The sequence below is a fragment of the Amycolatopsis sp. WAC 04169 genome (genome assembly GCF_003947535.1).
Classification (GTDB): Bacteria; Actinomycetota; Actinomycetes; order Mycobacteriales; family Pseudonocardiaceae; genus Amycolatopsis; species Amycolatopsis keratiniphila.
In genome coordinates this window covers 169,203-281,845 of sequence record NZ_QHJI01000008.1, presented here as the reverse complement: position 1 = coordinate 281,845, position 112,643 = coordinate 169,203, and the positions used below count along the sequence as shown (strand labels likewise).

Annotated in this window: 112 protein-coding genes (2 of these 112 cut by a window edge); 41 read left to right on the top strand and 71 right to left on the bottom strand. The window is 69.9% G+C overall.

The genetic code is table 11. From position 1 onward, the window contains the following. Both DMC61_RS23620 and DMC61_RS23615 read right to left on the bottom strand, forming a co-directional pair. Positions 1-141 carry the 5' end (the start) of a hypothetical protein gene (locus DMC61_RS23620; RefSeq protein WP_083650038.1) on the bottom strand. It extends 165 nt beyond the left edge of the window, so 141 of the gene's 306 nt are visible here — the first part of the coding sequence; it begins with the start codon at positions 139-141; the stop codon falls past the left edge of the window. A gap of 191 nt (positions 142-332) precedes the next feature. Then, positions 333-1,556: an NADP-dependent isocitrate dehydrogenase gene (locus DMC61_RS23615; protein WP_016331238.1), complete on the bottom strand. Its 1,224-nt coding sequence runs from the start codon at positions 1,554-1,556 to the stop codon at positions 333-335. Positions 1,557-1,804: 248 nt separating this feature from the next. On the opposite strand from DMC61_RS23615, the gene DMC61_RS23610 reads away from it, so the two are divergent. The 3 genes from DMC61_RS23610 (at position 1,805) to DMC61_RS23600 (ending at position 4,007) form a co-directional block, all read left to right on the top strand. Next, positions 1,805-2,314: a hypothetical protein gene (locus tag DMC61_RS23610; RefSeq protein ID WP_233594924.1), complete on the top strand. Its 510-nt coding sequence runs from the start codon at positions 1,805-1,807 to the stop codon at positions 2,312-2,314. 82 nt (positions 2,315-2,396) lie between these two features. Further along, positions 2,397-2,990 carry a hypothetical protein gene (locus DMC61_RS23605; protein WP_125691292.1) on the top strand — a complete coding sequence of 198 codons (594 nt, stop codon included), beginning with the start codon at positions 2,397-2,399 and terminating at the stop codon, positions 2,988-2,990. A 21-nt stretch (positions 2,991-3,011) separates the two neighbouring features. Further along, positions 3,012-4,007, top strand: a complete 996-nt coding sequence (locus DMC61_RS23600; protein WP_125691290.1) for a DUF2203 family protein — start codon at positions 3,012-3,014, stop codon at positions 4,005-4,007. 3 nt (positions 4,008-4,010) lie between these two features. Here DMC61_RS23600 and DMC61_RS23595 read toward each other — a convergent pair whose 3' ends face one another. Further along, positions 4,011-4,865: a triacylglycerol lipase gene (locus DMC61_RS23595; RefSeq protein ID WP_016331234.1), complete on the bottom strand. Its 855-nt coding sequence runs from the start codon at positions 4,863-4,865 to the stop codon at positions 4,011-4,013. Positions 4,866-4,973: 108 nt separating this feature from the next. Next, positions 4,974-5,408, bottom strand: coding sequence for an Lrp/AsnC family transcriptional regulator (locus DMC61_RS23590; RefSeq protein ID WP_197684709.1), 435 nt, complete (start codon positions 5,406-5,408; stop codon positions 4,974-4,976). Positions 5,409-5,523: 115 nt separating this feature from the next. On the opposite strand from DMC61_RS23590, the gene DMC61_RS23585 reads away from it, so the two are divergent. Together DMC61_RS23585 and DMC61_RS23580 are read left to right on the top strand one after the other, a co-directional pair. Beyond that, on the top strand, positions 5,524-6,363 hold the full coding sequence (locus DMC61_RS23585) for an NAD-dependent epimerase/dehydratase family protein (RefSeq protein WP_125691286.1): 840 nt from the start codon (positions 5,524-5,526) through the stop codon (positions 6,361-6,363). A 5-nt stretch (positions 6,364-6,368) separates the two neighbouring features. Beyond that, positions 6,369-7,193: an aldo/keto reductase gene (locus tag DMC61_RS23580; RefSeq protein ID WP_125691284.1), complete on the top strand. Its 825-nt coding sequence runs from the start codon at positions 6,369-6,371 to the stop codon at positions 7,191-7,193. On the opposite strand, the gene DMC61_RS23575 is transcribed toward DMC61_RS23580, so the two are convergent. After that, positions 7,194-7,808: a LysE/ArgO family amino acid transporter gene (locus tag DMC61_RS23575; RefSeq protein WP_016331230.1), complete on the bottom strand. Its 615-nt coding sequence runs from the start codon at positions 7,806-7,808 to the stop codon at positions 7,194-7,196. 66 nt (positions 7,809-7,874) lie between these two features. Between DMC61_RS23575 and DMC61_RS23570 the strand changes: the two genes are divergently transcribed. Both DMC61_RS23570 and DMC61_RS23565 read left to right on the top strand, forming a co-directional pair. Then, a complete protein-coding gene (locus tag DMC61_RS23570; RefSeq protein ID WP_125691283.1) occupies positions 7,875-8,753 on the top strand; it encodes a LysR family transcriptional regulator ArgP in 879 nt (292 codons plus the stop codon). Between the two features lie 38 nt (positions 8,754-8,791). Further along, positions 8,792-9,379 (top strand): HhH-GPD-type base excision DNA repair protein, encoded by a 588-nt coding sequence (locus DMC61_RS23565; RefSeq protein ID WP_125691281.1) that lies wholly within the window; start codon positions 8,792-8,794, stop codon positions 9,377-9,379. Here DMC61_RS23565 and DMC61_RS23560 read toward each other — a convergent pair whose 3' ends face one another. The 4 genes from DMC61_RS23560 to DMC61_RS23545 are packed head-to-tail and all read right to left on the bottom strand — an operon-like array spanning position 9,380 to position 11,615. Next, positions 9,380-9,946, bottom strand: a complete 567-nt coding sequence (locus DMC61_RS23560; protein ID WP_125691279.1) for a GNAT family N-acetyltransferase — start codon at positions 9,944-9,946, stop codon at positions 9,380-9,382. It abuts the gene before it with no gap. A gap of 7 nt (positions 9,947-9,953) precedes the next feature. Continuing rightward, positions 9,954-10,535, bottom strand: coding sequence for a hypothetical protein (locus tag DMC61_RS23555; RefSeq protein ID WP_125691277.1), 582 nt, complete (start codon positions 10,533-10,535; stop codon positions 9,954-9,956). Then, entirely contained in the window at positions 10,517-11,161 is a 645-nt protein-coding gene (locus DMC61_RS23550) for a spermidine synthase (protein WP_125691275.1), read from the bottom strand. Before DMC61_RS23550 ends, DMC61_RS23555 begins: the two co-directional genes overlap by 19 nt. A 22-nt stretch (positions 11,162-11,183) precedes the next feature. Continuing rightward, positions 11,184-11,615, bottom strand: coding sequence for a TrmH family RNA methyltransferase (locus DMC61_RS23545; RefSeq protein WP_016331224.1), 432 nt, complete (start codon positions 11,613-11,615; stop codon positions 11,184-11,186). A gap of 189 nt (positions 11,616-11,804) precedes the next feature. On the opposite strand from DMC61_RS23545, the gene DMC61_RS23540 reads away from it, so the two are divergent. Then, the gene (locus DMC61_RS23540; protein ID WP_072028875.1) at positions 11,805-11,993 is read left to right on the top strand and encodes a DUF1918 domain-containing protein; all 189 of its coding nucleotides are present in this window, start codon (positions 11,805-11,807) and stop codon (positions 11,991-11,993) included. A gap of 3 nt (positions 11,994-11,996) precedes the next feature. Here the strand turns inward: DMC61_RS23540 and DMC61_RS23535 are convergent, their stop codons facing one another. Beyond that, positions 11,997-13,166 carry an MFS transporter gene (locus DMC61_RS23535; protein ID WP_125691273.1) on the bottom strand — a complete coding sequence of 390 codons (1,170 nt, stop codon included), beginning with the start codon at positions 13,164-13,166 and terminating at the stop codon, positions 11,997-11,999. Between the two features lie 177 nt (positions 13,167-13,343). Here DMC61_RS23535 and DMC61_RS23530 point away from each other — a divergent pair, with 177 nt between their 5' ends. Both DMC61_RS23530 and DMC61_RS23525 read left to right on the top strand, forming a co-directional pair. Continuing rightward, complete coding sequence (locus tag DMC61_RS23530; RefSeq protein WP_125691271.1) at positions 13,344-13,661, top strand: helix-turn-helix transcriptional regulator; 318 nt, start codon at positions 13,344-13,346, stop codon at positions 13,659-13,661. A gap of 195 nt (positions 13,662-13,856) precedes the next feature. Continuing rightward, on the top strand, positions 13,857-15,029 hold the full coding sequence (locus tag DMC61_RS23525) for an MFS transporter (protein WP_016331220.1): 1,173 nt from the start codon (positions 13,857-13,859) through the stop codon (positions 15,027-15,029). Here DMC61_RS23525 and DMC61_RS23520 read toward each other — a convergent pair. Beyond that, the gene (locus DMC61_RS23520; protein ID WP_007032100.1) at positions 15,026-15,325 is read right to left on the bottom strand and encodes a DUF3017 domain-containing protein; all 300 of its coding nucleotides are present in this window, start codon (positions 15,323-15,325) and stop codon (positions 15,026-15,028) included. The two genes, DMC61_RS23525 and DMC61_RS23520, sit on opposite strands and share 4 nt — an antisense overlap. Before the next feature lie 117 nt (positions 15,326-15,442). Here DMC61_RS23520 and DMC61_RS23515 point away from each other — a divergent pair, with 117 nt between their 5' ends. After that, positions 15,443-18,097 (top strand): TNT domain-containing protein, encoded by a 2,655-nt coding sequence (locus tag DMC61_RS23515; RefSeq protein WP_370456427.1) that lies wholly within the window; start codon positions 15,443-15,445, stop codon positions 18,095-18,097. Between the two features lie 70 nt (positions 18,098-18,167). On the opposite strand, the gene DMC61_RS23510 is transcribed toward DMC61_RS23515, so the two are convergent. The 9 genes from DMC61_RS23510 to DMC61_RS23475 form a co-directional block, all read right to left on the bottom strand. Further along, on the bottom strand, positions 18,168-18,755 hold the full coding sequence (locus tag DMC61_RS23510) for a pentapeptide repeat-containing protein (protein WP_043847899.1): 588 nt from the start codon (positions 18,753-18,755) through the stop codon (positions 18,168-18,170). 22 nt (positions 18,756-18,777) lie between these two features. Continuing rightward, positions 18,778-19,845 carry a reverse transcriptase family protein gene (locus tag DMC61_RS23505; protein ID WP_233594923.1) on the bottom strand — a complete coding sequence of 356 codons (1,068 nt, stop codon included), beginning with the start codon at positions 19,843-19,845 and terminating at the stop codon, positions 18,778-18,780. A 139-nt stretch (positions 19,846-19,984) separates the two neighbouring features. Continuing rightward, entirely contained in the window at positions 19,985-20,467 is a 483-nt protein-coding gene (locus DMC61_RS23500; RefSeq protein ID WP_125691269.1) for a VOC family protein, read from the bottom strand. Positions 20,468-20,533: 66 nt separating this feature from the next. Further along, positions 20,534-21,043 (bottom strand): hemerythrin domain-containing protein, encoded by a 510-nt coding sequence (locus DMC61_RS23495; protein ID WP_125691267.1) that lies wholly within the window; start codon positions 21,041-21,043, stop codon positions 20,534-20,536. Positions 21,044-21,149: 106 nt separating this feature from the next. Next, positions 21,150-24,503: an error-prone DNA polymerase gene (locus DMC61_RS23490; RefSeq protein WP_125691265.1), complete on the bottom strand. Its 3,354-nt coding sequence runs from the start codon at positions 24,501-24,503 to the stop codon at positions 21,150-21,152. 3 nt (positions 24,504-24,506) lie between these two features. After that, positions 24,507-24,659, bottom strand: coding sequence for a hypothetical protein (locus DMC61_RS41465; RefSeq protein WP_167373507.1), 153 nt, complete (start codon positions 24,657-24,659; stop codon positions 24,507-24,509). Between the two features lie 2 nt (positions 24,660-24,661). Continuing rightward, on the bottom strand, positions 24,662-26,272 hold the full coding sequence (locus tag DMC61_RS23485) for a DNA polymerase Y family protein (protein ID WP_233594922.1): 1,611 nt from the start codon (positions 26,270-26,272) through the stop codon (positions 24,662-24,664). Next, the gene (locus tag DMC61_RS23480) at positions 26,269-26,943 is read right to left on the bottom strand and encodes a hypothetical protein (protein ID WP_199750098.1); all 675 of its coding nucleotides are present in this window, start codon (positions 26,941-26,943) and stop codon (positions 26,269-26,271) included. Before DMC61_RS23480 ends, DMC61_RS23485 begins: the two co-directional genes overlap by 4 nt. Before the next feature lie 151 nt (positions 26,944-27,094). Then, entirely contained in the window at positions 27,095-28,012 is a 918-nt protein-coding gene (locus DMC61_RS23475) for an alpha/beta hydrolase (RefSeq protein WP_125691263.1), read from the bottom strand. Positions 28,013-28,150: 138 nt separating this feature from the next. Between DMC61_RS23475 and DMC61_RS23470 the strand changes: the two genes are divergently transcribed. From DMC61_RS23470 to DMC61_RS23460, 3 genes are all read left to right on the top strand, one after another. Continuing rightward, complete coding sequence (locus tag DMC61_RS23470; RefSeq protein WP_125691261.1) at positions 28,151-29,005, top strand: helix-turn-helix domain-containing protein; 855 nt, start codon at positions 28,151-28,153, stop codon at positions 29,003-29,005. 77 nt (positions 29,006-29,082) lie between these two features. Beyond that, positions 29,083-29,895 (top strand): hypothetical protein, encoded by an 813-nt coding sequence (locus DMC61_RS23465; RefSeq protein WP_125691259.1) that lies wholly within the window; start codon positions 29,083-29,085, stop codon positions 29,893-29,895. Positions 29,896-29,922: 27 nt separating this feature from the next. Next, the gene (locus DMC61_RS23460; RefSeq protein ID WP_125691257.1) at positions 29,923-30,546 is read left to right on the top strand and encodes an HD domain-containing protein; all 624 of its coding nucleotides are present in this window, start codon (positions 29,923-29,925) and stop codon (positions 30,544-30,546) included. Here the strand turns inward: DMC61_RS23460 and DMC61_RS23455 are convergent. The 3 genes from DMC61_RS23455 to DMC61_RS23445 are packed head-to-tail and all read right to left on the bottom strand — an operon-like array spanning position 30,516 to position 32,867. After that, the gene (locus tag DMC61_RS23455) at positions 30,516-31,862 is read right to left on the bottom strand and encodes a hypothetical protein (protein ID WP_125691255.1); all 1,347 of its coding nucleotides are present in this window, start codon (positions 31,860-31,862) and stop codon (positions 30,516-30,518) included. The genes DMC61_RS23460 and DMC61_RS23455 overlap by 31 nt on opposite strands. A 58-nt stretch (positions 31,863-31,920) precedes the next feature. After that, positions 31,921-32,370 carry a VOC family protein gene (locus DMC61_RS23450; protein ID WP_125691253.1) on the bottom strand — a complete coding sequence of 150 codons (450 nt, stop codon included), beginning with the start codon at positions 32,368-32,370 and terminating at the stop codon, positions 31,921-31,923. A gap of 11 nt (positions 32,371-32,381) precedes the next feature. Then, positions 32,382-32,867 carry a pyridoxamine 5'-phosphate oxidase family protein gene (locus tag DMC61_RS23445; RefSeq protein WP_125691251.1) on the bottom strand — a complete coding sequence of 162 codons (486 nt, stop codon included), beginning with the start codon at positions 32,865-32,867 and terminating at the stop codon, positions 32,382-32,384. A gap of 179 nt (positions 32,868-33,046) precedes the next feature. Here DMC61_RS23445 and DMC61_RS23440 point away from each other — a divergent pair, with 179 nt between their 5' ends. After that, entirely contained in the window at positions 33,047-33,751 is a 705-nt protein-coding gene (locus tag DMC61_RS23440) for an SRPBCC domain-containing protein (RefSeq protein ID WP_125691249.1), read from the top strand. Here the strand turns inward: DMC61_RS23440 and DMC61_RS23435 are convergent. The 9 genes from DMC61_RS23435 to DMC61_RS23395 form a co-directional block, all read right to left on the bottom strand. Next, entirely contained in the window at positions 33,748-34,524 is a 777-nt protein-coding gene (locus DMC61_RS23435; RefSeq protein WP_125691247.1) for a hypothetical protein, read from the bottom strand. The two genes, DMC61_RS23440 and DMC61_RS23435, sit on opposite strands and share 4 nt — an antisense overlap. 187 nt (positions 34,525-34,711) lie before the next feature. After that, positions 34,712-36,274, bottom strand: a complete 1,563-nt coding sequence (purH, locus tag DMC61_RS23430; RefSeq protein WP_016331202.1) for a bifunctional phosphoribosylaminoimidazolecarboxamide formyltransferase/IMP cyclohydrolase — start codon at positions 36,272-36,274, stop codon at positions 34,712-34,714. Continuing rightward, positions 36,271-36,888: a phosphoribosylglycinamide formyltransferase gene (gene purN / locus DMC61_RS23425; RefSeq protein WP_016331201.1), complete on the bottom strand. Its 618-nt coding sequence runs from the start codon at positions 36,886-36,888 to the stop codon at positions 36,271-36,273. Before purN ends, purH begins: the two co-directional genes overlap by 4 nt. Before the next feature lie 76 nt (positions 36,889-36,964). Then, positions 36,965-38,413 carry a DUF6350 family protein gene (locus DMC61_RS23420; protein ID WP_125691245.1) on the bottom strand — a complete coding sequence of 483 codons (1,449 nt, stop codon included), beginning with the start codon at positions 38,411-38,413 and terminating at the stop codon, positions 36,965-36,967. A 143-nt stretch (positions 38,414-38,556) separates the two neighbouring features. Next, the gene (locus DMC61_RS23415; RefSeq protein ID WP_125691243.1) at positions 38,557-39,363 is read right to left on the bottom strand and encodes a DUF5336 domain-containing protein; all 807 of its coding nucleotides are present in this window, start codon (positions 39,361-39,363) and stop codon (positions 38,557-38,559) included. A 312-nt stretch (positions 39,364-39,675) separates the two neighbouring features. Continuing rightward, positions 39,676-40,563, bottom strand: a complete 888-nt coding sequence (gene sucD / locus DMC61_RS23410; RefSeq protein ID WP_016331198.1) for a succinate--CoA ligase subunit alpha — start codon at positions 40,561-40,563, stop codon at positions 39,676-39,678. 1 nt (position 40,564) lies between these two features. Next, positions 40,565-41,734 (bottom strand): ADP-forming succinate--CoA ligase subunit beta, encoded by a 1,170-nt coding sequence (gene sucC / locus DMC61_RS23405; RefSeq protein ID WP_016331197.1) that lies wholly within the window; start codon positions 41,732-41,734, stop codon positions 40,565-40,567. A 117-nt stretch (positions 41,735-41,851) separates the two neighbouring features. Further along, positions 41,852-42,211: a hypothetical protein gene (locus tag DMC61_RS23400; RefSeq protein WP_038519606.1), complete on the bottom strand. Its 360-nt coding sequence runs from the start codon at positions 42,209-42,211 to the stop codon at positions 41,852-41,854. After that, positions 42,208-44,034: a hypothetical protein gene (locus DMC61_RS23395; protein WP_125691241.1), complete on the bottom strand. Its 1,827-nt coding sequence runs from the start codon at positions 44,032-44,034 to the stop codon at positions 42,208-42,210. Before DMC61_RS23395 ends, DMC61_RS23400 begins: the two co-directional genes overlap by 4 nt. A gap of 643 nt (positions 44,035-44,677) precedes the next feature. Between DMC61_RS23395 and DMC61_RS23390 the strand changes: the two genes are divergently transcribed. Continuing rightward, positions 44,678-45,364 carry a M23 family metallopeptidase gene (locus tag DMC61_RS23390; RefSeq protein WP_016331194.1) on the top strand — a complete coding sequence of 229 codons (687 nt, stop codon included), beginning with the start codon at positions 44,678-44,680 and terminating at the stop codon, positions 45,362-45,364. A gap of 676 nt (positions 45,365-46,040) precedes the next feature. Here the strand turns inward: DMC61_RS23390 and pcrA are convergent. Beyond that, complete coding sequence (pcrA, locus tag DMC61_RS23385) at positions 46,041-48,449, bottom strand: DNA helicase PcrA (RefSeq protein ID WP_125691239.1); 2,409 nt, start codon at positions 48,447-48,449, stop codon at positions 46,041-46,043. Positions 48,450-48,539: 90 nt separating this feature from the next. Here pcrA and DMC61_RS23380 point away from each other — a divergent pair, with 90 nt between their 5' ends. The 7 genes from DMC61_RS23380 (at position 48,540) to DMC61_RS23350 (ending at position 55,450) form a co-directional block, all read left to right on the top strand. Beyond that, positions 48,540-48,959 (top strand): DUF1707 domain-containing protein, encoded by a 420-nt coding sequence (locus DMC61_RS23380; RefSeq protein ID WP_125691237.1) that lies wholly within the window; start codon positions 48,540-48,542, stop codon positions 48,957-48,959. 170 nt (positions 48,960-49,129) lie between these two features. Continuing rightward, positions 49,130-49,417 carry a chorismate mutase gene (locus DMC61_RS23375; protein WP_016331191.1) on the top strand — a complete coding sequence of 96 codons (288 nt, stop codon included), beginning with the start codon at positions 49,130-49,132 and terminating at the stop codon, positions 49,415-49,417. A gap of 150 nt (positions 49,418-49,567) precedes the next feature. Then, on the top strand, positions 49,568-49,873 hold the full coding sequence (locus DMC61_RS23370) for a hypothetical protein (RefSeq protein WP_016331190.1): 306 nt from the start codon (positions 49,568-49,570) through the stop codon (positions 49,871-49,873). 338 nt (positions 49,874-50,211) lie between these two features. Continuing rightward, positions 50,212-51,441, top strand: a complete 1,230-nt coding sequence (locus tag DMC61_RS23365; RefSeq protein WP_233594920.1) for a hypothetical protein — start codon at positions 50,212-50,214, stop codon at positions 51,439-51,441. A 255-nt stretch (positions 51,442-51,696) separates the two neighbouring features. Continuing rightward, positions 51,697-52,545: a hypothetical protein gene (locus DMC61_RS23360; protein WP_125691235.1), complete on the top strand. Its 849-nt coding sequence runs from the start codon at positions 51,697-51,699 to the stop codon at positions 52,543-52,545. A gap of 219 nt (positions 52,546-52,764) precedes the next feature. Next, the gene (locus DMC61_RS23355) at positions 52,765-54,387 is read left to right on the top strand and encodes a serine/threonine-protein kinase (protein ID WP_125691233.1); all 1,623 of its coding nucleotides are present in this window, start codon (positions 52,765-52,767) and stop codon (positions 54,385-54,387) included. A 13-nt stretch (positions 54,388-54,400) separates the two neighbouring features. Beyond that, positions 54,401-55,450: a serine/threonine-protein kinase gene (locus tag DMC61_RS23350; protein ID WP_125691231.1), complete on the top strand. Its 1,050-nt coding sequence runs from the start codon at positions 54,401-54,403 to the stop codon at positions 55,448-55,450. Here the strand turns inward: DMC61_RS23350 and DMC61_RS23345 are convergent. Both DMC61_RS23345 and DMC61_RS23340 read right to left on the bottom strand, forming a co-directional pair. After that, on the bottom strand, positions 55,447-56,115 hold the full coding sequence (locus DMC61_RS23345; RefSeq protein ID WP_125691229.1) for an alpha/beta hydrolase: 669 nt from the start codon (positions 56,113-56,115) through the stop codon (positions 55,447-55,449). The two genes, DMC61_RS23350 and DMC61_RS23345, sit on opposite strands and share 4 nt — an antisense overlap. A 62-nt stretch (positions 56,116-56,177) precedes the next feature. Continuing rightward, positions 56,178-57,110, bottom strand: a complete 933-nt coding sequence (locus DMC61_RS23340) for a LysR family transcriptional regulator (protein ID WP_016331184.1) — start codon at positions 57,108-57,110, stop codon at positions 56,178-56,180. Positions 57,111-57,212: 102 nt separating this feature from the next. Between DMC61_RS23340 and DMC61_RS23335 the strand changes: the two genes are divergently transcribed. Both DMC61_RS23335 and DMC61_RS23330 read left to right on the top strand, forming a co-directional pair. Then, complete coding sequence (locus DMC61_RS23335; protein WP_125691227.1) at positions 57,213-58,154, top strand: DMT family transporter; 942 nt, start codon at positions 57,213-57,215, stop codon at positions 58,152-58,154. Continuing rightward, complete coding sequence (locus DMC61_RS23330) at positions 58,151-58,495, top strand: hypothetical protein (RefSeq protein WP_125691225.1); 345 nt, start codon at positions 58,151-58,153, stop codon at positions 58,493-58,495. Before DMC61_RS23335 ends, DMC61_RS23330 begins: the two co-directional genes overlap by 4 nt. A 66-nt stretch (positions 58,496-58,561) precedes the next feature. On the opposite strand, the gene DMC61_RS23325 is transcribed toward DMC61_RS23330, so the two are convergent. From DMC61_RS23325 to DMC61_RS23315, 3 genes are read right to left on the bottom strand one after another with little or no spacing between them, the layout of a single operon-like run. Continuing rightward, positions 58,562-58,945: a DUF4345 domain-containing protein gene (locus tag DMC61_RS23325; RefSeq protein ID WP_125691223.1), complete on the bottom strand. Its 384-nt coding sequence runs from the start codon at positions 58,943-58,945 to the stop codon at positions 58,562-58,564. After that, positions 58,946-59,653 carry a response regulator transcription factor gene (locus tag DMC61_RS23320; RefSeq protein ID WP_085939730.1) on the bottom strand — a complete coding sequence of 236 codons (708 nt, stop codon included), beginning with the start codon at positions 59,651-59,653 and terminating at the stop codon, positions 58,946-58,948. A 7-nt stretch (positions 59,654-59,660) separates the two neighbouring features. Beyond that, positions 59,661-61,016, bottom strand: coding sequence for an ATP-binding protein (locus DMC61_RS23315; protein ID WP_125691221.1), 1,356 nt, complete (start codon positions 61,014-61,016; stop codon positions 59,661-59,663). Between the two features lie 111 nt (positions 61,017-61,127). Here DMC61_RS23315 and DMC61_RS23310 point away from each other — a divergent pair, with 111 nt between their 5' ends. After that, entirely contained in the window at positions 61,128-62,396 is a 1,269-nt protein-coding gene (locus DMC61_RS23310) for a PspC domain-containing protein (RefSeq protein ID WP_125691219.1), read from the top strand. Further along, complete coding sequence (locus tag DMC61_RS23305) at positions 62,389-62,622, top strand: hypothetical protein (protein ID WP_016331178.1); 234 nt, start codon at positions 62,389-62,391, stop codon at positions 62,620-62,622. The genes DMC61_RS23310 and DMC61_RS23305 overlap by 8 nt, the downstream gene beginning before the upstream one ends. 294 nt (positions 62,623-62,916) lie before the next feature. Here DMC61_RS23305 and guaA read toward each other — a convergent pair whose 3' ends face one another. Then, positions 62,917-64,473, bottom strand: coding sequence for a glutamine-hydrolyzing GMP synthase (guaA, locus tag DMC61_RS23300; protein ID WP_125691217.1), 1,557 nt, complete (start codon positions 64,471-64,473; stop codon positions 62,917-62,919). 126 nt (positions 64,474-64,599) lie between these two features. Between guaA and DMC61_RS23295 the strand changes: the two genes are divergently transcribed. Genes DMC61_RS23295 through DMC61_RS23285 form a run of 3 tightly spaced genes read left to right on the top strand, consistent with a single transcriptional unit; the run spans position 64,600 to position 67,680 of the window. Further along, on the top strand, positions 64,600-65,136 hold the full coding sequence (locus DMC61_RS23295) for a DinB family protein (RefSeq protein ID WP_125691215.1): 537 nt from the start codon (positions 64,600-64,602) through the stop codon (positions 65,134-65,136). A 44-nt stretch (positions 65,137-65,180) separates the two neighbouring features. Beyond that, positions 65,181-66,215, top strand: coding sequence for a zinc-dependent alcohol dehydrogenase family protein (locus tag DMC61_RS23290; protein ID WP_125691213.1), 1,035 nt, complete (start codon positions 65,181-65,183; stop codon positions 66,213-66,215). Positions 66,216-66,234: 19 nt separating this feature from the next. Next, positions 66,235-67,680, top strand: coding sequence for an aldehyde dehydrogenase family protein (locus DMC61_RS23285; RefSeq protein ID WP_125691211.1), 1,446 nt, complete (start codon positions 66,235-66,237; stop codon positions 67,678-67,680). On the opposite strand, the gene DMC61_RS23280 is transcribed toward DMC61_RS23285, so the two are convergent. From DMC61_RS23280 to DMC61_RS23265, 4 genes are read right to left on the bottom strand one after another with little or no spacing between them, the layout of a single operon-like run. Then, the gene (locus tag DMC61_RS23280) at positions 67,677-69,116 is read right to left on the bottom strand and encodes an FAD-dependent oxidoreductase (protein WP_370456426.1); all 1,440 of its coding nucleotides are present in this window, start codon (positions 69,114-69,116) and stop codon (positions 67,677-67,679) included. The two genes, DMC61_RS23285 and DMC61_RS23280, sit on opposite strands and share 4 nt — an antisense overlap. 38 nt (positions 69,117-69,154) lie before the next feature. After that, on the bottom strand, positions 69,155-69,949 hold the full coding sequence (locus DMC61_RS23275) for an ABC transporter ATP-binding protein (protein WP_016331172.1): 795 nt from the start codon (positions 69,947-69,949) through the stop codon (positions 69,155-69,157). Continuing rightward, on the bottom strand, positions 69,946-71,004 hold the full coding sequence (locus DMC61_RS23270) for an iron chelate uptake ABC transporter family permease subunit (protein ID WP_125691209.1): 1,059 nt from the start codon (positions 71,002-71,004) through the stop codon (positions 69,946-69,948). The genes DMC61_RS23275 and DMC61_RS23270 overlap by 4 nt, the downstream gene beginning before the upstream one ends. Then, on the bottom strand, positions 71,001-72,008 hold the full coding sequence (locus tag DMC61_RS23265) for an iron ABC transporter permease (protein WP_233594919.1): 1,008 nt from the start codon (positions 72,006-72,008) through the stop codon (positions 71,001-71,003). The genes DMC61_RS23270 and DMC61_RS23265 overlap by 4 nt, the downstream gene beginning before the upstream one ends. Positions 72,009-72,061: 53 nt before the next feature. On the opposite strand from DMC61_RS23265, the gene DMC61_RS23260 reads away from it, so the two are divergent. Further along, entirely contained in the window at positions 72,062-73,045 is a 984-nt protein-coding gene (locus DMC61_RS23260) for an ABC transporter substrate-binding protein (protein WP_199750078.1), read from the top strand. Positions 73,046-73,064: 19 nt separating this feature from the next. Here the strand turns inward: DMC61_RS23260 and DMC61_RS23255 are convergent, their stop codons facing one another. Both DMC61_RS23255 and DMC61_RS23250 read right to left on the bottom strand, forming a co-directional pair. Continuing rightward, the gene (locus tag DMC61_RS23255; RefSeq protein ID WP_125691207.1) at positions 73,065-73,787 is read right to left on the bottom strand and encodes a maleylpyruvate isomerase family mycothiol-dependent enzyme; all 723 of its coding nucleotides are present in this window, start codon (positions 73,785-73,787) and stop codon (positions 73,065-73,067) included. Positions 73,788-73,796: 9 nt separating this feature from the next. Next, positions 73,797-75,503 (bottom strand): GMC oxidoreductase, encoded by a 1,707-nt coding sequence (locus DMC61_RS23250; RefSeq protein WP_125691205.1) that lies wholly within the window; start codon positions 75,501-75,503, stop codon positions 73,797-73,799. 77 nt (positions 75,504-75,580) lie between these two features. On the opposite strand from DMC61_RS23250, the gene DMC61_RS23245 reads away from it, so the two are divergent. Next, a complete protein-coding gene (locus DMC61_RS23245) occupies positions 75,581-76,144 on the top strand; it encodes a DinB family protein (protein ID WP_125691203.1) in 564 nt (187 codons plus the stop codon). 120 nt (positions 76,145-76,264) lie between these two features. Here the strand turns inward: DMC61_RS23245 and DMC61_RS23240 are convergent, their stop codons facing one another. The 3 genes from DMC61_RS23240 to guaB all read right to left on the bottom strand — a co-directional run bounded on the left by DMC61_RS23240 (position 76,265) and on the right by guaB (position 79,613). Continuing rightward, entirely contained in the window at positions 76,265-77,398 is a 1,134-nt protein-coding gene (locus DMC61_RS23240) for a GuaB3 family IMP dehydrogenase-related protein (RefSeq protein WP_034304399.1), read from the bottom strand. A gap of 151 nt (positions 77,399-77,549) precedes the next feature. Next, positions 77,550-78,020: a DUF3574 domain-containing protein gene (locus tag DMC61_RS23235; protein WP_125691201.1), complete on the bottom strand. Its 471-nt coding sequence runs from the start codon at positions 78,018-78,020 to the stop codon at positions 77,550-77,552. An 81-nt stretch (positions 78,021-78,101) separates the two neighbouring features. Beyond that, positions 78,102-79,613 carry an IMP dehydrogenase gene (guaB, locus tag DMC61_RS23230; protein WP_016331163.1) on the bottom strand — a complete coding sequence of 504 codons (1,512 nt, stop codon included), beginning with the start codon at positions 79,611-79,613 and terminating at the stop codon, positions 78,102-78,104. Positions 79,614-79,748: 135 nt separating this feature from the next. Here guaB and DMC61_RS23225 point away from each other — a divergent pair, with 135 nt between their 5' ends. Further along, positions 79,749-80,135 carry a DUF5319 domain-containing protein gene (locus tag DMC61_RS23225; protein ID WP_005166667.1) on the top strand — a complete coding sequence of 129 codons (387 nt, stop codon included), beginning with the start codon at positions 79,749-79,751 and terminating at the stop codon, positions 80,133-80,135. 109 nt (positions 80,136-80,244) lie between these two features. Here the strand turns inward: DMC61_RS23225 and DMC61_RS23220 are convergent, their stop codons facing one another. From DMC61_RS23220 to DMC61_RS23200, 5 genes are all read right to left on the bottom strand, one after another. Further along, positions 80,245-81,192, bottom strand: coding sequence for an anti-sigma-D factor RsdA (locus DMC61_RS23220; RefSeq protein WP_199750077.1), 948 nt, complete (start codon positions 81,190-81,192; stop codon positions 80,245-80,247). Next, a complete protein-coding gene (locus DMC61_RS23215; protein ID WP_026467317.1) occupies positions 81,193-81,765 on the bottom strand; it encodes a sigma-70 family RNA polymerase sigma factor in 573 nt (190 codons plus the stop codon). Between the two features lie 381 nt (positions 81,766-82,146). After that, entirely contained in the window at positions 82,147-82,743 is a 597-nt protein-coding gene (locus DMC61_RS23210) for a response regulator transcription factor (protein ID WP_003073605.1), read from the bottom strand. A 140-nt stretch (positions 82,744-82,883) separates the two neighbouring features. Beyond that, positions 82,884-83,723 carry a hypothetical protein gene (locus DMC61_RS23205; protein WP_125691199.1) on the bottom strand — a complete coding sequence of 280 codons (840 nt, stop codon included), beginning with the start codon at positions 83,721-83,723 and terminating at the stop codon, positions 82,884-82,886. 9 nt (positions 83,724-83,732) lie between these two features. Continuing rightward, positions 83,733-84,647 (bottom strand): MerR family transcriptional regulator, encoded by a 915-nt coding sequence (locus tag DMC61_RS23200; RefSeq protein ID WP_370456430.1) that lies wholly within the window; start codon positions 84,645-84,647, stop codon positions 83,733-83,735. Positions 84,648-84,877: 230 nt separating this feature from the next. Here DMC61_RS23200 and DMC61_RS23195 point away from each other — a divergent pair, with 230 nt between their 5' ends. Next, on the top strand, positions 84,878-85,198 hold the full coding sequence (locus DMC61_RS23195) for a WhiB family transcriptional regulator (protein ID WP_007031108.1): 321 nt from the start codon (positions 84,878-84,880) through the stop codon (positions 85,196-85,198). 333 nt (positions 85,199-85,531) lie between these two features. Here DMC61_RS23195 and groL read toward each other — a convergent pair whose 3' ends face one another. The 3 genes from groL to DMC61_RS23180 all read right to left on the bottom strand — a co-directional run bounded on the left by groL (position 85,532) and on the right by DMC61_RS23180 (position 88,385). Then, positions 85,532-87,145, bottom strand: coding sequence for a chaperonin GroEL (gene groL, locus DMC61_RS23190; RefSeq protein ID WP_016331159.1), 1,614 nt, complete (start codon positions 87,143-87,145; stop codon positions 85,532-85,534). Between the two features lie 100 nt (positions 87,146-87,245). Beyond that, entirely contained in the window at positions 87,246-87,539 is a 294-nt protein-coding gene (groES, locus tag DMC61_RS23185; RefSeq protein ID WP_007031106.1) for a co-chaperone GroES, read from the bottom strand. A gap of 207 nt (positions 87,540-87,746) precedes the next feature. After that, complete coding sequence (locus DMC61_RS23180; protein WP_125691195.1) at positions 87,747-88,385, bottom strand: HAD family hydrolase; 639 nt, start codon at positions 88,383-88,385, stop codon at positions 87,747-87,749. Between the two features lie 142 nt (positions 88,386-88,527). On the opposite strand from DMC61_RS23180, the gene DMC61_RS23175 reads away from it, so the two are divergent. Next, positions 88,528-90,423 (top strand): N-acetylmuramoyl-L-alanine amidase, encoded by a 1,896-nt coding sequence (locus DMC61_RS23175; RefSeq protein ID WP_125691193.1) that lies wholly within the window; start codon positions 88,528-88,530, stop codon positions 90,421-90,423. Positions 90,424-90,438: 15 nt separating this feature from the next. On the opposite strand, the gene DMC61_RS23170 is transcribed toward DMC61_RS23175, so the two are convergent. Beyond that, positions 90,439-91,827, bottom strand: coding sequence for a glycosyltransferase (locus DMC61_RS23170; protein ID WP_125691191.1), 1,389 nt, complete (start codon positions 91,825-91,827; stop codon positions 90,439-90,441). After that, entirely contained in the window at positions 91,827-92,330 is a 504-nt protein-coding gene (gene xrtP / locus DMC61_RS23165) for an exosortase P (RefSeq protein WP_125691707.1), read from the bottom strand. Before xrtP ends, DMC61_RS23170 begins: the two co-directional genes overlap by 1 nt. Positions 92,331-92,760: 430 nt before the next feature. Between xrtP and DMC61_RS23160 the strand changes: the two genes are divergently transcribed. From DMC61_RS23160 to wecB, 3 genes are all read left to right on the top strand, one after another. Continuing rightward, positions 92,761-93,537 (top strand): choice-of-anchor P family protein, encoded by a 777-nt coding sequence (locus DMC61_RS23160; protein WP_125691189.1) that lies wholly within the window; start codon positions 92,761-92,763, stop codon positions 93,535-93,537. 21 nt (positions 93,538-93,558) lie between these two features. Then, positions 93,559-93,738 carry an LPXTG cell wall anchor domain-containing protein gene (locus tag DMC61_RS23155; RefSeq protein ID WP_007031099.1) on the top strand — a complete coding sequence of 60 codons (180 nt, stop codon included), beginning with the start codon at positions 93,559-93,561 and terminating at the stop codon, positions 93,736-93,738. Between the two features lie 105 nt (positions 93,739-93,843). Continuing rightward, positions 93,844-94,995, top strand: coding sequence for a non-hydrolyzing UDP-N-acetylglucosamine 2-epimerase (gene wecB / locus DMC61_RS23150; RefSeq protein ID WP_125691705.1), 1,152 nt, complete (start codon positions 93,844-93,846; stop codon positions 94,993-94,995). On the opposite strand, the gene tsaD is transcribed toward wecB, so the two are convergent. Genes tsaD through tsaB form a run of 3 tightly spaced genes read right to left on the bottom strand, consistent with a single transcriptional unit; the run spans position 94,992 to position 97,173 of the window. Further along, positions 94,992-96,038 carry a tRNA (adenosine(37)-N6)-threonylcarbamoyltransferase complex transferase subunit TsaD gene (gene tsaD / locus DMC61_RS23145; RefSeq protein ID WP_125691187.1) on the bottom strand — a complete coding sequence of 349 codons (1,047 nt, stop codon included), beginning with the start codon at positions 96,036-96,038 and terminating at the stop codon, positions 94,992-94,994. The genes wecB and tsaD overlap by 4 nt on opposite strands. Next, positions 96,038-96,517, bottom strand: coding sequence for a ribosomal protein S18-alanine N-acetyltransferase (gene rimI / locus DMC61_RS23140; protein WP_125691185.1), 480 nt, complete (start codon positions 96,515-96,517; stop codon positions 96,038-96,040). Before rimI ends, tsaD begins: the two co-directional genes overlap by 1 nt. Continuing rightward, positions 96,514-97,173, bottom strand: coding sequence for a tRNA (adenosine(37)-N6)-threonylcarbamoyltransferase complex dimerization subunit type 1 TsaB (tsaB, locus tag DMC61_RS23135; RefSeq protein ID WP_016331139.1), 660 nt, complete (start codon positions 97,171-97,173; stop codon positions 96,514-96,516). Before tsaB ends, rimI begins: the two co-directional genes overlap by 4 nt. Before the next feature lie 299 nt (positions 97,174-97,472). Here tsaB and DMC61_RS23130 point away from each other — a divergent pair, with 299 nt between their 5' ends. Together DMC61_RS23130 and DMC61_RS23125 are read left to right on the top strand one after the other, a co-directional pair. After that, positions 97,473-98,894 carry an acyl-CoA synthetase gene (locus DMC61_RS23130; protein ID WP_125691183.1) on the top strand — a complete coding sequence of 474 codons (1,422 nt, stop codon included), beginning with the start codon at positions 97,473-97,475 and terminating at the stop codon, positions 98,892-98,894. Continuing rightward, complete coding sequence (locus tag DMC61_RS23125; RefSeq protein ID WP_125691181.1) at positions 98,891-100,222, top strand: carboxyl transferase domain-containing protein; 1,332 nt, start codon at positions 98,891-98,893, stop codon at positions 100,220-100,222. The genes DMC61_RS23130 and DMC61_RS23125 overlap by 4 nt, the downstream gene beginning before the upstream one ends. Before the next feature lie 73 nt (positions 100,223-100,295). Here the strand turns inward: DMC61_RS23125 and tsaE are convergent, their stop codons facing one another. From tsaE to glmS, 8 genes are all read right to left on the bottom strand, one after another. Beyond that, positions 100,296-100,760 carry a tRNA (adenosine(37)-N6)-threonylcarbamoyltransferase complex ATPase subunit type 1 TsaE gene (gene tsaE / locus DMC61_RS23120; protein ID WP_199750076.1) on the bottom strand — a complete coding sequence of 155 codons (465 nt, stop codon included), beginning with the start codon at positions 100,758-100,760 and terminating at the stop codon, positions 100,296-100,298. Then, the gene (locus DMC61_RS23115) at positions 100,760-101,857 is read right to left on the bottom strand and encodes an alpha/beta fold hydrolase (RefSeq protein WP_199750075.1); all 1,098 of its coding nucleotides are present in this window, start codon (positions 101,855-101,857) and stop codon (positions 100,760-100,762) included. Before DMC61_RS23115 ends, tsaE begins: the two co-directional genes overlap by 1 nt. Then, positions 101,854-102,993 carry an alanine racemase gene (gene alr, locus DMC61_RS23110; RefSeq protein WP_125691177.1) on the bottom strand — a complete coding sequence of 380 codons (1,140 nt, stop codon included), beginning with the start codon at positions 102,991-102,993 and terminating at the stop codon, positions 101,854-101,856. Before alr ends, DMC61_RS23115 begins: the two co-directional genes overlap by 4 nt. Positions 102,994-103,021: 28 nt before the next feature. Continuing rightward, entirely contained in the window at positions 103,022-104,113 is a 1,092-nt protein-coding gene (locus tag DMC61_RS23105) for an ABC transporter ATP-binding protein (RefSeq protein WP_007031089.1), read from the bottom strand. Positions 104,114-104,117: 4 nt separating this feature from the next. Beyond that, complete coding sequence (gene xylB, locus DMC61_RS23100) at positions 104,118-105,545, bottom strand: xylulokinase (RefSeq protein ID WP_125691175.1); 1,428 nt, start codon at positions 105,543-105,545, stop codon at positions 104,118-104,120. Then, positions 105,535-106,350 carry a DeoR/GlpR family DNA-binding transcription regulator gene (locus tag DMC61_RS23095; protein ID WP_125691173.1) on the bottom strand — a complete coding sequence of 272 codons (816 nt, stop codon included), beginning with the start codon at positions 106,348-106,350 and terminating at the stop codon, positions 105,535-105,537. Before DMC61_RS23095 ends, xylB begins: the two co-directional genes overlap by 11 nt. A gap of 265 nt (positions 106,351-106,615) precedes the next feature. Further along, on the bottom strand, positions 106,616-108,055 hold the full coding sequence (locus DMC61_RS23090; RefSeq protein ID WP_125691171.1) for an NAD(P)H-hydrate dehydratase: 1,440 nt from the start codon (positions 108,053-108,055) through the stop codon (positions 106,616-106,618). Positions 108,056-108,069: 14 nt separating this feature from the next. Further along, on the bottom strand, positions 108,070-109,932 hold the full coding sequence (glmS, locus tag DMC61_RS23085) for a glutamine--fructose-6-phosphate transaminase (isomerizing) (RefSeq protein ID WP_125691169.1): 1,863 nt from the start codon (positions 109,930-109,932) through the stop codon (positions 108,070-108,072). Between the two features lie 129 nt (positions 109,933-110,061). Between glmS and DMC61_RS23080 the strand changes: the two genes are divergently transcribed. Beyond that, complete coding sequence (locus tag DMC61_RS23080) at positions 110,062-110,886, top strand: dienelactone hydrolase family protein (RefSeq protein ID WP_063275134.1); 825 nt, start codon at positions 110,062-110,064, stop codon at positions 110,884-110,886. 50 nt (positions 110,887-110,936) lie between these two features. Here DMC61_RS23080 and DMC61_RS23075 read toward each other — a convergent pair whose 3' ends face one another. After that, complete coding sequence (locus tag DMC61_RS23075; protein ID WP_016331127.1) at positions 110,937-111,473, bottom strand: hypothetical protein; 537 nt, start codon at positions 111,471-111,473, stop codon at positions 110,937-110,939. A gap of 29 nt (positions 111,474-111,502) precedes the next feature. Further along, a protein-coding gene (locus tag DMC61_RS41200; protein ID WP_158634131.1) for a hypothetical protein crosses the window boundary here: on the bottom strand, positions 111,503-112,643 show its end. The gene runs 1,259 nt beyond the window's last position; only the last 1,141 of its 2,400 coding nucleotides appear in the window; its start codon lies off the right edge, out of view; its stop codon occupies positions 111,503-111,505.

Sequence of the window (112,643 nt, the reverse complement as noted above, 5' to 3'; positions counted from 1 at the left end):
GTTGAGCACGTCCGCGGTCACCACGACCTGGCAACCGGTCGGGCTCGACGCGCTCGACTCCCTGTCCTGTCCCGAGATGGCGACGACGACGATCAGCGCCAGTCCGCCGCCGATGAACAGGACCGGTTTCGAGATGGCCATGATGGTCACTCCTCGAACAAGGGAATCGTTTTCCGTCCGGTCCAGAGTGGCAGAAGCCGGGGCGGCCGCCCAGATCCCGGAACGCCAACCACCCGGAGGCGCCAACCCCGGCAGGACACGGGCTACCCACCGTCACAACGCGAAAAGGCCCCCTTCCGCGGAGGAAGGGGGCCTTCAAGCGCTTACGCGACTCAGCCCTGGGCGATCTTCTTGGCCAGGTTGGCGTCCAGCGTCGCGAGGAACTCCTCGGTGGTCTGGAACGCCTGGTCCTTGCTGATGAGCAGCGCGAGGTCCTTGGTCATCTTGCCGCTCTCGACGGTCTCGATGACGACCTGCTCCAGCTTGTTCGCGAAGCCGATCAGCTCCGGGTTCGAGTCCAGCTTGCCGCGGTGCTCGAGGCCACGGGTCCACGCGAAGATGGACGCGATCGGGTTCGTCGAGGTCGGCTTGCCCTGCTGGTGCTGGCGGTAGTGCCGGGTCACCGTGCCGTGCGCGGCCTCGGCCTCGACGGTCTTGCCGTCCGGGGTGCGCAGCACCGAGGTCATCAGGCCCAGCGAGCCGAAGCCCTGCGCGACCGTGTCGGACTGCACGTCACCGTCGTAGTTCTTGCAGGCCCAGACGTAGCCGCCCTCCCACTTCATCGCCGCGGCGACCATGTCGTCGATCAGGCGGTGCTCGTAGGTGATGCCCTTGGCGTCGAAGTCGGCCTTGAACTCGGCCTGGTAGATCTCCTCGAACACGTCCTTGAACATGCCGTCGTAGGCCTTCAGGATGGTGTTCTTGGTCGACATGTAGACCGGGTACTCGCGGTCGAGGCCGTACTGCAGCGAGGCACGCGCGAAGTCCTCGATGGACTTGCGGAAGTTGAACATGCCCATGGCGACGCCGCCGCCCTCGGGGTACTGCGCGACCTGGAACTCCATCGGCTCGGAACCGTCGGCCGGGGTGTAGGTCATGGTCAGCGTGCCCGGGCCGGGGACCTTGAAGTTGGTCGCCTTGTACTGGTCACCGTGCGCGTGACGGCCGATGATGATCGGCTTGGTCCAGCCCGGTACCAGGCGCGGGATGTTCTGGATGACGATCGGCTCGCGGAAGATCACGCCGCCGAGGATGTTGCGGATCGTCCCGTTGGGCGACAGCCACATCTTCTTCAGGCCGAACTCTTCGACGCGCGCCTCGTCCGGGGTGATGGTGGCGCACTTGACGCCGACGCCGTGCTTCTTGATCGCGTTGGCGGAGTCGACGGTGATCTGGTCGTCGGTGCGGTCCCGCTCCTCGATGCCCAGGTCGTAGTACTCCAGGTTCACGTCCAGGTACGGGTGGATCAGCCTGTCCTTGATGAACTGCCAAATGATGCGGGTCATCTCATCACCGTCGAGCTCGACGACGGTGCCCTGGACCTTGATCTTGGCCATGAGCAGCGGTGCTCCTTCCGCGGATCTTCGCGTTTCTTCTTCAGTCTCTCCGGTAGCGGTACAAGCGTACTGCTTAACGGTCCTGGATGGTTCCAGTAGTGGTCGGTATCAAGTCTCCACGAGGCGGATGTGTCCGACGTCACCCGGTCGCACGACGGCCATCCGGCCGTCACGGGAACGGCGGCGACCGCGTCATCATCGAACCGAACCCGACAAACGGCACGTCGGCCACCGGAAAGGCGGACCTCATGACCACCGACCCCTACGCCGTGCCACCGCACGGGCAGCCGGCGACACCGGAGCCTTACCTCCAGCCTAGGCAAAGCGGCCGCGCGGTGCCCCGGGTGATCAGCGGGCTGGGCGGTTTCCTGCTCACGCCGGTCGCGCTCGGCGTGACCATCTACGGCGGCACGCTGCTCCAGCGGGGTTTCTCGCGCTCCCTGTCCGTCATCGAGGACCCGCTCGGCATCGTTCTCCTGTTCCTGGGCGGTCTGCTCCTGCTCGGTGTCGCGTTCCTCGGGGCGTTGTCCGGGCTCGGGCCGGTGCTGGGCGGGCTGGTGTGGGGTGTGCTGCCGGGCGTGGGGTTCCTCCTGAGCCCGCGCGACGTCATGAGCGTCATCTACGACATCGGCGGCAGCGGCCTCGGTGTCGGCCTGGTGACCTGGCTGGTGATGGGCGCGCTGGTCGGGAGCGGTTTCCTGTTGATCGGGGCAGGCCTGGTGGGCACCCTCGCGCGGCGTCGTTCAAATCGCGTTTAGCGGGCTAACCGCGCTCCGCGGAGATCAAAGTGAACCGAAGGGCGTCGGTGTCCGTAGTCCGGGTCAGGGAGGTGACCCGCCCATGTCATCGCACCGGTACGTCGCGGAGTACGACGACGAGGACTACCAGGAGTACGGCGAGTACGAGCAGCCCGAAAACCCGCGAGACCCACGGAGGCCGTACGAGGACGTCGAGTCGTACGAACCGTACGAGCCTTTCGACGACGACCTGGGCGCCGAAGACCCGCGCGCCGGCCGAGGTGTGCGGCGCGTCCTCAGCGGCGCGGGCGGCCTGATCCTGACGCCGGTCGCCCTCGGCCTGCTGTCGTGGGGCGGGCTGCGGCAGCAGATGCTCGTCCAGGCGACACTCAGCACCCAGCGTGACGTCTTCAGCATCGGCCTGCTCGTGGGCGGCGGGATCCTCCTGCTGGCCGTCGGGCTGCTCGGCGCGCTCTCGGCGACCGGTCCGATCCTCGGCGGTCTCGTCTGGGGCGTCGCCCCCGGCGTGGCCGCCATCGCCGTCCCGGAGTGGGGCTTCCGGCTGGTGAAACTGTTGCCGCAGAACGACGTCACCTACGGCGTCACGAGCTGGCTGTTCATCGGCGGCCTGCTCGCGACCGGCTTCCTCCTGATCGGCGCGGGTCTCGCGTCGAGACTCGCCCGGAGGCGCCGCTGAGCGGGCTGGGACCATCGGCGTATGGGTCTGTTCACCGTTCCCGAAGCCCGCGCCGAGCTCGCCCGGCTACGCCCGGTGCTCGACGAGCTCGTCCGTCTCCGCGCCGACGCGGCCGAGCTCGCCGCTTCCCTGCGCCCCGGCGGCCGGGAGACCTCGCTCGGCGGGATGCCGGAATGGAAGGCCGCGCAGGCCCGGCTGGACGACCTGATGACCACCGTCCAGCGGACGGGTGCCGAGCTGAAGGGGTTCGCCCCGCTCCTGATCGACTTCCCCGCCGAGCTCGACGGCGTCGACGTCCTGCTGTGCTGGCTCGAAGGCGACCCGGAGCTGTCCTGGTATCACCGCGCCGACCTGGGTTTCGCCGGGCGCCGCCGCCTCCCGGACAGGGTCGCGGTCGTGAGCGAGGAGATCGCGGCCGGCCTGTTCGACGGCATCGCCGCGCACTACGACGAAGACACCTTCCACGGCTTGGTCGCCGACGCGCTCGTCGACGGTCTCGGCCGCACGGCCCCCGAACGTGTTCTCGACGTCGCGACCGGGACCGGGGTGGCCGCGTTCGCCGCGCTGCGCCTGGAGCCGGGCGAAGTGCTGGCGATCGACATCTCGCCGGGCATGATCGCCCAGGCCGAGGCGAAGGCGGCGACCCACGATCCCGGCAAGCGCATCACCTGGCAGGTCGCTTCCGCGGTCCCGTCGCCGGTGGAGGACGAGGGCGCGGACGCCGTGCTGTGCGCGTCTTCGCTGCATTTCCTCGGCGCGGCCGCCCTGCGCGACTGGCTGCGCGCGCTGCGCCCCGGCGGACGGGTCGGGTTCAGCCTGCCGATCGCGTCGGCGTTCCGGCCGTCGGAGGCGTTCGCCGCGATCGTCCCCGCCGACCTGAAGCTGCCGGAAACCGAGGACGACGCGGCGGAGCTGGCCGCCGAAGCCGGCTTCACCGAGGTGACGGTGAAGCGGCTCGACGTCGAATCCGAGGATCGGGTCCGGTCGGTGTTCGTGGTGCACGCGACCAGGCCCTGAGGTCTACAGCGGCGCGAAGAACGGCACGCACTTCGGCGCGGGCGCGTTCTCCGGGTCGAGCGCCTTGAGGATCAGGCTCGTCACGTTCGGGTCGATCGCCTGGCTGAGGTGCCCGGAAACGTCCACGCCACAACGGTCCTGCAACACGATGTCGGTCGTGCCCGGCTCCCCGAGCACTCCGCTGGTGTACGGCGTGACCACTCGATCGTGCCGGCTCACGATGCTCGTGTACGTCGGCCCGGGCACGCTCACCCCGCCGCGGGCGAGGTCGTCGAGGAACGCCGATGGCGCCAGGTATTCCCGGCAGGCCCCGCACACGCCGTCGGCGAGCAGGTCGATGCCGGGCAGCGAAAGCACGGCCTTCGCCAGCTCGGAGAAGCCGTTGAGCGACGTGCCCTTGAAGTTCGAACCGAAGCCGACGAAATGCTTCACCTTCTCCGCGCCTCCCTCGAATTTGAGGTAGTACGCGGGCATCGTCGTCCCCTCGGAATGCCCGACGATGTCGACCTTGTCCGCTCCGGTGCTCGCGCGCACGCGGTCGACGAACGCGCCGAGTTCGACCGCGCTCTTCCGCATGGAGGCGAGGCCGCCGAACAACTGTCCACCCAGGACGGTGGAGCCGTAGGTCAGCGAGTAGACGCAGTAGCCGGCGTCCTTGAGCTTCGGCGCGTGGTGGAACCAGTTGGTCGTCGCGTTGCCGCCGAGGCCGTGCACCAGCACGACGGGTTCGGGATGGCTCGCGCTCGGCTCGCACGACCAGTCGTTCCAACCGCTCGACGGCGCCGCGCTCGCCACCGCCGGGACGGCGATCGTGAACGTCAAGGCCGCGACAAGCGTGGTGAGGATCCGAGCCCGCATCCCTGCCTCCGGTTACTCGTCAGTATGTGATGCGAGTCATCCTGCGTCACAAACCGACGGGCGGAACCAGGAGAAAGACCAGACTTACGCGCCATGCCTTGTGATGGATCACAAGGGCAGCAGCACTCGCCTTTCGATCGGGCTGGACATGACGATCGACGTCGTCGTGGAGCCGAGCGCGGACAGGTCCTCCAGCAGCTCTTCCAGGTGGCCCGTGTCGCGCACGGCGATCTTCAGGATCCAGCAGTCCTCGCCCACCACATGGTGCAGCTCGAGGATTTCGGGGCGGTCCATGATCTTCCGGGTGCGCGGATGCCGGACGGTGAACCCGCTGTGCGGCGCCATCCGCACGAACGCCCGCAGCCCGAGGCCGATTCCGGACGGCGAAACGAGGGCCGCGTAGCCGGTGATCGTGCCGTCGGCTTCGAGGCGTTTGACGCGTTCGCCGACGGCGGCGGGGCTCAGCGAGACACGGCGCCCGAGTTCGCTCAGGGTGATGCGGCCTTCCTCCTGGAGGAGTTCGAGTAGTCGCCGGTCGATCACGTCCAGTGAGCTTTCAGCAGATCCTCGATTCGGCCGAGAATCTTTCAGTGATTCCGCCATTTCACCCATGTTTTCCCCTTCAAGCACCCGGATCACCACCGTAACACTGGTACCCATGAAGAAAGTGCTCGTTCTCGGCGGAAGCCGGTACTTCGGCCGAGGGGTGGTCGAGCGGCTGCGCGACGCCGGGACGGACGTCACCGTCCTCAACCGCGGCTCCACGCCCGCGCCGTCCGGCGTCGCGCATCTGATCGCCGACCGCGACGACGAAGCCGGGCTCAAGGCCGCTCTGGGTTCTCGTTCGTTCGACGTCGTCCTCGACCAGGTCTGCTACACGCCGGTCCAGGCGGAGATCGCGCGCCGCGTCCTGCGTACGGACCGCTACGTGATGACGTCCACGATCGAGGTCTACGACCAGGTGCGGACGGAGACCCCGATGGCCGAATCGCTGGTCGCCCCGGCGAACGTCGACCTCGAACTTCCCGAGTACGAGTACGGCGAAGGCAAGCGACAGGCCGAAGCGGCCTTCGCCGCGGGAGACACGCCGTTCGTCTCGGTACGCGTCGCGCACGTGCTCGGCGGCGAAGACTTCACCGGACGGCTGCGGCATTACGTCGAACGGCTGGACGCCGGCGACGCGGTGGACATCCACGCGGATCCACGCCCCTCGACGTTCATCCACGCGCGTGAGATCGCGGACTTCCTGACCTGGGCCACGCTCGCGGACTTCACCGGTCCGGTCAACGCCGGCTCGCACGGCGAACTGTCGGTGCTCGATCTCGCCGCCGCGATCAGCACGGAGCCCCGTTTTCGAGTCGTCGAGCACGAGGCCTCGCCGTTCTCCTTCGACCGCTACGCCGTCTTGGACACCTCGCGCGCGGCCGGCCTCGGCTTCTCCTTCTCCACCACCACCGACTGGCTCGGCGAAGCCGTCGAAGAACTCAGAAAGGCTTGACACCCATGCGTTACCGCAGCATCGGAGACGTCGAAGTGAGCGCGATCGGCCTTGGCGCGATGCCGCTGTCGATCGAGGGCCGTCCGGGTCGGGATCGCGCGATCGCCACGATCCACGCCGCGCTCGACGCCGGGGTCACGCTGATCGACACGGCCGACTCCTACCACTGGCACGCGGACGAGATCGGCCACAACGAGGAGCTGATCGCCGCCGCGCTGTCCGTCCACAGTGGATCGGACGCGGTACTCGTCGCGACGAAGGGCGGGCGCGGCCGTCCCGGTGACGGCTCGTGGACCGTCACCGGGACTCCCGCGCACCTCAAGAACGCCTGCGAGGGTTCGCTGAAGCGGCTCGGCGTCGACGCGATCGGGCTCTACCAGCTGCACAAGCCCGACGAGAACGTGCCGTGGGCGGAGTCCGTCGGCGCGATCAAGGAGCTGGCCGACGAAGGCAAGATCCGGCTCGCCGGGATCTCCAACGTGTCCCGGGCGCAGATCCTCGAAGCACAGGAGATCCTCGGCGGGACACTGGTTTCGGTGCAGAACGAGCACGCGCCCGCGCAGCTGGCGCATGAACCGGAGCTGGCGCTGTGCACCGAACTCGGGCTCGCGTATCTGCCGTGGGGTCCGCTCCGCGGGATCGGCGCGAAATTCCGTGCCGTGGCGGAGGAACGCGGCGTCAGCCCCCAGCGGGTGTGCCTGGCCTGGCTGCTCGCGAAATCGCCGTCGATGATCGCGATCCCCGGCTCGACCAGGCCCGCCACGATCCGCGATTCGGCGGCCGCGGCCGATCTCTTGCTCACCGCCGAAGAGCTGGCCCGCCTGCCGTGATCAGGCGCCGGCCACCAGCGCCACGCCGAGGCCGATCATCGTCGCGGCGACCAGGCCGTCCAGCACCCGCCACGACGACGGCTTGCGGAAGAACCCGCTGAGCAGCCGCGCACCGAAACCGAGCGCGAGGAACCAGAGCACGCTGGCCGACACGGCACCGACGCCGAACGCCCATCGGTCGCTACCGTGCCCGGCCGCGATCGCGCCGAGCAGGAGGAGGGTGTCGAGGTAGACATGCGGGTTCAGCCACGTGATCGCCAGCGTGGTCAGCACGATGCGGCGCAGCGATCCGCCGGTCTCCGGACCGCCGGTCTCCAGCGCGGCCGGTTTGAACGCGCGACGGGCCGCGAGAGCGCCGTAGCAAAGCAGGAAGGCGCCGCCGATCAGGGCGACGACGGTCAGCGCTTCGGGTGACGTCCCCACCAGCGCGCCGACCCCGCCGACGCCGAGGCTGACGAGGATGGCGTCCGAGAAGATGCAGATCAGCACCACCACGAGGACCGCCTCGCGGCGGATGCCCTGGCGCAGCACGAACGCGTTCTGCGCGCCGATCGCGACGATTAGGGCCATGGTGGCGCCGAATCCGGCGCCCGCGCTGAGCAGAACGTCTCCCATATGGACCAGGCTAGGAAGCCGATCGTCAACAGTACAGCTAAAGATTCTTACGTAAGATTAGCGTTCGTGATGACAGATCTGCCGCTCCACCTGGTCCGCACGCTGCTGGTGGTCGCCGACGAAGGCACGTTCGACGCGGCGGCGTCGGCGCTGCACGTGACGCCGTCGGCGATCAGCCAGCGCGTCAAGGCGCTCGAACAGCGCACCGGCCTCGTCCTGCTGATCCGCACGAAACCGGTGCGGCTGACCGAATCCGGGCAGGCGGTGGTGCGGTTCGGCCGTCAGATGGCCCTGCTGGAGGCCGACACCCGGGCCGAACTCGGCCTGACCGCCGGCGACGAACCGGTCCGGCTGCCGATCGCGGTCAACGCGGATTCGCTGGCGACCTGGTTCCTGCCCGCGCTCACGCGGGTGCCGCCCGAACAGAAGATCTGCTTCGAGCTGCATCGTGAGGATCAGGACCACACCACGACCCTGCTGCGGGAGGGCCTGGTGATGGCCGCCGTGACGTCGTCACCCGATCCGGTCGCGGGGTGCTCGGTGCACCGGCTCGGACACATGCGCTACCTGGCCGTCGTGAGCCCTGAGCTCGGCACGGACCTCGACCTCGCCGAAGCACCCGTCGTCGTCTTCGACCGCCGTGACGACCTTCAGGACCGCTTCGCGCGCGAGCGCGGCACGATCGCGAGCTCGCTGCGGCACTACGTCCCGTCGTCCGAGGGGTTCTTCGACGCCGTCGCGGCCGGGATGGGCTGGGGCATGGTGCCGCTCGCACAGATCGGCGACCGCTTGCGCGACGGCACCTTCGTCTGCCTCGACCCGGACCACCCGATCGACGTACCGCTGTTCTGGCAGCAGTGGAAACTCGACTCCCCCGCGCTGGCGGCGGTGTCGGACGCCGTCACCACGGCCGCCGCGGACCTGCTGGTCGACCCACACGGATGAGGACGCGCGCACCGGGCCGGTCGTGAGATCCTGGGCGCATGACGCGCGCATTGCACCTGGTCGGGGACGAGGAAGCGGACCGGCTGCTCACCGAAGACCCGTTCGCGCTGCTCGTCGGGATGCTCCTCGACCAGCAGTTCCCGATGGAACACGCGTTCCGCGGCCCGCAGAAGATCGCGGACCGGATGGACGGTTTCGACATCGAGAAGATCCACGCGATGGACACCGAAACCTTCGTCGAACTGTGCGTGGTCCCGCCCGCGATCCACCGCTACGGCGGCTCGATGGCCCGCCGGGTGAAGGATCTCGCCCAGCACGTCGTCGAGGTCTACGACGGCGACGCGGCCGGGATCTGGACCGCCGGGCGGCCCAAACCGGACGGCCCCGAAGTCCTCAAGCGGCTCAAGGCACTGCCCGGCTACGGCGACCAGAAGGCCGCGATCTTCCTCGCGTTGCTCGGCAAGCAGCTCGGCGTGCAGCCCAAGGGCTGGCGTGCCGCCGCGGGCACGTACGGCGACCGCGGCTCCCGGCGTTCGATCGCCGACGTCGTCGACGCGAAGACCCTCGGCGAGGTGCGCGCGTTCAAGAAGGCGGCGAAGGCGGCCGCCAAGGCTCCGGCGAAGTAGCTACTTCTTTCCGGCTCCCGGCCACGGCCCCGGCGTCTCGGCGGGCAGTTCGGCCTGCTCGACCTCGGTGCGGAACAGCCGGAACCCGCGTGCCTGGTAGTTCTTGAGCGCGGCCGGGCCATCGGTGGTGCAGGTGTGGACCGTGACGCGGCGCGTCGGCGTCTTGCCCGGCCAGCGCTCGGCGAGCGCCCATGCCTCCCGCAGCGCGACGGTCAGCAGATGCCCTCCGAGGCCCTTGCCGACGAAGGACGACATCAGGCCGAAGTACGCGAGTTCCACTTCGCCATCAACGGTGCCGTCGAGTTCGAAGTAGCCGCACGGCGTCCCCTGCGCGTACGCCACCCAGGTCTCGACGCCCGGCCTGTCCAGCCACTCGATCCACTGCGTCCACGACCAGCCGAGCCGGTCGATCCAGAACCAGTCGCCGCCGACGGCGGTGTAGAGGTAGCGGTTCAGCTCCGGGCTGACCAGCTCGGCGCGGGTGACCGTCACCGGGACGGCAGGCGGTTTCGCCGCGCTCAGGTCGTCCGGCGAAGTCTGTTCGAGGTGCCAGGTCGTGATCTCCATGCGGCGATCATTTCAGCCAGACCCGCAGCGGCCCCAGCGCCGTGTAGCCGTTGCGGAGGGCGGCGTCGAGGTCTTCGCCGCGTTCGTAGCCCGTGATCGGCAAACCGGGGAAGCTCGCCGCGACGGCCGAGGTCGCGCCGCGCCAGGCCTTGTCCAGGTCGCCCTGAGTGTACAAATTGGACAGTCCGGCGAAGCCGCCGTCACGATTGGCCGTCACCCCGGCGACGCCGTTCGACCACACGGCGACGGACGGATCGTCGAACGGGTCGCCGACCCGGGCCCAGCCCGGTTCGAGCGGCACGTCGGCCGTCCGCGTGATCCACGTGGCCTCGAAGAGCACCTCGAAACCTTCGCGCGCGAGATCCAGGCAGCCGAAGCTGTCCTTCACCGCGCAGCCCGGCGACGTGTCGATCCCGTCCAGTACTTCCGACACCGTCGCGTCCGGGGCCAGGGTCACCGCATCGGGGTACAGCGGCGGCGTGCGGGTCGCCGACTTCCAGACGCGGGCGGTGAAGGTGCCCGTCCGGCACACCACCTCACACCAGCCGGCGTTGACGCGCGCGGCGTCGGCTACACCCGGGCGAACCACAGCACGTCCGGTTCCCCTTGCGGCACCGGGATCTTCAGCTCCCGCACCTCGCCGAACCGCGCCCGCAACCGTTTCGCGAACGACGGCACCGCTTCGGCGCTCCACACCGCGAGCACCCCGCCCGGCCGCAGCCGCGCGGTGAGCAGGTCGAGCCCGGCGTCGGAATACAACTTCGCGTTGCCGTCGGTGACCGTCCACTCAGGACCGTTGTCGATGTCGAGGCACAGCGCGTCGAACCGCTCTTCCGTCCGGCGCAACCACTTCACCAGATCGGCCTCGACCACGGTGACCCGTTCGTCGGACAGGGCGTCGTCGTGGACGTCCTTGAGCGGACCCTCGCGATTCCAGCCGATCACGGCGGGCTCACGCTCGACGACCACGACCTCGCCGACGCCGGGGTGGTCCAGCGCGGCGCGCAGCGAATAGCCGACGCCGAGGCCGCCGATCAGCATCCGCGCCTTGCCCGGCACCAGATCGGCCGCCACCGAGACGAGCAACCGTTCGGATTCACCGTTACGGGTGTCCATCAGGAAGACGCCGTTGGCGATGACCTCGAAATCGTCGCCCGCCTTGCGGAGCACCAATTCGCCGCTCTTCCCGGCCACCTTGTCGAGTACGTCGGTCATCCGGGCAGCCTATCGAGGACGGTCAGAGCAAGCCCGCCAATTTGTACAACACCAGGCTGCCCGCGACGGCGACGTTGAGACTCGCCCCGGTGCCCACCATCGGGATTTCGACGACGGTGTCGAGAAGGTCGAGCGCTTCCGGCGGAATCCCCTGCTGCTCGTGGCCGAGCACGGCGATCGTCCGCCCTCGCGCGGGCGGGAGATCGGCGAGGCGCACGGCTTCGTCGGCGAGTTCGACGCCGACGATCGCCGTGCCCGCCGCCTTCTCCCGGGTCAGCCAGCCGGGTGGATCGTGCACCCAGTGCACACAAGCCGGACGCCGCAACGTGTTCCCCCGGCGCAGCGCCTCCGGCACCCAGGGAAACCTCGGCACGGCAAGGCAAGCACCCACGGCGTCGCAGGTCCGCAGCAGGGTGCCGAGATTCGCGCCGTGCAGTGGCCACAGCGGTGCCACGACGAGATGACCCCAGCAGGAATGGGATTTCCTTCTTCTGGCCGCACGCAACTCCGAGGGCGTGCGAACCCGGATCGACGGGCTCACCGGACGTGAGGCGTCGCGCCTCCAAGGTTTTCGAGGATCATGCCGACACTGTAGCGGGATCCCCCCGACGCTCCTAACCTTGAAACGTCGGAGGTGGTTCTCATGCAGGCGACCGTCGGAGACGAGATCCACGTGCACGGACGCACGGTGGGCTCGGCCGAACAACGCGGCGAGATCCTCGAGGTACGCGGCGAACACGGTGCCCCGCCGTATCTCGTCCGGTTCACGGACGGACACGAAGGGCTGGTCTTCCCCGGCCCCGACTGCGAAGTCCAGGCGCGCGCCGAGTAACCGTCACTCGGCCATGGCGGGCTGCTTCACGCGGCTCCGCCAGCCCGCCACGACCACGGCCGCGCCGAGCGCGGTCAGCACCGCCGCGATCTCGGGCAGCAGGAGCGGCCCGCCGCCGCTGAGCACCGCTCCCCCGACCAGGCCGGAGAGGCCGACGCCGAGGTAGATCGCGGACGCGTTGAGCGAGAGCACGAGCCCGGCGTTCTGCTTGGACAGCTCGATCAGCCGGTGCTGGATCGGCGGGTTGACCGACCAGGTGGCCAGGCCCCAGAGGAAGAGGACGACGGCCGCGCCCGCGACGGTGGTCGCCACCAGCGGCAGCAGCGCGAGCACCACGGTGATCCCGCCGAACACGATCAGCAGCGGTCCCCTGGCGCCCCAGCGGTCGGTCGCGCGGCCGCCGAGGACGTTGCCGAGCGCGCCGCCCGCGCCGTAGACGAACAGCAGCAGGCTGACCGTCGTGCCGTGGATACCCGCGGTGGCCGACAGGACCGGCGAGATGAAGGTGTAGACGGAGAACGCGGCGAGGCAGCCGAGCACGGTCGCGCCGAGCATGGCGAGCACGCGCGGGTCCTTGGCGACGGTGAACCGTTCGGCCAGCCGGACCGGCGGCGGCGCCGGGACGGCGGGCAAGACCAGCCGGACGGCGAAGGCGCCGAGAAGCGAGAAGGCCGCGACGAGCGCGAAGACGGCCTGGTAGCCGACGCTCTGCGAAAGGACACTGCCGAGCGGGACGCCCAAGATCGTCGCGACGGTGAGCCCGCCGAAGACGAGCGCGACCGCGCGGCCCCGGCGTTCGGGCGAGGTGAGCTCGGCGGCGACGGCGCTCGCGGCCGGGGTGAAGACCGCCGCGCCGATCGCGGTGACGACCCGCGCGAGCAGCAGGGTCACGTAGCCGGGCGCGAGGGCGGCGAGCGCGTTGCCGACGGCGGTGACGACGAGCGCGGCGACCAGGAGCGTGCGGCGTTCCCAGCGGCCCGTGACCGCGGCGAACAGCGGCGAGCCGACCGCGTACGCGATGGCGAAGGCGGTGACCAGCTGGGCGGCGGCGGTCTCGGAGACCGCGAGTTCGCCGGTCAGCGCCGGCAGCAGCCCGGCGACGACGTAGCCGCTGGTGCCGACCGCGAAGGTGCCGAGCGCCAGGACCGCGGTCCTGGGTGGTGCGAAAGTCATGAGTCCCCAGCTCCAGACCCCGCGGATCGCGTTTAGCCCGCTGAACGCAGGTCGGCGCCGGATCGCGGTTAGCCCGCGAAAGGCGATCCGGGGGTCGTTGTTCGATGGTTGTCGTAGTTCGATGGTGACCGTACTACGGACTCGCGTCAAGTTCGAAGGGCGTCGTACTATGGACGGATGACCGCGACGACCCCGCAGTACGTCTATCCCGATCAGGACGAGATCCGGATCGAGGCGGTCCTCGCCGCGCTCGCGGACCCGGTCCGCCTCGACATGGTCCGCCAGCTGGCCGCCTCCGAAACCGAGATCTCGTGCAGCGGTTTCGACGTCGCCGTGACCAAGTCCACACTCACCCATCACCTGCGCACACTGCGCGAAGCGGGCATCATCATGGGCCGCCAGCAGGGCACCGCCCGCTACAACTCCTTGCGCCGCAACGATCTCGACGAGCTCTTCCCCGGCCTGCTCCAGGGAGTGCTCGCCGCCCGCCGCTGAGGGTGGTCAGCCTCACCCGAAACCGGGATGACAAATGCCCCCTCGATCCGTTGAACTGGACGCAGGACAGCTCGTCGACGCTGGGGCCGCACGCGCTGTCTTCTTTTGTGCCCGAGACCTAAATCGATTCAGCTCCCCATCCGCGACGCTGGGCGAGTAATCGTTTACTCACGTACGACCCTCGAAGGGAGAGCCGTGCCCGTCGCGCTGCTCGCGCTCGCCATCGGTGCCTTCGGCATCGGGACCACCGAATTCGTCATGATGGGCGTGCTGCCCGAAGCCGCCGCCGACTTCGGCGTGTCGATCCCGTCCGCCGGTTACCTCATCTCCGGCTACGCCCTCGGCGTCGTGGTCGGTGCCCCGCTGCTCACCGCCGCCGCCGTCCGGCTGCCACGCAAGACGATGCTGCTGGCGATGATGGGGCTGTTCACGCTCGGCAACACCCTCTTCGCGCTCTCGCCGAACCAGGAGTTCGGTGTCGCCTTCCGCTTCCTCGCCGGCCTGCCGCACGGCGCGTTCTTCGGCGCCGGCGCGGTCGTCGCGTCCAGCCTGGCCAAGCCGGGCGAACGCGCGAAGGCCGTCTCGATGATGTTCATGGGCCTGACCCTGGCCAACGTCGTCGGCGTGCCGCTGGGCACGCTGCTCGGCCAGAAGGTCGGCTGGCGTGCGACCTTCGGCGTCGTCGCCGTGATCGGCCTGCTCGCCATGGCCGCGATCGCGAAACTGGTCCCCCACCAGGGCAAACCGGTCGAGCCGTCGCTGCGCGGCGAACTCGGCGCCTTCCGCCGCCCGCAGGTGTGGCTCGCCCTCGCGATCGTCACCTTCGGCCTCGGCGGCGTATTCGCCTGCCTGTCGTACATCGCGCCGATGCTGACCGACGTCACCGGCTACTCGCCCTCGAACGTCACCCTGCTGCTCTCGCTGGCCGGGGTCGGCATGACGATCGGCAACATCCTCGGCGGCAGGCTCGCCGACAAGGCGCTGATGCCGAGCCTCTACGTCTCGCTGATCGGCCTGGCCGCGGTGCTGGCGATCTTCACCTTCACCGCGAACGGCAAGGTCGGCGCGGCGGTGACGATCTTCTTCGTCGGCCTCGCCGGGTTCATGATCGGCCCGATGATGCAGGCCCGGATCATGGAGAAGGCGGGCGGGACGCCGTCGCTGGTCTCCGCGGCCGTGCAGTCGGCGTTCAACATCGCGAACTCGATCGGCGCCTACCTGGGCGGCCTGGTGATCGCGGGCGGCTTCGGCCTGGTCGCGCCGAACTGGGTCGGCGCGTCGCTGGCCGTCCTGGGACTCTCGCTGGCCGTGGTGTCCGGCGGCATGGACCGCCGCGAAGCACGCCTGGCGCCAGCGATGGCCTCTTAAGACAGGGGTCCGCCGGTGATCGTGAACGCGATGAACAGGATCAGCACCGACAGCGCGCCGTAGGTCAGCACGTCGACTGGCTTGCCCCGGATCGCCAGCAACCCGGCCTTCGCTTCGGGCAGCGCCGCCCGGAGCAGGCCGGCGAGCAGCAACGCACCGCCGATCAGCGCGGCGCCCTGCCGCCAGTGGTACTGGCCGATCCGCAGGGCGGCGACGGCCACCACCAGCATCACCAGCAGGAACGGCAGGTGATGGAGCAGCGCCCCACGGTCACGCCGCTGTCCGGCCACCGCCATCAGTCCTCGTCCTTCGGGGTCTCGCCGGCAATTCGGTTCACGCGGTCAGTATCCCGGGTGAGTGTCGCGGCAGCAGGTCAGGGCGTCTTCCGAGCTGTCAAGAGCGGCAAAACCCACATGCGGGGTGCACAGGAGCGCGGATACGGTCAAAATGTGACCGTGGCACAACCGACGACTCAGTTGAACGCGACCGAGCAGGACACCCTGGTCAAACAGATCGGCCTCGCCCTGCTGCGGGCCGCTCCGCGTGATTGGCGGAAGGTGACCGCCGAGTACCGAGCCGTCGGCAGGTACCACGAGATGACCGGCGAGATCATCACCGAGGACGGCACCTCCCACGAGTGGGTCGCGACGCACGACATCGCGACGCTGTTCGGCAGGCTCCGTGCCGGGATGTACCGCGACGGCCGCGGCACCTGGTTCAACGCCCGTTACCAGCTCGACCACCCGTCCAGCTACAACCTCGAATACAACCGCGACGAGCCGCAGTGGCGCCTCGCGCCGCCTCCGCAGGCGCTCTCCGACGAACTGCGCATGTTCCCCCGCTCCGAGGAGAACGTGCCCGAATGGCTGATCCGGCGCATGTCCGGCCTCGGCCCCGAGCAGCCCGGACCGCATTTCCGCATCGCCCGCATCTTCGACACCATCGGCCCGGCCGGGCGTCCGGTGATCAACCGGCCCGACCTGGAGATCGAGGAGCAGGACAGGCTGCTCGAATACCTCGACCACGCGCCGCTGGTGGTCACCGAACGCGGCTACGACATCGACCGGCTCGCCCAGACGCCCGAGGCCACCGTCCCGGTCGCCTTCCACAGCGACGGGCAGTGGATCTGGCCCGCCGCCGTCAACTTCTACCTGCGCGAGTACGGCGTCTCGCCGGAGCTCGACCTGATCGAGCACGTCCGGCAGAACGACTTCACGTTGCCCGAGGTCGACGCGCCGACGCTGCAGGCCGCGGCGGGGTACCTCACCCGGGGGAACCAGCCTCCGCAGCAGCGCCCCGGCCCGGGTGGCCCCAACGGCGTGCCCGCGGGCCCGCCTCCGCAGGGCCCGCCGCCGCAGAACGGTCCGGCGCCGTCTCCGCAGGCCGGTCCCGGGCAGCCCGGTCCCGGTGGTCCTGGCCCGAACCAGCCCCCCGCTCAGCCGCCCGTCCCGCCGCCGCACCAGCAGGGCCCGGATCCGGCCGCGGTGGCCGCCGCTGCCGCGGCACCGGTCGCCGCGGCGGCGGCCGTTCCCGCCGCCGAATCCACCGTGCCGGACCAGGCCGAGCAGGCCCAGCGGTACGAAGACGACTACGACACCCAGGACTACCAGGCGCAGGACTTCCACGAGGCCGCCGCCGAGCAGCAGTACGAAGAGGGCTACGAAGACCCGTACACGTCCGAACAGGACGCCTACACCGACGAGGCCCGGCAGGACACCGAGCCCGAGCCGGAACCGCGGATCGCCGACCCGGAGGCGACCACGTACGCGCGGGCTCCGCAGGCCGACGCCTACGAGCAGCCTCCTCACGAGGAGGAGCAGGAAGCGTACGCGCGGCAGGAAGAAGAGCAGCCGTACGCGCCTCCGGAGGAGGAGACGACCACCGGCTACACGCCGGTCGAGCAGGCCGACGCCGGTCCTGAGCTGCCTCTCCTGACGCACGACGCGGAGCCGAACGTGGCCCCGCCGCCGTCGGATTCCGAGGTCACGCAGGTCGACGCCCCACCGCAGGAGCGGGGGACCTTTGCTACCACCCCCGTGCCCCAGCCGGAGCCCGAGCCTCGACGTGAGGAAGCGCCGCGTCGCCGCGCCGAGCACCCCGTGCCGGTGCTGAACGAGCTCCAGGCGAAGTTCGACGACCTCGACGTGCCCGAAGACGTCTACCGCATCGGCGCCCCCGCCGAGCACGGCTGGAGCGTCGAGGAGGTCGACGGCGGCGGCTGGCGGGTCGGCTGGTACGACGGGAAGCTGACCAACCCGGCGGTGTTCGGCGACGCCGAGGACGCGGCCGCGTTCATGCTCGGCAAGGTTCTGCTGAACCCGAACGGCGCCCCGCCTCCCGAGGAGGAGCCCGCCGTCGAAGAACCGCCTGTCGAGGAGCCCGCTCCGGCGCCTCCCGTGCTGGCGACGCTGTCCCCCGAGATCGCGACCGGTTCGCATCCGGTGCCGCCGCGGGAGTCGATCCCGGCACAGGAGCAGACCGCGTTCACGACGGCCGAGGAGCTGCTCGGGGACGATCTGGACGACGAGCCCGCGCCCGCTCCGGTCCCGCCCGCGCCCCCGTCGCGGCCGAACCCGGTGCTGGCGAGCCCGCCGCCCGCGCCGCCGCGGCGTGAGCCGCCGGTGACGCCGCCTCCCCCGCCGCCGCCGATGCGGCGCGAGGAACCGGCCCGTCCGCCGGCCGCGGCGAACGCCGGGGCGCCCGACGCCAAGCAGAATTGGCCGATCTCGCCGCTCAACGGCGAGCCGCCGCTGACGCTGTTCCGCGGCAAGGAGCTGCGTGAGCTGCCCGCCGGCAGCGAACTGGACCGCTTCGGCGGCCCGAACGGCAACCTGACCTACGCGGCCGGGACGCCGTTCGAGGAGCGCTCGCTCGTGCCGGAGTGGGTGAACCGGCCGTACCACGTGTACCGCGTGCAGCGTCCGCTCGAAGCCCTCGCCGGTGTCGCGATCCCGTGGTTCAACCAGCCGGGTGGCGGGTCGGCGTACCTGCTGCCCGCGTCCATCGAGGAGTTGCTCGCCGAGGGCGACCTCATCGAGCTGGACCCGGGCGAACCGCCGATCGACTAGCCCTCAAACGCTATGAACGGGCCGTTCCTTGCAAATTTCGCAAGGAACGGCCCGTTCATTGCACGCGGGGTCAGTGGATGACGAGGCCGTGCGCGGCGGCGTAGGCGATCGCGGTCTCGGTGTCCACGTGGACACCGGAGAGGTTGGCCTGCACCAGGCCGTTCGCGTCGAGCCGCGCGCCGCGCAGGTCCGCGCCTTCGAGTTTCGCACCCGCCAGCCGGGCGCCGGTGAGATCCGCACCGCGCAGGTCGGCGCCGGTCAGGTCCGCGTCCAGCAGGTTCGCCTCGCGCAGTCGCAGGCCACCGAGATCCACTTTGGACAGACGAGCCTTGCTGAGCGAGACCAGCGAAAGATCGCATTCGGTGAAGGCGATCTTCTGGAATCGGCAGTCCACAAAGGACGATCCGAGCATCGAGCAGGAACTCCACCGCGTGCCCGCCAGTACACTGCGGTCGAAGGTGCACGAGCGGAACGCCGACGCCTCGTGGCGCGAGCCCTCGAAATCCGTCTTGGTGAAGTCGCACTGGTCGAAGGTGCAGCCTTGAGTGCGCAGCCCGCGCAGGTCGGCCTCGGTGAAATCACAACCGACGAAACTGCGTTTTTCCCACCATTGCTGGGAAAGGACGGCTTCTCGGTAATCCTCCGCAGTTTCCATCACCCCTCCAGGATCGCATACCCGGTCACGGCCAGGTGATCCCGCCGAACAAGTCACGCAGCTTCGCGGCTCGGCGCTCCGAGGACGCGGCGATCCAGCCGATCCGGCCGAGCAGATGGGCACGGAAGTCCGGATGCCCGCTCCGGTTCTGGGTTTCCGGGCCGGTTCGGGCGCAGTTGTGGAGCAGGGCGCGCAGGGCGTCGTAGTCGGCACGCGTCGCGGCGGGCGCGCTGTTGACCACCAGGCCCGCGACCCGTTGCCGCTGGTGCGCGCCGGCGATCGACGTCTTGTCGTCCCGGAGCCGGAAACCCTCGTCGGTCACGATCCGCCGGACACCGGGCAGCAACCGGTGCAGTGGCAGGGAATCCCCGGAGAACGCCAGATCGTCGGCGTACCGCGTGTACGTCGCGCCCAGTGCTCGCGCGAGCCCGTCGAGCCGGCGGTCCAGATGGTGCGTGACCGCGTTCGCGACCGCGGGCGAGGACGGCGCACCCTGCGGCAGATGCGTGGCCGCCAGGTTGCTCAGCAGCCGCGTGCGCGCCGGATCCCGCCGGCCACCGGGCACGGCGGCGAGGACATCGGGCGGAACGGCGGTGGTGAGCACACCCGCCAGCGCCTCCGCCACCGCGGGCGGATAGCCGGCGAGGGCGAGCAACGCCGAGATCCGGCGCGCGGACACCGTCGGGAAGAACCCTTCGAGGTCCATCCTGACCACGGTCTCCCGGCCGGCGTGCGGCGCGGCGCACGACAGCGGCGAACGCCCGCGCCGGAACCCGTGCGCGGCCTCGTGCACCGGCAGCGCGTCGACGACGTGCCGCACGATCCGGCGCTGCAGTTCGGCGAGCCGCGGTTTCGGCCGCTCGATGAGCCGCACCCCGCCCGAAGCGGTCGGGATCCAGCGGTAGCTGTAATGCCGGACCGGCTCGGCCGCACGCCTGTTCCAGCCCTTCGCGTCGGCGAACCACGAGAGTTCGCCGGGTGTCAGATCGAGCGCGGCGGCGCACTCGTCGAACGTCGTCCAGCGGGCAACCTGGAAGCGCCAGACCGGCAGGGGGCCGAGGAGCGACGCGGGGGTGACTCTTTCTCCTGTCATCCGCGCGGACTCGTACGCGAAGCATGCCGCGCTCGCGCGGGGCGCCTTGTCTCGCTGACTTCGTACTCCCCGGGGTTGCCCCGGAGTGGGTGGCGATCCACCGGCTCACCTCCGCGTCGCTATCGCCACCCTACCGATTTCAGCGGCTGGGGATGATCTCCGTGCCGGAGACGTAGCGCATGGCCTCGATGAACTTCGGATCGTTCATCCGTCGCTCCATCTCCGGATAATCGAGATCGACCAGCCGGGTCTGGATCCACCACAGGTTGCCGAACGGGTCGAGGACCCGCCCGACACGATCGCCGAAGAAGAGTTCGGTCTGCTTCGTGACCTCCTCGGCCCCCGCCTCGATCGCCCGGCGCTGCGTCTCGATGCTGTCCTCGACGTAGAGCCGCAGATATGCCGGAGTGTCGACCCAGTCGTCCTTCGCGTCGAACAGCATGACGACCGAATCGCCGATCCGGACCTCGGCGTGCCCGATCTTCCCTCCTTCGACGTACACCGGTTCACCGAGCGGCTCGGCGTCGAAAACGCGCTTCAGGAAGTCGATCACGCCCGCGGTGTCGCGCGAGATGATCCACGGGGTGACCGAGTGGTAGCCGTCGGGGATCGGGTTGGTCATCGGGTTCTCCTCAGTCGTCGTGTGCGATGAGAAGAACGCTAGAACCCGTATAGGACAGATCGTGTCCTAATGCGTCCTCAGCAGGAAAGCCGGCTGCGACTCCTGCCACTCCGGCATGTCCAGCGAGTTGAGCACCTCTACGATCCGCTTCTCCTCGTACCGGAAATGCGTCTCCATGATCGCCGTGAGGCCATCCAGTTCCCGCTGGACGTCGAGGATCTCGTCCTCGCTCGACCCGGGGCCGATGCCGCCGACCAGCTCTTCGAGCCGTTCGATGATCCCGGTCATGATCCCGTGGTCGTGCGCGAGCTCTTCGAGCGACGGCCGCAATTCGGGGAATTTGTCCGCCAGCACAAGGAAAGCACCGCCGTCCTCGCCGGTGTGATGCCTCGTGAGCGCCGAGCAGAAGGTGAGGCAATGCGCGCGGAGATCGCGCAGCCGCTCGGCACGCCCCTCCGCGACCGACCCGAGGTCGTCGTGCAGCAGGGCCAGCTCTTTACGCAGCCAGTTGTGAACCTGAACGAGTTGATTTCCGAACGCCGTCAACCGGCCGTTCGTCCGAGAAGGGGTTTCCATGATTTCCCATGGTCCGGCGCCTCCATGCCCGCGACGGTCTCTTTGCCGGGTGCACTGCGACGCTGGCGCAACTTCAGCACAGCCACCGAATGATCGTCAAGAGGGTTCAGTGGAAGTCACGGGACTTGGCGGTGATCCGCAACGGCAGATGCCGGATCTGTTCGGCGAGGACGTTCACCACCTCGCCGGTGCGCTCGACCACGCCTCGGATCAGCAAGGCCGGACTGCCGCGGGCGACCCGGTGATAGCGCTGCCACACGCCCATCGTGCAGATGACGTTGATCATCCCCGTCTCGTCTTCGAGGTTCATGAAGGTGACGCCGCCCGCGGTCGCCGGCCGCTGGCGATGGGTCACGGCTCCCCCGGTCAGCACCTGGGCACCGTGTGGGATCTCGCGCAGGCCGGCGGCGGTGACGACGCCGAGTTCGTCGAGGTGTTCCCGGATGAACTGGGTCGGGAAACTGTCCGGCGACACCCCGGTGGCCCAGACGTCCGCGGCCGCGATGTCGATTTCCTCCATTCCCGGCAACATCGGCGCTTTGACCCCGGTGACGAGCCCCGGCAGTTTCTCCAGGCTTTCGCCGGCGACCGCGCCCGCCGCCCAGAGCGCGCTTCGCCTGCTCTCGCCGAAACAACCGAACGCGCCGGCCGCGGCCAGCGCCTCGACCTGCGGTTTGGTCAGCCGCACCCGCCGGGCGACCTCCGCCAGATCCGCGAACGGGCCGTCGCGTTCCCGCTCCTCGACGATCTTCCGCGCCAGGTTCTCGCCGATCATCCGCACGGTGGACAGGCCGCCCCGCACGGCGAGCAGTTCTCCCCCGTCCGGCAAGGGTTCCAGCGTCGCGTGCGGGAGGCTCGCGTTGATGTCCGGGCCGAGCACGCGCACCCCGTGCCGCCGCGCGTCGGCGACCAGCGACTGCGGCGAGTAGAACCCCATCGGTTGCGCGCGCAGCAAACCCGCCAGGAACGCGTCCGGGTGGTAGTACTTGAAATACGAGCTCGCGAACACCAGCAGGGCGAAGCTCAGCGCGTGACTCTCCGGGAAGCCGAAATTCGCGAAGGCCTTGAGCTTGCCGAAGATCTTCTCCGCCAGCTCCCCGTCGACGTCGTTCTTCGCGGCGCCTTCGAGGAAACGCCGTTTGAGCCTTTCCATCCTGTGTTCGGACCGTTTGGCGCCCATGGCGTGCCGCAGCTGATCCGCCTCCGCCGGGGTGAAATCGGCGATGTCGAGGGCGATCTGCATCATCTGTTCCTGGAACAACGGGACGCCGAGCGTCTTCCCCAGCGCGTTGGCCAGTTTCGGATGGTCGAAATCCCATTTCTCCTGGCCGTTCTTGCGCCGGATGTAGGGATGCACCGATCCACCCTGGATCGGGCCGGGCCGGATGAGCGCGACCTCGACCGCCAGATCGTAGAACGTCCTGGGGCGCAAGCGGGGCAGCGTGGCCAGCTGCGCGCGGCTCTCCACCTGGAAGACACCGATCGCGTCGGCGCGGCAGAGCATTTCGTAGATGTTCTGATCCTTGAGATCCAATTCGGAGATGTCGACCTCTTCCCCTTTGTGGTCACGAACCAGATCGATCATATAGTGCAGGGCCGACAACATTCCGAGCCCGAGCAGGTCGAATTTGACCAGCCCGGCGGCGGCGCAGTCGTCCTTCTCCCATTGCACGACACTGCGATTCTCCATGCGGGCCCATTCGATCGGGACCACCTCGCTCACCGGCTGTTCGCAGATCACCATGCCGCCGGAATGGATGCCCAGATGCCGGGGGAAGTCTTCGAGCGCGCAAGCCAGCTCCACGACTTCTTCCGGGACGTCGTGATCGTGGTCCTTTTCCGTGGCCCGCAACGCACCCCACCGGTCGATCTGCTTGCTCCACGCGTCCTGCTGGCCGGGCGAGTACCCCAGCGCCCGCGCCGCGTCCCGGACCGCGGACCGCGCCCGGTAGGTGATCACGTTCGCCACCTGCGCGGTGTTCAGCCGCCCGTATTTCCGGTAGACGTACTGGATCGCCTCCTCGCGGCGATCGGATTCGATGTCGAGGTCGATGTCCGGGTAACCGTCGCGTTCCGGGGCGAGGAACCGTTCGAAGAGCAGGCCGTAGCGCACGGCGTCGACCTTGGTGATGCCGAGCGCGTAGCAGACCGCCGAGTTCGCGGCCGATCCCCGGCCCTGGCAGAGGATGTCGTTGTCCCGGCAGAACCGCACGATGTCCCAGACGATCAGGAAGTAGCCGGGGAAACCCAGTTCTTCGATGATCTCCAGCTCGTGGTCGATCAGCTTCCGCGCCTTTTCGCGGTATTCGGCGTCCTTGTTCTTCTCGTGCTTCTTCGCGCCCTCGTAGGTGAGTTCCCGGAGGTAGGACGCTTCGGTGTGGCCTTCCGGAACAGCGAACGGCGGCAGCTTCGGCTCGATGTGGTGGAGTTCGAACGCGCACTCCCGCCCGAGCAGCGCCGCCCGCTGCACCGCGCCCGGATATCGCGCGAAGATCTCGGCCATCTCCTCCCCCGACCGCAGGAACGCCGTCCCCGCGGCGGGCAGCCAGCCCTCCATGTCCTCCAGGCCCCGCCGGGCGCGGATGGCGCTGAGCGCGTCGGCGAGCGGAGCCCGCTCCGGGCGGGCGTAGTGCGCGGCCGTGGTCGCCACCGTCGGCAGCCCGAATTCGGCGGCCATCTCGCTCAACAGGTCGTTGTGCGTGCTGTCCAAGGGAAGGCTGTGGTCGATGAGTTCGACGTAGACGTTTTCCCGGCCGAAGCAGTCGATGAGTTCCTTCAGCCGCACGACGGCCGCCGCGGGACCTTCGGTGACGAGTGCCTTGCGCACCGCGCCCTTGCGGCAGCCGGTGAGCACGACGCATTTCCCGCGCACCTCTTCGGCGACCGCGCGCAGATCGTAGACCGGCCTGCCTTTTTCCGCCCTTTCCTTGGGGGACAACGACCGCCGGTCGAAACCGTGCAGCTGCCCGGCGGTGATCGCCCGGTTCAGGCTCAGATAGCCGTCCTTCTGCTTGGCCAGCAGGAGCAGGTGCTCACCCTCGGGATCGGTGAACCCGTTCTGCGGGCCGGACAGGCCGAAACTGAGCTCCGTGCCGAAGACGGTGTGCACGCCCAGCTCCCTCGCCGCTTCGGCGAAGCGCACCACGCCGTACATGCCGTCGTGATCGGTGAGCGCGATCGCGTCCAGGCCCAGCCGCGCGGCTTCCTCCACCAGTTCCTCAGGATGGCTCGCGCCGTCGAGGAAGCTGAAGTTGGAATGGCAGTGCAGTTCGGCGTACGGCACCCGGCGCGCGGTGGCGCCGTCGTCGTCGCCGATCAGCCCGGCCAGGTCCGCGGGCCGCTGGTAGCCCTGCCGCTTGGCACTCCACGCGGGGCTGTCACCGCCGTCGCCGGGCGGTACCTCGCCCGCGAGCTCGCGGGCGAGGTCCTTCCATGGCCGCGGAGGGTTGTTCCAGCCCATCGGTCACCGGTTCTCGGTCGAGCTTCTCGGCGCGGGGACAAATACTTCCGCGCGCGGGACGCACGCCGCCCAGGCCGTGTCCAGCTCGGCACGTTGCACCGGGATGGCGGGCTCCTCCAGCCATCGCCGCACCAGCCGCGTGTACTCCTCGTCCATGTTCAGTCGTACTTCCCTTCCAGTGTCCACATCGGATTCTTGTGGTGCTCGAAGCGGAGCAGCACCGCTTCCTCGGCGTCCTGCCCGTCGGCCAGCAGCACCTGCAGCCGCATCCGGGTCGCCGACCGGGCGTGCCCCGCGCCGGCCCGGACACCGACGAACCACGGCCCCGCCCAGGCGATCACCTCGCGCGGCTCACCGCCCTCGAAGCTCACGAGGTACGGCGCGGCGGTGACCCGGCGCCGCGCGGTGATCTCCACGACACGGCCGTTCTCGTCCAGCACCTGCGCGGGCACCGGCCGGGCGAACACCGTCGCCGGTGAGGGCGACGGAAGCCTCCCGGCCCAGTTCGCGTCCGCCTGTGCCGTCTTCTCCCGCCTGTCGCCCCACGGCACCAGCCGGACGCGTTCGGCTGGTCCGTGGCCGCCGTCGAGCACCGCGGTGAAGACGCTCTCCGGACCGAGCAGCCCCTGCACCCGCACCAGGGCGCGAGCGGCACGCTCGCCGGACAGGTCCTCGTCCTCGGTGGACGGCCGCAGCGCACCCGCCGCACCCGCCTGCCACAGCCCGAGCTGCAGCGACCGGCCTTCGACCGTCTCCTCCGGCTCCAGCCGCAGCCGGACGACCCCGGAGTGCGGGCGATCCTTGGCTTTCAGCCAGCCTTCGAACTGCCAGCGCACCCTGTCCGCGACGCCGAGCGGGGTCAGCGGCTCGGCACAACGCCACACCCGGCCGAGTTGTTCGCCGGTCTCGGTGGTGGCGTAGATGCCGAGCCGGGTGCAGGCCAGCCCGTACGCGGCGAGCCCGGCATGGAAACGCTCGCCGAGCCCTTTCGCCACGAACGCCGCGGCGTCGACCCGGTCGATCGGCGGGTCGAACGCCTTCGCGAGCGAGAGTTCCGGCGGCGGACGGCGGCGCGACGGCGGACGTTCGGACCGTCCTCGTGCCAGCCGATGCGCGAGCACCCCCTCCATGCCGAAACGCGCGGAGACATCGCTTTCACCGAGCGCCGCGAAGGCGCCCAGCGTGTGCAGGCCGAGCTGTTTGAGCAAGGTGACCAGCTCGGCGCGGCCCGCCTCGGGCTGGTCGAGCTCGCGGATGGGCAACGGGGCAAGGAATTCCGCCGTCCCACCGGGTTCGACCAGTGTCGAACGGCGGGCGGCGAGCGTCGCGGCGAACAGGCCGTCGGCCACGCCGACCTGGCTCTCCACTCCCGCCGCCACCGACACCTCGTCCACCAGTCTTTCGAGGAGGCCGTGCTCACCGCCGAAGTAACCGGCCGCGCCGTCGACCGGGACGGCGACGATCCCCGGGCGTACCACCTCGACACCGACGGCCAGCTCTTCCACCGCCCGTGCGACGGACTCGAAGAGCCGGGCGTCGCGACCTTCGTCCTCGCCGAAGACCGCCAGCTCCGGACAGCAGGACTGGGCCTCGCGCCGCCGCATCCCGCGGCGGACGCCGTATCCCCTGGCCACCGCGGTGCAGGCGACCACACGGTTCGCCGAGAAGACCGCGGCCGGACGGCCGACGGGTTCACCCGCGACGGCCGCGGCGGCGACCGCGGGCCAGTCCGGGCACCACAGCACCAGCATGCGCACCGGCGGGTTCATGCCGTCCCCCACTTGGTCGTGGGGAACTCGGCCCGCTCGACCTCGCCCTCGCCGGGGAAGCGCAGCAAGGCCGACATCGGCCGGGCGGCCGCACCCCGGCCACCCGCCCGTACCTCCACCTCACGAGCGCGCAGATAGCCCGCGCCGCCGCCGGTGAAACCCGTCCAGCGCGAACGACGACAGCTCAGCTCGACCTCCGCGCCGGGCCAGGAACCCAGCGAAAGCAGCACCGAACCACGGTTGCGCGCGCGGGCGGACAACCTTCTCGCCACCTCGGGCCGGGCGAGGCCCGGACCGACGACCACGAGATCGAAGCCGTCGAGCAAGGCCGCGGTCACCGCCGGGAACTCGGCACCGGGGCGGGGGACCAGCGCCAGCCTGCCCACCTCGACCCCGAGTTCCGCGGCGGCGACCACCCCGAGCGCGGGCAGGCCGACCGCGACCGCCCACGCACCGCCGGCGGTCGCGGCGGCCAGCAGGGTGAGCATCAGTGACGTGGACCCCAGCACCGAAACGGTGCTCCCGCGCCGGAGCCCCGCGGCGGGCAGCAGACCGGACAACGCCGGGGACACCGGGAGCACCCTTCCCGTCGTCCTCGCGTGTTCGGCCGCGGAAGCCACGCCACTGGCCGTGCTCACTCCTGGCAAAGCCGCCAGCCTCGCCAACGGCAAGGCCCGCGCCTCGACCACCTCCGCTGTCACCGGACCTCGCCTCCCCACGACACCTAGACCGTCCTTTGTGGACGGAACCGGCGTGCCACGGGGAAGGCGGCACTCGAACGCTTGTTCGATGCCTCCAGTAGACCGGGTGGCGCAGCGGTTGTCAAGCGAGGTGGCCGGTGAAGAAGTCGGTGAGCTTGTCGATCGCGGGATCGATGTACTGCTTCTTGTCGTACAGGTCGACGTGACTGGCCCCGTCGATCCAGTGAAGTTCCTTCGGACCGGTGGCGCGCTGATGGACCTCGACAGCCATCCAGGAGGTGACGGCGCGGCTGCCGACGATCTGCACCAGCGGACGAGGGGCGATGAGCGGAACGGCGTGGAAGGCGTCGAAGGAGGCGAGCCTGTCGATGCTCTCCCAGGCGAGGGACTTCGCGGAGCGTTCATGCCCGCCGCGCGAGGTGCGGTAGTACTCGAAGCCTTCGATGCCGTGTCGTCCACCGAGCTCACCGGCCTGTTCGACGGTTTCGGGGAACACGGCCAGCGTCCCGGGCGCCTCGCCGCGGGCGGCGGCCGTGCGGGCGTGGGCGGCGGCGTCGAGCAGACTCCGGAAGACCGCCGGGTCCTGAGTGCCGTCCGCGCCGAGGCGGAACTGGCGGGCGACGTCGACACCGCTGACGGTGGCGACGGCCTTGACGCGATGGTCACCACCGGCGGCGGCGAGCGAGTAGCCGCCCGAAGCACAGATGCCCAGCAGGCCGACGCGGTCGGCGTCGACGTCGGCACGGGTGCCGAGAAAGGACACGGCGGCTTTGAAGTCCTCGACGCGCTGAGCGGGGTCCTCCAGTCCACGAGGCAGTCCACCGGACTCGCCTTGATGGGCGGCGTCGAAGGCGAGCGTGACGAAGCCGCGCTCCGCCATCCGCCGCGCGTACGTGCCGGAGGCCTGTTCTTTCACCCCGGTACCGGGATGGCCGACCACGAGCGCCGGACGCGGGCCGGACGCCGTCGTGCCGGGGGTGTACAGGTGGGCGGCGAGCGAGATGCCGGCGCTGTCGAAGCTGACGGTGGTCCTGGCCATGAGGAACTCTCCTGGAGTCGGTGACGGGATGTCGTGACTCCACTTTTCGTCGGCCGCGGCACGGGTGGCAGAGCAGGTTTCTCCCTGGGAAGGAACGTGCCCCCTCACATCCGTGCCGAGACCGTCCACACTGGAGTCATGAGTTCCGACTCCAAGGCGCTGGGTGCTTTTCTCAAAGCACGACGAGCCCGGCTGACACCGCGGGAATGCGGTCTTCCCGAAACGGACTCCGCCCGCAGGGTCGCCGGGCTCCGCCGCGAGGAGGTCGCCCGGCTCGCCTCGATCAGCGTGGACTACTACACGCGGCTGGAGCAGGGCCGCGTCCGCGCCTCCGCCTCCGTGCTGGTCACCCTCGCTCGTGCCTTGCGCCTCGACGAGGATCAGCGGAAGTACCTCTACGACCTCGCCGGCCGGACCGACGCCCGCCCCCGCCGTCGCTCCGCGCAACGCGTGCGACCCGCGATGGGACGGCTGCTCGACCAGCTCACCAGCACCCCGGCGCTGGTGCTCGGCAAACGTCTGGACATCCTGGCCTGGAACCCCGCCGCCGCGGCGCTTTACACCGACTTCGGCGCCGTCCCGCCTGCCCGGCGCAACTACCTGCGGTTGTTGTTCACGGACCCGGAGGTCCGGCGGATGCACGCCGACTGGGCCCATGACGCCCGCGAAGCCGTCGCCGCGCTGCGCATGGAAGCCGCGGCCGATCCCGACGATCCCGACTGCGCCCGGCTCGTCGGCGAACTGTCGCTCCAGGACCCCGACTTCCGCACCTGGTGGGCGGAACACCACGTCAACGACGCCGCCTACGGCACCAAGCGCTACCGCCACCGGCTCGTGGGCGACCTCACGCTGGACTGCGACACCTGGGCCAGCCCCGACGGCTCCGGGCAGCGCCTCATGATCCTGACCGCCGAACCCGGCAGCGCCTCCCATGACGCCCTGCTCATCCTCACCTCATGGACCGCTCCGGGGGCCGAAGCACCGACGGGCTGAGTGCGAGCTCCGGGAACGATCACCGGCCCTGTCACGTCCGAGACCGGGGGTCTTCCCGTCAGGAAAGGAAAACCGCAGTGGACGACGCTTGGCCGGAGACGGTGAACGGCTGGGAACTCGCCAGGGAAGGCCATATCGAGAACTACCGCAAACGCCTGGCCAACCGGGCCACGGTCACCGCGATCTGGGAGAACGGGGCCGGGCGGGGCCAGGTGGACGCCCGCACCGAGCCGCTGGGCGGTGGCCGGACGCTGACCAGCAGCCGCAAGGACTTCCGGGACAAGGACGCGTTCTGGACCGCCGCGACGTGCGTGCTGGAGATGGCCGCGAACCTGCCGTCGCTGGACTGGCACACGAGCCCGGCGCCCACGGCGCTGGCCGGGACCGTGGCGGGCATGGTCGAGGCGGAGCCCGGCACCAGCGGCTACCCGGAGGCCGAACTGACGTTCACGCTGACCGACGGGCAGACCGTGACGCTGTGCATGACCGACGAGCAGGCCTTCGACCTGAGCAACAGCATCTCGCGGCTCGATCACCACGTCTGGTCCGAGGAACGCGAAGACGATGAAGAAGACTACGAGGACCACGACGAACCTGTCGCCGTCGAAGAAGTGCCTGACGTCAGCGAAGTCCGGTCCGGTCCGGACACCGGGCACGACCTGGTGACGGTTCTTGAGGAACAGTTCGGCGTCACCGAGGACAACCTGCTGGCGCACGTCGACTGGTCCGCGCTCATCGTGGTCGGTGAACCGGCGGTGAGCTCCCTCATCGAACGAGGTGGCGAGCTGACCGACGCGATCGCGCCGCGGTGGTATCCGGTCGTGGCGGACCGGCCCGGCGAGCGCTGGGTCGTCCTGAAGCGCACCGGCCTGCGCTACCAGGGGGAATGAACGGCGGTTTCTGCCATTCTGGACGCCATGCCCTCGTCAGCCTTGCGCCGCGCCCTGACCGATCCCGGTGAGCCGCCGCTTCGCCCGTTGCCGGACGAGGTGAGCGGGCTGCTGGAAGAGCTGGCCGCACCCCCGCGGCTGGCCGCGCATCTGCGCGCGGTTCACGACGTGACGTGTTCACTGGCCGACTGGCTGGAGAAGCAACACCCGGAAGTGGTCTTCGACCGCGAAGAGACCCTCTTCGGCGCGGCCGTCCACGACATCGGCAAGACGATCCACCGTGAAGAGTTGTCCGGGCCCGGCTCCGCTCACGAGCAGGCCGGTTACGAACTCCTCGTCTCCCGGGGAATCGCCGAGAGCCGCGCGCGATTCGCGCGGACACACGCCGCTTGGAGGGCGGACGTCGGTATCGAAGATCTCCTCGTGAGTGTCGCGGACAAGGTGTGGAAAGCGAAGCGGGTCACCGATCTCGAACAGGCCCTCATCGAGCGTCTTGCCGTCGCGACCGGACAGCGGCCGTGGGAGATCTTCTCGGGGCTGGATGACGTCCTCGACCGGATCGCGACCGGCGCCGACGGGCGACTGGCATTCCAAGCCGGCCATCCCGTCGGCGACCGGCCTCAGACGACACGGGGAAGCGGATCCGGGTGATACCGCCGGAAAGCGGGTGCGGCCATACCCGGCTCGCCGTGCAGCCAGTCGTAGAGGAAGCGGAACTCCGGGCCGAACCGGTTCGCCTCGGTGTTCAGGCGTTCCGGTGACGTCGAGGGCCAGCGCCCGGTTTCGACGCGGTCCCGCAGCACCTGCAACGCCGTCAGTTCTTCCGCGGCGGTGTGCTGACAGTGCCCGCCCCGGTTGACGAACAGTTGCCGGATCCGGCCGGGATCGACGCGGTCGCCGTAGGTCCGCTCGTGTTCGGGGGCGACGCCGTCGCCGATCGGATGCAGCGTGACGACGGGCTGACGACCGCGCCCGGCAGGGGTCCCGACGCGGCCGAGCCATCGTTCGGCGGCCTTGTCGGCCTCGGCCCTGGGTGCAGTCGCGAGCCGCGCCAAGTCGGCGTCGAGGTCTAGGCCCGCGTCACGGTAGGCCTGGTGCACGAGGCCGCGTTCACTGGACCGGGCGAGCAGGCCGCGGTAATCCACTCCGGTGTTCCCGGTCGGATTCCCGCCGGCCTGCGCCTCCAGATCGGTCCGGTGCGCGCCCCAGGCCAGCTGGTCGTAGACCGCCTGGACGAATTTCGTCTGTTGGCGGATCTGCTCGGCGACATCGGTGGAACGGGGATGATGTGCCGTCGACCAGCCGGGGACGTCGGCGAACGCGTTGGCGAGAGCGAGCCGCGCCCGTCCATCGGGTGATTCCAACGCCTTCGCGATCACCAGATGGGCTTTCGCGAGATTCGCCCCGGGGTCGGCGATGCGGACGACCTCCAGCTCGGGCGCCAGCAGCGTCCGGACCGTGAACCCCAGATCGAGCGCCTGGCCGAACAACGCGGAACCACCCGCGACGGGGCCGCACATCGCCAGCGCGCCGTCGATCCGGTGCGGGAGCCGCTCGGCCAGCAGGACCGCGTTGAGCCCGCCGCCGGAAGCTCCCCAGGTGAGCACCTGCTCCGGACGTCCGACGTTGCGGTCGAACCAGGACAGCAGCGCCGTCTGATCGTGAACGGCTTCACGGGCCGAGAAGCCGTTCGGCTTGCTGTAGAGCGACGCGGCCAACGCGTATCCCTCGCCGAGGAGAACGGGTTTCGCCTCCGCCCGGTTGGCGAGCTCGATCTCCTCGGGAACGTGGCCCGGCGGATAGATCCCGTGGTTGTACAGCAACAACTTGCCGTTCCAGTTCGACGGAACCTCGACCCGGTAGCGGGCGCCGTCGATCGCTCCGGTGTGCACACGGACGTCGTCCGTGCCGATGGCGGGCGCACCGGTGACGATCAGCGCGGCGGCCAGGATTCCTGTCAATGTCATGGCGGAAATGCTGGCAGCGCGGGGCTTCGCGAGAATCCGTCGAGACGCGGCTTCTCGCCTACGCTTCCCGGCGTACGAGCGCTTCCGCCAGCTCGACGACGATCCCCTCCGGGCCGCGGACGTAGCAGAGCCGGTAGCTGTCCTCGTACTGCACCAGCTCGCCGACGAGGGTGCCGCCGTGCCGCAGCAACCGCTCGAGAACTTCGTCGATGCCCTCCACCGAGAACACCAGATGGCGGATGCCGGGCGTGTTCACCGGCGTATGCGGATCGGCTTCCGGCCCCTCCGGCGTGTGGTACTTGATCAGCTCCAGCCCGCCGTGGCCGTCCGGCGGCCGCAGCATCGCGATATCCGTCCGGACCCCGCTCAGCCCGGTGATGCGATCGACCGTGTCCCCTTCGAGCGACGCCTCGCCTTCCAATTCGAGCCCCAGCTCGGTGAAGAACGTTTTGGCCGCTTCGAGATCCTGGACGACGACAGCGACCTGTTCCAGCTTCTTGAGCGTCATGACGGTTCCTTTCAGGCGCTCTGACGGCGGATGAGTTCTTCGACGGCGGTGGGCAGCGTTTCCTCGAAGTCGATGAGTTTGACCCAGGTCGGGGTCATCACGATGCGGACCATGCTGTCGTAGAGCGATTTCACGTTCTTTTCCCACTCGGCCCGCTGCTCCGGCGTCATCTCGTAGGTACCGCTCCACTGCAGGTACTCGTCGGGGATACCGTCGACGTGGTCCAGCTCGACGGTGCCGCGCAGGAGCAGGATCTTCGGCGGGTGCGATTCGGTGTCGATCGTCAGCGCGACGGCGGGATTGCGGCGCAGCGAGTGCAGCTTCGGCGCGTTCGTCGGGGTGCACATGACGATCTCCTCGCCGTTCCAGTGGATGCCGATCGGGATCGCCCTCGGCGTGCCGTCGGACGCGGTGTAGGCCAGCCGGGCCAGGTCACGCGCCAGGAGCTCCTGGCTCAGCGGGCGGTTCAGGATCTCGTCGATCGTGCTCTGCTGCATGTCTCTCTCCTCGGGTCGCCGTCTTCGCGGACACCCCGGGGACGTCGCTGTCCTCCGCACTTCGACATCCCTAGATGTGACCTGCATCACTCCGCCTTTAGCGGGCTAAACGCGATCTGTTTGTCGAAAGCGCCCCTGGCCAGGCGTCGCTCTCATAAGAGACAAGAGAGAGGACAGTCATGGCGAAGGAATCCGAGGTCCGCTTCGAGGGCTTCCTGCCCACCACCCCCGCCGACACCTGGGCCGCGATCACCACCGCCAGCGGCGGCTGGCTCTGGCCGATCCAGTACGAACCCCGCGACGGCGGCGCCGAGTCCGGCCTCACTCCCCACGGCGGCATGGTGACCGTCTGGAAGCCGTCGCGGCGCTTCGTCACGTATGCGGAAGACGAGAGCGGCTGGTTCAACACGCTCGAATACGTCCTCGAACCCAAGGACGGGGGCACGTACCTGCGCTACGAGCACACCACCGTCCTCGACGACTGGGACGTCGAATACGACGCGTGCGAGCAGCACACGGCGTTCTACTGCCACTCGCTGGGCGAGTACCTGACGCACTTCAACCGGCGTCAGGCGAAGTACTTCAAGGCCGACGCCCCTGAAGCGTCGAAGGCCCCGGAGGCCTTCGACGCCGTGAAGGCGGCACTAGGCGCGAAGGCGGTGGGCGACCGGGTGCATCTCGAAGTCGCCGGAGTCGAGGGTGTCGTCGACTACCTGACGCCGGCCTTCATCGGCGTCCGGACCGAAGACGCGCTGTACCGCTTCTACGGCCGGAACGCCTGGGGCTGGCCTGTGGGCATCGGGCATCACCTGTTCGCCGAAGACGCCGATGCGGACAAGGCCGAGAAGGCGTGGACAGCCTGGCTGAACGGCCTGTACGCCTAGCGGGGCAGGTTCTTCACGAGTTCGGCGCCCACGGATTTCGCCACTTCGGCGGACTCCGCAGGCGGGATCGGCGAGTTCGTGAAGAACCCCTTGTCCCAGCCCTTGTAGGTGACGAGGACGACGTACACGCCCTGAATGACCCGCAGCTCGGCGCCGCTGAAGGCGCTGTCGGTGTCGAGGGAGACGAGGACCGCCTTCTGCCCGATGCCCTGCACCTGCTGCTGGCGCTCGGACGGCGCGGCCGATCCGGTGGACGATTCGGCCGCGCGCTTCTCGGCGTCCGGACCCTCGTGGCGGTACACCATGACCTGGAGGGCGCGGTCGTGGACGTTGTCGCTCTCCGGCGGCAGCCAGGAACAGCCCTGCTGCTTGGTGACGATCTCGCCCGCTTTGATCTCGTTGTCGCGGACGCCCTGGAAGCTGGTGGTGAACGTCTTGTTCAGCAGCTCCGGGGAGACGGCGCACTCGGCGGGCGGCTGCTGCGAGACCGGCGCCTTGCCGACCGAGGCGTAGTACTCCGACCCGAAGATGGCGCCGGGGATGCCCAGCCCGAGAAGGACCACGACACCCACGATCACGCCGACGATCAGCCCGGTCTTTTTCTTCTTGGGCGGTTGCCCGTAGCCGGGCGGGCCGTAGCCGGGCGGCGGACCGTATCCGGGACCGGCGGGCGGGCCGTAACCCGGCTGCTGCCCGTAGCCCGGCTGACCTCCCTGCCCAGGTGGCGGGCCGTAACCCGGCCCCTGGCCGTACCCCTGCGGCGGCTGGTGCACCGATCCTCCCCTGGCGACTCACGTACGTCCGCGTCGCGTTTAGCCCGCTAAAGGCGACACGTGGCCGGATCGCGTTTAGCGGGCTAAACGCGATCCGGGGCCAGCATGGCACGAACCCCCGAGCCCGGGCACCGGGAACGCCCTCAGGCACCCCGGATCGCGATTAGGGGGCTAAACGCAGGTCGGCTCAGTGGGCGAAGTGGCGCGTGCCCGTGAGGTAAAGGGTGACCCCGGCGGCCTCGGCGGCGGCGATGACCTCGGCGTCGCGGATCGAGCCGCCCGGCTGGACGACGGCGCGGACGCCGGCCTCCAGGAGGACTTCGAGCCCGTCCGGGAACGGGAAGAAGGCGTCCGAAGCGGCGACGGAGCCCTTCGCCCGGTCCCCGGCCCGCGACACCGCGAGACGCGACGAGTCGACCCGGTTGACCTGGCCCATGCCGACGCCGACGGTCGCGCCGTCGTTCGCCAGCAGGATCGCGTTCGACTTCACCGCGCGCAGCGAACGCCACGCGAACTCGAGGTCGGCCAGCGTCCGCTCGTCGGCGGGCGCGCCGGTGGCCAGCGTCCAGTTCGCCGGGTCGTCGCCCTCGGCGGCGATCGTGTCGACGGTCTGCACCAGCATGCCGCCCGAGATCGGCCGGAACTCGATCGGATCCGGCGACGTGATCGCGGGCAGCTTCAGCAGCCGCACGTTCTTCTTACGCTGCAGGATCTCGAGCGCCTCGGCGTCGAAGTCCGGCGCCAGGACGACCTCGGTGAACACCTCGGAGATCTGCTCGGCGGCCTCGCGGCTCACCGGCCGGTTGGTCGCGATCACCCCGCCGTAGGCCGAGACGGGGTCGCACGCGTGCGCCTTCCGGTGCGCCTCGGCGATGTCCTCGCCGACCGCGATCCCGCACGGGTTGGCGTGCTTGATGATCGCGACGGCCGGGGCGTCGAAGTCGTAGGCGGCGCGGCGCGCGGCGTCGGTGTCGACGTAGTTGTTGTACGACATCGCCTTGCCGTGCAGCTGCTCCGCGTGCGCGAGGCCCGGCCGCCAGTGCTTGTACAGCGCGGCCTTCTGGTGCGGGTTCTCGCCGTAGCGCAGCACGTCGCCGCGCTCCCACGAAGCGCCGGTGAAGTCCGGGAAGCCGGAGTCGTCCGCGGGCGCGTAGACGTTCGCGAACCACGCGGCGACGGCGGTGTCGTACGCCGCCGTGTGCGCGTAGGCCTGCGCGGCGAGCCGCTTGCGGTCGGCCAGCTCGAAACCGCCCGCCGCGACGCGCTCCAGCACCCACTCGTAGCGGGACGGGTCGACCACGACGGCGACGCTGTTGTGGTTCTTCGCCGCGGCACGCACCATCGCCGGACCGCCGATGTCGATGTTCTCGACACAGTCCTCCGGGCTCGCGCCCGAAGCGACGGTCTGCGTGAACGGGTACAGGTTGACCACGAGCAGGTCGAACGGCGCGATGTCGAGCTGCTTGAGCTGCTCGACGTGCTCCGGGCGGTCACGGTCGGCGAGCAGGCCGGCGTGCACGCGCGGGTGCAGCGTCTTGACCCGGCCGTCGAGGGACTCGGGGAACCCGGTGACCTCTTCGACCGGCGTCACCGGCACCCCCGCGTTCGCGATGACCTTCGCCGTGCCGCCGGTCGACACGATCTCGACACCCGCCGCGTGCAGCCCGGTGGCGAGTTCGAGCAGGCCGGCCTTGTCCGAGACGCCGATCAGCGCACGCCGGACGGGACGCTGTCCCTGTGCGGTACTCACGAAAACCTCACCTTTCGTCCCTCGACCGAGCACCCGCTCCGGCCGAGTTTCTCGATCGTTTCCACCAGGAGCCTGCGTTCCACGGCCTTGATCCGCTCGTGCAGGACGTTTTCGTCGTCGTCGGGCTCAACGATCACCGGCTCCTGCGCGATGATCGGCCCGGTGTCGACCCCGGCGTCGACGAAATGCACCGTCGACCCGGTGACCTTGACGGCCATCGCCAGCGCGTCGGCCACGGCGTGCGCGCCGGGGAACGACGGCAGCAGGGCCGGATGCGTGTTGATCACGCGGCCGGGGAACCGCGCGAGGAATTCGGCGCCGAGGATCTTCATGAATCCCGCGGAGACGACCAAGTCCGGCTGGTAGGCAGCGACGGCTTCGGTGATCGCCTTGTCCCACGCCGCGCGGTCCGGGTGGTCGGCCATCCGCACGGTGAACGACGGCACGCCGGCGCGTTCGGCCCGGGTCAGTGCCTCGACCCCGGTGCGGTCCGCCCCGACGGCGACCACCTTCGCCGGGAAGTTCGGCTTTTCGACGGCGTCGAGCACGGCTTGCAGCAGCGTGCCGGAACCGGACGCGAGGACGACGAGCTTCACCGGAGTGGGCAGGTCCAACCGACTAGCCAGAACGGGCTCCTTGCCACGGCGGTACGCACTCGGGCGTACGGCGCTTCACCTGGTCGCGACAACCCTAACGGTCGTCGCCGGGGGCGCTTTCGTCGCCGGACCCGTCGGTGGACTCGGTCACAGCGATCTCCTGCTCGGGCTCGGCTTCGGGCTCCGGTTCCACCGGGACCTCGTCGGAATCCTCGCCGAGTTCCCGGGCGAGTTCCTCTTCGGCCTCTTCGTCGAGTGCTTCGTCTTCGAGCACTTCGGGTTCCTCGACCGGTTCGGCTTCTTCCTCGACTTCGGCGATGTCTTCGGCCTCGGGTTCGCCAGGCGGCTCGGGGGCCTCGTGCGCTCCGGCGAAGAACGCGACGAACCCGCCGGGGACGACGATCCAGCAGAAGGCGATCACGGACGCGACGCCGACCGGCACGCTGACCGGGTCGAACGGCCCGTCGCCGAGCCTGCCGCCGGAAACGGTCCCGAGGATGACGCAGCCGAACGCGACCAGCGCGCCCGCGACGGCGACCGCGCGCATCCGCAGCATCGGATCCTCGTCGATCGCGCGGATCCGCCAGCCGACCAGCGCACCGACCAGCGCGGGCAGGAGCAGCAGCGCCGGCCACCAGACGGCGTGGTGCGACGGGATCCCCGCCAGCACCGGCACCCCGGGCACCTGCCCTTCCTGGTAGCCGAACATGCCGACGGTCAGTGAGCCGACCGAGAAACCGGGGCCGGTGGTGAACGACAACGCGGCGACGATCGCGTTCGGCAGGTAGGCCACGGAGAGCACGAACAGGCCGAAGCTCGCGCCGAAGCCCGGCTCGAACAGACTGTCCACAGTGGACCACGAGAGCGCGGTGGCCGCGGTGAACACCACGGCTCCGCAGGCGATGAGCGCGGCGAGGCCGAGTGCGCCCGCCCGCAGTCCGTGGACGGCCACCGGGTCGAACCGGTCCCGCACCGCGGCCGGAAGCCCGCACACCTTGGCGACTCCCGCGACGGCGGCGAGCCCGGCGAGGAGACCCGGCACGCAGAACGAGGTCAGCGGATTCACGTCGATCGGCGACCCACCCGCCAGCACGGCGATCAGCACACCGAAGAGCGCGTGCGCCCCGGCGATCACCGTCACCACCGGGACGGCGTCCGCCGGGGTCCGGCCGCCGACCCGGCGGGCGGCGCGCGCGGCCGCCCTCGCCACGAGCCAGCCGGCCAGGAACGTCGGCAGCAACGGCAGCACACCGAGCGGATGACCGCCGAGGTCGAGTTCCACCTGCCACGAGGCGAGCCAGCCGGGACCGGCGGCGAGCAGGGCGCCGGTGGCGGAGAACCGGGTCCGGTCGGCGGCGAACGAGACCATCGCGAGCACGGCCGCGATGGCGGTATAGGAGAAGAGCAGCGGCGCGCAGGCGGCGGCGAGCAACACACGAACCCGCTTCGCCCTGGAGACCTCCAGCTCGGGGACGAGGTCGCTCACCGGCTCTTCGCCCGGCGGGCGTTCGTCGCGGGTGAGCAGCTTCATGAACCGCACCATGACATCCGGACTGGGCCGTCCGGGTGAGGCACGCCGCCGCCGGCCGGCGCACGTGGCCCAACCCACCCGGTCGGGTACCCCCGCAAAAGAAAACACCCGCTGCGACACGGAGAGTCACAGCGGGTGTTTTCGCGTTCGGAAGGTCAGCTCTGCTGGCCGAAACCGCCGGGCGGCGTGCCCGGGTTCTGGCCCGATTCCGACGACGAGGACGGCGGCTGCTGGAAGAACTGGCCCTGCTGCGGCGCGTACGTCGTGGCCTGCTGGCCCGGCGGCTGCGTCACCGGCGGCTGGAACCCGCCGGGCTGGGAGAACGGACCGGACTGCTCGGCGGGCTGCTGCCCCTGGCCCGCGGCGGGGAACGGCTGGACCTGCGTGGCGGCCGGCCCCTGCTGACCCTGCTGGCCGAACGGACCCTGCGGGCTCTGCTGCGGGAACTGCTGGCTGTACGGGGCCTGCGGCGACTGCTGCTGCGGCTTCGCGGCGGGCAGCTTGATGACGTCGTGCTCGAACAGCAGCGCGGCGACCGCGACCAGCATCTGCAGGATGCCGAGGATCAGCACCACGGTGAGGATGCCCGGGACCGAGACGTCCTCGCGGCCGCTCCCGTAGCCGATGACCAGGTCCAGCGCGCCGAAGGCGCCGATGACGCTGAACAACGCGGCGAACGGCAGTGTCTTCGGGCCGCGCGGCAGCGCGTGCAAGGCCGCGAGCAGACCGCTGACCAGGAGGAAGACCGAGACCTGTCCGGCGGCGTCGGCCTCGTCGGAGAAGCCGATGAAGAACTGCACCAGGCCGAGGACGGTGACGGCGAGCGCGAGCAGCAACGCCAGGTTCAGCGGGGCGGCCGATGACGGCGCCTGCTGCTGAGGGAAGGCCCCGGAGGCGGGGTTGGGGTGTTGCTGGCCGCCACCCTGCTGGGGGTAGCCGGGCCCACCGCTGGGATAGGACATCCGAATGCTCTCCTGTCGTTCGACCGGCACCCCGGGGCGCGCGGGACTCCCGGGACAAACGAGGCGGCTGTGATGCTCGAACGCTAGCGCACACGCGGACACCCCACGCCTCGGGCTCTGAGACGTCTGTACACCCGATCAGGTTCCCGGCGGAACCCCTTCCCGGCCGTCGGATCGCGTTTAGCCCGCTAAACGCAGGTCGGCCCGCGACGTGCGTTTAGCCCCCTAATCGCGATCCGGGGCGGAAAGCAGGCGGGCCGGGCACCGGTGAGGGTGCCCGGCCCGCCGGGGGAAAGCTCAGTCTCCGAAGGATCAGAGGCTGTTGTACAGCTCGCGCGCCAGGACGGCGGTCTCGCTCGGGGTCTTCCCGACCTTGACGCCGGCGGCCTCGAGGGCCTCCTTCTTCGCGGCCGCCGTGCCGGAGGAGCCGGAGACGATGGCGCCGGCGTGGCCCATGGTCTTGCCCTCGGGCGCGGTGAAGCCGGCGACGTAGCCGACGACCGGCTTCGTCACGTTGTCCTTGATGTAGGCCGCGGCGCGCTCTTCGGCGTCGCCGCCGATCTCGCCGATCATCACGATGACCTTGGTCTCGGGGTCGGCCTCGAACGCCTCGAGGGCGTCGATGTGCGTCGTGCCGATGACCGGGTCGCCGCCGATGCCGACACCGGTCGAGAAACCGATGTCACGCAGCTCGTACATCATCTGGTAGGTCAGCGTGCCGGACTTCGACACGAGACCGATCGGGCCCGCGCCGGTGATGTCGGCCGGGATGATGCCGGCGTTCGACTTGCCGGGGCTGATCACGCCGGGGCAGTTCGGCCCGATGATGCGGGTCTTGTTGCCGGTCGCGACCGCGTGAGCCCAGAAGTAGGCCGAGTCGTGCACCGGGATGCCCTCGGTGATCACCACGGCGAGCGGGATCTCGGCGTCGATCGCCTCGATGACCGCGTCCTTGGCGAACTTCGGCGGCACGAAGATGACCGAAACGTCGGCGCCGGTCTCTTTGATGGCCTCCTCGACCGTGCCGAACACGGTGAGGTCCTTGCCCTCGATGGTGACGGTCTGGCCGGCCTTGCGGGCGTTGACGCCACCCACGATGTTCGTGCCGGACTTCAGCATCTTGGTCGCGTGCTTCATGCCCTCGGAGCCGGTGAGCCCCTGGACGATGACCTTGCTGTTCTCGTTGATGAAGATCGACATCTCACGCACCTGCCGCGGCGAGCTCGGCGGCCTTGTCGGCCGCGTTGTCCATTGTGTCCACCACGGTGACCAGCGGGTGGTTCGCGTCGGCCAGGATCTGGCGACCCTCGACGACGTTGTTGCCGTCCAGCCGCACGACGAGCGGCTTGGTGGCCTCGTCGCCCAGGATCTTCAGCGCCTCGACGATGCCGTTCGCGACCGCGTCGCAAGCGGTGATGCCACCGAAGACGTTGACGAAGACGCTCTTCACGTCGGTGTCGTTGAGGATGACGTCCAGACCGGCCGCCATGACCTCGGCCGAAGCGCCGCCGCCGATGTCGAGGAAGTTGGCGGGCTTGACGCCGCCGTGCTTCTCTCCCGCGTAGGCCACGACGTCCAGCGTGGACATCACAAGGCCCGCGCCGTTGCCGATGATGCCGACCTCGCCGTCGAGCTTGACGTAGTTGAGGTCCTTGGCCTTGGCCTTCGCCTCGAGCGGGTTCTCCGCGTCCTTGTCGACCAGGGCCTCGTGGCCCGGCTGACGGAACGAGGCGTTCTCGTCGAGGGTGACCTTGCCGTCGAGGGCGATGATCTTGTCCTGCGGGTCGCGGACCAGCGGGTTGACCTCGACCAGCGTGGCGTCCTCGGAGACGAAGGTCTCCCAGAGCTTCACGACGACGTCGGCGGCCTCGTCGACGACCTTCTCCGGGAACTTGCCCGCGGTCAGGATCTCGACGGCCTTCGCCTTGTCGACACCGGCGATCGCGTCGACCGGGATCTTCGCGAGCGCTTCGGGACGCTCGACGGCCAGCTGCTCGATCTCCACGCCACCTTCGGCCGAAGCCATCGCGAGGAAGGTGCGGTTCGCACGGTCCAGCAGGAAGGAGAAGTAGTACTCCTCGGCGATGTCCGAGGCTTCGGCCACCAGCACGCGACGCGTGATGTGGCCCTTGATGTCGAGACCGAGGATCGCCTCGGCCTTCTCGGCGGCCTCATCCGGCGTCTGGGCCAGCTTGACGCCGCCGGCCTTGCCGCGGCCGCCGGTCTTGACCTGCGCCTTGATGACGACCTGGTTGCCGATCTTCTCGGCGGTGGCCTTGGCTTCTTCGGGGGTGTTTGCCACGGCACCCGGCAGAACCGGTACTCCGTGGGCGGCGAAGAGATCCCTCGCCTGGTATTCGTAGAGGTCCACTACTCCAGTCTCCTGACGACACGCCACTGTGGTGGTCCGTTGCCGGACCGCGCTGTCGGACCAGTCGAGGTTAGCGACCTGCGCAGAAGCAGGGGACTCCGCACCTGGTGAAGTCGGTCACCGTACGCGGTCAGACGGTGTTTCCACGGTGTGAGACCGCACACCGGAGACCCAGTTCGCCGCGTCTTCCTGGCTTTCGAAGGCGTTGTCGAACCCGCTCGGGCCGTTACCGACCGCGAAGAGCAGAACGCCGGGGAGCGTTTCGGCGAGCCCTTCCGGTTCGCTCGCGCCCCGCAGGATCCCGAGGATGTCCGGATCCTCCTGTTCGACCGTCCGGACGAGTTGTTCGACGGTGTCGAGACGTCCGGCGTAGACGACCTCGACGCCTTCGTCGCGCAGCAACCTGCCCAGCGCGACCGCCGAACCTTCCTCGACACCGAACTCGGCCAGCACGACCCGGAGGAGATGACGGGTCATCCGGCCCGCCGTGAACCCGCGACGACCATCCCGGCCGCGACGAGGGTGACGACGGCGCCGCCCAGCGCGAGCCAGAATCCGACCCCCGCCGAGGAACCCTCGTACTCCGAGCCGACGAGCGGCAGTTCAGCCGCGCGCAGGCCGAGCACCAGCGCGGCCCCGGCCAAGGCGGACGCCGCGGCGACCGGCCGTGAGCGCGGGACGAGCGCGTACAGCCCGAGAACGACGGCCAGCGCGCCGAGCACACCCCACGACGCCGCGCCGAAGTTCGACCACAGTCCCGGGGCGGTGTAGCCGGGCGCGCCGAACACCGGCGTGCCGAACGCGGCGATCGCCAGCACCGCCGCCGCGACGACCGGGGTGAGCACGGTCCCGCTCACGCGCGTTTCGTCCGTTTCTTCATCGGAGTCGTCGCGTTCCACGACACCGGTGATCACCGCGGCGAGCGCGGCCAGCGCCGCCAGCACGAGCGCGATGAACGTCCAGGTGACCCCGGCGCCGGCCGAATAGCCGACCTTGTCCGGCAACGGCACCGGGAGGTCGACACCGAACAGTGCCGGGTCCACCGCCTTGTCCTCGGTGACGGACAAGGCCGCGCTCAGCACCGCCGCGCCCGCGAGGACGACGCCCGCCCACGTGGCCGCGACGATTCCCCTGGCGAACGCCGAGAGCCGCGGCACGAAGACGAACAGCGCGGGCACGGCGAGCACGACGGCGGCACCGAGCAGCAGCCAGCGCGCCGGTGTCTCGGGGACCGGCGTCGGGCCGTTGGCCTTCAGCACCGGGGCCAGCGCGCCCGCGGCCGCGGCACCGGCGGCCAGCAGCGCCAGGCCTCCCGTGGCCAGCCGCCACCAGAACAGTCCGGGCAGCCTGGCTTCGCCCGCCAGGTCGCCGGTGACGGCCTCGTCCGCTTCCGCCACGTCGAACCTGGTGAAGGCCAGCCCGACCAGCGCCAGACCGGCGATGGTCACCACCACCGAACCGGGCGCGACCGAAAGCCGGTCCACGACCAGTCCCGCGACCACCGGCGGGACACCGACCGCGAGCGCGGCCAGCCCCGCGCCCGCGAACCCGCCCTTGCCGACCCCGGCCGAGGGCGAGCTCACGGCCACGAGCACCGTCAACGGCAGCAAGGCCGCGAGCAGCAGGTATCCGGCCATCGCGACCGTCGGGCCCTCGAAGGCGTTCTTGGCCAGGAGGTACGCGTTGCCCGAACCGATGGGCGCGAGCAGCAGACCGACCCCACCCGCCACACCGAGCACGGGCCCGAGCAACCGCCAGCGACGCCGTCCGTCGAGTTCACCCGCCAGCTCCGCCTCGTCGCGGGCGGTCCCGGCGGCGAAGGCGCCGGCCACGAGGGTGAGCAGGTGCCCCGCCACCAACGGCCACAGCCCCGGCCCCGCCTGCGGCATCGCGAGCAACCGGTCGGCGAGGAACAGCTCCGGCCGCGCGGCCAGGGAGCCGTCCGCGAGCAGCTGCAGATCCAGCAGCAGCCGTCCGGGCGCGAGCGCGGTGAGCCCGAACACCAGCCCCGCCGTGAGCCCCGAGCGCCCGGAGACCAGTGCGTAGAGCACGGCCGCGGCGGGCGCCAAAGCCAGCACGACCAGCAAGGGAGCGGCGGTGAATCCGGCCGAACCACCCCGGATGACGGGCATCAGCGCGCCGGCGGCCAGCGCGACCGCACCGGCCGACACCAGCCCCGCCGACAGCAGGAGCGCTCGCGGGCGGGCGCCCGGTTCGCTCCGGAGAAGTTCGGCGGACGCGGTCCCGGGGTCGGCTTGCCCGGCGGATTCGCCACCAGGGTGCCGTGAGCGCGAAGTCATCGACGGCGACGCTAGCAAGCCGGGCCCTGCCGGGCCCGCCAGCAGGGGCCCCTCAGGTCGTCACGACCGCGCGGCGGCCTTGACACCCGGCGCAACCGAGCGGCGCCCTAGGTGACCGGCAGTACCGAGACGACACCCAGTGACGAGGCCAGTCCGGTTAAGGACCGTTCAACACCGTCGGGCAACCGGTTATTTCCCTCATTCGCCCCCTTCCCGGCCGTTCGGTACCCCCGAACAGCCCCTTGAATCTGTAACGCAAGTCACACGGTTGTGAGTAAACCTGGTTTAACTTTGGGTAATCCTCACTGGATAACGGCCAGATCTCCGTCGCCCGATCGGCCGAGAGCGCCGTCAGATCTTGCTGACCGGGGTACCGCTTCGTTACTGTCCCGGGGTCCCCATTACAGTCAGATCACGAATGAGAGCACCGAACGAACCACCCCCGAGGTCGTTCACCGGGATCCCCCGCCCGGGCTCTTGATCCGACTCCCCGAACACGGAAGGCCCCGTCTTGGCTTCACACCGCTCCCCCGGCGGCCAAGCTCCTTCCCCGGCGCTCGAGAACGCACTCGATGGTGCGGTCGTTCGCGTCCGGGGCTCGCACCGCCTGTCGCCCCCGTCCTCGGCCCTTCGTGGCCGTGTCGTGGTCGCAGCCGTCGCTGCCGGCGCCTTCGCGGCCGCCGCTGCCGGGCAGACCCTGAAGTCCGTTTCGGAATCCTCCGACGCCGCCGTCACCCCGCTGGCCAGCACCCAGGACGCGAGCGCCTCGTTCGCCCTCGGCGGCGGAGCCGGTGGTGGCGCCCCCGAACTGCTGCCGACGAGCCAGTCGACGAACGCCTCCGCCGAGGCCCAGAAGCTCTCGGACAACAACAGCATCACCCAGGCCCGCGTGAAGCGTGAGGCCGAAGCGGCCCGCAAGGCCGAAGAAGAGGCCAAGCGGCCCAAGACCTGCATGCCGACCAAGGGCACCTTCACCTCGGGCTTCGGCGCCCGGTGGGGCACGAGCCACCTCGGCATCGACCTCGCGGCCCCGATCGGCACGCCGATCGTCGCGGCTTCCGACGGCACGGTCATCGAAGCGGGCCCCGCCAGCGGCTTCGGCCTCTGGGTCAAGGTTCAGCTCGCCGACGGCACCATCCACGTCTACGGCCACATGAACTCGTTCTCCGTCCGCGAAGGCCAGAAGGTCAAGTGCGGCGAGGAGATCGCCGAGGTCGGCAACCGCGGCCAGAGCACCGGCCCGCACCTGCACTTCGAGGTGTGGCAGAACGGCACGAAGAAGATCGACCCGCGCCCGTGGCTCGCCGCCCGTGGCGTGAGCGTCAACTGATCGAGCCTCGCTCTTTTCCGCACCACCGTTCATCACCACACCGGTGATCCCGTCCGTGACGAGGGCGCGCCGGGCAATGACGCTCAGGCGCGCCTTCAGGACCTCCGCTTCCCCCATCGCGGGCATCACGAAGCGTCGTAGGTCCTCCGGCTCGGACGCCGGGTGATTTTCCGGGCCCTCAAAGGCCTCAGGCGACGCCGTCCGGCAGTCTCCGGACGAAGTACCCCACGGCGATCTGCCAGACCGTGCAGAGACCGGCCGGGCGCCGTTCGATCGGCCGCCATCCGGCGAAAGGTCTCCGGAAAAGACTTCTATACCCGGCTGGCCGCGGCCCGAACAGCCATCGCCGCGCGTGCCCGCATACGACACACCGTCCGGCCCCGTCCGGTTCGTGTGCCCGCAGTAACGCGCGCCAGGCCGCGACCAGCCTGAGCACTTCCGGCGGTTCCGGACCCCGATCCGGTCCCGCCCCTTCTTCAACACCCCGCAAGTACTCGAGTACCCCACTCGAGAGAACCTGAAACAGCACCCCGTCCACACCATGCGCCCCCTCCCTGAAACGGGGACGCCGGCTTGCCCAGCATACCCCCAGCAAGTCGAACTCGTGTTCGACGACACAGGTATACGGGAAGGGTCCGACAGTTTTCGGACGCGAGGAAGAAACCGCAGGTCAGGACTAGAGTTTGACCATCGGGACGCTCCCGATCAGCATCAGGCGGACCTTGCCGGCCGCACCGAAATCGATCGTCGCCGTGGCACGCGGGCCGGTGCCGTCGCAGGCGACGACCGTTCCGAGCCCGTACTTGTCGTGACTGACCCTGTCGCCCACGTCGAGCTTGAGCGCGACGGTGTCCTTCCAGCCCTTGCCGAACGGGCTCGTGCTCGCCGCCCGCGACGACGAGCCGCCACCACCGCCTCGGCTGCCCCAGGTCGTCGCGGCCCGCGGCGAACCGCCCGACGAACCGAAGCCACCGGAAGAAGAGGAAGGCGCGAGCCTGCGCCAATCCACCAGATCGGCGGGAAGCTCGTCGAGGAACCGCGAAGCCGGGTTCATCTGCGGCTGGCCCCAGGCCGAGCGCACCATCGAACGGGAGACGTACAGCCGCTTCCTCGCCCGCGTGATCGCGACGTAGGCGAGCCGTCGCTCTTCGGCCAGCTCCGTCGGGTCACCGAGCGCGCGCATATGCGGGAAGATCCCGTCTTCCCAACCCGTTCCGAAGACGACCGGGTACTCCAGGCCCTTCGCGGTGTGCACGGTCATCAATGTGACCACGCCCGCGTCGTGCCCGTCTCCGTCGTCGCCGCCGTCGGGCGACGGGACCGAATCCGCGTCGGCCACCAGCGAAACCCGCTCCAGGAACGCGGGCAGCGAGCCCGGCTCCGGCACCCCCGGGTCCGCCTCCGGCAACTCGCCGTCCGGACCGGCGACCTCGGCGGTGAATTCGGTGAACTCCCGCGCGACGGTGACGAGTTCCGTCAGATTCTCCACCCGCGACGCGTCCTGCGGGTCGTCGGACTCCTCGAGTTCCGCGCGGTAGCCCGTGCGCTCCAGGACGGCTTCGAGGATGTCGGCGACTTCGGCGCCGCTCTCGACGACCTCGCCGAGCTCGTCCATCAGCTCGACGAAACCGGTGATCGCCTTGGCGGAGCGCGGGTTCAGCAGCGGCACCTCACCGCTGACGGCACCGCGCAGCGCCTGCGCGAACGAGATGCGCTCACGCTCGGCGTACGTCGCGATGACGGCTTCGGCGCGATCCCCGATGCCGCGTTTGGGGACGTTGAGGATGCGGCGCAGGCTGACCGTGTCCTCCGGGTTCGCCAGCACCCTCAGGTACGCGAGCATGTCGCGGACCTCGCGCCGCTCGTAGAACCGCACCCCGCCGACGACCTTGTACGGCAGGCCGAGGCGGATGAAGATCTCTTCGAAGACACGGGATTGGTTGTTGGTGCGGTAGAAGACGGCGACGTCGGAGTAGTCCGCTTCGCCCTTGTCCGCCAGCGCGTCGATCTCGCCCGCGACGAACGCCGCTTCGTCGTGCTCGTTGTCCGCGACGTAGCCGACGATCTTCTCGCCGTCGCCCGAATCGGTCCACAGCCGCTTCGCGCGCCTGTTCGGGTTTCGCGCGATGACGGCGTTCGCCGCGTTCAGGATCGTCTGGGTCGAGCGGTAGTTCTGTTCCAGCAGCACGGTCCGCGCGTTCGGGAAGTCGCGTTCGAATTCCTCGATGTTGCGGATCGTCGCGCCGCGGAAGGCGTAGATCGACTGGTCCGCGTCACCCACCACGCACAGCTCGGCGGGCTCGATCCCGGCCTCGTTCGTCTCGGTGCCGACCAGCTCACGGACCAGCGTGTACTGCGCGTGGTTCGTGTCCTGGTACTCGTCGACGAGTACGTGGCGGAAACGACGCCGGTAGTACTCGGCGACGTCCGGGTACGTCTGCAGGAGTTCGACCGTCCGCATGATGAGGTCGTCGAAGTCGAACGCGTTGGCCTGGTTCAACCGCCGCTGGTACTCGACGTACACCTCGGCGACGCGGCGTTCGAGGTCGTTGCCCGCGTCGGCGACCGCCGTCTCCGGATCGATCAGTTCGTTCTTGAGGTTCGAGATGTGCACGGCCAGCGTGCGCGCCGCGTACTTCTTCGGGTCGATGTCGAGATCGCGGGCGACGAGGGTGATGAGGCGCTTCGTGTCGTCCGAGTCGTAGATGGAGAAACTCGACGACATCTCCAGCGTTTTGGCCTCACGGCGCAGGATCCGCACGCACATGGAGTGGAACGTCGACACCCACATGGCGTTCGCGCGGCGGCCGACGAGGTCGCTCACCCGCTCCCGCATCTCCGCGGCCGCCTTGTTGGTGAACGTGATCGCCATGATCTGGCCGGGGTGCACGTCCCGTTCGGCCAGCAGGTACGCGATCCGGCGGGTCAGCACCCGGGTCTTGCCCGAACCCGCGCCCGCGACGACCAGCAGCGGCGAGCCCGCGTGGGTCACGGCCTCGCGCTGCGCCGGGTTCAGGTCGTCGAGCAGGTCGGAGTGCCGGGGCTTGGCCGGACCGTCCGCTGGGAGATCGAAGAGGGTGTTCATCGCCGGTCCACGCTACAGCGCCGGGCGTAGGCGGTGTTGCCGCCTGCCGTCCGACGCGCTGGCGGTGTTCGCGGCGCAGGATCGGATGCCATGGACACCAACGGGATTCCCTCCAGGCTCAGGGCCGCCGACGCCGACCGCGAGCGGGTCGCCACCCGCATCCAGGCCGCCGGCGGTGAAGGCCGTCTCACTCTCGAAGAGGTGGAAGACCGGCTGAGCGCCGTGTATTCCGCCAAATACACGGACGACCTCGCCGCGCTCACCTTGGATCTGCCGAAACCCGCCCCGAAGCGGCGCCCGGTCGTCCTCGGGCATCCGGCGGTGCGGATCCATCTCGCGATCGCCGTCGTGCTTTCGGTGCTGTTGATCGCCCGCTGGGTGGCCTCCGGGGCGCCGTTCTTCTGGCCCGCGATGCCGATGTTCTGGCTGGCCATGAGCGTCCTCGTGCACGCGCGCGTCCGCGAAGCACGCCGTCGCTTCAAGCCGGAGGACGGCATCGCTGTGGCATAATGAGCGGCATGCGGCACCTCGCGACGCGATTTTTTACGGGACCCGGACTCCGGCTCCCGTGATCGCATAGTGCCGCCAATGCCATCACCTGAAGCCCCGGAGTCCACGGACCCCGGGGCTTTACGCTGTTCCGGGGGCCAGCAGGGAATCCGGACCGAAGAAAGGTCCCGATGAACACCACACAGAAGCCGGACGCCGAAGAACCCACCGCCACGGCCGAAGAGATCGGCGAGCTCCGCAAGGAGATCGACTTCCTCGACGGCGAGATCCTGCGGCTGGTCAAACGCCGCGTCGAAGTCTCCAAGACGATCGGTGCGGCCAGGATGGCCGCGGGCGGCACCAGGATCGTCTACAACCGCGAGATGGACGTGCTCGCGCGCTACCGCGAACTCGGGCCGGAGGGACGGCAGCTCGCGATGGCGCTGCTCAACCTGGGGCGGGGCAGGCTGGGCCGGTAAGCGGTAGCAAAGGTCCCTTGCTACCGCGACGGGCCCGGATCGCGTTTAGCTCGCTAAACGCGATCCGGCCACGTCACGATCCTGCGGCGTGAGGCGGAACTCAGGGTGTTCCCCGAGCCACCACGGCGCGGGACCAGGCAAACTGGACACATGATTAACCTCATCGCCGTGATCATCGCGATCGCCGGTGTCCTGGCGGCATTGGGCCATGTCGGTTATCTCGCCATGCTGAACAGCGCGGCGGGTAAGCGCGCGGGTGGCACTCCCGTCGCCCAGTACGTCAAGACGCGCTGGCCGATCGCAGCGGGTACCACCGCGGCCTCGCTTTTCGCCTGGCTGCTCACGAGTGGGGGAACGACGCTCGACGTCATCGCGATTTTGCTTGCAGCGGGTAGCGGGATCACCGCCACGAAAGCCCTGCAGTCGACCCAGCAGAAGTACCGCAGCGGCAACTGAGCGACGTCACCAGCGCCGATAGCACAGCGTTACGTCACCGAGGCCCGTTCGGCCGCGCCCGACCGAGTGAAACATCTGCAACTTGCAGAGTGGGTGAAGACTTGCGGGTGTCGAACTTTTAGTGTGGACCTCGTGAGGACCCTTGCGTCTGGGTCGGGCGATGCCCGCATGGCGCGCGGGGGCGATGGCCCCGCGCGCCCCCAGTCGTATGCGCGTGCATTTGCTCACGAGACTGCCCGGGAGTCTGCAAGCGAGGGATCCCGTGAAACCGCTGCTCCGTTCGGCTTAACCGGTGTCACATCACCGTCAGGACGGGCCCGTGAGGGGGTCGCTCGGACATGAACGGCTGGGCGGAACACCAGGGACGCAACGGCACCACACAGACGGGTCGCCACCGGGCGGGCGGCGCCGAGAGCTGGACTCCACCCGTGCCGCCGAGGCGGCAGCGCCCGACCGGGCACGGGCATCACGCGCACCGCGAGTTCGCCCCGCCTTCCACCGGTTCCCTTCCCTTGCCGCCACCGCGGAACAGGAGGGCGCCGAGCCCCGGCTACGCCCCATCGAGCGGCCTGCTGCCGCTCCCCCAGCCCGCTCGTGAAGTTCCTGTAGAGCGCCCGGCACGCGTCGAGGTCTCGTTGACCGAACCCGTCCTGTCTCCCGTCGAGGAGCGCCGCGCGAAGGCCGCCCAGCGCACGAAGGTGACGCTGACCGCCCCCTCGCCCCGCCGTCCCGAGCCGGCGGAGATCGACGACAGCGACGTCCGCGTCTACGTCGCCCCGCCCGTCGACGGCCTCAGCACCTTCGATCTGGGCACGGTGCCCGCCTCGGTGACCCCGCCCAAGACCTGGCGCAAGGCCGCCTGGTTCGCGGCGGCGGCGTCCGCGCTGGTCGTGGTCGGCCTGCTCTTCGCCGGTTCGTTCCTGGTCGGCAAGCCCCTCCCGGAGCAGCAGAGCCAAGGCGGCTGGCCCGGCTATCGCGGCGGCAGCCCGCTGAGCCAGGACGGTCTCGCCGGTAATCCGACCACCCCGCCCCAGGGCGGCGCGGCGGGCAACCCGTCCGAATCCGAGACCGATTCCTCCACCAGGGACGACCGCAGTTCCAGCAACTCCGGCACCTCGTCGGACAGCGAGGACACCGGGACCGGCTCGTCGCAGCCCGACTCGGGCGGGCCGGTCACGTCCGGGTCCGCGCCGTCGTCGAGCAACCGGCCGCAGAAGCCGCCGGTCGTGCCCGCCGACCGCACCACCACCACGGCCGCTTGGTACGCGTCGCAGCCGGATCCGCAGGCGATGGGCGACAACACCGAGATCTTCCTCAACTCCGTCACCACCGATCCCCACGAGGCGTCCTCGGTGACTTCCGGCAGCCTGGGCGAAGAAGGCGCACAGGGCCTCCGTGAGCGCTACGCCGACGTCGCTTACTTCGAGGTGAAGAAGGTCGCCATCGACCAGCGCCGCGGCGTCACGGTCAACACCGTCGAAGTCACTCACAAAGACGGCACGAAGACCATGGAGCAGCGCACGTTCACCTTCGGTGACGACGACAAGATCATCGACGACGGCATGTAGGGCACCCCGCACGTGCAAGTGTCCTGTTCCTCTGCACGTGCGGTGCGTTGAGCGGTCGTCCCTGGTCCGGGTGGGTGACCTAAGCTGCCGTTCGTCGTATCGCGACGGCATTCCGGCGATAGAGCCTGGCCGGGGACCGTCCGCACAGGGTTACCTGACGACTGCAGGGTCCGCACCGTTCAGAAGACGGCCGCGCGGACCAAAGGCACCGGCCGAACGGCCCAGTGCCTGCCCCGGACCAGAGCGAGGAATTTCGTGCTTGATCGACAGCGCATACGGCGTGAGGACGCCGTACGTGTCGAGGACGTCATCCCGGAAGAGATCCTGAACGACACCCGGGTCGACCGGGAGTATCTCGAGCAGGTCTTCCGCGAGCCGCAGAAGTTCGTACCCGCCCGCACCCGCGAAGTGCCCGCGCCGCGGCCCGAGCCCGAAGAAGACGAGCCGGAGAGCCGCGCCGCCCGGCGGGCCAAGCTGGCCGGGCTGGTCGCCGCCGGGCTGCTGGTCGCGGGCGCCGTCGTCACCGCGGGCGTGCTCGCGGGCACCCAGCGGGAAGCCACGGTGCCGGGCGCCTCCGCACCCGAGACGATGAGCGGAGCCGCCGCGCTCGGCGGACTCGCCGTCCCGGACTCCACCGAGCCGCAGCAGCGCAAGCAGGAGACGCCGACGTCGTCGGGCACCAGCACGAAGGTCCAGCCGTCTTCGGGCACCGGTTCGGGCTCGCTCCCCCGGCAGAGCTCCTCGGCGGGCAGCACGAGTCCGCAGCCGTCCGCCAAACCGGTCGCGGTCAGCACGGTCGCGGACAAGATCGAGGCGGTCCGGACGTTCTACCGGACCGTCGACGCCGATCCCTACGGCGCGATGTCGCTGATCACGCCGGTGCTGGCCGAGTCCGAGGCTGGCAGGCTGATCGAGGCGTGGAGCGCGATGGACGCCATCCAGATCCAGGATCTCCGCGAACAGGCCGACGGCACCATCCTCGCCGTGGTGACCATGCGCAATCCGGACGGCGGGCAGCTGCGGGTCACCCAGGTCCTGGAATTCGCCGACGAGACGACCGGTCTGATCACCGACGCGCGGCTGCTGTCCGCACAGCACATGTGACGGACACCCCGCGTGTAACAGCCCTCCACCCAGGGCGATCAGAGTGTGCCGCGTGTGTGTGCGCAGAGTGAGCGCCTAGCCTTGTCACGAGTCGGTCTCGGAAAAGCCGGCACACAGACCACTACATGTGCATACGCTCCAACGCTGTGGCGTGCTGAAGGCCGCACCGCGTGCGCGGACGACTCCGCGACGTGAAGACGGAGCCCAAAGGGAGGTCGCGTGAGCGACGAGGGTCGCCTGGTCGCCGGTCGATATCGCATCGCCGGGCGGATCGGCACGGGCGCGATGGGGGCCGTGTGGCAAGCGCACGACGAGGTACTCGGCCGCACGGTGGCGATCAAGCAGCTGCTGCTGCAACCCGGGCTTGAGGCTCACGACGCCGAAGACGCCCGCCAGCGCACGATGCGCGAGGGACGGATCGCCGCGAGACTGCACCACCCGAACGCCATCTCGGTGTTCGACGTCGTCACCGACGACAACGGCCAGCCGTGCCTGATCATGGAGTACCTGAACTCCACGAGCCTCGCGCAGGTGCTGCAGGAGGAGCGGACGCTGCCGCCGACCGAGGTCGCGCGAATCGGCGCGCAGGTCGCGGCGGCGCTCACCGAGGCGCACGCGGTCGGCATCGTGCACCGCGACATCAAGCCCGGCAACATCCTGCTGGCGCCCAACGGCACGGTGAAGATCACCGACTTCGGCATCTCGCGGGCCAAGGACGACGTCACGGTCACGAAGACCGGGATGATCGCCGGAACGCCCGCCTACCTGGCGCCCGAGGTGGCCATCGGCGGCGACCCCGGCCCGGAGTCCGACGTCTTCTCGCTCGGCTCGACGCTCTACGCCGCATGCGAAGGCCAGCCGCCGTTCGGCCTCAGCGAGAACACGCTGAGCCTCCTGCACGCGGTCGCGGCCGGGCAGATCATCCCGCCGCGTCAGTCCGGCCCGCTCGCCAGCGTGCTGGCCGTGCTGCTGCACCCGGAGGTGCGGCACCGGCCCACCGCCGAAGAGTGCGAAGAGCTTCTCGCCGCCGTCGCGCGGGGTGAGACGCCGCTGGGCGGCCCCGCGGACGACACCGTGCTCGCCGCGCCCATCGCGGGTGCGCTCGCCGGTGGCGGCGTGACCCAGGCGCTCGACAGCGAGGCGGCCGGCCACTCGGGTTCGCTTCTCGACGATCAGGCCGCGGCCGGTTCGTACTACGACGACGAAGACGACTACCAGCAGCCGCCCGCGTCGGGGTACCCGGAAGACGACTACGACGGGTACGACAACTACGACGAGACGGCGCTGCTGTCCGAACGCGGCCACCCCGGCGGCGGCCCCGCGCCCACGCGCGCCGTCCCGATCCCCGCGGGCGACTACGACGACGATCCCTACGACGACGACTACGACGACCCGCCCCCTCCGCCGCCGCCCACCCGCGCGCAGACCAGCCCGGTGGACGAGGACGACGAGAAGCCGGGCGCGTGGAAGAAGCCCGCGATCATCGGCGGTGTCGTGGTCGTGGCGCTGGCCGCGCTGGGCTTCTGGCTGCTGACCCCGAACAACCCGGAGACGCCCGCGCAGGTGGGGAACTCGTCGACGAAGCCGACTCCTTCGGCGACGTCTTCGGCTCCGGAGACGACGGAAACGCCGACGGAGACGCAGTCGGCCGAGCCGCCCAAGGACACCCCGACCTCGTCGAAGAAGACGTCGAGCAGGGCGACGCAGACGGACGAGCCGGAAAGGCCGACCAGCTCGAAGAGTTCCACCAAGCCGACCAACACACCGACTCCGACGAAGCCGACGACCAACCCGCCGACTTCATCCGACCCGCCGGTGAGTTCAACCCCGGCTGGCGCGTGATCCGAGGATTCCATTGAGTTCTGAAGGTTCCATCGTCGGCGGCCGATACCGCCTCGACCAGCCCATCGGGCGTGGCCGGGCGGGCATCGTGTGGCTGGCGTTCGACACCCGTCTGCTGCGCACGGTCGCGATGAAGCGCATGTACCTGCCCGTCGGCCTGCCGCCGGACCGGGCGGAGCAGGCCAAGGCCGTCGTCGTCCAGGAAGGCAAGGACGCGGCCAAGTTCGAGCACGCCACCGCCATCAAGGTGTACGACGTGCTGCCCGACGGGCCGGACGTGTGGCTGGTGATGGAGTACATCCCGTCCCGCGGGATGGCGACCTTCCTCGCCGAACACGGCAGGCTGACCGCGGAACAGGCGGCCGGGCTGGGCATCGTGCTCGGCCGCGCGCTGGCCGCGATGCACGAGGCCGGGGTGGTGCACCGGACCGTCGAGCCGGGCACGGTCCTGCTGGCCGACGACGGCGGCGTGAAGCTCACCGACATCGGCATCACCGGTGGCGGCCCGAGTCCGGCGTACCGGGCGCCCGAGGTGGCGCGCGGCGAACCGGCGACTTCGGCGTCCGACGTGTTCTCACTGGGCGCGACGCTGTACACGGCCGTCGAAGGGGTGCCGCCGTTCGGTGAGGACGGCGAGTCCTCGGAACGGCCGCCGCAGACCGCCGGGCCGCTGGCCGGTGCGCTGCGCAAGATGCTCCGGGCGGAGCCGGACGCGCGGCCGACGATGGCGGACACCGTCCGCTCGCTGAACGCGATCACCGAAGGGCGGCAGACGGCGTTCATCCCGCCGACCGCCCCCGCGATGCCGACCGTTCCGGCCTCGATGCCGATGCCCGGCCAGCAGGCACCGCAGCAGCCGGTTCCGCAGTTCCCCCAGCACCAGCCACAGCCGCAGCAGTATCAGCCGCCGCAGCCGCAGTACGCGCCGCCGACGCAGCAGTACGCCCCCGCCGCGCCGGCGGCCGCGAAGTCGCCGGACACCCGGAAGTGGCTGATCACGGCGGGCGCCGTGGTGGCGGCGATCCTGATCGGGGTGCTGTTCGCCGAGCTGTTCCTGATCTAGAGCCGCTCGAGGACCAGCGTCGCCAACTCCACGGGACGGCTGAGGTATGGGCTGTGGCTTGCCCGCCAGGTCACCGTCGTGTCGCAGCGGGCGGCGAAGTGGACGACCATTTCCGGGACGAGCGCACGGTCTTCGGTGCAGGTGACGTAGGTGGTCGGGGTGTCCTTCCACGCCGAGCCTTCCGGTGACTCGTCGAAGATCGTGACGGGTTCGGGACGCAGCAGGACCGTGGCGCGCTCGGCGACGGCGTCCGTGCAATCGGCGTACATGGCCTCGCGGACGGCGGCGAGGTCGAGATGGGTCCAGCCTTCGTCGTCGAAGATCAAGGGCAACGGCTGGGGTTCGCGGCCGGTTTCCTCTCTGGTCCGCTCGATCCAGTACTGCGCGGTTTCACCCGGCTCGCTGACGATCGCGGCCAGGTAGATCAGATGCGCGGCCCCCTGGAGCCCGCTGGCGGTCAGGCCGCCGAAGGAGTGCGCGAGCACCACCGGCGGCTCGGCCGCCTTGTCGACGATTTCCTGGACGGCCCGGGTGGTTTCGGCGATCGGGCGCGCGCCGAGGTCGGGGACGGTGACCTCGGCGCCGTCCCGGCGGAGGCGCTCGACGACCTCGTCGAAATGGGCGGGCTGGTGCCATGAGCCGTGCAGGACGATCAGGGGACGCACCGGGGTCCTTTCGCTGGCGGGTTCCCTGCCAGGTTGTCGACCGCCGTCGCGGCTGTTCAAGCTCAGCCGGTTTTCGTGCCCACTCGGCCATTCCCGCTTGCCTGTCCGGCCCCTTCGCGGATCGCGCCGAGGAACCGGCGCACCGCGGGGTGTTCCCTGGCGTGCGCGGCGACGGCGGCGTGGATGGACCGCACCGGATCCGGACGGCGGACCTTGCGGATGGCGACGCCGGGATGCGGGGCGCCGAGGCCGAGTTCCGGGATCAGCGCGACGCCGAGCCCGGCGGCCACGAACCCTTGTGCCGTCTGGTAATCCTCGGATTCGACGACATGGTTCGGGGCGAATCCGGCCGCGCCGCAGGCGTCGAGCAGGATGTCGCGGCAGGCGCCGGGGAGGCCGTCGACGCCGACCCACGGATCCTCCGCGAGCTCGCCGAGGTCGAGGACGCGCTTGCGGGCGAGCCGGTGGTTCTTCGGCAGGATCGCGCGGTACGGGTCGTCGAGGAGGTGGATGTACTCGACGCCCTTGATCCGGGGAGTGCTGCTGGGGAGCACGATCATCGCGACGTCGGCCTTGCCCGATTCGATCTCGGGCATCGAATCGTCGGGCTCGACCAGTTTCAGGTCGAGGCGGACTCCCGGGAAGTCACGGCGCAGCGCGGCGACGGCCAAGGGCACCAACGACGCGCCGGCGGTGGCGAAATAGCGGATCGCGAGCCTGCCCGTGCGGCCTTCCTTGAGTTCGGTGAGCGCGGCTTCGGCCTTGGCGAGCTGCGTGCTCAGCGTTTCCGCGTGTTCGGACAGCAGCGAACCGGCCGGCGTCGGCCGCACGCCGCGGCCCACGCGTTCGAGCAGTTCGACGCCCGCTTCCCTTTCCAGGGTGGACAATTGCTGGCTGATCGCGGATGGTGTGTAGCCGAGGTTCCGGGCGGCGGCGGTGATCGAACCACTGCTGATCACGGCTCGGAGTACCTGCATGCGGCGGACGTCCAGCATGCTCCGATCGTACAGTTCTTCTTAAGGCTCCCTGCAGTTATTTTCGCTTGTCCTTACGCGTCGGCCCCGCGAAGCTGGGCCAGGCACTTAAGGAGGACTGGGGTGGGCGAGACGAAGACCCTGCTGCGGATCGGCGCGCTGGCGCTCATGTGGGGATCGAGTTTCTTCTGGATCAAACTGGGGCTCGGCGCGTTCACGCCGGTGCAGCTCGTGCTGGCGCGGGTGGCGCTCGGTGCGGCCGTGCTGATCGGGCTCTGCTATCTCGGCCGGGACAGGCTGCCGTCGGGGCGGCGGATCTGGGGACACCTGGCCGTCGCGGCGTTCTTCCACAACGCGTTGCCGTTCCTGCTGTTCGCGTGGGGCGAGCTGACCGTCGATTCGGGGATCACCGGCGTGCTGAACTCGACGACGCCGCTGTGGGTGCTGGTCGCCGCGCCGATGATGGGCGCGCGGACGAAGATGACCGCGGTGCGGGTCACCGGGCTGGTCGTCGGGCTCGCCGGGATCCTGCTGATCTTCGCGCCGTGGGAGGCCTCCGGCCTGCTCAGCTGGGGCGCGCTGGCGTGCCTCGCGGCGGCCGCGAGCTACGGCTTCGCGTTCGTCTACGAGGGCAAGTACCTCACCGGCACCGGTGACTCGCCGATGTCGCTGGCCGGCGGGCAGATGCTGCTGGCGACCGGGTTCCTGGTGCTCGCGATGCCGATGGGCGGTTTCGAACCGGTGCACCTGAGCACCGGCGCGATCGTCGCGGTGGTGATCCTGGGGATCGGGTCGACCGGGATCGCGTTCGCGCTGAACTACCAGCTCCTCGCGAGCGAGGGCGCCGTGGCGGCGTCGATCGTCGGCTACCTGCTGCCGGTGGTCTCGGTGCTGCTGGGCGCGGTGTTCCTGGCCGAGCCGCTGAACCTGCGGGTGATCGCCGGGATGGTCGTCGTGCTGGGCGGGGTCGCGCTGACCCGGCTCCGCCCGAGGGAGCAAGGGACCTTTGCTACCACTCCGCAGGTCGAGCGCCCCTTGGCCGCCGTCGATAAGGTCGCGCCATGACGGACACGACGACGCTGTGGCGCCCCACCGGACCCGTCGAGCTCGACCTCGTCCGCGAGTCGGGCTGGCGCGAGTGGCCGCCGAGGCTGCCGGAGCAGCCGATCTTCTACCCGGTGCTGAACGAGGACTACGCGATCAAGATCACCCGTGACTGGAACGTGCGCTACGACGGCGCGGGCTTCGTGACGCGGTTCGAGGTCGAGACGTCGTTCGTCGAGCGGTACCCCGTCCAGCAGGCGGGCGGGAAGACGATCCTGGAGCTCTGGGTCCCGGCCGAGGACCTCGCCGAGTTCAACACGCACATCGTGGGGAAGATCGAGGTCACCCACGAATTCCGCTGACCTGCGTTTAGCGGGCTAATCGCGACGCGGTGGGGCCTGGGGGCTCGCCGGATCGCGTTTAGCCCGCTAAACGCGATCCGGTGCCCGGGCCGCGAGGACGAGCAGGGCGGCGAGGACGATCTCGACCCAGAAGTAGAGCCAGCTCGGATAGAACCGTTCGGGCCGTTCCGCGAACCGCGCGACCAGCCGCCCGAAGGCCATCCCGGCCAGCGCGACGGCCACGGCGATCGCGGCGCCCCGCTGGATCCCGCCGACGTCGAATGCCGCGAACCCGAGCAGCACCGCGACGGCCACCCCGAAGCCGCCGTAGACGGCCCGCACCTCGGTCCGCGCCGTCGCCGACTCCAGCGAGATGCCGAACGGCCGGATCAGCCGCTTCGGCGCGGCGAGCCCGAGCAATCCCATGCCCAGGAAGAACACGGCCACCAGACCGAGCAGAACAGGCGCCACCTAGACGAGGCGCCGGTCGGAAGCCCAGCGGGAAAGCTCGTACCGGTTCGAGAGCTGCGTCTTCCGCAGGACGCTCGACACATGGGTCTCGACGGTCTTCACCGAGATGAACAGCTCCGACGCGATTTCCTTGTACGCGTACCCGCGCGCGAGCAGCCGCAGCACGTCGCGCTCCCGCGGGGTCAGCAGGTCGAGGTCCGGGTCGCTGATCGGCGCGGAACCCGGCCGGTCGGCGAACGCGTCGAGCACGAACCCGGCCAGCCGCGGCGAGAACACCGCGTCCCCGTCCGAGACCCGCACGACGGCGCGCACGAGCTCCTTCGACGAGATCGTCTTCGTGACGTACCCCCGCGCCCCCGCGCGGATCACGGCGATCACGTCCTCCGCGGCGTCGGAGACCGACAACGCGAGGAACACGACGTCCGGCAGTTCCGGCCGGACCCGGCGCAGCACCTCGGCGCCGCCACCGTCCGGCATATGCACGTCGAGCAGCACGACCTGCGGTTTGGTCCGGGCGATGCCCGCGACCGCCTCGGCGACCGAGCCCGCCTCACCGACCACGCGGACGTCGTCGGTGATCGAGTCCAGTTCGGTGCGCACACCCGCCCGGAAGAGCGCGTGGTCGTCGACGAGGAAGACCTTGACCGGCTCCCGCGTCTGCTGGTTCTCCGTCACGATGCTCCCTCGCTCGCCCTGTCCCGTGAGCATAGCGACCTCACGCCGCGCCCTTCCCCGCCTTGACCGGCATCTCCAGCTGGACCTCGGTTCCTTCACCCGGTGCGGTACGCAGTTTCAGCTTCCCGCCGTGCCGTTCCATCCGCCCCCGAATGGAATCGGCGAGACCGTGCCGGTCACTCGGCACGACCTCGGGGTCGAACCCCTTCCCCCGGTCGCGCACGAACACCGTGACCGCTGTCGGCTCGACCTCGGCGTACACGCTGACTTCGTCGACGCCCGCGTGCTTGGCGGCGTTCACGATCGCTTCGCGCGCCGCCTGGACCAGTGCGGTCAACGGCTCGTTCAGCGTCGCCTCCCCCACGACGACCTGCTGCACCGAGATCGCGAACGCGTCCTCGACCTCGCCGCACGCGGCAGCGAGTACTTCGGACAGCTGACCGCTGACGGCCTCTTCCTCGGTCTTCTTGCTCTTGCCGTACCCCGACGGCCCGTACAGCCAGCCGCGAAGCTCGCGTTCCTGACCGCGCGCGAGCCTGGCGACCTCGCGCGGTGATTCCGCCTGTTTCTGGATCAGCGCGAGGGTCTGGAGGACCGAGTCGTGCAGATGCGCGGCGATCTCGGCGCGTTCGTCGGTGCGGATGCGCGCGGTGCGCTCGTCGGACAGGTCGCGGACCAGGCGCAGCCAGAACGGGACGGTCAGCACGGCGACGCCGAACAGCGTCGCGATCACGGCGACCAGCGCGAATTTGACCTGGTCGATGCTGCCGCTTTCCAGGACGACGACGCCGATACCGGTCATCACCAGCGCGACACCGGCGACCAGACGGATCGCCGCCGACCAGCCTCCGCCGCCGAGGAAGGCCGTGGCGACCCCGCCCTTGGCACTGATGCGCCAACGCCGCCGCTGCGACTCGTCGGCCTCGCGCCAGACGACGGCCGCACCGATCATCGCCAGCGCCAGCGGGATGGCGACCCAGCCGCTGATCAGACCGGTCAGCGTGCCACTGGCGACGGCGAGACCGACACCCAGCGCGATGAGCCCGAATGCCTGCTGCTTCTCCTTCGGCGCGGACTTCTCCGGCTCGGCCTCGCCGGACCGCTGCTGGACGAACACCCAGAGCAGGCCGTACGCGAGCAGGCCGGCGCCGTTCAGGGCGGCCAGCAACGCGAACGCGACCCGGACCCAGAGCACCTTGACGCCGAGGTGGTCGGCGAGGCCGCCCGCGACGCCCGCGATGGCGCGGCCGGAACGGCGGCGATACATCTTGGGCGGCTCGAACGGTGCCGGGGACAGGCTGCCGGGAACGGGCACCGGAGGGCGCTCGATGATCGTCGGCTTCACCTGCTCGGCGAGGTCGTCGGTGACGGATTCCTGCACGTTCCCCATGGTCACACGGAGTGGGGTACTGATCCATCGGGGAAACCCCTGACTCTTCCCGCTGGGGGAAACCTCAGGGGTGTTCCCGGATGTGGCGAGGGCCCGCCGGGGCGCATTCTTTGTGGCATGAGTGGGAGTGAGACACACGTTCCGAAGCGCGGCCCCGCGGCCGGCTTCGAGGAGACCGTCAAGGATTTCTGGCGGAGCAGGCCGGTCCGGCCCGTGGCAGGCCGCAAATTCGCCGGTGTCGCCGCGGGTATCGGCTATCGGTACGGCATCGACCCGACCGTGGTCCGGGTCGCGCTGGTCGCGGCGACCGTGTTCGGCGGTTTCGGCGTCTTCGTCTATCTGCTGGGCTGGCTGTTCCTGCCGCAGGAAGGCGACCGCGTTTCCGCGTTCGAAGGGCTGATCGGCCGGGGTCGCGCGTCGAGTTCGCCGGCGTTCGCCGTGCTGCTGCTGATCCTGCTGTTCCCCGGGCTCACCTGGACCTTGAGCGGTGGCTGGATGACCGACGGCACCGGGCTGATCGGTTTCGCGCTGATGGCCGTCGCGCTGTACCTGCTGCACCGCAACCGCGGTCAGTTCAACCGGCCGTCGATGCCCGGCCCGGCCCAGCCCGCCGCCGCGTTCTCGATGGCGTCGGCGTCGGCCGCCACCTCGACGGCGACCGAGGGCGGCTGGGACCCGCTCGCGGCCGACCCGTCCGCCTGGGATCTGCCGAACGCCTCGCCGTCCGGCGGAATGCCGCCGCAGACCCCGCCGCCGCCGCCCGCGGCGCCGATGCCCCGTCGCCGCAAGTCGAAGATCGGCGCCGCGACCTTCGGGATCGCCGTGCTGGTCGGCGGGGTCGGCACCGTCCTCGGCCTGGACGGCGAGCCGTGGTTCACCGCGCAACACGTCATCGGACTCACCCTGGGTGTGGTCGGCATCGGGCTGGTGGCCGGTTCGTTCGTCCGGGGCGGTCGCGGGCTGATCGGGCTCGCGGTGCCGCTGGCGATCGTCGGGATGGCGCTGACCACGGTGCCGTTCGAGAACTTCTCCGTGAAGGGCGGCGTCGGCGACCTGACGGCGACCCCCAGCCAGGTGTCCGAGGTGCTGCCGGAGTACCACCGCTCGGCGGGCGACATCAACGTCGACCTGACCAAGCTGCCGGCGGGCGCTTCGGTGACCACGAAGGTCTCCAACGGGGCCGGCAACTCGACGGTGCTCGTGCCGGCGGGTGCCGAAGTGAAGGTCTCGTGCGAGACGGGCGCGGGCGACGTCGACTGCCTCGGCCAGTCGCGCTCGGGGGTCGGCGAGGACACCATCGACTTCACCGCGCCGGGCGACAACGGGCAGAAGATCACTTTGCAGGTCAAGAACGGTGTCGGGAACGTGGAGGTGCGTCGTGGCTGAGTACGACTACGACAACGCGCAGACCCAGTCGGCTCAACCCGCGAAGCGCGGGGTGGACGGCTTCACCCTGATCATCGGGATCGCGACGCTGCTGGTGTCGGGTTACGTCCTCTCGGACGGCGCCACGTGGCTCCCGCAGTTCGACTTCCGGTGGGTCATGGCGGGCGGGGCGATCTTCGTCGGCGTCATGCTGCTCGCCGCTTCGCTGCGCAAGAGCCGCCGCTAGGGGCGCCGCTGACGCTCCACCCCACTCCGAAGGCCCCGGCCCCTCGCCGGGGCCTTCGCCTTGCTCCGCCCCTCCCGCGCCGACCTGCGTTTCGCGGGCTAAACGCGATCCGGCGTCGCCACGGTGCCCACGCCCGCCGACCTGCGTTTAGCCCCCTAATCGCGATCTGGGCCGCGCCGGGTGCCCCAGGCCCCAGAACGCAGTTAGCGGGCTAAACGCGATCCGGTCGCCCGGGTGCCCCCAAGGCCGACAGATCGCGATTAGCCCGCTAAACGCAGGTCGGGGCGGGAGCGGTCACTCCCACTCGATGGTGCCCGGCGGCTTGGACGTAACGTCCAGGACCACCCGGTTCACCTCGGAGACCTCGTTCGTGATGCGGGTCGAGATCCGCTCCAGAACCTCGTACGGCAGCCGCGTCCAGTCCGCGGTCATCGCGTCCTCCGACGACACCGGCCGCAGCACGATCGGGTGCCCGTAGGTCCGCCCGTCGCCCTGGACACCGACGCTGCGGACGTCGGCCAGCAGCACCACCGGGCACTGCCAGATCTCGCCGTCGAGCCCGGCCGCGGTGAGCTCCTCACGCGCGATGGCGTCCGCCGCGCGCAGCGTCTCGAGCCGCTCGGCGTCGACGGCGCCGATGATCCGGATGCCGAGCCCCGGCCCGGGGAACGGCTGCCGCTGCACGATCGTCTCCGGCAGCCCGAGCTCCAGCCCGACGCGCCGCACCTCGTCCTTGAACAGCAGGCGCAGCGGCTCGACGAGCTCGAACTGCAGGTCGTCGGGCAGCCCGCCGACGTTGTGGTGGCTCTTGATGTTCGCCGCGCCCTCACCGCCGCCGGACTCGACGACGTCCGGGTACAGCGTGCCCTGGACCAGGAACTTGTAGTCGCCCTCGGCCTTGAGGTCGCGCTCGGCCTGCTCGAACACGCGGATGAACTCGCGGCCGATGATCTTGCGCTTCTCCTCGGGGTCGGTGACCCCGGCCAGCGCGTCGAGGAACCGGTCGCGCGCGTCGACGGTCACCAGGTTGACCCCGGTCGCGGCGACGAAATCGCGTTCGACCTGGGTGCGCTCGCCCGAGCGCAGCAGACCGTGGTCGACGAACACACAGGTCAGCCGGTCACCGATGGCCCGCTGGACCAGCGCGGCGGCCACGGCGGAGTCGACACCGCCGGAGAGGCCGCAGATCGCGCGGCCGTCGCCGACCTGCTCGGCGATGCGCTTGACCTGGTCGTCGACGATGGACGACGTCGTCCACTGCGGCTTGATGCCCGCGATGTCGTGCAGGAAGCGGCGGAGCACCTCCTGGCCGTGCGGCGAGTGGTGCACCTCGGGGTGGTACTGGACGCCGGCGAAGCGGCGCTCGACGTCTTCGAACCCGGCGACGGCGGCGCCGTCACTCGAAGCGGTCACTGTGGCGCCCTCGGGGGCTTTGGTGACGCTGTCGTTGTGGCTCATCCACGCGGGCTGGTTGCTCGGGAGACCGGCGTGCAGGACGCCGCCCTCACCGGCGACGCGCACCTCGGTGCGGCCGAACTCGCGGATCCCGGTCGGCTCGACGGTGCCGCCGAGGGCCTGCGCGAGCACCTGATGGCCGTAGCAGATGCCGAGAATCGGCACGCCAGCGTCGACCAGCCCCGGGGCGAGGGCGGGCGCGTTCTCCGCGTACACGCTGGACGGACCACCGGAAAGGATGATCGCGGCGGGGTCCTTGGCGAGGATGTCCTCGGCGGTGGCGGTGTGCGGGACGACCTCGGAGTAGACCTGCGCCTCACGCACCCGGCGCGCGATCAGTTGCGCGTACTGCGCCCCGAAGTCCACGACGAGTACCGGACCGGTGGGACTGGGCACCTGAAACCTCCAGATCAGAGCAGTACGCTTCCCCACCATCGTCCCAGGTGGGCCCGGTCACCCCGCCGCCAACCCCCTCATGATTCAGGACAGCGGCTGACCGCGAGGCGGCCTAGCGTCCGGGACATGGGCATCGACTGGAGCAAGGAACTCTCCGAACAACTCGACTGGCACTGGAAACAACACCTGCGTCCTCGGCTGAAGACCCTCACCGACGACGAATACTTCTGGGAACCCGTCGAGGGCTGCTGGACGATCCGGGTGGGCAAGACCGGAGAGATCGACATCGATTGGGCGTATCCGGAGCCGTCTCCGCCGCCGGTCACGACGATCGCCTGGCGCCTCGCCCACATCATCGTCGGCGTCTTCGGGATGCGGAACGCGTCGCATTTCGGCGGCCCTCCCGTCGACTACCAGACGTTCCCCTACGCGGCCTCCGCCGAAGAAGCGCTGGAGCAACTCGACGACGCCTACGCGCGCTGGCGTGACGGCGTCCGCGGCCTCAGCGCCGAAGGCCTCGAACGCCCCTGCGGCGAGGCTGAGGGCCCGTACGCGGACTACCCCTTCGCGGCCCTCGTCCTGCACATCAATCGGGAGGCCATCCACCACGGGGCCGAAATCCTCCTGCTGCGCGACCTCCACCGATCGCGTTTAGCGGGCTAAACGCGACGCGCCCATACTGGGGCCAGCCGAGGAAAGGACCCGTCTTGCGAGCGACTCTCATCTACGGCGCCGGTGACGTACGCGTCGAGACCGTCCCGGACCCGAAGCTGAGCGAACCGACCGACGCCCTTCTCCGCGTCGTCCGCTCCTGCATCTGCGGCAGCGACCTCTGGCCGTACGGCAGCATGCCCGCACGCGACCGCGGCGTCCGGATCGGCCACGAGTTCCTCGGTGTCGTCGAGGCCGTCGGCTCCGATGTCACCACGCTCAAGCCGGGAGACCTGGCCGTCGCGCCCTTCGTCTACTCCGACAACACGTGCCAGTTCTGCCGCGAAGGCCTCCACACCTCTTGTCTTCACGGCGGCAACTGGGGCGCGAAGGGTGTCGACGCCGGCCAGGGCGAGGCCGTCCGCGTCCCGCAAGCCGACGGCACGCTCGTGAAACTGCCGCACACCGAAGACGACGATCTGCTCGCCTCGTTCCTCACGCTCTCCGACGTGTTCGCGACCGGCCATCACGCGGCGGTCAAAGCGGGCGTGAACGAGCGCACCAGCGTCACTGTCATCGGTGACGGGGCCGTCGGTCTCTCCGCGGTTCTCGCGGCCAAGCGGCTCGGAGCCGAGCGCATCATCCTGATGGGCCGCCACCGGACCCGTACGGACCTCGGCCGCGAGTTCGGCGCGACAGACGTCGTAGCCGAGCGCGGCGACGAAGGCATCGAGAAGGTCCGAGAGCTGACAACCGGCGAAGGCACGCACACCGTCCTCGAATGCGTCGGCACGAAGCCCGCCTTCGAGATGGGCGTCGGTGCCGTCCGCCCCGGCGGCACGGTCAGCCGCGTCGGCGTGCCGCAGTACGCCGAGGGCCCGATCGGCCCGTCGCTCTTCCGGCGCAACATCACCGTCACCGGCGGCGTGGCGCCCGCGCGCTACTACATTCCCGAACTGCTCGACGACGTCGTCGAGGGCAGGTACCAGCCGGGCAAGGTCTTCGACCGGACCATCGGGCTCGAAGAGGTCCCCGACGGTTACCGGGCGATGGCGGACCGCGAAGCGCTCAAGGTGCTCGTCAAGCCCTGACTGGAATACCTTGTCACCCATGGACATGATCACCCCGGAGCCGCGTCCCGCCTGGATCGCCGGACGCCCCGAGCAGGGCGCTTCGACGCTCACCGTGCACCACCCTTTCGACGGAAGCGAAGTCGCCACCGTCGCGGTGCCCGGCCCTGATCAGGTCGAACGAGCGGTGAGCGCGGCGGTGAGCGTCGCGAAGGAGTTCCGGCGTTCCTCGGCACACACCCGCGCCGCGGCGCTCGACCACGTTTCGCGGGTCATCGCCGGCCGGGCCGAGGAGATCGCCGAGGTCATCACCGCCGAGAACGGCAAGCCGCTCAAGTGGGCCGAGGCCGAGGTGCGGCGCGCGGTGTCGGTGTTCCGGATCGCCGCCGAGGAGGCCCGCCGGTTCAGCGGTGACCTGCAGCGGCTGGACACCGACCCGGCGGGCGAAGGCAGGCTGGCGCTCACCCGTCGCGTCCCGCGCGGCCCGGTGCTGGGGATCGCGCCGTTCAACTTCCCGCTGAACCTGGTGGCGCACAAGGTCGCGCCGTCGCTCGCGGTCGGCGCGCCGATCATCGTCAAACCCGCGCCGCGGACGCCGCTGGCCGCACTGATCCTCGGCGAGATCCTGGCCGAGACCGACCTGCCGGAGGGCGCGTTCTCGGTGCTGCCGCTCGGCAACGAGGAGACGTCGGCGCTGGTCGCGGATCCCCGGCTGCCGGTCGTGTCGTTCACCGGCTCGGGTCCGGTCGGCTGGTCGATCGCGGACGCCGCGCCGCGCAAGCACGTCGTGCTCGAACTCGGGGGCAACGCGGCCGCGGTCGTGCTCCGCGACTGGCCGGATCCCGAGGGGGCGGCGGAGCGGATCGCGACCTTCGGCAACTACCAGGCCGGGCAGTCCTGTATCGCCGTGCAACGCGTCATCGTCGAACGCGAGGTCGCCGAAGAGTTCGTGCCCGCCCTGGTGGAAGCCGTGAAGGCCCAGCGGACCGGCGACCCGTACGACAAGAACACCGATGTCGGCCCGGTCGTCGACGAGGCGGGGGCGGAGCGGATCGTGGCCTGGATCGACGAGGCCGTCGCCGCGGGCGCGAAGATCCTCACCGGCGGCAAACGGGACGGAGCCACGGTGGAGCCGACCGTGCTCACCGACGTCCTGCCGTCCACAAAGGCCTGGGCGGAGGAGATCTTCGGCCCGGTGCTCGCGGTGTCCATTGTGGATGGTGTCGACGAGGCTTTCGCGTCGGTCAACGAATCCGCCTACGGCTTGCAAGCCGGAGTGTTCACCCGCGACGTCCATCTCGCCTTCTACGCGTCGACGGAGCTCGAAGTCGGCGGCGTGATCATCGGCGACGTCCCGTCCTACCGCGCGGACCAGATGCCGTACGGCGGCGTCAAGGGATCGGGTGTCGGCAGGGAAGGCGTCCTCGCCGCGATGCACGACCTCACCGAGGAACGGGTCACCGTCTTCACCGGCATCGACCTCTAATCCGGGGTGACGGCCTGCGCGAATCCGAAGACCTTGTCCGGATCGTAGGTTTTGGCCACCTGCTTGAGACGGGTGACATTGCCGCCATAGTACGCCGTCGTCCAGTCGGGCAGGGCGGGGTCGATGTAGTTGACGTAGCCCCCGCCCAGCCCGAGCCCCGTCACCACTTCCGCGACGGAATCCGTTGCCACGGAACGGTTACGCGTGTCCGCCTGGCTGTAGATCTGCACACTGCCGATCGCCTTCCGATGCCAGAACGCGGTGGCGTCCGGCGCGACGTCGGCGACGGCGCCGCCGAGCCCGTCGACCAGGAGATCCATTCCGCGCCTGCCCTTGAGCACGGAAGTCAGCTTCGCGGGATCGGCCGGTTCTCCGAGTATTCGCGATGAGGCCACAAAGGACTGACGGCTTTCGCTGCCGGAGAAGTACTTCATCGCACCGAGATAGTCGAGCTGCTTGACCGAACGCGATGCGCCGGGGAATCCGTCCAGCAACTTACCCAAGGAACCGGAATCGCCGACGTAGCAACCCGAAACGCGCGCACCGACCGGCGATCCCCCGGACAGCACGACGTTCGCCCACAACTCCGGTGGCGCTTCGGGAAGCCACCGCTGCCACTCGGCGAGCACGTCGTCCGCGCTGCCCGCCGGAAAGCGCAGCGAGAACACCGAAACGGCAGAAGGTGCCGGATCGGTGCGAAAGGTGAACGAGGTGACGACACCGAAGTTGCCGCCTCCCCCACCGCGCAACGCCCAGAACAGCTCGGGCTCGGACTCCGCCGACGCCGTCCGCAGTTTCCCGTCCGCCGTGACGACTCGCGCGGACACCAGGTGGTCGCACGTGAGGCCGTATTTCCGGGCGAGGACACCGATTCCGCCACCGAGCGTCAGCCCGGCGATCCCGACACTGGGACAGGAACCAGCGGGCAGGCAACGTCCCGCGGCGCCGAGCGTCGCGTAGACGTTCTTCAGTTTCGCACCCGCGCCGATCACGACCTGTTCACCTTGGACGTCCACTGAGGTCATTCCGCCGAGGTCGATCATCAAGCCACCGTCGGGAACCGAGTAGCCCGCGTAACTGTGGCCGCCACTGCGAGCGGCGATCGGGACTCGCCGTGCCGCGGCGGAAACGGCTTCCTGCACGTCTTCCGGTTTGGCGCAGTTCGCGATCGCGGCGGGTTTGAGCCCGTCGAAGGCCGGGTTGAACACGCGTTTGGCGTTGTCGTAGCCGGAATCCCCCGGCAGGAGAAGGGAGATCTTGTTCCGCAGCGCGGCCCAGTCCGGCGGGCCGGACGGTGGCGTGACCCCGGTGCTCGGCGGCAACGACGTCCCGGGCGCGGAACTGGGCGCCGCCCCAGGGGGCGCGGCCGAGCACGCCGTCGCGGCCACTCCGGCCATGGCCGCACCGGCGAGTTTGAGGAACGCCCTTCTCTCCATGCCCGTTTAGACGCATCGCGGACGGGCAGGTTGCGACGCTACGCCCGAAGGTGTGCACTCACCGGCACGACCAGCGGAGTTCCGGACACCGGATCCTCCATGACCTTCGCCGACAGGCCGAAGATCTCGTCGAGGAGCGGCTCGGTGAGCACTTCCGCGGGCGGGCCCTGCGCGACGATCCGGCCGCCGCGCATCGCGACCAGCTTGTCCGCGTACCTGGCGGCGAGGTTCAGGTCGTGCAGCACCATCACCACGGTGGTCCCGCGTTCCTTGTGCAGCCGGTAGACCAGGTCCAGCACGTCGATCTGGTGCGCGAGGTCGAGGTAGGTGATCGGCTCGTCGAGCAGGAGCAGCCCGGTCTCCTGGGCGAGCGTCATCGAGATCCACGCCCGCTGGCGCTGCCCGCCGGACAGCTGGTCGACGACCCGGCCCGCGTACTCGTCCATCCCGGTCAGCCGCAGCGCACGCTCGATCGCCTCGTCGTCGGACGAGGACCACTGCCGGTACCAGCTCTGGTGCGGATGCCGTCCGCGCCGGACCAGGTCGGAGACGGTCAGTCCTTCGGGGGCGGACGGCGTCTGCGGCAACAGGCCGATGATCTTGGCGACCTCACGGGTGGGCAGCTTGTCGATCCGCTCGCCGTCCAGCAGTACCGCGCCCTGACGTGGCTTGAGCAACCTCGCCAGCGCACGCAGCAGCGTGGACTTACCGCAGCCGTTGGGGCCGATGATCGCGGTGACGGTCCCGTCGAGGACGTCGAGGTCGAGCCCGGTCACGACGGGCGTTTCGCCGTAACCGAGTTCCAGCTCCCGGGCACGCAGTCTGGCGTTCACGCGCGCTCCTCCTTACGGCTGCGGATGAACAGGAAGATCAGGTACGGCGCACCGAGGATCGCCGTCAGCACGCCGACCGGGAGCCCGGACAGGACCGGGGTCACCCGCACCACGAAGTCCGCGCCGACGGTCAGCAGCGCGCCGAGGAGCATCGATCCGAACAGCGGCGGCTGCGCCGAGCGGACCAGCCTCAAGGCGATCTGCGGGGTGGCCAGCGCGACGAAGGTGATGGGCCCGGCGGCCGCGGTGGCGACGGCGGCCAGTGCCGCGGCGAGCAGCAGCAGCGTCGCCCGGGCGGCGTCGACCCGGATGCCGAGACCGCGCGCCGTGTCGTCGCCGAACTGAAGCCCGCCGATGGTGTGCCCGGCGATCAGCGTGACCGGCGCGAGCACGGCCAGCGCGAGCAGGACCGGACCGACCGATTCCCAGCCGACGTCGGCGAGGCTGCCCACGATCCACGTCGTCGCGCGCGCGGCGTTGTCGACGTCTCCGACGGTCAGCAGCCAGTACACGAGGTTGTAGCCGACGGCGGACAGCGCGATGCCGATCAGGACGAGGCGATAGCCGTCGATCCCGCGCCGCCACGAAAGGGCGTACAGCAGGATTCCCGCGATCACGCCGCCCGCGAGTCCGGCGAGCGGAACGCCCAGCGTGCTCGCCAGGCCGCTGACCTGGCCACCCGTACCGCCGGCGACGATCACACCGACCGCGCCGACCCCCGCGCCCCAGGTGATCCCGAGGATGTCCGGGCTGGCCAACGGATTCCGGGCGATGGTCTGGAACAGCGCACCCGAAAGGCCGAGGGCGGCGCCGACGCCGATCGCGGTCAGCGTGCGCGGCATCCGCAGGTCGAAGATGATCCCGCGTTCCCGCGCGGTGCCGCCGCCGAACAGCGTCTTCAAGACGTCGCCGAGACCGATGTGGGAGGTGCCGATGCCGATGTTCAACGCCGCGACCAGCACCAGCGCGATCGCCGCGAGCGTCGCGACGGCGAGCGTCCTCGGCCGGACCGTCCAGGCCGCCGGGCCGAGCGAAATCACCTTGGGAGCCGTCATATCCGTGCCAGGCCCTTCTTGCGGACGAGGTGGACGAACACCGGCACGCCGAGCACCGCCAGCATGATGCCGACCTCCAAGCTGTCCGAGGCGACGACGCGGCCGAGAAGGTCCGCGGCGAGCAGCAGGATCGCGCCGAGCACGGCCGAGAACGGCACCAGCCAGCGGTAATCGGGTCCGCTGATCGCCCGCGCGAAATGCGGGACGAGCAGGCCCAGGAACGCGATCGGCCCGCAGGCGGCGACGCCGGCTCCGGTCAGCAGCGTGATCGCGGCGACCCCGAGCAACCGCGTCCGGCCGACCCGCCGGCCGAGGGCGACCGCGACGTCGTCACCGAGCGCGAGGGTGTTCATCCCCGGCGTGTTGATCACCGCGAGAAGCAGGCCCGCGGCCACGAAGGGGGCGATTTGCCCGATCATCGCGGGATCCCGGCCCGCGATCGAACCCACATGCCAGAAGCGGTACGTCTCCATCCCGCGGTCGTCGCCGAGCACGATCGCGGAGATGACGCCGTTGAGTAGAGCGCTCACCGCCGCCCCGGCCAGCGCGAGTGTCACCGGTGTGGCGCCCCGGCCGCCCACGGCGCCGAGAAGGAACACCACGGCGCTCGCGACGAGGGCGCCCGCGAAGCCGAACCAGATGAACGCGTAGAGGTCGTCGATGCCCAGCACGACGACGGCGAGCACCACCGCGAACGCGGCGCCCTGGGTGACGCCGAGCAGGCCGGGGTCCGCGAGCGGATTACGGGTGTGGCCCTGCATGAGCGCGCCGGCCGCGCCGAGCGCGAGTCCCGCCAGGACACCGAGCAGTGTGCGAGGCACCCGTAGCGAACGGACGATCAGGTGATCCGGCACACCCGCGGGATGGAAGATCGCGTCCCAGACCACACCCAAAGGAATCGAACGCGCACCGAGGGCGACACTCGCGACGCAGATCACAGCCAGAAGGGTGACCAGCAGGGCTCCCGCTGTCGCCTTTCCAACACGAACTTCCACTGTGGACATCCGCCATCCTATGCTCCGGTTAGGAAAGCCTAACCGCAGAGAAAGAGTGACCCATGACCCCACCCCGGCGCGCAGTCGTCGCCTTCGCCGTGACCGCCTGCCTGGCACTCTCCGCATGCGGTGGCGGAGCACAGGAATCCGCCTCCACCGGCACCGGCCAAAGTGGATTCCCGCGCACCGTCGAACACGTGATGGGCTCGACCACGATCGACAAGCAGCCCGTCACCGTCGCGGCGCTGGACTCCAGCTACGTGGACGCGACGCTGGCGCTCGAGACGAAGGTCGTGGCGTACACCAAATATCGCAACTACGACAAGCTGCCGGACTACCTCGGTGACGACCGCAAGTACGCCGAGGGCGCCAAGGAGATCGGTGCGCTCGAAAGCCCGGACATCGAAAAGCTGTACGACATCAAGCCGGATCTGATCGTGTCGGCGAAGGTGCGCCACGAGAAGTTCTACGCCGAGTTCGGCAAGGTCGCGCCCACGGTGTTCAGCCAGACCACCGGCGCCACCTGGAAGGACAACGTCCGGATGCTCGGCAAGGCGCTGGGCAAGGAAGCCTTGGCAGAGCAGAAGATCAAGGCCTACGAAGAGCGTGCCCGCAAGGTCGGTGACGCGATCAAGGCCAAGCTCGGCAAGCCCGCCGCCGTGTCGGTGGTCCGCTTCGTCGAAGGCGAGCCGACCGTGCGGCTCTACAGCAGCGCGTCGTTCCCCGGGACCGTGATGGCGGACGCCGGGTTCCAGCGGCCCGCCGGGCAGCCGGACAACAAGACGAAGATCTCCAACGACCTGAGCCAGGAAGAGATCGGGAAGCTCGACGCCGAAGCGATCTTCGTCGCCACCTACGCCGACGAGACGAAGCAGGCCGAAAGCCCCAAGACGAAGTTCCAGTCGAACCCGCTTTGGGGCACCCTCAAGGGAAAGGTGATCGACGTCAACGACACCACCTGGTTCACGTCGGTCAGCCTGCAGGGTGCGCACGCCATGCTGGACGACATCGCGAAGCAGTTCGGCGTGGACTCGTTCCGCGCTTAGTCCTTTGTGGACCGCGCCGTCACAGCCAATGCGGCAGTGGCGGCGCGGTACCGTCCAAAGTGGATCCGTCGCTACGGCCGGTGATCCACGCCAGGACCTCACCCGGGGAGCCGGTCAGCGTGACCGGCTCTCCGGTGCCCATCCGCCATTCGTGACGCGTCCCGTCTTCGCCGACGGCGACCAGCAGGACCGAGGGCAGTTCGCCGCCGTACATGCCGATGGCGTTGCCGACGACGATCTCGAACTCGGCGCCGAGCAGCTCGGCGACGCGCGCGAAGTCGTAGCCGAGATCGAGATCCGCCAAGTGGATGGCGGTCTCGGAGAGCCTGAGCCACAGCACGAACTCCGCCGGGATCTCGCGCCCCTGCCGGGCACGGACGCGGACCGGCCACGTGTCGTCCGGCATGCTCGCCGCGACTTCGACGAACCGCCCCGCGGACGCGACGACGTCTTCGGCGATCTCCTCGGCGGACCGGTACGCACCCTTCTCGATGTCATCGTCCCTGGCCGCCTCGCCGGCGTACATCGGCGTCTCGACACCCGATTTCGCCCAGGTGAGCAGGTTGACCAGGCCGTCGGCGTTGCGCGCCAAGTGGGACAGCAGATGCGCACGCGTCCAGCCGGGCAACCCGCTGGGAGCGTGGACGGCCTCCTCGTCGAGCCCGCGCGTCAGCCGCGCCCATTCTTCGTGCAGGGCGCGGACGCGGTTCAGCAGCGCGTGTGCGCGTTCGGAGGCTGTCACTCCCCCAATCTAGCGCCGAAGTGCCGCCGGCGCGGCCACCGGAACCGCGGGATTCTTCGGCGCGATCGGTTCGAGCCGCGCGTACGGCGCGTCCTGCGCCGGCCTGCTGTCCTTTTCGCCCTTGTTGGGCCAGAACGAGAAGGCCCGCTCGGCCTGCGCGGTGATGGTCAGCGACGGGTTCACACCGAGGTTGGCCGTGATCGCCGAGCCGTCCACAATAGACAGTCCGGGATAGTTGAAGACCCGGTGGTACGGGTCGATCACGCCGTTGTCGGCCGCCGTGCCGATCGGAGCGCCGCCGATGAAATGCGCCGTCAGCGGGATGTCGAAGATCTCGCCCCAGGTGCCACCCGCCATGCCGCCGATGCGCTCGGCGGTGCGGAGGTTGGCCTCGTGCCCGGCGGGGATGAAGCTGGGGTTCGGCTCGCCGTGGCCCTGTTTGGACGTGTACTTGCGGCGGCCGAAGAGCCCGCGTTTGGTGTACGTGGTGATGGAGTTGTCGAGGCTCTGCATCACCAGCAGGATCACCGTGCGCTCGCTCCAGCGGTAGCCGTTGAGCAGCTTCACGGTCTGGACCGGGTGCTTGACCATGAAGTTCACGGCCTGGCGCCAGCGCGGGACCGCCGAGTCGCCTTCGGTGGCGATGGTCTGGAGCAGGCTCATCGCGTTGCTGCCCTTGCCGTAGCGGACGGGCTCGATATGCGTGTTGTCGTCGGGGTGGATCGACGACGTGATCGCGACGCCGCGGCTGAAGTTCCGCTCCTCGTCGACCGAGGTGCGGGCGGCGCCGATGATGGCCTCGGAGTTGGTGCGGGTCAGTTCGCCGAGACGCGGCGAGAGCTTCGGCAGCTTGGCGGTGTCGCGCATGCTGTGGAGCAGGTTCTGCGTGCCCCACGTGCCGGCGGCGAGCACCACCTGCGCGGCGGTGAGCTTGTGCCGGAACCTGCGCGAGGTGGTCCCGGTCTTCTTGATGCTCACCTCGTACCCACCTGCGTTTAGCGGGCTAATCGCGCTCACGGTGGTGAGGGGGATGACCTTCGCGCCGTCCTTCTCCGCGAGGTACAGATAGTTCTTGACCAGCGTGTTCTTGGCGCCGACGCGGCAGCCGGTCATACAGGAGCCGCATTCGGTGCAGCCGGTGCGCGCCGGGCCCGCGCCGCCGAAGTACGGGTCCTCCGCGCGTTCGCCCGGCTTGCCGAAGTACACGCCGACGGGCGTCGGGTGGTACGACTCCGGCACACCCATGTCCGCGGCGACGCCCTTCATGACGACGTCGGACGGCGTGACGCTGGGGTTGGTGACGACGCCCAGCATCCGGCTGGCTTGGTCGTAGTGCGGGCCGAGTTCGGCCTCCCAGTCGGTGATGTGCGACCACTGCGGGTCCACGTAGAACGGCTTCAACGGGCGGTACAGCGTGTTCGCGTAGACCAGCGAGCCGCCGCCGACGCCCGCGCCGGCGAGCACCATGACGTCCTTGAGCATGTGGATGCGCTGGATGCCGTAGCAGCCGACCTGGGGCGCCCAGACATAGCGGCGAAGGTCCCAGGAGGTCTTCGCGAACTCGTCGTCGGCGAAGCGGCGCCCCGCCTCGATGACGGCGACGCGGTAGCCCTTTTCGGTCAGGCGCAGGGCGGCGACACTGCCGCCGAACCCGGAGCCGACGACGATCACGTCGTAGTCGAAGTCGTCTTCAGTGGTGGTGTTACTCGCAGTCACACCCTCGACTGTAACCCCGGCCACCCCTTCTGACCAGAGGTAAGTTACTCGCCGGTTACCTTCCACTCGGATGGTGCATGCTCGGAGTCGTGATCGACGATTTCGCGAAGGAATACCTGCACAGTGATCTGCGAGAGATCCGTGAAGCGATGCTCCGGAAGCTCGACGGACTCTCCGAATACGACATCCGGCGTCCGCTCACGTCGACGGGGACCAACCTTCTCGGCCTGGTCAAACATCTGGCGGCGTGGGAGGCGCGCTACTTCGGCGAAGTCTTCGATCGACCGTTTCCCGGGGCGATCCCTGAGCGCGGGACCGACCTGTGGGCGACCGAGCACGAAACCCGGGATGAGATCATCAGCTACTACCGGCGCGTCTGGGAGCACTCCGACGCGACGATCGCCGCACTTCCCGTCGACGCGCCCGGACGCGTGCCGTGGTGGCCGAGGCCCGACGTGATGCTGTTCAACATCCTCGTCCACATACTCACCGAGACCAACCGGCACGCCGGGCACGCCGACATCCTGCGAGAGCAACTGGACGGCTCCGTCGACCTGGCCCCCACCAAGGACCAAGCCTTCTGGAAATCCCGCCGCGCCGAAATCACCCGCGCCGCCCAGGCCGCCTCAGAGCGCCTTTAGCGGGCTAAACGCGAAACTGGTGGGGCACACGGGGCGGTTGTGACTGCTGGGGCACGTGAGCACAGGCCGGCCCGGATCGCGTTTAGCGGGCTAAACGCGATCCGGGCCGGGGAGTGAGCGTCAGCGGCGAACGGTCAGGCCGACCCGCTGAAACTCCTTCAGGTCTGAGTAGCCCGTCTTCGCCATCGCGCGGCGAAGCGCGCCGAAGAGGTTCACGACGCCCTCAGCGTCCGAAGACGGCCCGAACAACAGCGTCTTCAGGTCGACGGCGTAGTCCGGCCCCAGCGCCACGCGCGAGCGCGGCAGCGACGGGTGCGCGGCCGCCGACGTCCAGTACAGCCCCTGCCCCGGCGCCTCGGAGGCGGCGGCCAGCGGCGCGCCCAGCATGACCGCGTCGGCACCGCAGGCGATGGCCTTGGCGATGTCGCCGGACGTGCTCATCCCGCCGTCGGCGAGCACGTGGACGTACCGGCCACCGGTCTCGTCGAGGTAGTCGCGGCGCGCGGCCGCGGCGTCGACGATCGCGGTCGCCATCGGCGTCCCGATCCCGAGCACGCTGTCGGTGCTCGTCACGCCGCGGCTCGCCCCGTGGCCGACGATGACGCCGGCCGCGCCGGTGCGCATCAGGTGCATCGCGGTGCGGTAGTCGCTGACGCCGCCCGCGATCACCGGGACGTCGAGCCGTCCGATGAAGTCCTTCAGGTCCAGCGGCTCGGCGTCACGCTGGACGTGCTCGGCCGAGATGATCGTGCCCTGCACGACGAGGATCTCGACGCCCGCCGCGAGCAGATCCGGCGTGAGCTCGGCGGCGTGCTGCGGGCTGACCCGCGCCGCCACGGTGACCCCGGACTCGCGGACGGTCTTGATCGCCTCGGTCAGCAGGTCCAGCCGGATCGGGGCGGAGTGCAGCTCCTGCAGCTCACGCACGATCGCGGTCGGGTCCTCGGTGTCCTCGGCGGCCCGGACGAGGCGGAAGATCGCGTCCTCGACGTTCGGGTGCCGCGCCCAGAGCCCTTCGGCGTTGAGGACGCCCAACCCGCCGAGCTCCCCGACGGCCACCGCGGTTCCCGGCGACACGATCGCGTCGGTGGGGTGCGTGACCAGCGGCAGCTCGAACCGGTACGCGTCGATCTGCCAGGCGGTGGACACGACCGAAGACGACCGGGTGCGCCGCGACGGCACGATCTCCACGTCATCGAGGTCATACGCCCGCCGCGCGGTGCGGCCCATGCCGATCTCGACCAGATCCCGCACGTCAAGTCCCTTCTCACCGACGACCGTTACACCCCATTGTCGCTAGGCCGCGTGGGTGACCTGCGCACGGGGCACCCGAACCGGGCCAGAAGTCACACCAGCCCCAGGTGCCCCACCCGTTTCGCGTTTAGCCCGCTAAAGGCGCTCCGGGTCAGAACGAGACCTTCTCCACGGAGTCGGTCCGCAGGACGGATTCCTGCGAGAAGGCCTTCTTGTAGTCGGTCCGGATCTCCTCGATCTCGCGGTTCGCGTCGCGATCGCTGAACGGGTACACGACGACGATCACCTTCGACTTCTCCCGCGAGATCACCCCGTCCGAACCGCGCCACTGCCCGCGTCCGGTCAGCTCGGTGAACCCGTCCGGGAACCTCGGCGTGACGGCCTTATCGGTGAACGCGGTGAACTCGGCGTCGGTCAGCTCCCCGCCGCCCGGCTTCGTCGTCCCGAAGAACAGCTCGGTGCGCTTCCACAGCTCACCCGGCGACGCCTGAAGAGCGGCGGCCTCGGGTGCGGAAGGCGCGGCGGAAGCGGTGGGGACGGCGGAAGCCGCCACCCCGCCGCCGAGCCCGAGGGCGGCGGCGGCGAAGACGGCGAGCGCGGTCCGGCGCGACGTGAAAGACATCGGGTTCCTCCCAGGAGACTTGATCAGCGGGCCAAGTCTCCCGGGAACGGAACCGGATGGGTAAGTGTCCTAAGGGGCGGACTAACGGGTGGTGTAGTTCGGCGCCTCGACGGTCATGGTGATGTCGTGCGGGTGGCTCTCCTTGAGCCCGGCCGCGGTGATCCGCACCAGCTGAGCCTCTTGCAACTCGGGGATCGTCGACGCACCCGCGTAGCCCATACCCGACCGCAGCCCGCCCACCAGCTGGTGGACGACGTTCGCGAGCGGCCCGCGGAACGGGATCCGCCCCTCGATGCCCTCGGGGACCAGCTTGTCCTCGCTCAGCACGTCGTCCTGGGCGTAACGGTCCTTCGAGTACGACTTCGCCTCGCCGCGCGACTGCATGGCGCCCAGCGAGCCCATGCCGCGGTAGGTCTTGAACTGCTTGCCGTTGACCAGGATCAGGTCGCCGGGCGATTCGGCGGTGCCCGCGAGCAGGCTGCCGAGCATCACCGTGGACGCGCCGGACGCGATCGCCTTCGCGATGTCACCCGAGTACTGGATGCCGCCGTCGCCGATCACCGGGATCCCGGCCGGGCGCGCCGCCTGGTCGGCCTCGTAGATCGCGGAGATCTGCGGCACGCCGACCCCGGCGACGATGCGGGTGGTGCAGATGGAACCGGGGCCGACGCCGACCTTGATCCCATCCGCGCCCGCGTCCACCAGCGCCTGAGCGCCGGCCCGGGTCGCGACGTTGCCGCCGACGATGTCGACTGTTTCGCCCAGTTCCTTCTTCAGCAGCGCGACGGTCTCGACGACGGCGCGGGAGTGCCCATGCGCGGTGTCGACCATCAGCACGTCCACCCCGGCGTCGGCCAGCGCCATCGCGCGCTTGTGCCCGTCCGGGCCGACCCCGACGGCGGCACCGACGATCAACCGGCCGTTGGTGTCCTTGGAGGCGTTGGGGTACTGCTCGGTCTTGACGAAGTCCTTGACCGTGATCAGCCCGCGCAGCTTGCCCGCACCGTCGACGATGGGCAACTTCTCGATCTTGTGGCGGCGCAGCAGCCCGAGCGCGGCTTCCGCGGTGACGCCGACCTGCGCGGTGACCAGCGGCGGCTTCGTCATCACCTCGTGCACCGCGCGGGTGTGGTCGACCTCGAACCGCATGTCGCGGTTGGTGATGATGCCCACCAGCGTCCCGGCGGCGTCCGTGACGGGCACGCCGGAGATCCGGAACCGCGCGCACAGGGCGTCGACCTCGGCGAGGGTGTCCTCGGGCGAGCACGTGACCGGGTCGGTCACCATGCCCGCTTCGGAGCGCTTCACGACCTCGACGGCGGCCGCCTGGTCGTCGATCGGGAGGTTCCGCTGCAGCACGCCCATCCCGCCCTGGCGGGCCATCGCGATGGCCATCCGGCCTTCGGTGACGGTGTCCATGGCGGCGGAGACCAGCGGGATGTTCAGGGTGACGTTGCGCGAGAGCCGGGTGCGGGTGCTGACCGCACTGGGCACCACGTCGGACTCGGCCGGCAGCAGCAGCACGTCGTCGAAGGTCAGCCCGAGCATGGCGAACTTGCTCGGGACGGGGGCGGTGACGCTGTCGCTGGTCATAGCAGGCGTAGGGCCTTCCTAGCGGTGATAAATGGGAGCCGCCGTGGCTGGTGGCCTCGTGGCGGGGGCCTGCCCCTCATGATATCCGGGCCGGGCGGCCGCCCGGCCCGGGTGGGCGCCCGGTAGCGTGCAGGCGTGCCGCAAGATGCGTTGCCCCCAGACCCGTTCGCGGATGACCCGGACGACCCGGCCCGCGCGTTCATCGACGACGCCGACCGGCTCGACGAGCCGATCAGCGACGAAGAGCGCACCGAGTTGCTGGCCGACCTCTCCGATCTCGCCGTCTACCAGGCGCTTCTCGAACCGCGCGGAGTACGCGGGATCGTGGTCGACTGCGGTGAATGCGACGAACCCCACTATCACGACTGGCATCTGCTGCGCGCCAGTCTCGAGCAGCTGCTCGCCGACGGCCGTATGCGGCCGCACGAGCCCGCGTTCGATCCGAACCCCGGTGACTACGTGAGCTGGGACTACTGCCGCGGCTTCGCGGACGGTGTCACGGCCAACGAGAGTGCCTACTGATCGCGTTTAGCCCGCTAAAGGCGATCGCCTTTAGCGGGCTAAACGCGATCTGAAACCCCGAAGGGCCTGGTGAGAGAGATCTCACCAGGCCCTTTCGGCGTTCTGGGTGTTACGGCGTCTCGACCGCGCCAGCGGGAGCCTGCGCTCCGGCGCCCGGCGACGGTTCGTTCCGCGAGCCGCCCGGGTCGTTGCCCGAGGCCGGCGGCGTGGTCGACGTCGTGGGCGGCGGGGGCTCGCTGCTCGTGGTCGGCGGAGTCGGTGAAGGAGTCGTGGTGCCCGGCAGGCTCGTGCCGGGGTTGCCGCCTCCCGGCAGCGAAGTCGGCGGAGCCGTCGGCTGCGTGGTGGGCTGCGGGGTCGTCGCGACCGGAGTCTGCGTCGGCGGCTGCTGATCCGGCGGCAGCGGCTGCTGGCCGGGGTTCTGCAGCTGAGCGCTCAACTGACGGTGCTGTTCGAGCAGCTGATCGCGGTTTTCTTCGTCGGTCACCTGGTTCAGCGCGGCCTGAGCCTCGTCGAGCGCCTTGCGGGCGTCGTCGAGGCGCCCGCCGGCGAGCGCGAGGTTGGCCTTCTCGAGATCGAGTTTGGCCGCTGCGGCGGCCTCGACCGACCGGGCGTGGTCGGCGTAAAGCACCTTGGTCAGGCCCCAGAGAGTGTCACCAGGCTGCGCGTCCTTCGCGGCGAGACCGGTACCGGCGAAGGCGATGGCCAGGACGGCCGCGGCGGCGCCCACCGGGACCAGCAGCCGGCGTCTTCCCCCGTGTTTGCGGGCGATCGCGGCGCTCTTCACGGTGACGACGGCGGTGTCGACGTCGACGAGCTCCGCGAGCGGTTCGCTGTCGATGTCGCGCCGCCAGGCCAGCAGCAGGGCGTTGAGCTCTTGATCGCCGAGGTCGTCGGCCATCTTCGGATCCGAGCCGCCGAGAGCGTCGAGCAGCGCGTCGTCGGCCTGGACGGCCGAGAGATCAGCTGCGAACTCGGCTTCCGAGGGCGTCAGCCCTCTTTCGAAAGCCGTCAGTTCACGATCGGTCCCAGGGGAGAACCGATGGTCGCGATCGGTCACTCAGATCACCTCCTCAGCGGCCAGAACCTTACGTAGGCGCGCGAGGGCGCGATGCTGGGCCACCCGGACGGCGCCGGGGGTGGACCCCACAGCCTCTGCCGTCTCTTCGGCGGACAATCCCACGACAACCCGCAGGACCACGATCTCACGCTGTTTGTCGGGAAGGACGCGCAGCAGCTGCGACATGCGCTCGTTCAGCTCGCCTTGGAGGGCACGCTGCTCGGGACCGACGCCGCCCTCGACCTCGTCGGGGACTTCGGCGACCGGCTCGGCGCGGTTGCGGGCCGCGGCGCGATGCGCGTCGGCCACCTTGTGCTGGGCGATCCCGTAGACGAAGGCCAGGAACGGGCGGCCCTGATCACGGTACGAAGGCAATGCCGTGAGCACCGCGAGACACACCTCCTGAGCAACGTCGTCTGCGGAAGCGAACGAACGCTCCTGCCTGCCAACCCGAGCGCGGCAGTACCGCACTACCAAAGGACGGATGGCCGCCAGCAACCGCTCGACCGCTTGAGGATCACCCTCAACAGCAGCGGCGACCGGCTCATCCAGTCCGTCCCCCACATTGGCCATCGCAGACAACAGTCCCAGTGTTACGTATAGGCGTGCAAAGAGTCCGGCGCGTGACTTCGGAGACCACTACCGGTGACAGCTACCGTACCGCCCGGGTCCGCCGCCTTCACTGACGGCCGTCATCGGCGCGCCGCCCTTCCGGCGAGCGCGCTGAACCCGGGTCTTCCTGGTTCCCTTCGCTCGTAGTCGAACTTTCAACGAGCCGGAACGCAGTGGGGTACGACGGTCCACCCGGAGGCGGACTCGCTCGGGCAAGAGTGCCTGAGCGTCGAACATAAATGCGCGAAGCGTGACAGGGAACACAGGTACGGGCCAGGGGTACTCCCCCGGCCCGTTCGTCACCCGTTGTGCAATCTGACCGATGAAATCAGGAAAGCGTTGTCAGGAAACAAGTCCACGGCGGAATCCGTGGGCGACCGCCTGTGCGCGGTCACGAACGCCGAGTTTGCGGAACAAGCGGCGCGCGTGGGTCTTCACGGTGTCTTCGGACAGGTACAGCTCGCGGCCGATCTGTCCGTTGCTCTTGCCCTGGCTCATCCCGCGAAGCACCTGGAGCTCGCGCTCGGTGAGCTGGACACCGGGGTCGGACGGCTGGCGCGGCGCCGGCACCGAGGTGCTGGCGAGCGTGTGCGCCAGTGCGGCGACCAGCTCGGGACGCGAGGCGTCCCAGCGCAGGTAGCCGCGCGCGCCGCCGGCGATGGCCGCGGCGATGCTGCCCGCGTCGTCCGGGGCGCCGAACACGATCACGTTCGCTTGGGGGTTCGCAGAGACGAGCCGCCGGGTGGCTTCGACGCCAGTCGGGACAGCGCGCTGGGTTCCCACCAGCACGACGTCGACCGGCTGACGGGAGTACCGGGCCAGCAGCTCGTCACCGTGCGCTACGCAGTCGATGCGACTGACCCCTGGGACCGCGGACATCACTCGAGTGAGCCCTTCGCGGACACTGCGTCGGTCGTCGCAGATCAAGACCGTCGTCACGGGGTTTCCTTCCTGCAGCCGGGTGACATTCCACTTCCCCTATCGGACGCTTTAGCCCGAACCTTGACACGATCCGGTGGCTTTTTTTGAAAGTTCTTAGCCCGGTTGCCGGAATGGGCCCTCCAACAGGCTAGACGCCCTCAGAGGGGGACCCACGGAGATTCCCGGGCGAGCCACCTCCCGCAAGGATCCGCATGCCGTAACACTGCGTGCAACAGTTCGGCACTTCTGGATCGATACTCATCGGCGTGTCCTGCCCCGAAGTCCGCCTCGAGCAGGCACGCCACCCACAGAAGTGAATTGAATTCGTATTTCTCGGCGGTTTCTCGCGCGCTCTCTACCAGCGCTTTCGCGCGATCCCGCTCAGCGGAACCGCGATTCGCGATCGTCACGGCGAGTACAAGGCTCGATTTGACGACATGTCGGCACGCGTCCCTGGCACGCGCGGTTTCCCACGCCATTTCCGCTGGGGCGACGGCCGCCCCGGAAATGTTACCCGCCAGTTCGATTTCCGCGCCCACCCAACCGGCCCTCGTCCGGGTCCGCCAGTTGCCGCAGTGCACGTCCGCACGCGCGAGCAACCGCCGGGCCGCGGTCAGCCTGCCGCGCCCGAGGTTGTCCGCCGCGAGCCCCAGGAGGGCGTCCGCCCGCGCTCCCTCGGCGTCCAGACCGTCGGGGTCGGCCTCGCCCTGCGGCTCCGTGATCACCAGCGCGAGCGCCTCGCCGTCGAGGACGAGGGCGGCCGCGTGCCCGCCGAGCTGCCGTCGATGCGATGCCAGCGTGCTCGCGGCCAGCGACGCGAACACCGGGCCACCGTGCGCGCGCAACCCGTTCAGCAGCGTGGCCGCCGCCGCGTACCGGCCGCGGGCTCCGAGCCCGATCGCGGCGAGCAGCCGTCCGCGAGGCGACGCGGGCACCGCGAACGGGTTCGGCGGCGGCACGCCGTCACCGAACGCGGCGGACCGCAAGGACGATTCCATGCGTCCTTTCTATCGCCTCGCACCGACAAGAACGTGCTCGATCCGGTCGGCGGCGGTCGTCAGTTCGCCGAGCAGTTCGATCTTGTCCGGGAGGGTGGCGGGATCCCAGCCGGGACCGCACGCGAACAGCCTGCTGCGCTGACGGCCGCGGGACACCCTGGCGAACAGGCGCGGGTCCGCGGTCGCACGACGGCCGGACCACAGGACGACCGCCGCCGGGACGCTGCGGCGGACGGTCACGGCGAGCACTTCGGCGGGCAGGGACGCTCCGAACAGCTGGGCGCCGATCCGGCGTCCCGCCAGCGCCGCGGCGAGCGCGTACATCGGCATGTTGTCGCGCTCGTCCGGGACGCAGGTCAGCAGGACGGGTCGTTGGTTGCGCGGTTCGCGGAGCACCGGCGTGGCGCGGACGAGGGCGGCGTACACGCATTCGGCGAGCAGATATTCGACCTCCGCGCCGGCGCTCACCCCGCGCCAGCGCGCGCCGAGCGCGGTCAGCACCGGCGACACGACGCCGGTCCAGGCGGGCAGGACGCCGAGTTCGCGGATCGTGTCGGCGAGCATCCGCTGCACCGCGCCGAAGTCCATCGCGAGCGCGGCTGTGCTCAAACGTCTGGCGAGGCGGGAGGGGACGTCGTGATCCTCCGCGGTCGGCGCGGCGGCCTGCTCCGCCACTTGGACGACGGCGGTCTCCTGAGGCTCTGTCGCCGTCCTCGGCATTTGCTCGAGCGCGTACTTCGCTGCTTCGGCCGTCGAGGCGCCGCGAAGGAGGGCTCGCTGCATCAGTTCGAGACGGCCGATGTCGGAGCTGCCGTAGCGGCGGTGACGGCCGTTGGTGTGGCGACTCGGTCCTACGCCGTATCTGCGGTCCCAGGTGCGCAGGGTGGACGGTGCGACCCCGAGCCGGCGAGCGACGGAGGCCACCGGCAGGGTGGGTTCTTCACTGCTGGTCCGAGATCCCACTCGACCCAATATCCAGGCAGGCCGGGGCAGGGGCAACCGGAGCGGAAAGTACGGCTCACACATCCGGGGGATGCCTAACGGCTGAATCGTCTTGAATCTCTTGAACAAGTATTGGCGCGCTTCTAACGTTACCGCCGTTGCACCGAATGGAGTATCCGCAGCGCAGCAGAGCAGGTAAACGCTTCGACCGGATGACGGAGGCGGTCAGGATGGCGGACACACGCAGGCTCCCGGGGCCCAACGCGGATGTATGGGACTGGCAGCTCGAAGGGTCGTGCCGAGGCATGGACAGCGCGTCCTTCTTTCACCCTGACGGCGAGCGCGGGCCGGCCAGAGCCCGACGCGAGGCGCGGGCCAAAGCCGTGTGCCTGGCCTGCCCGGTACTGGCGATGTGCCGGAACCACGCACTCGCCGTGCACGAGCCATATGGGATCTGGGGCGGGCTGTCGGAATCGGAACGCGAGCACATCATCAAGGCGGACAAACGCACATTGAGCATGTCGAACGGCTGATCCGGCCGAGTCGGCAACGCGGAAGGGCGGCATCCGGGTGGGGTGCCGCCCTTCCGCATCTCCGGGCACCGGATCGCGTTTAGCCCGCGAAACGCAGGTCGGCGCGGCCGGGCACCCGCGCGACCCCGGATCGCGATTAGCCCGCTAAACGCAGGTCGGCGCGGGGGCCCGCCAGATCGCAGTTAGCCCGCGAAAGTCGCCCTGCCCGCGGTCGCACCCCCACGCGGCCGGATCGCAGTTAGCGGGCTAAACGCGATCCGGGCCTGGGAAGGGCGGGGCAAGCAAAACGGGGCGGCACTCCGACTGGAGTACCGCCCCGCTTCAGGGGTGGAACTAGTGCGCGTGGCCGTGCCCGGCCGCGGCGGGCTCCTCCTCGGCCGGCTTCTCGACGACGGAGCTCTCCGTTGTGAGCACGAGCCGGGCGATGGAAGCGGCGTTCGCCACCGCGGACCGGGTCACCTTGACCGGGTCGACGATGCCGGCGGCCAGCAGGTCGGTGAGCTCACCGGTGGCGGCGTTGAAGCCGTGGCCCCAGTTCTGCTCCTGGACCTTGTTCACGATGACCGCGCCCTCGTGGCCCGCGTTGGTCGCGATCCAGAACAGCGGGGCGGTCAGCGCGTCGCGGACGATGCGGACACCGGTCGCTTCGTCGCCCTCGAGGCCGAGGCCACCGTCGAGCGCCTTGACCGCGTGCACGAGCGCCGAGCCACCGCCGGGCAGGATGCCCTCTTCGACGGCCGCCTTGGTCGAAGCCACGGCGTCCTCGATGCGGTGCTTGCGCTCGTTCAGCTCGGTCTCGGTGGCCGCGCCGACCTTGATCACCGCGACACCGCCGCCGAGCTTCGCCAGCCGCTCCTGCAGCTTCTCGCGGTCCCAGTCGGAGTCGGTGTTCTCGATCTCCTTGCGGATCTGCGCGACGCGCGCCGCGATGTCGTCCTTGGTGCCGGCACCGTCGACGAGCGTGGTGTCGTCCTTGGTGACGACGATCCGGCGGGCGTTGCCCAGCTGGGCCAGCGTGGTCTCGGACAGCTTGTGCCCGATCTCGGCCGAGATGACCTCGCCGCCGGTGACGACCGCGAGGTCGTCCAGGAACGCCTTGCGGCGGTCGCCGAAGAACGGCGCCTTGACCGCGACGGCGGTGATCGTCTTGCGCAGCGAGTTCACGACGAGGGTGGACAGCGCTTCGCCGTCGACGTCCTCGGCGATGATCAGCAGCGGCTTCTTGGCCTCGACGACCTTCTCCAGCACCGGGAGCAGGTCGGCCAGCGCCGAGATCTTCTCGCGGACGAGCAGGATGTAGGCGTCCTCGAGGATCGCCTTCTGCTCCTCCGGGTTGGTCGCGAAGTGCGCCGACAGGAAGCCCTTATCGAACTGGACACCCTCGGTGATCACGAGCTCGGTCGCCAGCGTGGACGACTCCTCGATCGTGATGACGCCGTCTTCGCCGACCCGCTCGACGGCCTCGCCGAGCAGGGCGCCGATGGCCGCGTCACGCGAGGTGACGGTGCCGACCTGGGCGATGTTGTCGCGACCCTTGACCGGGGTCGCCTTCTCCTTGAGCACCGCGATGACCTTCTCCGCGGCGGCCTCGATGCCACGGCCGACCGAGGTCGGGTTGGCACCGGCGGCAACGTTGCGCAGGCCGACCTTCACCAGCGACTGCGCCAGCACGGTCGCGGTCGTGGTGCCGTCACCGGCGACGTCGTTGGTCTTGGTGGCGACGCTCTTGGCGAGCTGGGCGCCGAGGTTCTCGAACGGGTCGTCGAGCTCGATCTCGCGAGCGACGGTGACGCCGTCGAGGGTGATGGTCGGGCCACCGAACTTCTTGTCGAGCACGACGTGGCGACCGCGCGGGCCGAGGGTGACCTTGACCGCGTCGGCGAGCTTGTTCACCCCGCGCTCGAGCGCGCGACGAGCGTCCTCGTCGAAACTGATCTGCTTGGGCATGGCCTGTTCCGCTTACCTTCCAGTTCTAAAGCTCGGAAAACACGAACGCCCCGTTCCCCGGCAATGCGGGGCCCGGGGCGTCATGCGCTGAGAGCGGACGTCAGTTGATGACGGCCAGCACGTCGCGAGCGGAAAGGATCAAGTAGTCCTCACCGTTGTACTTCACTTCGGTGCCGCCGTACTTGGAGTAGATGACGACGTCGCCGACGGAAACGTCGAGCGGGACGCGGTTGCCCTTGTCGTCGATGCGGCCCGGGCCCACGGCCAGAACCTTGCCCTCCTGGGGCTTCTCCTTGGCGGTGTCGGGGATGACGAGGCCGGAAGCGGTCGTCTCCTCGGCCTCACTCGTCTGGACAACGATCTTGTCCTCGAGCGGCTTGATGTTCACGCTCACCGGGTTGACCTCCACGGTCGTCGAAAGCGTTGGCAGGATGAGTTACGGCTCCTACCACCCCCGCCGTCGCGGGTGCCGGGGCGTGTTCGGGCCGTGCAATTAGCACTCTAGCCATGTGAGTGCCAGCTTCGCAAGGAGGGTCCGCTCACCTTGTCCGCGAGCCCCTGACCGGCCGTTTTGGTTCCGCCCCGGACCACCGGATCGCGATTAGGGGGCTAAACGCAGGTCGGCGAGGTCGGTCACCAGGGCATCGGGGTCGAGGGCCGCGAGGGCCCTGCGCTTGGCGGGCGTCTTCGCCAGGGCGATCGAAGCGACACCGGCGGCGCGAGCGGCCAGGATGTCCGCGGCCGAGTCGCCGACCATGACGCACCGTCCAGGCGACGAGCCGAGCGCCTTCACCGCGGCGTCGAGGAGCGCGGGTTCGGGCTTCAGCCGCGCCGGGTCGCTCGTCGTCCGCGCGCTGATCCCGCGAACGAGCTCGGCGAGTTCGTGCAGCGCCAGGAACGCCTGGACCGCGTCGACGGAGTTGTTGCTGACGATCGTCACCGTGAACCCCTGCGCACGCCAGTCACGCAGCACGTCCGCGACCCCGGGCGACGGCGAGACCTGCGCGACGGCCTCCCCTTCGAATCGGCTGAGCTGCCGCTCGACGACGTTCGCGGCGTTCGGACCGCACGAGGCCGCGAACCGGAGCACGTCGAACGGATCGGCCGAGGTGATCACTTCGGGCTCGACAAGGCGTTTCAGCCTGTCGGCCACCTCGCTCGCCGGAAGCCGGGCGAACACGTCGCACACCGGGCCGTCGAAGTCGAGGAAGACGTGGTCCTTCTCCCGAAGAAGCTCCATGCCTCCCACCTTTCCACCGACCTGCGTTTAGCCCCCTAATCGCGATCCGGAGGGGCCTTACGGACCAAGCCGGATTCTGGTTAGGTTCCGACCATTGGGGTCGGTCCTGTTCAGCAGACCTAGTCACTGGGGGTATACGCCCATGCCGCGTCCCTTCCGTCCCGTAACCCTCGAGCCGCTCCGGCGCCGGTCCAAACGGACCGCCGGGCTCGCGGTTCTCAGCCTCGCCGCCGGGCTTCTCGCCGCTGTCCCCGCTGAAGCCGCTCCGGCGGATCAACAGCGTCAACGGGACTTCGCGGCCGCCGCACAGGAGTTCGGCGTCCCCGAGAACGTCCTGCTCGGCGTCTCGTTCCTGGAGTCGCGCTGGGATTTCAACGCCGGCACCCCGAGCACCTCCGCCGGGTACGGCCCGATGCACCTGACCGACCTGCGTGAAGCGGGCACGGGCACGCATCACGACGAAGGCGAGGAGGATCCGCGCGGAGACGACGCCCGCAAGGCGAAACTCCCGGTAACCCCGGCGCCGAAGCCTCCCCCGCCCGGTCTCCAGACCATCGACGAGGCGGCCACGCTGATCGGCCAGGACGTCGCGACGCTGCGCACGAACACCACCCAGAACATCCGCGGTGGCGCCGCCCTGCTGGCGAAGTACCAGCGCGAGACCGGCGACTGGAGGGCCGCCGTCGCGCGCTACAGCGGCGCGAAGGACGCGGAGGGCGCGCAGTCCTTCGCCGACGAAGTGTTCGACACGATCTCCAAGGGCGTGAGCCGGAGGACCGACGACGGCCAGAACGTCACCCTCGCCGCGTCGCCGGTGAGCCCGGGGCGCACGCAGGCGGAAGCCCCGAAGGCGGAGTGCCCGAAGACGGTCTCGTGTCTTTCGGTGCCCGCGCCGTACCAAGAGCTGCCGGACAACGACTACGGCAACCACGACAAGGCGGACCGGCCGAAGAGCCAGAAGGTCGAATACATCATCATCCACGACACCGAGGGCTACTGGGACACGGCGATGGACCTTGTCACCGACCCGACGTACGTGAGCTGGCACTACACGATCCGCTCCTCCGACGGCCAGATCGCGCAGCACGTGCCGACGAAGGACGTCGCCTGGCACGCGGGCAACTGGTACGTCAACGCGAAGTCCGTCGGCATCGAGCACGAGGGCTTCGCCGCGAAGGGCACTTGGTACACGGAGGCGATGTACCGCACCTCAGCGAAGCTCGTCGGCTACCTCGCGCGGAAGTACGACATCCCGCTCGACCGCGCGCACATCCTCGGCCACGACAACGTTCCCGGCACCATCCCCTCGACCATCCGGGGCATGCACTGGGATCCGGGCCCGTACTGGGACTGGGCGCACTACTTCGATCTGATGGGCGCGCCGCTGTCCGGTTTCGGCCGCCCCGGCTCGCCGCTGGTCACCATCACGCCCGACTTCGCCACGAACCAGCCCGCGTTCACCGGCTGCGAGACCGCCGGAAAGCCTTGCCCGGCAAGGGGTTCCGGTTCGGTCGTACTGCGCAGCGAGCCGAACGACACCGCACCGCTGCTCAAGGACATCGGCCTGCGCCCGGACGGTTCGGCGAGCACGATGGCCGTTTCCGACATCGGCAGCCGCGCGGAGACCGGCCAGCGCTACGTGGTCGCCGAGCGGCGTGACGGCTGGACGGCGATCTGGTACCTCGGCCAGAAGGGCTGGTTCCGCGACCAGCGCACGACGAGCCCGGCGTTCGGCCTGGTCGTCACGCCGAAGCCCGGGCTGGCGACCGTGCCCGTGTTCGGCCGCGCGTATCCCGAGGCCGAGGCCTACCCGGCGAACGTGCCGGTGCAGCAGGTGATCCCGCTGCCGTACACGTTCTCGGCCGGGCAGCGGTACTCGCTCGGCAACGTCCTCGGTTCCGAGTACTACTCGGCGACGACGTTCGACCCGGCGAACCACGTGGTCGTCAAGGGCAAGACGAAGTACGTGCAGATCCAGTTCGGACACCGCATCGCCTTCGTGAAGGCGGACGACGTCCGGATCCTGCCCGCGCTCTGAGACCGTCCTCCGGGGTCAGGAGTCCAGCGCGACCTTGACCCCGGGGGCGTGCTCGGTGTTCCGCCGCGTCTTCGACCAGCCGTTGCGCCCGCGCACCAGCCGGAACAGCGCCCGCCACGACGTGATGTAGAACGTGTAGATGTACAGCGCGTAGGCGAAGCCCATCCCGAGTCCACGTAGGACGTTGCGGCTCTTTAGGCATTTGAACTGGTAGATAGGGCCCCACACGATGAACGGCAGCAGCCCGAACGAGCCGTAGATCGCGAACAGGATCCACGCGCCGTCGTCGGCGAACCAGGTCCACACCTGCGCCGGATCCCCGGCGGTGCTGAAGAGCAGCAGGATGAACGGGATCGGGTACAGCAGCGAGCCGAGCAGCTGCATCCACGGCTGCGCGAGGTAGTACATCATCTCCGCCGCGCCCAGCGTGCTCACGTGCGGCGAATCCCAGATCCGCCGGAGATAGCGCGAACACTGCATCGTGCCCTGGCCCCAGCGCGTGCGCTGCACCAGGAATCGCCGCAGGCTGTACAGACCTTCCTGTTTCACATGGGAATCCGGCGTGTAGCCGGTGCGCCAGCCCGCGGTCAGCAGGTGCACGCCGAGTTCGAAGTCCTCCAGCAGCGAACCGCGCCACGGCTGCTCGTCAGGCCCGGCGATCGAGTCCAATGCGGACAGTCGCGTGAACTGACCGTTGCCGCCCATGGAGATCGTGCCGGTGAACCCGCGCGAGGTCTGGATGGCCGCGATGGCCGTACGGAACTCGAGATCCTGCATCTGGGCCAGCTTCAACCCGAAAGCGCGGGAGAACCAGTTCTTCCCCGGCGGCCGGGTGCCCGCGTTGCCCATCCAGACGTCGAGTTGCACGGCGCCGATCGTCTCGTCGCCGAAGAGATGGTCCGCGGCGCACACCTCGAGGCAGTTCTCCGCCGGCCGTCCGTCCGCGTCGACGACCACGACGACCACGTCGTCACGGGTCGCGTCCGGCCCCATCCAGTCGTTGAGCGCCTGATAGGCCGCGTTGAGCGCGTCGCCCTTGCCCGTCCTCGCTTCCGGGCGGCGCCGGGGGACGAGGTGCAGGTACGGGTCGTAGCCGCCGTTGCGCCGCCAGATCGACCGGACCACGCGGGCCGTGCGGTCCTCGGAGTCGTCGTCGACGACCCAGACGTGCGCCTGCCGGAACGTCGAACGCAGGTATCGCACGGTTTCGCGGATGACGGTCTGTTCGTCCCGGCACGGAACGAAGAAGTGCCAGGTGAAGTCGCCGGCGTCGCCGACGGGTGCGGGTTTGCGCCGCAGGTACGGCACGACGATCACGACGACGTAGACGATGAACGCCACGCTCATGGTGAGCGCGAAGGCCTGCGTGATCGCGAGAAGGATCTTGATCGAGCCGCCGCCCATCAGGCGGTCCCGCGTTCGGCGCGGGGCTTGCGGGTGCTCAGCCAGACGAACAGGACGAGGGCGACCGCGCCGCCGAGGACGCTGACCATCGAGCCGAGCAGGGTGTGACCCCAGTAATAACCCTCGTCGATACCCATCACGTTCACGAGCCCGACGATGGCCAAAACCCTCATCTGATTGACAAGAATGACGACGATCGCGGAAATGAGTAACGAAGTGAAGAGCCGCTTCGCATTTCCCGGACGGAAATACAACATGACGGCGGTCACCAGGAGCAGTGGCAGCAACATGAATGCCGACGAGCATTCCGGAGTCATTCTTAACCCGAGTGGAGTATCGCCCGACAACCCAAAGTAGACCGTCTCGCGTTCACCGGCGACAAAGACACCCGATGTGGTGATGACCCTCAGTATCAGTCCGGAGAGCTGGACCTCGAAAACCCGGTACAGACGTTCGGCCAGCACCAGGCCGACCGCGACGGCGAGCACCCCCAGCACCGCCATACGCAGCGGAAACCGGCTGGAACTCGGCAAGGGAGCGCTCGCAACGGCCACGGTGACCCTCTCAGGAAAGACGCAGCAGACGACGGGGATCCGGCGCAGCGGACAGGAACTCGCCGACGAGAGTAAGTCAGCGAGAACCGGCCCTTTCGACCGGGGTTCGCATTTCCAACGTGATCATGGGCCCTTTCGGCACGATCGTGGAGAAACTGACTAGGCCGAAAGGGTGAAGCATCCGGCGACCTGCGGGAAATGTCCGCAAGACCACCTGATCCGGTGATCCTCGCAGTTTTCTGTTCAATTTAAGAAACACTCGGCGATAGACGATCCGCGAGCCGAGTCAGGCCAGCTGAGGATTCGTCCGCGACGGTTGTGCCCTCGTGCCGACCGCAGATCCAGAGAAACTCCCCCACGAATCAATTCGGAGGACCAGTTGAAGAACACGCACCTCTTGCGACGAGGCGGAGTACTCGCCGCTGTGGTGGCGAGCGTGGCTCTCGCCGGTGCGGTGCCCGCCTCGGCGGCCCCCGGTGACGGCTCCGCGTATGGCGTCAAGGTCGATGTGAAGCTCCTCGGCCTCGACGCGGTGAAGGCCGGGCCGCTCGCCGAGGCGAAGACCTCCGGGCCGACCACCAACAGCCTCGCGAAGGCCGACCTCACCGGTGTGCTGACCGCGGGCGCGATCAACACCGAGGCCAAGCGCGACGACAACTCCGGTGCCGTGACGGCCAAGGCCAGCACCGCCGATGTCGGCTTGCCGCTGCTGAAGAGCGCACTCGGCGACGTCGGCATCAAGGTCGTCGAAGCCACCTGCACCGCGACCCAGAAGGGTGTGCAGGGCGCCACCAACCTGGTCGGCGCAAACTTCGGCAGCGTGGGCGCGGTCGACGCGACGCCGGCCCCGAACACGCAGATCAAGGTCGCCCTCGGCACCATCAACGTCGCGACGATCATCCTGAACGAGCAGATCAAGAACCCCGACGGCAGCCTCACGGTCAACGCCATCCACGTGAAGCTGCTCGGTGACGCCCTCACCCCGCTCGGTTCCGGCGACGTGATCGTCTCGTCGGCGACCTGCGGTCCGGCCGGTCTGCCCGTGCCGCTCGCTTCGGGCGCCGGGCTGTGGATCGGCCTCGGTCTGCTCGGTGCCGTCGCCATCCCGGTCGGCATCCGCGTGGTCCGCAACCGGCGTCCGGCGACCACCGCCTGACCTGGGTGAGGTGAGGTCGAAATGTACAAGTTGCCTGGCGCCGGAGTCGGCGTCGCCGGTGGCGGGGTGGGTGCCCTCGCCGCCACCGGGGCCGATGTCGGCTGGTGGCTGGCCGTCGGCGTGATCCTGCTGGTTCTCGGAACCATCGCGGTCATCGCGGGCTACCGCCGCACGAAACGGCTCGGCGAGATGGGGAGCTGACGCTCCTCTTGACGGAACGGCCGCCGGCGTGGGCCCCTCGCACGCCGGCGGCCGGCACCCGCGTTGTGCGGGACACTCGGAAACGTGGATGAGGAGCGCGAACGCGTGGATGTGATGTTGCTGGCCGGGACGCGGCCGGAGGCGGTCAAGCTCGCGCCGCTGGCGCTGGCACTGGTGGACCACCCGCACCTGCGGCCCTTCGTCGTCCACAGTGGACAACATCCGGGCATGGTCGAACAGGCGCTGATCCCGTTCGGCCTGCCGGTCGACGCCTGGCTCGACACTCCGCCCAGGACCACCGGCACCCAGGCGGAACTGGTCTCCGGCCTGCTTCCCGCGCTCGACGAGGTGCTGCGCCGGGTCGCACCGGCCGCCGTCGTCGTCCAGGGCGACACGACAACGGGACTCGCGGGCGCGCTCGCGGCGTTCTGGCAGGGCATCCCGGTCGTGCATCTGGAGGCGGGACTGCGCACCCACGACCTCGCCGCGCCGTTCCCCGAAGAGGGGACGCGGCAGATGATCTCGCGTATCGCCGCCCTGCACCTCGCGCCGACGCCCGGCGCCGCGGCCGCACTGCGCACGGAAGGTGTTGCGCGCCAACGGATCGCCGTCACCGGCAACACCGTCGTCGATGCCGTGATCGCGATCGCCGAACGTGATCTCCCCGCGCGGGACACCGCGCTCGCCCTGCTGGAGATGGAAATCGCCGAGGCGGGTGAGCGGCTCGTCCTGGTGACGTCGCACCGGCGCGAGTCCTGGGGCGAGCCGTTGAGCCGCACGCTCGCGGCCATCGAACTGATCGTCGCGGAACACAGCGACGTCCAGGTGCTGTTCCCGGTGCATCCCAATCCGGCCGTGCGGGATCAGGTGACGGCCGCGCTCGGCGGGACGCCGCGGGTGACGATCACCGAGCCGCTCGAATATCCCGATCTCGTCCGCGCGCTGCGGATCGCCGAGCTCGTCCTGACCGATTCCGGTGGCATCCAAGAGGAAGCGCCGACCTTCGGCACACCCGTCCTGGTGCTTCGCGACGTCACCGAACGACGCGAAGCGATCGAGGCGGGCTGCGCCTGGCTGGTCGGGACGGACACCGGACTCATCGCCGACACCGCGGCGAAGATCCTGCGCGGGGATCTGCATCCGACGCACGCCGGAAACCCTTATGGGAACGGCAATGCCGCCGCCCTGTCGGTGGCGGCGCTGGAGGAGCTGCTCAATCTCGCCCCGGCGCCGCGCACCGCCGCCGAATCCCGCTAGATCGAGACGATCTGCACCGGCAGGGCCGGGTTTGCGGAGAAGTCGAGCGAAGCTTGCGGCCGTCCGGCGGCGACCACGTGCGCGCCGAGCGCGGCGATCATCGCACCGTTGTCCGTGCACAGGCGCGGCCGTGGGACACGCAGGGTGATCCCGGCCTCGGCGCAGCGCTCGGCGGCGAGTTCCGACAGTCGTGAATTCGCCGCCACGCCACCGGAGATCACCAGCGTGTCCACGCCGTGTTCCTTGGCCGCGCGGAGCGCCTTCATTGTGAGGACGTCGGCGACGGCCTCCTGGAACGACGCGGCGACGTCGTCGACGGGAATGTCCTCGCCACGGCGCTCCGCGCTCTCGACCCAGCGGGCGACGGCGGTTTTCAGGCCGGAGAAGGAAAAGTCGAACTTGGCGTCGCGCGGTCCGGTCATCCCCCGGGGGAAGGCGATGGCCGCGCCGTCGCCGTTCTTGGCGGCCTTGTCGATGGGCGGGCCGCCCGGATACGGCAGGCCGAGGACGCGGGCGACCTTGTCGTAGGCCTCGCCCGCGGCGTCGTCCACAGTGGACCCGAGCTCGGTGATCTCGGAGGCGATGTCGTCCACCAGCAGCAATTGCGTGTGCCCGCCCGAGACGAGCAGGGCGAGGCAGCGCTCGGGCAACGGGCCGTGCTGGAGCGTGTCGACGGCGATGTGCCCGGCCAGGTGGTTGACGCCGTAGAGCGGGATGTCGAGCGCGGCAGCGTAGGCCTTGGCGGCGGCGACGCCGACCAGGAGCGCGCCGGCGAGACCGGGTCCGGCGGTGACCGCGATGGCGTCCACATCGGACAGTTTCAGCCCGGCCTTGTCGAAGGCTCGTTCGACCGTCGGGACCATGGCCTCCAGGTGGGCGCGGCTGGCGACCTCGGGCACGACGCCGCCGAAGCGGGCGTGCTGGTCGACGCTGGAGGCGACCTCGTCGGCGAGGAGCTCGACCGTGTCGTCGTCGTGCAGGCGGACGAGGCCGACACCGGTCTCGTCGCACGAACTCTCGATGCCCATGATGATGCGCGGCATCAGCCCGCCACCTCGTCTCGGACCTGGGCCCGCGGGCGGGCCATCGTGTAGGCGTCGGCGCCGGAAGGCTGGTAGTAGCGCTTCCGGAGGCCGACGCGTTCGAAACCGTGCCGCTCGTAGAGCGTGATCGCCGCGTCGTTGTCGGTGCGGACTTCGAGGAAGACGGGCGCGGCGAGCTCGTCCGCGCGGTCGAGGAGCGCTTTCAGCAGCACGGTACCGATGCCTTTGCGCTGGTGAGCGGGGTCGACGCCGATCGTGTGGATGCTCGCCTCGTAGTCGCCGCGGCGGCCGACGACGGCGAGCCCGGCGTAACCGATGACCTCGTCGCTTTCCTCCGGGCGGGCGACCAGGTAGAAGCCGCCGGCGTCGAGTTCGGCGTGGAAGGCGTAGGCGGTCCAGGGCGAATCGCCGGGGAAGAGGATCTTCTCTATCTCGACACAGCGCGGGATGTCCTTGCGGCGTAAGGGTTCCAGCCTCACGGCGTGGTCACCTTCTTGCGCGCGGCCGGTTCGACGGCGTCCGGGCGGCGGAGGTAGAGCGGGGTGAGCGGGGCGGGCTCTTCGCCGAAGTCCTTGCGGGCGGCCTTCACCAGTCCGAGGGGCGACGGGAAGCGCGGCTCGATCGGCTGGACACCGAGCGCGTCCGCGTAGAGGAGGGCGCCGTCGCCCGCGGCGACCTTGATGGTGGTCTGGAGGTCCGCGGGCCGCTCGACGTGGGGGCCGTCGGTGCGGGCGCCGTCGGCGGCGTACGCGGCCCAGTAGACCTCGCGGCGCCTCGCGTCGGTGAGGACGAGGAAGGGCGCTTCGCCGGGGGCGACGTCGGCGGCGATCGCGTCGAGACTGCAGACCGGGTACGCGGGGATGCCGAGGGCGTGGGCGAGCGACGCGGCGGTGGCCATGCCGGCGCGAAGGCCGGTGAAGGGGCCGGGGCCGACGCCGCAGACGATGGCGTCGAGGTCGCGAAGCGTGACGCCCGCGGCCTTGACGGCTTCGAGGGCGTGCGGCGTGATCAGCTCGCCGTGGGCGCGCGGGTCGACCGTGACGCGGTCGCCGCGCGACTCGAGGGCGTCGCCGTCCAGGGCGACGAGGCCCGCGGTGACCGCCGGGGTCGAGGTGTCGATGGCCAGTACCAGCACGGTTACCCAGCCTACGACCAGCGGCCCGGAGCGCGTTTAGCGGGCTGAACGCGATCGGGTGGCGTGGCCGCTCCCCTGGCGCCGGATCGCGTTTAGCCCGCTAAACGCGACGCGCGCCGAGGCCTGCCGCCGACCCTGGCACCCCGCCGTCAGATCGCGATTAGGGGGCTAAACGCAGGTCGGCGGAGGGGTGTGAAGCAGGTCGCAGGGCCCGGGCGGCTGGCGCGGGTACGGTTCCGGAAGCGGGGTTCCTTGGCTCCAAGCGCCCCGGCCGCCGGAGTCGAGCAGGAGGTCACACGGTGCCCGATCGGTTGTTCCCCACGCTGGCGAGCGGCTCCGGCAAGGAGGCGCTCCGCTTCGGCGACACCTCCCTCACCTACACCGACCTTGCGGCCATCGCCGGCACCCTCGCCCGCGACCTGCCGAGCGGCCGAGTCGCCGTCTGGGCGACGCCCTCGGTGCACACCAGCGTCGCCGTGATCGCCGCCCTGCTCGCGGGCGTCCCCGCCATCCCGCTCAACCCGAAAATCGGCGAGCGCGAACTCGCGCACATCCTCACCGACAGCGAGCCCGTCCTCGTCCTCGCCGAACCGGGCGCCGACCTGCCCACCGGTCTCGACGGCCTGCCGCGACGCGACATCGTTCTCGAAGGCGCACCCGTCGATCTCCCCGCGGAACCGGACGCCCAGGCCCCCGCGCTGATCGTCTACACCTCCGGCACCACCGGCCCGCCCAAGGGTGTCGTCCTCCCTCGGCGCGCGATCGCGACCACGCTCGACGCGCTCGAAGACGCCTGGGAATGGACCGCCGACGACGTCCTCGTCCACGGTCTCCCGCTGTTCCACGTGCACGGCCTGATCCTCGGCATCCTCGGGCCGCTCCGGCGCGGCGGCTCAGTCCGGCATCTCGGTCGCTTCTCCACCGAAGGCGTCGCGCGCGAACTCGCCACCGGCGCGACGATGATGTTCGGCGTCCCGACGATGTACCACCGCATCGCGGGCGAGGTCGGCGAAGACCCGTCGCTCGCCGAGGCGCTGAGCAGCGCCCGGCTGCTCGTCTCCGGATCGGCCGCGTTGCCCGTCCACGACCATCAGCGCATCACCGCGGCGACCGGCAGGCGCGTCATCGAGCGCTACGGGATGACCGAAACCCTCATGAACACCAGCATCCGCGCCGACGGCGAGCACGTTCCCGGGACCGTCGGTGTCCCGCTGCGCGGCGTCGATGTGCGCCTCGTCGATGAATCGGGCGTGCCCGTCGAGGAGGTCGAGACCGTCGGCGAGATCCAGGTCCGCGGGCCGAACCTGTTCACCGAGTACCTCAACCGCCCCGACGCCACCGAAGCCGCTTTTGACGACGGCTGGTTCCGGACCGGTGACATGGCGACCCGCGACGCGGCCGGCTACGTGAAGATCGTCGGCCGGAAGGCGACGGATCTGATCAAGAGCGGCGGCTACAAGATCGGCGCGGGCGAGATCGAGAACGCGCTCATGGAGCATCCCGGTGTCGCGGAGGTCGCGGTGACCGGCGAGCCCGACGACGACCTCGGCGAGCGCATCGTGGCCTGGGTGGTGCCCGAGGGAGAGCGTCCGGCGGAGTCGGAGCTCGCCGACCACGTTTCACGCCTGTTGTCGCCGCACAAACGGCCTCGGGTGGTCCGCTATCTGGAAGCGTTGCCACGCAACGACATGGGCAAGGTCATGAAGCGGGCGCTCGGATGAGCAGGCCCTCGGCGCGGGCTGTCATCAAGGAGATCACCACCGGTTTCGAGGATCTGGACGTTCCGCGTTCCGAAGAGCCGGACGACGGGCCGATCGGCTGGCCGGGCTATCGCTCGGCACGCGAGACCGCCGAGGAGCGGACCGGCGAGAGCGAGTCCGTGCTTTGCGGGACCGCCAGGATCGGCGACGTCGAGGCGGTGGTGATCGCGTTCGAGTTCGGCTTCCTGGGCGGTTCGATCGGCAGGCGGACCGGCGATCGGGTCGAGGCGGCGTTCGCGCGGGCCGTGGAGTCCCGGTTGCCGGTGGTTTCGCTGATCGCGACCGGCGGCAGCCGCATGCAGCACGGGATGCTGGCGCTTTCGCAGTTGCAGCGCATCGCGCGGGCGGCGGCCGGGGCCCGGTCGGTGCCGCAGATCTCGGTGTTGCGCGATCCGACCACGGGTGGCGGATGGGCGACGCTCGGTGCGAGCGCCGACGTCGTCCTCGCACTGCCTGGGGCGCAGGTCGGCTTCGCCGGTTCTCGCGTGCGGCCCGCCGGCGCGTCCGCGGAGGCGTACACGGCCGAGGCGAAGCTCGCGTGGGGCCAGGTGGATCAGATCGTGACGCCGGCCGAACTTCCGTCGACGCTGGAACGGTGGCTGTGCTTATTGACTTCGTCGACGACGGAAGCCGCCGAACCGCCTGGAGCGCTCAGGTCCACGGACCTGCCTGAAAGCGGTTGGGACGCGGTCCAAGCGGCACGCTCCGCTGAGCGGCCGAGGGCTGCGGAGTACCTCGACGCGTACTTCGACTGGCGTGAGGAGGTCTCGGGCGACAGGTGCGGTGGAGTCGACTCCGGAGTGTCGTGCGGCTTCGGCTGGCGAAGCGGCCGGGCGATCGCGTACGCGGCTCAGTGCGGAACGGCGACGCTGCCCGCGGGGTTCCGGACCGCGGCGCGTCTGGTGCGGCTCGCGTCGAGGCTCGGGATCCCGGTGCTCACCCTCGTCGACACTCCCGGAGCGGCGAACGACGAGGCAGCCGAGCAGGCCGGTGCGGGCGCGGCGATCGCGGAGTTGTTCGAAGCGGTCGCGAGCGCGGCCGTGCCGATCACGACGCTGGTGATCGGGGAAGGCGGTTCCGGGGGCGCGCTCGCGTTCGCGGCGCCGGGGTCGACCTGGGTGACGCCCAGCGCGTACTTCTCGGTGACGTCGCCCGAGGCGGCCGCGGCGATCCTCAAGCTGCCAGCCGACGAAGTCCCCGCTCTCGCCGAACGGCTGCGGCTACGCCCCCAAGACCTGGTGGACCTGGGAATCGCGCGTTCCGTCGTGCGCCCCGCGGATCGCGTTTAGCCCGCGAAACGCAGGTCGCCCCGCGCAGATCGCGATTAGGGGGCTAAACGCAGGTCGGACGGCCGGATCGCGTTTAGCCCGCTAAACGCAGGTCGGGCGTGCGGGTGGTCCAGGTGCCGTGCGGCTCCAGGGTGACCAGGCGGACATCGTCTTCCCGGCGCTCCAGGCGTACGACGAGGTAGTCGTCCGACAGGCGCTCGGCCGCCCCCTCGCCCCACTCGACGACCAGGGCCGACCGCTCCAGTTCGGTGTCGAGGTCCAGGTCGTCCAGCTGCGAGAGATCCCCGCCGAGCCGGTACGCGTCGACGTGCACCAGCGCGACCCCGGCCGCACCCGCCGGATGTACCCGGGCCAGCACGAACGTCGGCGAGCTGACCCGGCCGCCGACCCCGAGACCGTCCGCGATCCCGCGGGTCAGCGTCGTCTTGCCCGCCCCGAGCGGCCCGGCGAGCAGCACCAGATCGCCCGCGCGCAGCGAACGCCCGAGCTCACGCCCGAAATCCATGGTCGCCTCGGGAGTCGGGAAAGCGAAATTCATCAGCGTTGCCACCACCAGGTCCGCCGTTCGGAAGTCTCACCATCGGTGCCCGTGCATCGTTGCACCAAGTCGATCAGGTGGCTGTTCACCAGTTCGGGTTGTTCCAGCTGCACCATGTGCCCCGCGCCGCGCACGCGCACCAGCTCCGCGTCGGGCAGCTCCGCCGCGATCCGCTCGGCGTGCGCGATCGGCGTGAACCGGTCGGAATCCCCGCCGACGACCAGCACATGCGCGTGCTTCAGCCCGGCGAGCGCGGCGTACCGGTTGTGGCTGCCGAGCGTGTCGACGAAGTTCACGAGCCCGCGCACCGGCGTCACTTCGAGCATTTCCAGCATGAAGTCGACGAGCCGCGGCGACACGTCCCGGCTGCCGAAAGCCAGCCTGCGCACGGCTTGCCGGGTCAGCTGCCCGCCCGCCGCGCGCACGAACTCGACCAGGCCGGGCTGCCAGCCGGCCAGCCCGCCGACGCCTCGCGTGAGCGGGTTGTACTTCGACAGCAGCGACCGCGGCAGCCCCCGTGCCCCGACCTCGCCCGCGGCGGTCGCGATGAACGCGACGCCACAGACACGGTCGTCGAACAGCTCGGGATGATCGGCGGCGAGCTCCATGATCACCATGCCGCCCATCGAGTGCCCCATGAGCACGATGGGCCCCTCCGGCACCACCGAACGCAGGACCATGTCGAGGTCGCGCGCCAGCTGCTCGATGGTGCTGGTCTCGGCGGTCGCGGCGCCGGATTGCCCGTGCCCGCGATGATCGAAGTACACCTGCCGCACCCGCGGCAGCTTCAGCGACGCGAGGTCTCGCCGCTGAAAGTGCCAGCAGCGCTTCGACAACGCGAAACCGTGCACGCCGACGACGGTCAGCTCCGGTTCTCCCCCATCGGCCGGATCGATCTCCTCGACCGCGAGCGGCGTGCCGTCCTCCGCCGCCACTGTCGACGTCCGATCCGGTGCGAGGTCCCCCAACGGCTCGTCCACGAACGGATCCTCACTCTGCCGCCGCTGCTGTGCGGCGACGGCGATCGCGGCGGCGGTGCCGGTGGCCACCGCCCCGACGCCGCCGACGATGGCCAGCAGTCTTCGTGAAGGTGTCACGAGCCTGCCTCCAGATACGTCCGGTGGACCCGCGGGCGGTACATCGAAGTCACGATCTCGTAGTCGATCGTGCCCAGCTTGTCGGCCCATTCCCGGGCGGTCGGCTCGCCGGACGTGCCTTGGCCGAAGAGGATCACTTCGCTGCCGACGGCCGGTTCTTCGTCTCCGCAGTCGACGATCAGCTGGTCCATGCAGACGCGGCCGACGACCGGCCGCCGCTTCCCGGCGAGCCATACGTCCATGCGGCCGGACAGCGACCGCGGCACGCCGTCCGCGTAGCCGACCGGGACGAGGGCGAGGGTGGTATCGCGCTCGGCCGTCCAGCTGTGGCCGTAGGAGACGGATTCGCCGGCCGGGATCCGCTTTGTGAGCACGACCGACGATTTGAAGGTCATCGCCGGGCGGAGATCGTCTTCGGTGGGCACCGGGTTCAGCCCGTAGATCGCGATCCCGGGGCGCACGAGGTCGAAGTGCAGGTCGGGCCTGGTCAGCACGGCGGCGGAGTTCGCGATATGCCGCATCGGGTTCAGGCCGGCCGCGCGGGCGATGTCGTAGGCCTCGTCGAACCGCTTGGCCTGCGCGTCGATGGAGGGGTGGCCCGGCTCGTCGGCGCAGGCGAGGTGCGACCAGATGGCGACGACCTCGATGAGCGGCTTCGCGGCCGCCGCGGCCTTGACCAAGGCCGGCCATTCCGCAGGTGGGCAGCCATTTCGGCTGAGCCCGGTGTCGATCTTGAGGTGAACCCGGCAGATCGCGTTTAGCCCGCTGAAGTCGCGTGCCCGGCGCGCGCCGTCGGCCACGCGGGCCAGCTCGTCCATGGAGCTCACGGCGACGTCGATGTCTTCGGCGACAGCGGGCGCGAAGTCGGTTTCAGGAGTGTCGAGCCAGCTGAAGAGCCGGACCCCGATCCCGGCCCGGCGCAGCGCGATCGCCTCGCCGAGAGAGCAGGTGCCCAGCCAGGTGGCCCCGCCCTCGACAGCGGCCCGGGCGACCTCGAGGGCGCCATGCCCGTAGCCGTCGGCCTTGACCACGGCCATCGTCTGGGCCGAGGGGGCGCGGGAAGCGAGCAGGGCGACGTTGTGCCGGATGGCGGACAGGTCGATGACGACCTCGGCACGCGGGAAACTGGCGGTCATAACGACCACCAGTTTCCCACGAACCGGCTCAGGACAGGCGCGCCCCGTCGGTGGCGGAGAACACGTGCAGCTCGTCAGGACGGATCCGCAGGTGCAGGGTGTCGCCCATGGCCGGCGGTGTGCGCGGGTCGACCCGGGTGACGACGTTCGACTTCGAGCCCTCGGCGTCGGTCTCGGCCAGCTTGCCGTAGACGTACGCGTCCGAGCCGAGCTCCTCGACGAGGTCGACCTTGATCGGCAGCGTGCCGTCTTCGCTGGTGGTCACCTCGAGCGACTCGGGACGGAAGCCGAGGGTGACCGTGTCGCCTTCGGCCTTGGCGAGGATCTCGCGGGTCAGCGGCACCCGGGCGCCACCCAGCTCGGCACCGTCTTCGGTGAGCTTCGCGGTGACGAGGTTCATCGCGGGCGAGCCGATGAAACCGGCGACGAAAGCGTTTGCGGGCTTGTCGTACAGGGCGCGCGGGGTGTCGCACTGCTGCAGGAGACCGTCCGAGAGGACGGCGACCCGGTCGCCCATCGTCATGGCCTCGACCTGGTCGTGCGTGACGTACACGGTGGTGACGCCGAGGCGGCGCTGCAGCGCGGCGATCTGCGTACGGGTGGAGACACGCAGCTTCGCGTCGAGGTTCGACAGCGGCTCGTCCATGAGGAAGACCTGCGGCTCGCGCACGATGGCGCGGCCCATCGCGACGCGCTGGCGCTGACCACCGGAGAGCGCCTTCGGCTTGCGGTCGAGGTACTGCTCGATGTCGAGCAGCTTGGCCGCGTCGAGCACCTTCTGCTTGATCTCCGAAGCCGGGCGGCCCGCGATCTTCAGCGCGAAGCCCATGTTCTGGCCCACGGTCATGTGCGGGTACAGCGCGTAGTTCTGGAACACCATCGCGATGTCGCGGGCGCGCGGCGGCAGCTGCGTGACGTCGCGGTCGCCGATCCACACGGCGCCTTCGTCGATGTCCTCAAGGCCGGCGAGCATCCGCAGGCTGGTGGACTTGCCGCAGCCGGACGGCCCGACCAGCACGAGGAACTCGCCGTCGGCGATCTCGAGGTCGAGTGCGTCCACGGCGGGCCGCTCGGAGCCCGCGTAGCGCCGGGTCGCCTTGTCGTAGGTGATCGTGGCCATCGGTTCAGTCCTCTTTCGGTTTCGCGGAAATGCCGTGCCCGAGTTCGCGGGCTTCGAGATGCCGCTGCTGGATCCGGCGCCCTTCGGCGCGGTCCGCTTCGGTCGGCTCGAGTGGGGTGTAGCCGTGCTGTTCCTGCCAGCGGGGAGGTTCCGTGCTGGAAGCGAGGGCCCAGGCCGCCTGCCGCGCGGCACCGACCGCGACGTACTCGGCGACTTCGGGGATGACGACGGGCACGCCGAACACGATCGGCGCGACCGTGCGGACGGCGGCCGACTGCGCGCCACCGCCGATCAGGAGGACACGACGGACTTCGAGCCCCTGCTCGCGCAGCGCGTCGAGCCCGGCGGCGAGGCCGCACAGCATGCCTTCGACGGCCGCGCGCGCGAGGTTTTCGGGCGTCATGTTCGCGCGGGTCAGGCCGGAGAGCGTGCCCTTGGCGTCCGGGAGGTTCGGCGTTCGCTCACCGTCGAGGTACGGAAGGAAGGTGAGGCCGCCGGAACCGGGCGTGGCGGCGAGCGCCAGCTTGTCGAACTCGGCGAGTTCGACGCCGAGCATCGCGGACGTCGCCGTGAGCACGCGGGCCGCGTTGAGGGTGCAGGCCAGCGGGAGGAACCGGCCGGTGGCGTCGGCGAACCCCGCGACGATGCCGGAGGGGTCGGCGCTCGGCGTCTCGGAGACGCCGAAGACGGTGCCGCTGGTGCCGAGCGAAACGACGACGTCGCCGGGGACGAGTTCGAGTCCGAGCGCGGCGGCCATGTTGTCGCCGGTTCCGGCGGAGACCAGGATCCCGTCCGGGGTGTGGCCCGCGGCTTCGGCGGGGCCGATGACCCTGGGCAGTTCGGGAGTGCGGCCGCCGAAGGCGTGCGCGAGGAGATCTTGGCGGTATTCGCCGGTGGCGGGCGAGAAGTACCCGGTGCCGGAAGCGTCGCCGCGGTCGGTGACCGGCTCGGCGCCGTCGCCCAGCAGCCACCAGGTCAGCCAGTCGTGCGGGAGCAGGACACGGGCGACGCGATCGGCCAGCTCGGGCTCGTTCTCCGCCATCCAGCGCAGCTTCGTGACGGTGAAGCTGGCGACCGGCAGGGAGCCGACGGACTTCGCCCAGTTCTCGGCACCGAGTTCGGAGCCGAGGTCTTCGGCCGCCTTCGCGGACCGGGTGTCGTTCCACAGCAACGCGGGCCGGACGACCTCGCCGGCTTCGTCGAGGGTGACCATGCCGTGCTGCTGACCACCGATGCCGATGGCGCCGACGCCGTCGAGTAGGCCGTCCGTGGCCTCGCGGAACGCGTCCCACCACGCGGCGGGGGCGACCTCGGTGCCGTCGGGGTGCGAGGCGCGGCCGGTGCGGACGATCTCGCCGGTGTTCGCGTCGCAGACGACGACCTTCGTCGACTGGGTGGACGAGTCGATTCCGGCGACCAGGTCAGAACTCATATTCCGGCCCCTCCGGTGCGCATTCGACCTGCTCGATGGCGGTGCCCGCGGTCAGCGCCGCCTCGATCTCCTCGGTCGGCGTCTCTTCGTCGGTGATCAGGAGGTCGTAGTCGCCGATGTCGCCGTACGCGTAGGTGGCGGTGCGGCCGAACTTGGAGTTGTCGACGACCAGGACGTTGCGGTCGGCGGTGCGCAGCGCGGCCTTCTTGAGCTCGGCGTAGTCCTGGACCGGGTGGAACAGACGGCCGACCGCGACCGCGGCGACCGAGACGAACGCGATGTCGGCGTGCGTGCGGTCGAGGAACGCGACGACGTCCGGGCCGGCGCACGAGTCGAACTCGTGGTGGTAGCGCCCGCCCGCCAGGACGACCTCGACACTCTTGGCGGGCCCGAGGATGCGGGCGGCTTCGAGCGAGTTGGTGATGACGGTGAGGCCTTCGACCTGGCCGAGGCGGCGGACGAGCGGGAAGAGCGTCGTCGAGTCGTCGACGAAGACCGTCTGGCCGGAGTGGACGTGCGCCGCGGCGGCCTCGCCGAGCGCGTCCTTGGTGGCCTGGTTGAAGGTGTCGCGGAAGCGGGCGGCCGACTCCATGGTCGTCGCGGGGTAGGCCTCGACCTTGCCGCGGAGTTTGCGGAGGAGACGGCGGTCGGCGAGGTCGTCGAGGTCGCGGTGCATCGTCATCAGGCTGACGCCGAAGCGGGTGGTGAGGTCGTCGATGCGGACCTCGCCGGTGGCGATGACGTGGTCGAGGATCTCCTGGCGCCGGTGCTCGACGGCGGCGTCCGAGGGCCTGGTCTTAGACATGGGCGACACCGTTCACGACCCGGACCATCGCGGTCTCGGCGGGGTGGGTGTCGGCGCTCACACCTGCTTCTTACCAGATTATTCGCCCGGAGTTAACACGTAACTCGATAACTCCCGCATTTTTTCCCACTCGCGCGCCTGCCCCGCCGACCTGCGTTTAGCCCCCTAATCGCGCTCTGAGGGCGCCCGCCCGCAGAATGTGGTTTTCTGAGGGCGCCCGCCCGCAGAGCGCAGTTAGGGGGCTAAACGCAGGTCGGGGCCCTGGTCAGGAGGTCAGGGAACGGACGGACCGGAGGGCATCGGGGATCGCGCCGAGGATGCCGGAGGCCGAGGTGGGGGCGCCGTCGGCGGCGAGCGAGCCGGCGAGCGAGTGGACGTGCGCGGCCGCCCCGGCCGCCAGCCACGGATCGAGCCCGGACGCGAGTAGCGCGCCGAGCAGACCGGACAGCACGTCCCCCGAACCCGCCGTCGCGAGCCACGACCCCCGCGGCGTGTTCACCAGCGCGCGCCCGTCCGGCGCCGCGACCACCGTGCAGTGTCCCTTCAGGAGCACGACGGCGTCGTACTTCCGCGCCGCCGCCCGCGCCGCCGCGACCCGGTCCGCCCCCGGCGGCGAACCCATCAGCCGCTCGAACTCCCCCGCGTGCGGAGTCAGCACGAGCGGCGTGTCCGGATCGCGCGCGTCCAGCACGTCGGGCGAACGCGCGATGATCGTCGTCGCGTCGGCGTCCGCGCACACCGGCACGCCGCGGCCGAGTACGAACCTGAGCACGTCCCGACCCTCGTGCCCGGTGCCGATCCCCGGCCCGACGACCCACGCCTGCACCCGGCCTGCGTCGGTCACCGAACCCGTCGCGATGACCTCGGGCCAGTGCCCACGCACGACATCCGCGGCATGGCCGGCGTACCGCACCAGCCCGGACGTCGCCCGCACCGCCGCACCGGCCGCGAGCACGGCCGCGCCCGGATACGTCGCCGACCCGGCGGCCACCCCGACCACGCCCTGGCTGTACTTGTCGTCATCCGGCCCCGGCACCGGCCACGCCGCCGCGACGTCCGCCGTATCGAGCCGCTGCAGATCGGGTTCGCTGAGCCGCAGCCCGATGTCCACCAGGGAGACCTCGCCACAGGACGCGGGCGCGAGGGCGTGCACCGGCTTGAGCGCGCCGAACGTGACCGTCCGGTCGGCCACGACCGCCGGACCATCGACGGCGCCGGTGTCCGGATCCACTCCGCTCGGCAGGTCGACGGCCAGCACCGGCGCGCTCACGTGCTCCAGCAGCGCGGCGGCGTCCGGCCGCAACGGCCCGCGCGCCGAGATACCGACGATCCCGTCGACGACGAGATCGGCCCGGCTAATCCACTGTGGACCGTCCTCAGGGGACACGACCCTGCCGCCGGATCGCTTCAAGGCGGCCAAACCCGGAGCGTGCGCGCGTTCGGGCTTCAGCAGGATCGCGGAGACAGCCACGTTGCGGCGACGCAGGAACGCGCCGGCCCACAAGGCGTCACCGCCGTTGTTCCCCGACCCGACCAGCAGCGTCACCCGCCGCCCTGACACCGAGCCCGTGTGCTCGGCCAGCATCTCGGCGGCGTGCACGGAAAGACCGAAAGCCGCGCGCCGCATGAGCTCGCCGTCGGGAGTGACGGCGAGCAACCGGTCCTCCGCCGCGCGAATCCGTTCCGTGGTCCAGATTCCCTGCACGACGCCTCCGGTCTCTACTCGACGGTGACCGACTTCGCCAGGTTACGCGGCTTGTCGACGTCGTACCCGCGCGTGCGGGCGATCTCGGCGGCCAGCACCTGCAGCGGCACCGTGGAGACCAGCGGCTGCAGCAGGGTCGGGACGGCCGGGATCTCGATCAGCTCGTCGGCGAACGGGCGGACGGTCTCGTCGCCCTCTTCCGCGATCACGATCGTGCGGGCACCGCGCGCCTGGATCTCGCTGATGTTCGACACCAGCTTCGAGTGCAGCACCGCGCGCCCCTTCGGCGACGGCATCACCACGACGACGGGCAGGCCCTCTTCGATCAGCGCGATCGGACCGTGCTTGAGCTCGCCGGCAGCGAAGCCCTCGGCGTGCATGTACGCCAGTTCCTTGAGCTTCAGCGCACCTTCGAGGGCGACCGGGAAACCGACGTGACGGCCGAGGAACAGCACGGCCTTCGAGTCGGCGATCCGGCGGCCGAGGTCGCGGACCTGGTCCACAGTGGACAGGACCTTCTGCACCGCGGCGGGCATCGCTTCGAGTTCGGCGAACTCGCGGGCGACCTCGTCCGGGTACTTGGTGCCGCGGGCCTGCGCGAGCGCCAGGCCGACCAGGTAGTTCGCCGCGATCTGCGCGAGGAACGCCTTGGTCGAGGCGACGCCGATCTCCGGACCGGCGTGCGTGTAGAGGACGGCGTCGGACTCACGCGGGATCTGCGCGCCGTTGGTGTTGCAGACGGCCAGGACGCGGGCCTTCTGCTCGCGCGCGTGGCGGACGGCTTCGAGGGTGTCCGCGGTCTCGCCAGACTGGGAGACGGCGACGACCAGCGTCGCGCGGTCCAGCACCGGGTCGCGGTAACGGAACTCACTGGCCAGCTCGACCTCGACCGGCAGGCGGCACCAGTGCTCGATCGCGTACTTGGCGACGAGACCCGAGTGGTACGCGGAACCACAGGCGACCACGAAGACCTTGTCGACGTCACGCAGGTCCTGGTCGGAGATGCGCTGCTCGTCGAGGATGATCCGGCCGCCGTCGAAATGGCCGCGCAGCGTGTTCGCCAGCGCCTCCGGCTGCTCCTCGATCTCCTTGAGCATGAAGTACTCGTGGCCGCCCTTTTCCGCGGCCGAGAGGTCCCAGTCGACGGTGAACGGTTTGGCCTGGGCGGCGTCGCCGTGGAAGTCGGTGACCTCGTAGCCGTCGCGGGTGATCACGACGAGCTGGTCCTGGCCGAGCTCGACGGCCTCGCGGGTGTGCTCGATGAACGCGGCGACGTCGGAAGCGACGAAGTGCTCCCCCTCGCCGACGCCGACGACCAGCGGCGAAGAACGGCGGGCGGCGACGACGGTGTCCGGCTGGTCGGCGATGGTCACGACCAGGGTGAACGCGCCCTCGAGACGACGGCAGACGGCGGCGACGCTGGCCGCGAAGTCGCCCTTCGTGTCGCCCTCGGTGTACGCGCGGGCGATCAGGTGCGCGGCGGTCTCGGAGTCGGTGTCGCTCGCCATCTCGACGCCTTCGGCCTCGAGCTCGGCGCGCAGGGCGGCGAAGTTCTCGATGATGCCGTTGTGCACGACGGCGACGCGCTGGGAGGCGTCGCGGTGCGGGTGCGAGTTGCGGTCGACCGGGGCGCCGTGGGTGGCCCAGCGGGTGTGGCCCATCCCGGCGGTGCCGGTGAAGGCGTCCCTGCCGACGGCGTCGAGCTGGGTCTCCAGGTTGGCCAGGCGGCCCGCCTTGCGCTCGACGTTCAGCGCGCCGGCGCCGTCGAGGACCGCGACGCCTGCCGAGTCATAGCCGCGGTACTCCATCCTGCGCAGGCCGCCGATGACGACGTCCAGGGCCGGGCGGTGTCCGACGTATCCCACGATTCCACACACGGCCACCAGCCTAACGACGGGAATCCGGCCCCCTCGCCCGGGCGCCCACGCGTCGCCTTTAGCGGGCTAAACGCGACGCGTGGGGCGGCGCGCGGGCCGGACGGGGATGCGGGCAGTAAGGTCACGACCATGGCCAGCAAGCCCAAGCAGCTGCTCGCGGAGCTGTCCCACCCAGGTCCGCACGACGTTCTGCGCGGCAACCTCGCCCTGGTCGGACTGCCCGGTGTCGTGTTCACGCCCCGTTCCGGGCTCGGTCTGCCCGCGATCGCCTTCGGGCACGGCTGGCTTCAGCCGACCGGGAGCTACCGGCACCTGCTCCGGCACCTCGCGAGCTGGGGCATCGTCGCGGCGGCTCCGGCCACCCAGCGCGGTCCGCTGCCTTCGCACCGGCTGCTGGCCGGCGACCTGCTCACCACGCTCGAGCTGATCACGACGGTCCGACTCGGACCGGACGGCATCAGCGTCGACCCGGCGAAGCTCGGCCTGGCCGGGCACTCGACCGGCGGTGGTTCGGCGGTGCTGGCCGCCGCGCAGGCGGCCGAGAACGACGAGCGGCCCGAGATCCGCGCCGTCGCGACCATCACCCCGGCCCAGACGCTGCCTCCGGCGACGGTGTCGGCCCGGTCGGTGACCGTGCCCGGCCTGCACCTCGCGGCGAGCGAAGACCTGGTCGCGCCGCCGGTCGGCCATGCCGAGGCCATCGCCGACGCGTGGGGCGGGCCGGTGCAGCTGCGGAAGCTCGGGAAGTCGTCGCACCTCGGCGTCACCGAAGGCAGGCACTGGAGCCAGCTGCTGCTGCACGGGAAGCCGCACCGCGGGACTCAGCAACTGGCGCGGGCGCTGTTCACCGCGTTCTTCCTCACGCACCTGACGGGGACGACGAAGTACCAGCCTTTGCTGGACGCCGACGTCAAACGCGCCCCCATCGAGGTCCAGGACGAACCCGCCGCCTGACCGCCCGGATCGCGTTCAGCCCGCTAAACGCGATCCGGTGCCGAAGCAGGTCAGTCGACCATCCACGAGTTGTTCGAGAAGTCGTCGTCGTCGAAGCCCTTGTCATCACGGGCGTGACGACCACGACGACGCGCGGGCGTGCCGGGTGCCTCAGGCGCCGCGGCACCCGGAGCGGGCGTCGCCGCCGCGGGCGGGACGTCCACCGTCGCCGGCATCCCGGGCACCCCAGGGGCGACCGGAGGAGGCGGCGGAGGCGGAGCCGGCCGCGACACGTCAGGACGCGCACCGAACTCGGCGAACCGGGCGTCCGGCTTGTCGTCGTCCTCGATGTCGAAGCCGATGGTGTGGCTGCGGTCGGCGGTCGTCTTGCCGGTCAGCCAGCCACCCGCCTCCTTGCTCCGCTTCCCCAGCTCCTGCATGTGAGCGGCGTACTTGTCGTGGATGGCGGCGTCCTTCTGCATGGTCTCCACCGCCTGGGCCTTGGCGTCGGCGAGATGCCGCTCCCGCAGCCCGCGCTGCTCCAACTGCTCCGTGATGGCGGCGTCCTGCCTGGACATGGCGGCCGCCAGCCGGTCGACAGCGCTCATCGGTCCTCCCTCGTTCCCCGGTCAGGCGATCATCGCTCGTAACTGATCGAACGGTCGCCACCCTCGTCGTCGAGCGATCCGCTGATCCGGCCGCCCGCACCACTGGTCTCGAAAATGCCACCCTCGACGCGGTACTGGCTCGACCCGCGCTGCGTGTCACCCCCGCCACCGCCGGCCGCGCCGCCCATGGCGCCCATGCCACCCATCATGCCGCCCATTCCGGCGGGCGAGCTTCCGGCACCGCCGGCACCCGCGGGCGCCGGATCCATCCCGCCGGGAGCCATCCCGAGACCGCCTTCGACCCCGGCCGGCTGCGCGCCGCCTCCGGACTGCATGCCTGCTTCCAGCGAGCCGGCTTCGTTCAGCGCCCCCGAAGAAGCACCCTCGATGGGGCTTCCGAGCGCGCCTTCGAAGCTGCCTCCGCCTCCGCCGCCGCTCGCGGCCGGCGCGGTGCCATCGGCACCGGCACCCGAAGCACCACCGCCACCAGCGGCTTCGGCTCCCGCGGACACCCCGGCGGTCCCTTCGGCACCGACCCCGACCTCGACGCCGCCAGGTGCGCTGAAGCCACTGCTGCCGCCTCCAGCGGGCGCCACCCCTGCCTCGGCCGGGGCGGGCATCGTCCGAATGTCGTCGGTCTTGCCGGGCTGCGGGTTGCCGGGATTCCGGTCGTCGAGACCGTTCTTGAGGTCTTCGCCGGGCTTGAGCTCTTTCTTCTCACCCTTTTCGTCGAGGGTGTAGGTGGTCGGCTCGCCCTTGCCGTCGTCGACGGTCACCACGGTCGGGCCGTTCGGACCGTCCGGCTGCTCGGCGGTGATCTTGAGGTTGCCGTCCTGGATGTGGATCTTGCCGTCCGGACCGGGCCGGTAGACGCCGTCGGGACCGGGCTCGCCTTCCTTGACCGTGCCCTTCGGCCCGAACTCGCCTTCCTTGAGGTCCTTGCCCTCTTCGCCGGGCTTGCCGTCCTCGCCCTTCGGGTCGCCGAAGTCGAGCTTGTAGTCCTTCTCGTTGCCCTTGCCGTCGTCGACCTTGATGTCCATTTTGCCGTCTTTGTCCGGCTCGGTCATCTCGATCTTGTTGTCGCCCTTTTGGACGGTCATGGTGTCCTGACCGTCGATGCCGTCCTTGATCGCCTCACCCGTCGAGGGGTCGATCGGGTACGGCTTGCCG

Bases quoted from the DNA above. Each gene is read 5' to 3' on its own strand.
- tsaD (WP_125691187.1), bottom strand. From the start codon at position 96,038: ATGCCGCGCATCATCATGGGCATCGAGAGTTCGTGCGACGAGACCGGT.
- DMC61_RS23125 (WP_125691181.1), top strand. From the start codon at position 98,891: ATGAGCAGGCCCTCGGCGCGGGCTGTCATCAAGGAGATCACCACCGGT.
- DMC61_RS23505 (WP_233594923.1), bottom strand. From the start codon at position 19,845: ATGACAGGAGAAAGAGTCACCCCCGCGTCGCTCCTCGGCCCCCTGCCG.
- DMC61_RS23260 (WP_199750078.1), top strand. From the start codon at position 72,062: ATGACCCCACCCCGGCGCGCAGTCGTCGCCTTCGCCGTGACCGCCTGC.
- DMC61_RS23490 (WP_125691265.1), bottom strand. From the start codon at position 24,503: ATGGGCTGGAACAACCCTCCGCGGCCATGGAAGGACCTCGCCCGCGAG.
- guaB (WP_016331163.1), bottom strand. From the start codon at position 79,613: ATGACCAGCGACAGCGTCACCGCCCCCGTCCCGAGCAAGTTCGCCATG.
- DMC61_RS23175 (WP_125691193.1), top strand. From the start codon at position 88,528: ATGCCGCGTCCCTTCCGTCCCGTAACCCTCGAGCCGCTCCGGCGCCGG.
- DMC61_RS23320 (WP_085939730.1), bottom strand. From the start codon at position 59,653: ATGCTCACGGGACAGGGCGAGCGAGGGAGCATCGTGACGGAGAACCAG.
- DMC61_RS23155 (WP_007031099.1), top strand. From the start codon at position 93,559: ATGTACAAGTTGCCTGGCGCCGGAGTCGGCGTCGCCGGTGGCGGGGTG.
- DMC61_RS23515 (WP_370456427.1), top strand. From the start codon at position 15,443: ATGCGGGGTGCACAGGAGCGCGGATACGGTCAAAATGTGACCGTGGCA.
- DMC61_RS23310 (WP_125691219.1), top strand. From the start codon at position 61,128: ATGAGTGGGAGTGAGACACACGTTCCGAAGCGCGGCCCCGCGGCCGGC.
- DMC61_RS23295 (WP_125691215.1), top strand. From the start codon at position 64,600: ATGGGCATCGACTGGAGCAAGGAACTCTCCGAACAACTCGACTGGCAC.
- DMC61_RS23485 (WP_233594922.1), bottom strand. From the start codon at position 26,272: ATGAACCCGCCGGTGCGCATGCTGGTGCTGTGGTGCCCGGACTGGCCC.
- DMC61_RS23340 (WP_016331184.1), bottom strand. From the start codon at position 57,110: ATGCTGGACGTCCGCCGCATGCAGGTACTCCGAGCCGTGATCAGCAGT.
- DMC61_RS23400 (WP_038519606.1), bottom strand. From the start codon at position 42,211: ATGACCCGTCATCTCCTCCGGGTCGTGCTGGCCGAGTTCGGTGTCGAG.
- DMC61_RS23195 (WP_007031108.1), top strand. From the start codon at position 84,878: ATGACGGAGGCGGTCAGGATGGCGGACACACGCAGGCTCCCGGGGCCC.
- DMC61_RS23245 (WP_125691203.1), top strand. From the start codon at position 75,581: ATGCTCGGAGTCGTGATCGACGATTTCGCGAAGGAATACCTGCACAGT.
- DMC61_RS23445 (WP_125691251.1), bottom strand. From the start codon at position 32,867: ATGCAGCAGAGCACGATCGACGAGATCCTGAACCGCCCGCTGAGCCAG.
- DMC61_RS23575 (WP_016331230.1), bottom strand. From the start codon at position 7,808: ATGGGAGACGTTCTGCTCAGCGCGGGCGCCGGATTCGGCGCCACCATG.
- DMC61_RS23595 (WP_016331234.1), bottom strand. From the start codon at position 4,865: ATGCGGGCTCGGATCCTCACCACGCTTGTCGCGGCCTTGACGTTCACG.
- groL (WP_016331159.1), bottom strand. From the start codon at position 87,145: ATGCCCAAGCAGATCAGTTTCGACGAGGACGCTCGTCGCGCGCTCGAG.
- DMC61_RS23535 (WP_125691273.1), bottom strand. From the start codon at position 13,166: ATGACTTTCGCACCACCCAGGACCGCGGTCCTGGCGCTCGGCACCTTC.
- DMC61_RS23170 (WP_125691191.1), bottom strand. From the start codon at position 91,827: ATGGGCGGCGGCTCGATCAAGATCCTTCTCGCGATCACGCAGGCCTTC.
- pcrA (WP_125691239.1), bottom strand. From the start codon at position 48,449: ATGAACACCCTCTTCGATCTCCCAGCGGACGGTCCGGCCAAGCCCCGG.
- sucD (WP_016331198.1), bottom strand. From the start codon at position 40,563: ATGTCGATCTTCATCAACGAGAACAGCAAGGTCATCGTCCAGGGGCTC.
- DMC61_RS23475 (WP_125691263.1), bottom strand. From the start codon at position 28,012: ATGGCCAGGACCACCGTCAGCTTCGACAGCGCCGGCATCTCGCTCGCC.
- DMC61_RS23530 (WP_125691271.1), top strand. From the start codon at position 13,344: ATGACCGCGACGACCCCGCAGTACGTCTATCCCGATCAGGACGAGATC.
- DMC61_RS23105 (WP_007031089.1), bottom strand. From the start codon at position 104,113: ATGGCCACGATCACCTACGACAAGGCGACCCGGCGCTACGCGGGCTCC.
- DMC61_RS23095 (WP_125691173.1), bottom strand. From the start codon at position 106,350: ATGTCTAAGACCAGGCCCTCGGACGCCGCCGTCGAGCACCGGCGCCAG.
- DMC61_RS23450 (WP_125691253.1), bottom strand. From the start codon at position 32,370: ATGACGCTCAAGAAGCTGGAACAGGTCGCTGTCGTCGTCCAGGATCTC.
- DMC61_RS23550 (WP_125691275.1), bottom strand. From the start codon at position 11,161: ATGACCGACGTACTCGACAAGGTGGCCGGGAAGAGCGGCGAATTGGTG.
- DMC61_RS23415 (WP_125691243.1), bottom strand. From the start codon at position 39,363: ATGTCCTATCCCAGCGGTGGGCCCGGCTACCCCCAGCAGGGTGGCGGC.
- DMC61_RS41465 (WP_167373507.1), bottom strand. From the start codon at position 24,659: ATGGACGAGGAGTACACGCGGCTGGTGCGGCGATGGCTGGAGGAGCCC.
- xrtP (WP_125691707.1), bottom strand. From the start codon at position 92,330: ATGGCGGTGCTGGGGGTGCTCGCCGTCGCGGTCGGCCTGGTGCTGGCC.
- DMC61_RS23600 (WP_125691290.1), top strand. From the start codon at position 3,012: ATGGGTCTGTTCACCGTTCCCGAAGCCCGCGCCGAGCTCGCCCGGCTA.
- DMC61_RS23270 (WP_125691209.1), bottom strand. From the start codon at position 71,004: ATGACGGCTCCCAAGGTGATTTCGCTCGGCCCGGCGGCCTGGACGGTC.
- DMC61_RS23605 (WP_125691292.1), top strand. From the start codon at position 2,397: ATGTCATCGCACCGGTACGTCGCGGAGTACGACGACGAGGACTACCAG.
- DMC61_RS23420 (WP_125691245.1), bottom strand. From the start codon at position 38,413: ATGGTGCGGTTCATGAAGCTGCTCACCCGCGACGAACGCCCGCCGGGC.
- DMC61_RS23585 (WP_125691286.1), top strand. From the start codon at position 5,524: ATGAAGAAAGTGCTCGTTCTCGGCGGAAGCCGGTACTTCGGCCGAGGG.
- xylB (WP_125691175.1), bottom strand. From the start codon at position 105,545: ATGAGTTCTGACCTGGTCGCCGGAATCGACTCGTCCACCCAGTCGACG.
- DMC61_RS23235 (WP_125691201.1), bottom strand. From the start codon at position 78,020: ATGTCTTTCACGTCGCGCCGGACCGCGCTCGCCGTCTTCGCCGCCGCC.
- DMC61_RS23375 (WP_016331191.1), top strand. From the start codon at position 49,130: ATGAACACCACACAGAAGCCGGACGCCGAAGAACCCACCGCCACGGCC.
- DMC61_RS23215 (WP_026467317.1), bottom strand. From the start codon at position 81,765: ATGGCCAATGTGGGGGACGGACTGGATGAGCCGGTCGCCGCTGCTGTT.
- DMC61_RS23500 (WP_125691269.1), bottom strand. From the start codon at position 20,467: ATGACCAACCCGATCCCCGACGGCTACCACTCGGTCACCCCGTGGATC.
- DMC61_RS23380 (WP_125691237.1), top strand. From the start codon at position 48,540: ATGGACACCAACGGGATTCCCTCCAGGCTCAGGGCCGCCGACGCCGAC.
- alr (WP_125691177.1), bottom strand. From the start codon at position 102,993: ATGACCGCCAGTTTCCCGCGTGCCGAGGTCGTCATCGACCTGTCCGCC.
- DMC61_RS23080 (WP_063275134.1), top strand. From the start codon at position 110,062: ATGGCCAGCAAGCCCAAGCAGCTGCTCGCGGAGCTGTCCCACCCAGGT.
- DMC61_RS23280 (WP_370456426.1), bottom strand. From the start codon at position 69,116: ATGGAGAGAAGGGCGTTCCTCAAACTCGCCGGTGCGGCCATGGCCGGA.
- DMC61_RS23615 (WP_016331238.1), bottom strand. From the start codon at position 1,556: ATGGCCAAGATCAAGGTCCAGGGCACCGTCGTCGAGCTCGACGGTGAT.
- DMC61_RS23265 (WP_233594919.1), bottom strand. From the start codon at position 72,008: ATGTCCACAGTGGAAGTTCGTGTTGGAAAGGCGACAGCGGGAGCCCTG.
- DMC61_RS23560 (WP_125691279.1), bottom strand. From the start codon at position 9,946: ATGGAGATCACGACCTGGCACCTCGAACAGACTTCGCCGGACGACCTG.
- DMC61_RS23460 (WP_125691257.1), top strand. From the start codon at position 29,923: ATGCCCTCGTCAGCCTTGCGCCGCGCCCTGACCGATCCCGGTGAGCCG.
- DMC61_RS23580 (WP_125691284.1), top strand. From the start codon at position 6,369: ATGCGTTACCGCAGCATCGGAGACGTCGAAGTGAGCGCGATCGGCCTT.
- DMC61_RS23520 (WP_007032100.1), bottom strand. From the start codon at position 15,325: ATGGCGGTGGCCGGACAGCGGCGTGACCGTGGGGCGCTGCTCCATCAC.
- DMC61_RS23565 (WP_125691281.1), top strand. From the start codon at position 8,792: ATGACGCGCGCATTGCACCTGGTCGGGGACGAGGAAGCGGACCGGCTG.
- DMC61_RS23075 (WP_016331127.1), bottom strand. From the start codon at position 111,473: ATGAGCGCTGTCGACCGGCTGGCGGCCGCCATGTCCAGGCAGGACGCC.
- DMC61_RS23180 (WP_125691195.1), bottom strand. From the start codon at position 88,385: ATGGAGCTTCTTCGGGAGAAGGACCACGTCTTCCTCGACTTCGACGGC.
- DMC61_RS23330 (WP_125691225.1), top strand. From the start codon at position 58,151: ATGACGGACACGACGACGCTGTGGCGCCCCACCGGACCCGTCGAGCTC.
- DMC61_RS23285 (WP_125691211.1), top strand. From the start codon at position 66,235: ATGGACATGATCACCCCGGAGCCGCGTCCCGCCTGGATCGCCGGACGC.
- DMC61_RS23395 (WP_125691241.1), bottom strand. From the start codon at position 44,034: ATGACTTCGCGCTCACGGCACCCTGGTGGCGAATCCGCCGGGCAAGCC.
- DMC61_RS23495 (WP_125691267.1), bottom strand. From the start codon at position 21,043: ATGGAAACCCCTTCTCGGACGAACGGCCGGTTGACGGCGTTCGGAAAT.
- DMC61_RS23540 (WP_072028875.1), top strand. From the start codon at position 11,805: ATGCAGGCGACCGTCGGAGACGAGATCCACGTGCACGGACGCACGGTG.
- DMC61_RS23440 (WP_125691249.1), top strand. From the start codon at position 33,047: ATGGCGAAGGAATCCGAGGTCCGCTTCGAGGGCTTCCTGCCCACCACC.
- DMC61_RS23365 (WP_233594920.1), top strand. From the start codon at position 50,212: ATGAACGGCTGGGCGGAACACCAGGGACGCAACGGCACCACACAGACG.
- DMC61_RS23205 (WP_125691199.1), bottom strand. From the start codon at position 83,723: ATGGAATCGTCCTTGCGGTCCGCCGCGTTCGGTGACGGCGTGCCGCCG.
- DMC61_RS23370 (WP_016331190.1), top strand. From the start codon at position 49,568: ATGATTAACCTCATCGCCGTGATCATCGCGATCGCCGGTGTCCTGGCG.
- tsaE (WP_199750076.1), bottom strand. From the start codon at position 100,760: ATGAATTTCGCTTTCCCGACTCCCGAGGCGACCATGGATTTCGGGCGT.
- DMC61_RS23455 (WP_125691255.1), bottom strand. From the start codon at position 31,862: ATGACATTGACAGGAATCCTGGCCGCCGCGCTGATCGTCACCGGTGCG.
- DMC61_RS23470 (WP_125691261.1), top strand. From the start codon at position 28,151: ATGAGTTCCGACTCCAAGGCGCTGGGTGCTTTTCTCAAAGCACGACGA.
- DMC61_RS23610 (WP_233594924.1), top strand. From the start codon at position 1,805: ATGACCACCGACCCCTACGCCGTGCCACCGCACGGGCAGCCGGCGACA.